This is a genomic window from Hymenobacter sp. R533113 (assembly GCF_056835965.1).
In genome coordinates, this window is record NZ_JAKWBD010000001.1 from 1095761 (window position 1) to 1207463 (window position 111703).

A 111703-nucleotide genomic window follows, 5' to 3' on the forward strand; every position below is an offset into this window, starting at 1 on the left:
GCATGGCCAGCTCATCGTGGCGCAGGAAGGTGCGGGCGGCCCGTTGGGCGTGGTAGGCACGCACGCCCAGCAGACGCAGCGCATCTACGCCCAGGCGCAGGGAGCTGTCCACCGTTTCGCGGTACACGTCGGTCAGGCCGGCTTCAATGAATTCGTAGGCGTCGGGGCGGTCGTGGGCCCGCACCAGAATGCGCAGGTGGGGAAAGTGGCGCCGCACCAGCTCTACCAGCTCCAGCGCCCGCTCCGACGAATCGAGGGCAATGATGATGACTTTGGCTTGGCCCGCGCCGGCCGCGTGCAGCAGATCATAGCGCGACGCGTCGCCATAGTACACGCGCAAACCCAGCTGACGCAGCGTCTCTACGCGGTCAGCGTCAAAATCCAGCACGGTGGTGCCGATGTCGTTGGCGCGCAGAAAACGCCCCACAATGTTGCCGTAGCGCCCGAATCCCGCAATGATGACGGGGTTTTTCTCCTCAATTGTATCCGCCTCCCGCTCCGGCGCCGCCGCTGGCCCCAGGCGAGGCTGAATCACTCGTTCGTTTAGTAAAAACACCACCGGCGTAAGCGCCATGCTAATAGCCACCACGGCCGTGGCAATGCTGGTAATGCGCTGATTCAGAATACCATTCTGGGTGCTGAAGGACAGCAGGACGAAAGCAAACTCCCCAATCTGGCTCAGCCCCAGCGCCAGGGTCACGTTCTGGGCCCGGTTGCCGGTGAAGCGTTGGCCCAGGACCAACAGCACAGCTGTCTTCACCAGCATAACGGCCACCACCGCCCCCGCTACTAGCAACGGGTTCTCCCGAATCAGCCCGAAGTCAATAGCCGCCCCCACCGACATGAAAAACAAGCCCAGCAACAGGCCTTTGAACGGGTCGATGTCGCTCTCAATCTCGTGCTTGTACTCGCTGGTCGCCAGCACCACGCCCGCCACAAAGGCCCCCAGCGCCGGGCTCAGGCCCACCAGCTCCATCAGCAAAGCCACGCCACCCACCAGCAGCAACGCCGTGGCAATAAATACTTCGCGCAAGCCGCTACGCGCCACCAAGCGGAATATGGGCCGCATGCCGTACTTGCCCAGCACCACTACGGCAGCTACTGCCGCCACCAAAGCCAGGGCGCGCAGCCAGCCCGGTGCCGAGGCCAACAAATTATGATCGGCGGCAGCTGCCTCGCCGGCCGCGGCGGGCTGCATTGCCAGCAGGGGCAAAATGGCCAGAATCGGGATGACGGCAATATCCTGAAACAGCAGCACGGAGAAGGTACCTTGCCCGGCCGGTGTGCCCAGCTGATTTTGCTCTTTATAAGTCTGCAACACAATGGCCGTCGACGACATAGCCAGAATAAGGCCCAGCGCCAGCGCCGGTTTCCACCCGATGCCCGCCACCATAGCCAGCCCCGCCAGCGCCAGCGACGTTGCCACCACTTGTAGGCCACCGAGGCCGAGAATAGGCGTGCGGAGCTTCCACAGCAAAGCCGGCTCCAGCTCCAGGCCCACCAGAAACAGCATAATTACGACGCCGAACTCCGCGAAGTGCATCACGTCCTGGCCCTCGGCCCCGACCAGCCCCAGCACAGCTGGTCCAATGACCATTCCGGCCAGCAAATACCCCAGCACCGAGCCCAAACCAAAGCGTTTGGCCAGCGGCACAAACAGCACTGCGGCCGCCAGATACACCAACGCTTGCAGCAAAACAGACTGACTCATACAGCAATGATTTAGTTGGCCAGATCGGTAAGAAATGGAGCCTGTAAGCTGGCGTATTCAGTGGCCTGGCCCGTGGCGAGCAACGTAAGCAAATCGCGGTACTGTATGGCCGCGGCATCAATCTCCGCATCCGTAATGCGCAGGGAGCCATGCACCACGAAGGGCGGCAGGTACTGCATCTTGCAGAGCCGGGCCGTCTGCTCGAAGGGCACCAACAACTGCTGAATTGTATAGCGGTTGGAGCCCGTTTCCTGGTAGGCTTCCTGCCGGCCGCCGGTGGTAATGGCGTTCAGCATGTGCTTGCCAGCCAAAGCGTTGCCGGTGCGTCCGTAGGCCCAACCGTGTTCCAGCACCAGGTCTTCCCACTGCTTAATCATAGCCGGCGAGCTGTACCAGTAAAACGGATGGTGCAACACGACAACCTCGTGGGCCAACAGCAGCTCCTGCTCCCGCTGTACATCAATGTCGAAGTCGGGGTACTGCTCGTACAAATCGTTTACCGTCACAAAGTCCAGCGACTCCACCGCCGCAATCAGCCGCCGGTTCACCCTCGATTTCTCCAGGGCCGGATGCGCAAACTGAATCAGGATACGAGCCATAAGAGGAAGACTATGTTAATCAACGTGCCAAAGCAAGTTAAGCGATTCACAGCAGGAGGACATAATAGCTGTGGAAGCTTGGAAGCCGCTGTGACTTATAATCTATAATGGTTCCTTGATTCATGTACCATGTAGAGACGCGACACTTCGCGTCTCGTCGTTGAACGACTAAAGTCTACCTGTTTTAATAAGCAACGTCAGCAACGAGAAGACGCAAATTGTTGCGTCTCTACAGCACACGTACACGGTTCGGCAAACTGCTCTACAGAGGTATAATCGAAATAAGTGGAACTGCATTACATAAAAGCCCCCCAGACACGGCGTTTGGGGGGCTTTTATGCTGATTATCTAACGATTACAGATCGTTTATGCTATAATAGCGTCGCATGCAGGTCAACCAAATATCAGCACTAGCCGTCCGTATAGTATTGCCGGGCTGGGGAGGATGAGGAAAGTGGCTCTTTACTGTATCTAGACAAAACTCAACAACTTTTCTCCCCTTCGTTATTTCTAATTCTTCATCTACACTTGGCAAACCAAACTATAAAGCGAAAATAGCGGCCCAAAGATTTACGTAATACTGGTGCTCCATTAGATTACTCAAGAAAGTCTGAAGGCCTTCTTGCTGCATGAATCTTTGAGCCAAAGTCTGATGCTGCCGGTAAGCTAGTGAGTCATATTGAGCGACGCTAAATGGATAGATGCCTGATTTATATAAATCTCGACAGCTTCCTAGAAAATTGTCACCTATTTGCTTATCAAGCATATGGTAGTGTGCTGAAAGTGTCCTTAGATGCCATTCTATTGTCCCTTCAGTTTTCGTAGCTCCTCCCGCGTCGCGGGTTTCAGACTGATAGCTGTGCCGCCGCCGGGGGCCATTTGTAGAGGCAGTTGCGTGCGGCTATCCACTAGCACCTGCCGGATTTGGTAAGCCATAGGGTTCTTTTCCCAGTCTGCATCCTTGGCGTCGGCGTAGATGGTGGCGGTGTAGCGGGCCTTGGGGGGCAAAAAGTCGAGCTTCACGGTCTGACGGCGGGCCTGCTCGTCGGTGATGGCGCCCAGGTACCACTCGTCTTTGCCTTTCGCTTTGCGGGTCGTGATGATGTAGTCGCCGGGCTCGGCGGCCAGAATGCGGGTGTCGTCCCAATCCACGGGCACGTCTTTGATGAACTGGAAAGCGTCGAGGTGTTGCTCGTAGGCTTCCGGCAGGTCGGCGGCCATTTGCACGGGGCTATACATCGTCACGTACAGGGCCAACTGCTTGGCTAACGTCGTGTGTACCTGGCGGCCTTTGTTGGCGGTGGGGTTCCAGGGTTCCAGCTTGATCTGGAAAATGCCCGGCGTGTAGTCCATGGGGCCGCCCATGAGGCGGGTGAAGGGCAGAATGGTTTCGTGCTCGGGCGGGTTGCCGGTGCTCCAGGCGTTGAACTCGTTGCCGCGAGCGGCTTCCGAGGCTAACCAATTAGGGTAGGTGCGGTGCAGGCCCGTCGGCCGCACCGACTCGTGCATATCCACCATAATCTGCTGCTGGGCCATGTTGGCGGCCGTGCGGTTGTAGTGGTTTACCATCCACTGCCCGTCGTGGTGCTCGCCGCGCGGAATGATGCGGCCCACGTAGCCGGTTTTCACCGCGTCGTAGCCGTGTTCTTTCATGAAGCGAAATGCGGTTTCCTGCCGACGCTCGTAGTTGGTCACGGAGCTGGAGGTCTCGTGATGCATCATCACCTTCACGCCTTTGCTGGCGGCGTAGCGCTGCAGTTCCTGCACGTCGAAGTCGGGGTAGGGCGTCACGAAGTCGAACACTTCCTCTTTCCAGTTATTGGCCCAGTCTTCCCAACCTACATTCCAGCCTTCTACCAGCACGCTTTGCAGACCGTGCTTGGCCGCAAAGTCGATGTAGCGCTTCACGTTGGCCGTGTTGGCGCCGTGGCGGCCGTTGGGTTTCAGTGTGTTCCAGTTGGTGGTAGCCAGCTTGATGTTGCTGGTGTCGGCGTAATTCCAGCTGGCTTTGTTGACGTGCATTTCCCACCACACGCCCACAAACTTCTGGGGCTTAATCCAGCCCGTATCAGTGATTTTGCTCGGCTCGTTCAGGTTCAGAATCAGCTTGGAAGCCAGCACCTCGGGCGCTTTGTCGCTGACCACAATAGTGCGCCAGGGTGTGTGCTCGGGCGCCTGCAAATGCGCTTTGGCCCCCGTCGCATCGGGCACGAGCTGGCTGGTGAGGCCGAACGTTTTGGTGTCCACGTCCAGCATCATGGCCGGATAATTCACCAGTGCGGCCTCATGAATATTTACGTACAGCCCGTCCTGCGTCTTCAGCATCAGCGGCGTCTGCACCCGCTGGGGGGCAGATTTTAGCTGGATGGGTTCAATAGGTGTGGTGTTTACCTCGCTCAGGCGGGTGGTGCTGTAGCTGTACTCGTTGGAGTCATAGTCGCCCGGAATCCAGAAGGTTTTGTGGTCGCCGGTGAGGTTAAACTCGGTTTTCTCCTCCTGTACGGTGAAGTAGGTGAAGCCTGCTTGAGCCGGAAACTCGTAGCGGAAGCCCAGCCCATCATCGTACAAACGGAAGCGCACCACCAGCCGCCGGTTCTGCACGGCGGCTTGCTGCAACGTCACGGCCAACTCCTTGTAGCGGTTACGAATCTGCTTCACCTCGCCCCACACCGGCGCCCACGTTTCGTCCGTCGCCGACGAGTCAATTTTGGCGATGGTGAAGCCTTTGTCGAAGCCGGGCTGGTTTTGAAGCAGGACGGCTAAGCGACTAGGCTTTATAACGGGCTTCGCCCCGAACCAGAGCTGGTATGTTGGCTCGCCAGCGGGGCTTAGTTGGAAGTTTAGGGTAAGCTTGTTGGTAGGGGAGTGGAGGTTTTGAGCCAGAGCCGGGACGCTCAGCAACACAAGAGCGAAAATACATTTAGGAAACTTCACGGTAGGCTATTATGTAAGACTAATGACGTTTTCAGGTTGCTTTCCTGAGAATGTGGTTTTGGTTGTCAACTTCCTTCCTTCTTCATCATTGTATTCTATTTCGAGCACAACATTTTCAAGGGCCATAGGATATGGATTATCTGCTATGTCACCGTGCATACGCTCATTGCCAGTCATTACATGTAGTTGTTCTAAAGTACATTCTAAATGCATTTCTGCTAAAGGCTGGAGATTATTAATTGGAGCTATTCGTGTATTAATATTTAACTTATTTTCACCCGATTGTCTTATGTTTATATTAAACGCTGGTACTGATGAATTATTTATCAAAAGTAATTTGTATTCCCATTTTGCGCGAAAAACAAATTTTATTGTGCCTGGAAGCATAGGCTCGCTTGATGGTTTTTCGTAGTATCCTTCATTAGTAGACCATGTATTGTTCCAGAGTAGAACACCTTCAATTTTTGGCCTTTTTATTATGGCGTGATTGATTGTTTGGGTGCTACCAGAGAGAATATTCTGGCGCACATCATCTTCAGCCATCACTTTCCACGCCTTTAAAAGTGAAACAGAATATACACTGGCATCCTTGTCAATAAGGATTGAACAATTACTACAAAGCCATATCCCATTATCTATGTCTGATCTTTGAGAAGGTGAGAGAAGTAGATTATATCGCGGACCACCAGCGGCAGTTATGTGTGCAGCAATTCCTATAGAAGTTGATTTATCCTTCTTGGCATTTGGACCAATAGTGATTTTTCTGCATTTAGGATTAGAACAGAGATAGGCTACTCTTTCAGCCAATACTTTGCGAATAGGTTTTAAAAAATTATCTCTAGCCATGCCTTTTATTATTGATTTTTTTTGTAATCGGTTAATGAAAATCTAAACAGTAATGTTCTGAAAAAATTAAAGAAAAAATATAATACTAGTAAACTGTTAATAGTATGCCTAAAGCTAACTTCTTACCGCACTCTGAAATAATATTAGGGTTAGTTCTGTAAAATCAAATACTGATACGGCTGCAAGGTAAGCTGCGTATTCAGCGCCAGTGGCTGCTGGTTTAAGGCGTTTAGCCAAGCTGAGTTGACGAAAGCAGTGGGCACCTAGTAGCTGGTAGTACGAGCAGCATAGACCAAAACAGAAAGGCTACCTTCCGCAGGCGTTTTTGAGTATGCATGATTATGGGTTGGTAAGAAAAGCGCAGTTCAGGTACAAAAGCTTGCTAACAGGTCCAGGATTCTAAGGTGTAAGGTTATTCTGACAGGCGTTATACTGTTGCACAAGGTGGAGCAAGTTCGACTCGCTGAACTTACCCGTAATACCAGGGGCGGCGGAACAGTCGCTAAAAAGACTGCGCAAGTCGTTTCTGAATGTTGTGGCTTGCAATAGGTAAGGAGCGCGTGTACGGTCAGCTGACCGTTCGATATAATAGTAAATGAGCGTAGACTGGTTGGCGTACACCTCGTCTGGATTGTTGCCAAACAGATTATAGGTACTGCGGTAGAGGTTAGCGCGCCCACCGGCTAAGCGTTCGAGCAGCAAGCATAAGGTGTCACGATTTGCCACTGGCAGCATCTTGCGCATTATATAGCTCCTGCCGTCCGTCAGATGAAGGCTGCGCAGTTGCTTAATCGGATAAAACTGCCTGTTTGACGAAGCTAAATCTTTCCGAAACATCACACCACGGGCCACTGTGCTACGGGTTGGAACCTCCAACTCGCCCCGCAGCGTATCACCATGCGCAAATACGATGTAGCCAGGTTGCATTCGCTTTTGGGCATGTGCTATCGGAGACTGAATAAGAGTGATTGTGAGTGTCAGGAATAGTATGAAAATTCTCATGAAATAAATTAGCCCAGCAGATTAGGCTGGTTAATAGTTAAAGGTTGATAGTTAAAAATCAAATGTCTCGCAGTGAGTGACGTTGGACTCAAAGTCCAGCAGGTAGCGTGCATCGTCGGGGTAATAGCGCGCCTTTTCGTAGTCGTCGCCGGCAAATTGTTTGATGCTCTCGTAGCTGTCCCAACGGGTTACGGTCCAGAAATGACAGACTTCGCCTTCCAGGCTGCGCAGCACTTGCACGCCTAAGTTGCCGGGCGTTTTCTGGTAGTCGGCAATGCCGGAAGCTTCCAGAAACTGCAGATACTCATCGGCGTGATGAGCGTGGGTAACGCCGTGCCAAATTCTGGTAATTATCATGTGGGTTTTAGAGCGGATTTGGATTAAGTTTGGACCTGGAACGCGGTAGAGACGCAATATTTTGCGTCTTGTCGTTGCACAATCTGCTGGAACAAAGCCCAGACGGCGCAGACGACGAGACGCAAAATATTGCGTCTCTACCGCGTTCCTGTTACCTTAAACAGTTTATTAGAGCGTATTTGTGTTATTAATAGTCAGGCTATGGTTAGCAGTTACGTTCTCCTGTAGAGACGCGATACTTCGCGTCTTCTTAATTACATGATTTTGTTTAGGAGGCGCAAACGCAAAGACGCGAAGTATCGCGTCTCTACAAGCATTGATGGCTCGTGAAGCTGGTTACTACACTAAAACTGCAGCAACTTTCCCTGCTCCGGAAAGATGAGTTTCAGCTGCAACGAATTCGCTTCGGTGAGCTGCTTTTTGATGGCAGCTTCATTGCCGGCCGTGGGTTTCATGTGGGTAATAACGACCGGTAGACCGCGTAGCGCAGCCGCGCCGGTTAGCTGACTCAGCGTGGTCATTTCCTGCATGAGCAAAGCCGGAGTAAGATGTCCGAACAACTGCGCTGGGGGCTGGGCATTAGCGTAGGAAGTTTCGATGAAAATGGCCTTCAGCTGGCCGGCTTTTACCAGTGGCTGAATGGCTTGCCATAAGTTGCGCAGTTGGGGGGCTTTTTCGATGGCATCGGCGCCGGTGTCGCCGAGGTAGAGCAGGTAATTGTTCTGGCTGCGAATCAGGAAAGCCGCGCTTTGATGTGGTTTGCCGTGGCTCAATACAAACGTCTGAACGCTTAGGGCCGTGTTTTCGAGGGCCGTTTCCTGGCCAGGGGTTAGGGGCCGAAGCTGGTATTTGCCCAGGGCGGGTGGGTTGCCGCTATTGCCGAAGTTGGGCCAGGTGCGCCAGTTGAAATAATCGTTTTGAATGGTTTGAAGACAATTGCTCAGGCCGTAGATGCTTTTGGGCGAGTCGTCGGTGGCATTCAGGAGCAGGCCCGCTACGTGGTCGAGGTGGGCGTGGGAGATGAGGTAAGCCTTGATATTGTTGCGGATCACCTCGCCTGCTGGCCCCGTAAATACCTTACGCGCTACGGCCTTTTCCATGCCGCTATACACGCTGCCCGCATCCAGACACACGTAGGAAGTGGAGCCCGCCGGCGCAACCAGATAGGCGGAAAGGTTGCCCTCATCCAGCCCGCCTTTTACGCCCAGCGGCACGACGCTAAAGGCGGGAGAAGATGTATGCTGCGCGAGGACACTATGCCCCATCAGGAGCAGCAAATGCAGCAAGCACCGTTGGAATAAACGCGTCGTCTCCATGCCCACAAGGTAGCCATAGATTCAGCTTATCAGGCGGCCACAACTACGTCTATACTTGCTTGAATCACCTTGCCCACTCTTCCATCGTCAACTCAAACCGAACTTCCCCGGAGACAGTCCGCCCGACTTCGCGCCAGCCCAATTGTCGGTAAAAAACTTCGGCCCGCGTTCCCGGACTCGTACTGAGCCAAACGGGATGCTGGGTGTGGCTGAAATACCAGCGCAGCATCAGCGTCTGTAGCTGCCGCCCGATGCCCTGCCCCTCGTAATCGGGGTGCACAAAGAGCGCCCAGATGCTATGGTCTTGCAGGTCGGCAATGGCGAACCCCACAATCTGGCCGTCTGCTTCGCACACCCAGCCTCTACCCCGCCAAGTGAGGTAATCGATGTTGTCTTGTTCCGTTACCCGATCAGGGTTGGAAAGCTGGTTTTCCCTGACCGCCATGCGCACGGCCATGTACTGCGGAATATCAGCAACTTGGGCTTCGCGGTAGCGCATGGCTGTAAGATATATTTAGCAACTCATTTAGTACTGATAGTACTGAGTTTGACACATTCCCGATGAGATGCTTTTAATACTATCTCGCTCTACGTATACTTTTCGAGAGGTTGAAGATCGTATCAGTTTATAAAAAGCCCCCAGAAAACTCTGGGGGGCTTTTTGACTGCGCCTTATGGTATCTTAACTAATTAACAGGTTATTCAAAACGCACGATTGTGGTGTCGTTGTAGAACACCTTGCGCGTGTGCTTTTGGTACGTGTAATCCCGAAACTCATAATTAAAGCCAATAAGCCGAACCCGATTACAGGTTACTTTAGTAAAAGTGTACTCCCGGTTTGGCAATACCTTAATAGCGCGAGTAAAATTGACGTTTTGATTAGATCGCACTGTATCATGGAAGATGGCTCCCCCGAACCAGTCTTGCTGGTCCGTGCTTACAAAAGAAAAGGAAATATCAGACTTGCCGCTTTTACCTGACACAGCATTTATTGTAACTGTTTTGTAAGGTGTCACCTCAAAGTTTATCTCATTTCTAGTGCTTAGTCAGGGGGATTGGTTAACAAAACAAGCGGGTTAGCGTTGGGAATCTATGGCCCGTCCAATCACTCCCTTTCCCCTGCCGGCTGCTGACCAAGCCGCCCTCGAAAATTTTACGCGCACTGGTCGCCGGTCGGTACGGGCGGTGCGTCGCGCCCAGGCCCTGCTGGCGCTGGCCACCGGTATCGGCCAGCAGGCCGCCGGCCAAGCCGTGGGCTTAAGCCGACAGGCGGTGAGTCAGCTCCGCCGCCGCTACGAAGAAGGCGGCTGGCAAGCCGCCCTCAGTGAAGCGCCACGGAGCGGCGGCCCGCGGCGTTTCGACGGGGCAGACCGGGCCGCTATCACGGCCCTGGCCTGCACCCAGGCCCCGGTGGGGCACAGCCGCTGGACCCTGCGTTTGCTGGCCGACAAAGCCGTGGAACTGGCCCTGGTGGAAACCATTTCCCACGAAACAGTGGCGCAGGTGCTCAAAAACGAATTGCAGCCTCACCGCCAGCAGCACTGGTGCCTGGGGGCGGTGAATGCGGCCTTTGTGGCGCGGATGGAAGACGTGCTGGCCGTCTACGAGCGGGCCCACGATCCACGCTTTCCCGTTGTCTGCTTCGATGAGCGGCCCTGCGTGTTGCACGGCCAGCCCGTCGAGCCGCTGCCGCCTGTGCCGGCCCAACCCGCCCACGACGGCCAGCGCGCCAAAGCCGGCCGGCCCCGGCGCGAAAGCAGCACCTATGTACGCCAGGGCACGGCCTGTTTGCTGGCCGCTTTTGAACCAGCAACCGGCCAGCGCCTGGTCGAGGTTTCCGCCCGCCGGACCGGGGCGGACTACTGCCGTTTTATGCAGCGCCTGGCGGCGGCCTACCCGCAGGCGGAGAAAATCGTGTTAGTGCAGGATAATCTCAACACCCACACCGATGCCGTCTTTTACCAGCACCTGCCCGCCGCGCAGGCCCGCGCCCTGGCCGCGCGCTTCGAGCTCCATTACACGCCCAAAAATGCCTCCTGGCTCAACATGGTCGAACTTGAACTCTCGGCCATTGCCCGCCAGTGTCTCCACCAGCGCATCCCCACCCAGGACGAGCTCACCGCCCACGTGGCCGCTTGTGTAGCCGAGCGAAATGAGCGCCGGGCCACGGTCAACTGGCAGTTTTCCCTCGAAAAAGCCCGCACCAAACTCGGCCGACATTACCAGAAAATTAGGGTGCCTAATTCCCCTGACTAAGCACTAGTTCCCAGCTTGGCTTCTGTACCATCACTGCCAGAGGGATTAGACAAGTCATAAAACTCCTGACTTTCCTGCAACTTCACCGCGTAGTTGCCCTTGCGGGAAGCACTAAATGAGAGACTATATTGGCCATCTATATCCGTATAGGCCGTGGTCACAGAATCATAAGTAGGAGTACCAAACAAGCGGTAGGTAATTCGACTTACGGCAACGGGTGCCGTAGCCACTGGCTGACCAGTATACTTGTCTATTACGCTGCCCGCTACTACAGTAAACGCATCTTCTTTATCAGAGTCACAGCCCGTCGCAGCCAGACCTACGATAATAACTAATAGGCAAGCTAAAAGGCGGTTTATCATTTGAGATGAAGTATTTACGAGTAGATTCTCGGCAAATATGATGCTAAGCTCAACCGTTTGCTACCGCACTACTTTCGGCGTTACGGGCAGGCCACACATTTTGCGGATTCGAAATTTTGATAAAAACCTTCGGCCCGCGAGCCTAAGTCGTTACCCGGCTAAACAAAGTGCTTGGTCTGGCCAAAATATGTACGCAACATCAGCGCCTGTAGCTGCCAACCGATACTTTCTAATAAACTGATGTTACGCGGCATATTAGTCGATTGCTTGGAAAGGATGTTTCCTGAAGCAGCAATAGCTTCTTTCTGAGGCAGAGGTGCAGTTGCCGCGTAACATCAGTAATTAAAATGTCGATGTCACGCGACTAGATGTTTTATCGCGCCACCCGTCTGCCCAAGGCGTAGCCAAATTTTATATCCAGCCCCAGAGTTGGTTCCCATTGATAATCCACAGGTTTGCGAGCTCCCAAACCAATAGCCGTTTCAAAGAAAAACCGCTGCCCCAACGCCCGGCGCAATCCCCACTTTGGAATAACGCTGAACGCCGGCTGAACGCGCACCCGGTCGCCGATGGTAGTCCCGAATACGTAATCGACACTGAGCGCCAGATAATTGGCTGAATTGTTCGCGGTATTTTTGCCTTTGCTGCTTCGCTTCTGAAAGTTATAATAATAGCGCGGCTCCACGACGACGACAGGGGCCAGGGCGAAGAAGAAGGAGGTTGAACGACCAGTTCCCCCACTCGCTGCCAGAGAACCCGCCAGCATAAACTCAGCCGTAAGAGTAGTGCGCGGACTCAACGCCCGTTCGTACGCATATGATAAGCCCAAAACGGTGAGTCTGGCGCTGTGAATGGTTTCTACACCTGTGCCGGGAAGTGGCGCAACTTCCTGGGCAGCTGCCCAATGTGAAATGCATAATAAGGCAACAAGGAGTTTAATTTTATTCACGCTGGTATAGTTTGTTGAGTTTAATAATTGATAAAAAAAGGCCCCCCGACGTGGTGCCGGGGGGCTTTTTAGCTGTCGCTGCAAGATAGAGACTCAACTTGATACTACTGTATTTTATCCACTGATTTACCGCACCACTTTCGGCGTTACGGGCAGGCTTTCGTGGCCCTCGGCATCCACGGCGGCCACGGCGAAAATGAAGTTGTCCTTGCTGTGGGGCAGGTCGGCGGTGGTGGCGGTCACGAAGAATTTCTGCTGCCACACGGGGCTGCTGGTTTCGCGCATGAGCACGTAGTAGCCGGCTGGTTTTTCGCCGGCGGCGGGCGCTTCCCACTTCAGCTCCGTGCGGTTGGTAAGGTTGGCAGTCAGCACGCCCACGTTCTGGGGCGCGGCGGGCGCCCAGGCCAGACTAGCCATCGTGGCCAGGTTTACACCGGTGTTTTTGCGCAGGTAGTCGTAGTCCACAAACTCTGGCTTGTCGCCGTATTCGATGCCGTTTTCGGTGCGCAGATCCTGGTGCTGGTGGTTGAAGTTCTCGTTTACTTCCGTGAAGCGCACGGCCGTGAAGCCCTGCTGATTGAAGGGAGTGTGGTCGCCGCCGCGCAGGAAGCGGTCGGGGCGGTACTCGATAAGCACGCCGAAGTCATTCACGTACTGCTCACAAGTGGTTTTGATGTAGCGGGCCAGCTGGCGGCTGGGTGAGTCGTTTTCGCTGCTGAGCTGGCGACGCACTTTGGCCTCGTCGGCGGTTTCGGTGGCGGGCACGCCCTCGCTGAAGATGCGTACGTGCTTGGCGTCTTTAATCTCGGGGTCGAAGCCGGTGGAGTTGCCCACGATATCGTTGTTGAGCATCCCGACGATATTCCAACCTTCAGCTTTGGCGCGCTTGGCCATGTGCGTCGAGCCATATAAGCCTTGCTCTTCGCCCTGAACGGCCACGAAAATGAGGGTGCAGGGAAACTGCTTGGAAGCCATTACGCGGGCCATTTCCATTACCAGCGCCACACCGGAAGCGTCGTCGTTGGCGCCAGGCGCGTCGGCGGTGGCGTTCATCACGTCGGTTACGCGCGAGTCAAGGTGGCCGCTGACGATGATAATACGCTTGTCGTTCGGGTCGGTGCCTGGGAGGGTCGCCATTACGTTGGCCATCACCACGGGCTTATCGATGCGCCGGCCGTCGGGCTTTACGGTGAACGTGTCCTGCTCCACTTTCATGCGGCCGCCGCTGGCTTTGGCGTACTTCTTAAACTCTGATTCCACCCAATTGCGCGCCGCCCCAATGCCGCGCTTTTTGCTCTTGGTGTCGCTCAGCGTGTGGCGGGTGCCGAAGGACACCATCTTGCGGATATCTTCCTCCAGGGTTTTAGCCGAAATGGCTTCCACCATTTGCTTAATGGCTGGGTTAGGGGTAGACGGGGGGGCATTTTGGGCGCGCAGGGTGGTGAAGCTGGCAACCGCAGCGAGCAGGAGCATAGAGCGAAGGAAGGTCTTGGGGGGCATTTTGGAATGATTAGAAAATGGAAGAGCAGGGTGTTTATACGATTACAACCAATGACCTATGCGGGGCAGCCGGGTGGTTTGGGTGACGTAAAATACGTGCTAAGAAGAAATAAATGGGTAAGTAGACAGAAGTGGTTGTAGTAAAGCGGTTCTCTACTAGCTATTCACGGACCTCGGCCCGACACAACTACGGGCTAGCCGGCACGTTGTACAGCCTAACCCTGCTCGCCTATGCCGTTTGCTTCCCGTTTGCTTGCCGCGCTTCGTCGGCACTGGTCCCATTACCTGGCTGAAGCCGCGGGAATAGCCTTTTTCGTGGGCAGCGCCGGGTTGCTGACGATGCTGCTGGAGCACCCAGCCTCGCCGGCGCACCAGGCCCTGCCCGATAGTGAGCTGCTTCGGCGGGCGCTGCTGGGAGTTGGCCTGGGCCTGGTGCTGGTCATCATTGTGTATAACCCCTGGGGCAAGCAGTCGGGAGCCCATATTAACCCGGCCGTGACCCTGGGCTTCTGGCAACTGGGCAAAATCCGGCTGACCGATGCCATCTGGTACGTGGTGGCCCAACTATTTGGCGCCATTGGGGCGGCACTGCTGCTCAAGCTGTTACTGGGTGAGCTGTACGCCCATCCCGCCGTGGAATACACCGTGACCAAGCCATTCTCCCCAACCCTGGCTGGCCAACTGGTAGCCTTCGCGGCCGAGTTCGTTATTTCCTTTTTTCTGATGCTGCTGGCGCTGGTGGCCCTGCATTCCGCCCGCCTCAAAGAGTGGACCGGCTGGCTGCTGGGCGCCCTGTTGGCTGTGTACGTGGTGGTGGAAACGCCGCTATCCGGCATGAGCCTCAACCCGGCCCGCACCCTAGGCACGGCCGTGGCGGCGGGTAGCTACGAAGGGTTATGGCTGTATTGGGTGGCGCCCTGCCTGGCTACGTGGCTGGCTACGGTAGCCTTTCTGCGGTTCCACCACGGCCAGGAGCTGAACTGCGCTATCCTGGCAGGTTGTAGTCCGGGTCCGGCCTCACCCCACGCCGGGAACGAAGAGCCGCCCCAGTATCCGGATGAGTGATTCTTATGTAGAATGCACCGTCGTGCAGTGTCGATAACTAATTGAAATTGATGTAGATAGTGCTATGCTGCTGCCTCATGTCAACGATACGATTGCACTGGCTGCGTTGCCACCAAAACCCGCTGCGTTCACCAGTACACGCCGAATTGGGCGGGTAGGGGCGGCAGACAGGTAGGTAGCAAATGGCGGCGTGGGCCAGGTTTGATAAATGAGAATTTGCAAGGCAAACTCCAGGCTAAGCGCGGCCGATGCGCCGAGCGTGTGACCTGCCAGCCATTTGTTGGAAACGAGCTGGGGGGTATTTTCTGTCCCAAAAACGGCTGCTACAGCCCGGCGTTCCGCTGCGTCGCCGGCTGGCGTACCGGGGCTGTGCAGCACCAGCACATCTACGGCTTCGGGGGGGCAATTTGCCTGTCGCAGCGCTTGGCGCATGGCGGTTTGGAAGTGCTGGCCATCGGGTGAAAGGCCGGTTTTGCTGGGAATGGCCTCAAAGCCGAAGCCTACGCTTTCGAGCTGAAAAAAGGCGCTGAAGCACTAGCTGCTTTTTCCTTCAGAAGGGTCTGCCGGCTGATTTTTTCCAAGGCAAACACCGCCGCGCCCTCGCCCAGCACAAAGGTGGAAGGCGCCCCGGCGCCGGGGCGGCAAGGCCAGTACTGGGGGGTAAAAGTGGAGTAAATACCCAGGGCGTGCATTTGCGCCAGCGTAAAATCGGTGAGCGGAGCCTCGGCGCCACCAGCCAAAAACCGGTCGGCGAGGCCGGCCCGGAGCCAGGCTACCGCGTTGCCTAGTGCCTGGAAGGCGCTGCTGCAGGTGCTGGAGTGGCTGAGCGCTGCGGCGCTGTGAGTGCCCGCGTCGTAAGCTACCCAACTGGCAATGTTGCCTAGCGTGGTAAGTGGCGAAGCTGCCGCCGCTACTGTTCCATCGGCTAGAAAATCGGCGTGAAACTGCTCCAAACGACCCGTAGCACCCCGCGAAGAGCCGATGCTTACCCCCAAGCTAGCATCCTGAGCTGCCGCCCAGCCTGCCTGCGCCGTGGCCTGGCGGGCGGCGAGCAAGGCCAGCAGCACCGTGCGGTCGAGCTGGCGGTACGGGGCGTGCGCGTGGCGTAAGGCCACGGCTGCTTCCTCCGCGTCGGCAGGCACGCTGGCAACGGACAACGTGCGGGTTCCGGTTTGGCGGCTGGCGAAGGCCGAAAGAGGTGAGGAAGACACGAAATTGCCCTCTAGCCCCAGCGCGGATACGCTGCCCCGGCCCCGAATCAGAATCAGGTTGTCGTCGGACATTTGCTGTAGAGGCGCGTCGCACGCGCCCGCTATTGTTTGGTTGTTTGGTTGAACCACTGCCCTTGCAGATTCCAGTCGTTAACAATTGCAGCTGTTTAGGTAGTTTAAAAAAGCCCCCCAGAGCGTCCTGCTCCATCTGGCGTCCGGCCACGAGGCACCTTCACTGCTTTGTTGAGACTACAAACCAGAGGGATACTTCGACTCTACTTTGTCTCTGCTTTATGCGCAGAATGCTCAGCAGGACCAAAAGGACTTCCTAAACAGCTTCAGCTTCATTAAGCAACGGCGCGGCGCGCGCCACTACCAGCTCCCGCATGGCGCGCACGGCGTCGTAAAGCAGCGCCAGCTCCGCATCTGTGGTGCAGTAAGGAGGCATTAGGTAAATAATGTTGCCCAGCGGCCGCAGAATCACACGGCGCTGCAAAGCCAGCTGATACAGCTCGTCGCGCAGGGTGCTGAAGTAAGACGTGCTGGCTTGCTCCTCAAACTCTACGGCCAGCACGGTGCCCAGCAACCGCACATCACGGATACCTTTTTGACCCGCTATTTCTTGGTAAAAAACCTGATGGGCTGCTGCAATGCGCACTAAATCCGCAGTGCAAGCCGGCTCGCGCAACAGCTCCAGACTAGCCAGCCCCGCCGCGCACGCCACCGGATTGGCGGTATAAGAGTGGCCGTGAAAAAAGGTCTTCATCTTGTCATCACTCAAAAATGCTTCGTACACCGGCCCCGCGCAGCTCGTGACGCCTAGTGCCATGGTGCCCCCGGTGAGGCCCTTAGATAAGCAAACCATGTCGGGTCTTTCCGTCAGATAATCGCAGGCAAATAGCCGGCCGGTGCGCCCGAAGCCGGTCATTACCTCATCAGCAATGGCCAGAATGCCATGCTGATGGCAGCAGTGAATTAGCTGGTCAAGCACCTCGGGCGTATACGTAATCATGCCGGCCGTGCCCAGTAGCAGCGGCTCAAAAATGAACGCCGCCACGTCGCCCTGAGCCGCTACCGCTTCTAACTGAGCGAGGGATTCCGCCTCACGGCCGGGCACCGGCACGTCAATAAAAGCCACATCGAAGAGTAGGGGCGCAAAGGGCGCCGTAAATGCCCCCCGGCTGCTCACGGCCATGGCCCCGAAGGTGTCGCCGTGGTAGCTGTCGCGGAAGGCCACGATGGTACGGCGCGGCTGGGCGCGGTTGTGGTGATATTGGAGGGCCATTTTCAGGGCTACTTCCACGGCCGTCGAGCCATTGTCGGAGTAGAAGATGCGGCGCTGATTGGGGGGCAAAATCTCCAATAACCCTTCGGCCAGCTCCACGGCGGGCGGGTGGGTGAAGCCAGCAAACAGGACATGCTCCAGGGTCTGGAGCTGCTGGGCTACCCGCGCTGCAATGCGCGGGTGGGCGTGGCCGTGCAGGTTCACCCACCAGGAGGAAATGCCGTCGAGGTAAGCGGTACCGTCTTCGGTGTACAGCCAGGCGCCCTCCCCCGCACAATGGGAATGGGCAGGGGCGCGGTTTGCATTTGAGTGTAGGGGTGCCAGAGTACGGCGTGGTCGCGGGCAGCTAAGGTTGACATGGGGCAAAGGTAAGGGGTGAGGCCGTTCAACGAGTGGCCTCACCCTCGGCCCCTCTCCAAGGGGAGAGGGGAGCCTGACGCTTGGCCTACGCCGCATCCTCAGCTCCCGCCTCCGCTACGGCTACCGCGGTAGCTAAACAGTTTCAGTTAATGAAAAAAGCTAGTAACACGTAACTGGCTTTTGACTTTCTAAACACACTATCTGGTAGCGGTTGCGGAGGCGGGAGCCGACGTAGCCGCTTAGAACTAATCGTCAGGCTCCCCTCTCCCCTTGGAGAGGGGGCCGGGGGTGAGGCCCTCCTAAGGCCTCGTTGAACAGCTACTTCCTCTCAAAAAACGCCCGAAACTCCGCCGCGTAGCGGCTTACCATGGCCGCATCTATCACCGGCTCCGGGCGCAGCGGCGGCAGCACCGGAACGCCGGAATGCTGAAGAATAAACTCCTCTGTAGCCGGAGTATATTCTCCATTGAAAACCAACCCACGAATAGGCAACCCACGCGTTTGCAGTGCTTCCAGCGTGAGCAGGGTATGATTGATGCTGCCCAAATAATTGCGGGATACAACTACCGTTGGCAGCCGCAGCTGGGCCAGCAGATCGACCAGCAGAAAGCCCGGTGCCAACGGCACAAAAAGCCCCCCAGCGCCTTCTACAACGAGGTTATTCGCAGTGTCGGGCAACGTAAAACGCTCAGGCTGAATGCGGATGTCTTCGGCGGCGGCGGCGGCATGGGGCGAGGCTGGAAGCTGAAGGCTATAAGCTTCGGCATGAAACCGGGAAACCGGGTTAGAAACCAACTGGCGCACCGTAGCCGTGTCGGTGGTGGGGGTGGGGGTGAGGCCGGCCTGCACGGGCTTCCAGTAGTCGGCTTGCAGGGCTTCGGTGAGGATGGCGGCAACCAGGGTTTTGCCTACGTCGGTGCCAATGCCAGTGACGAAAAGTTGTTCCAAAAAAGCGGTTTGTTAGAAAGGCGCGGTGCGATTAAAATCTCCTGTAACAGGTGGTGCCAAAATGCTTAAGCTTCGGCGGGATTAGCTGCTAATTTACGTTTCAGCGATGTGCCGGTTTTTGCACTAAGGTTTATACAAATCGAGTCAATCGTCATATTGACAAGCCAATGTTATATTTTTACTCAATCATTTCAAAAGAATTAATAATAACTTTATTTCCGCCGTTTATTCTTGTTTCTCTAAGCAATTCAAGTAATGCGCCTATCGGTGCTGTTCCTAAGTCTATTGAAAATATAAGTGCATTATCTTGATGATCAGGAATTGTTACGCTATGAATGGCGCTGCTTAACCCATCAGATGTACTTTCAAAAGTATCTTCTTCATCAATCCATTTCTTTGTCCATCTTTCCAAAAATGAAGTATCAGTAAGTATCGGGAAAATTTTTATCTCACATCCGTGCCAGTAGAATGGATTTAATTCAACTTCTAAATTATCTACTAAAAACTCAATAGGGTGATGGTTGGTAAATGTGTTCGGGCTTAATTCTTCAATTTCCCACTTATCATTAATGTTTACCATGTAGTCCATTCTCGTTAAGTTTAAAACCATAATTTGTTTGTCTTCTGGATATCCTAATAAAAGCTCTTTAATTCCCTCCGTTCTTTCACTATAAAAATCAAGTAACTGTTTTATATAGACTTCCCTGTGTTTATAGATTATTTCTTCAAATGTCATGTTGTATTTACAATATAGTGTTTGTCTTGTCTGTGCTTTTAAAATAGCACACAACGTTAGTATTGCCGCAACTAATTGAATGCGAGAATTGCAGCAATCTTTGTTTGTAGCTCCTCAATCTCCGCCTCCGTATTATAGCTGTGCACAATCAGCCGCAGGCGCTCGGTGCCGACGGGCACGGTGGGGGGAAAAATGGCGCGCACATCAAAGCCCTGCGCTTGGGCGGCCTGGGCTACTGCTTTCACGTGCGCCGGTCCCGCGTGTTCTGGAAAAAAACGGGATGAATAACGTGGCTGGCCTCCGGCACATGCAGGCCAGGCACTGCGTTTAGCCTTGTTTTCAGCAACTCAGAAAGGGCAAAAAGCTGCTGCCGCTCCTGCTGCATAGTAGGCAACACCTGATACGCAGCGGCCAAAGTAGCTATAGCCAGCGGGGGCAGCGCGGTAGTATAAATAAATGGCCGACTGAAATTCAGCAGATACTCGCGCAGCACCTGGGAGCCGGCAATACTGGCCCCCTGGCTGCCCAGCGCTTTGCCAAACGTGAGAATGCGGGCAAACACCTGCTCCTCCAGCCCCAGTTCCACCACCAAACCTTCGCCCCGCGGCCCATAAATACCATTGGTGTGCGCCTCATCCACCACCAGATACAAGCCGCGCTGCTGGCAAAATGCCGCCAGCTCCCGTAGCGGCGCCTGGTCGCCATCCATGGAGTACAGGGCCTCCACAGCCACAAAAACGGCCCCCGTCGCCCGACTCAGCCGCCGCTCCAGGTCCGACAGATCATTGTGGCGGAAGCTGTAGGCCGTGGCAAAGCTGCCCCGGATGCCGTCCTTCACGGAGGCGTGGCTGGCTTCGTCGTAGAAGATAGTATCGCCGCGCCGGGGCACGGCGGCGAAAAAGCCTAGGTTGGCGGCGTAGCCGGAATTGAAAAGTAGCGCCGCTTCCGCGCGGTGGAAAGCTGCTAGCTGCGCTTCCAGAGTTTCGGCCGCCGCTGAGTTGCCTGTGAGCAGGCGGGAGCCGGTGCTGCCAGCGGCTGGGGGGCTTTTTCGGTTAGAGCCTGCTGCAAAGCACCGCTACGAGCCAGACCGAGATAATCGTTGGAGCTAAAGTCTACCCGACCTGACTCCATCACTGTCAGGTGACGGCGGGTGCCTTCTGCTTCGCGCTTGGCCAGCTGCTGAGTTAGGCGGTGGAGGAGGGGAGATGGAGACATAGCTAAGGTACAACGACTAACCTCAACCCCTAGCCCCTTCTCCTCGGGGAGAAGGGGAACTAGCTGTTAGTTTTTTAGCAGACTAGCTTATTCTAGCAGGCTAATGATTAGAACTAGTCCCTCCTCTCCCCTAGGAGAAGGGGCTAGGGGGTGAGGCCCCGTCAGAACAGGCTAGCTTAAAGTCTATAACGCCGAGGCTTTTGCCAACACCGTAGCACCCTGCGGCATGTCCTTGAATGACTTGCGCGGCTTCAGGCCCAGCGTCGCGAACATCTGCTTATCAGCGTCAATATCCGGGTTAGGCGTGGTCAATAGCTTCTCGCCGGAGAAGATGGAGTTAGCGCCTGCCAAAAAGCACAAGGCCTGCTCGCTTACTGGCATTTCCTGCCGACCAGCTGAGAGGCGCACCATGGTACGCGGCATCAGAATACGAGCCGTGGCAATCATGCGCAGCATCTCCCACACACTCACGCGGGGTTGCTCGGCAAGAGGCGTGCCTGCCACGGGCACCAGCGCATTCACCGGCACCGACTCGGGGTGGGCGGGCAGGGTGGCCAGGGTGTGCAGCATGGCAATGCGGTCTTCGTCGGTTTCGCCGAGGCCGATAATGCCCCCCGAGCACACCGAGATACCGGCTTGGCGCACGTTTTCGAGCGTGTTCAGGCGGTCGTCGTAGGTGCGGGTGGTGATGATTTCGGAGTAGTGCTCGGCGCTGGTGTCGAGGTTGTGATTGTAGGCGTAGAGGCCGGCTTGCTTGAGGCGCTCGGCCTGATATTCGTTGATCATGCCCAGGGTGCAGCACACTTCCAGCCCCATGTCGTTTACCTGCGTCACCATGCCCAGCACACGGTCGAAGTCGCGGTTGTCGCGCACCTCGCGCCAAGCGGCGCCCATGCAGAAGCGGGTGCTGCCCGAGTCTTTGGCGCGGCGGGCGGCATCCAGCACTACTTCATCTTTCAGCAAGGCGTGCACTTCCACACCAGTGTGGTAGCGGGCGGCCTGGGGGCAGTAGGAGCAGTCTTCGGGGCAACCGCCGGTTTTTACCGATAGCAGGGTGCACACCTGGACTTCGCCAGTGGCCTGGTGGGCCTGATGTACGGCGGCGGCCTGGGTCACGAGTTCCAGCACAGGCTGGTGGTACAGGGCTTTTACTTCGTCGAGGGTCCAGTCGGTGCGGAGCATCAAAAAGGGTGGGTTGAGGGTTGCGGAAAGCAGAAAAGCGGTTTGGTAGGGCCACAAAGGCACCTGGGCGCACCGCAAGATAAGGAGGAAAGTGAGTTGGGGTAATGTAAAGGCCGCGAAATAACCTCAGCCCAAGGCGCCAGCAGTACAGTTAGGCTCTAAGCTGAATGCAGATTAGGTCCCCGATGCAAGAAAACGTATCGATCAAGCCAGCGTATACAGCACTAGAAGCGGGTAGGTACTCTTTCTGCTGTGGGCACCCTCACTACCACGGTACCCGCTATAAAATCATGAATGGCCCTGCGCTTGGGGTTTGCGAGCATCGTGATAATGTCGGCGAGTGGCCATAATAGAAATGTGAAAGAAAGAAATACGGCTAGGCTTATCGGCAGACTATCACCTATACCTGATAGGCTAAAAGCTGCAAACCCGATCCAAATACTATCCCTTAAAATAGCCTGTCGCAGCGTTAGGGTATCTGTTTCATCTACAGTAGATACTCTGATACCCGCGACCATTTTGCCGAGCGTTTGCCCGTATTTGTAATTCATAAGAACAGAATACAGAATCGGCACTACAACTCGGGCATTACTAAAGCTTGAAGAGGTTTCCTCATTGATTCCCGTATTGGCAGATATGAATAGAAAGGGCGCGGCAAGCACAATTGCGTCAAATAGGAGTGCCACCATTCTTCGGAATCCTGTCCGTTGGTTATCAATGAGTAGTTCCACTGTATGTCGTTGGTAGAGCGAGAGCTAAAGGTTAATTCTCAAAGAGCCGACCCCTTTGATAGCTTAACCCTCTGCAAAAAGCCCCCCAATTTCTTTGAGTGGTTGCTATAACCCATCAAGACATAATCGCCCGAATCACGCGGCACGGATTGCCCACGGCCACCGAATTAGGCGCAATATCCCGCGTCACTACGCTGCCGGCCCCGATGGTGGTGCCCGCCCCGATAGTCACGCCGGGCAGCACGATGACGCCCGCGCCTAGCCACACATTATCGCCAATGGTGATAGGGTGGGCAAATTCCCAACCAGCCACACGCGGACCTACTTCCACTGGATGACCGGCCGTGCTGAGTACCACATTGGGCGCCACAAACACATTGTCGCCGATGGTTACTGGTGCGCAGTCGAGGATGGTGAGGTTGTAGTTAGCGTAGAAATTTCGGCCCAGCTGAATGTTGACGCCGTAGTCGCAGCGCAGCGGGGCTTCGATGTAGGCATCCGTTTCATAGCCCAATAGCTCGGCCAGCACGGCGCGGTCCAGCTCTAGTGGCTGTTGATTGTAGCGGTGACATAGGGTCTTCGCGCGCTGGCGGGCGACTACCAGTTCCGGGTCGTTGGCCTGGTACAACTAGCCAGCCAGCATGTGCTCAAGTGCAGAGGGCATAGATTATAGTATCGAGAAGCTATAAAAAGCCTATATGTAGAGACGCAATATTTTGCGTCTCATCGTTGCTGTCGTTGAACGACCATAACTGTATAGGATTTGGTCATAACAACCTCAGCAACGACGAGACGCAAAATATTGCGTCTCTACAACTCTACCTTGACTTGAAATTCGCTACCGGCTGCTGCCCCGGCGGCCGGCGTTGCCTTTGGGCGCCCGATTCAACGTCTTGGCGGCGGGCTTGCGCTTGGAGCCAGGTCCGGTGGGGCGGGCTGACTTTCTGGGGGGCTTTTCGGCGCCAAAAGCTGCGGACGAGGCTGCTGGCTTTGGCTTACCCGTGACGGTTTTGCGCGCTGGCTTGGCGCTGCCTGGGGCCGTGCGAGCTTCCGACTTGCCAGCAGTACCAGCGGGTTTGCGGTTGGGCTTTTCCTCGCCCTCGTCGGTGAAGCGGGCGGAGCGGCTACTCCACGCAGTAGTGGGCGGTCCTACGCGGCGCTTGGGTAGCGAGGCTTCCTTGGTGCCAGAGGAGCTTTCGGTCATCTTCATGATGCCTTCCAGCTCCTTCTCTGTTAGCTCGCGCCAGTCGCCTACCCCTATGCCTTTGAGCGTGATATTCATTACCCGAATACGCTCCAGCTGCACCACTTCGTAGCCGAAATGTTCGCACATCTTCCTGATCTGGCGGTTCATGCCCTGGATGAGGGTGATGCGGAAGATGTAGTTGGTTTCCTTCTGCACCTCGCATTTCTGGGTCATGATGCCCATGATGGGCACGCCGCCGCGCATGCCCTCAATGAAGCTGTCATGGATGGGCTTATCCACCATCACGATGTACTCCTTCTCGTGCTTGTTGCCGGCCCGCAGAATCTTGTTGACGATGTCGCCGTTGCTGGTTAGCAGGATCAAACCCTGCGAATCCTTATCGAGGCGGCCGATGGGGAAAATCCGCTCACTGTGCTTGATGTAGCGGATGATGTTGTCCTTGACGCTGGTTTCGGTGGTGCTAGTGATGCCGGGGGGCTTATTGAAGGCAATGTAAATCGCGTCTTCGGGGGCACGGGGCTCAATGTGGCTGCCATTCACCACCACGCGGTCTTTATCGGTTACCTGGTCGCCGACGCTGGCGCGCTTGCCGTTCACCAGCACGTTGCCCTGCTCAATGAATTTGTCGGCTTCGCGCCGGGAGCAGACGCCGCTTTCACTGATGTATTTGTTGAGGCGGGTAGTCATGGGGGGCAAATTTGAAGGCGGGAAAAGCAAGCGGCCCGCCGGAGCTGCCAGCGGGCCGCAAAGATACGGGGAAGTAGTCCGCCCTAAGTCAGAGTTAGAAAAATACAAGACATTTAAGAGGTGGTTATTATATATAATTAATATTTTTGCGAATTATGTTTAGGTTGATGATATAATACATATGTTCCAAAAAGCATTGCTACACAACTTGCTAGCCAGAGCCAATAACCTAATCCGTAGTGAGTTATTTTAGAATAATGTCCAGCTTCATTAGTTATGATTTTGTCAAAAAAAGAAAAGTTAGCGCTAAAAAGAAACCTAATGCACTTGTAAAAAAAGCTGATTTATTATTGTTAAATAATAGTATCCATGATATATACAGTATAGGATTAGAGCCTGTTAAAATTTACGAATGAGGTGCCGAATACTGGACAAATACAAGGTGGCTTCGGCGCTGCTGGTCTCGCATTCGTAGTCTCGGCTTAAGCGTCGGTCCCAGTGCAGCCACCTGATGGAGCGCTCGACGACCCAGCGAACGGGCGCAGGCCTGAAGCCGCCGTGGCCACAGAGTCCGGGAGCCGTAGCCAGTCGCCAGCCGCAGGCTTGCTGCACCCATTGGCTCAGTGCCTGGCTGGCATAGCCGGCATCCGTGAGGATGAGACAAAGCCGGTTGTAGCCCAGTAAAGCTAGTTTTTGCAACGCCTGCTGGCCGCCGATCCGGTCATTTTCCTGCGCCGGACCCACGTGTACAGCCAGCAGCCGCCCGCCCGTATCGACGACGAGTTGCCGCTTGCGACCTTGTCCCTTTTTGTAGCCATCGAAGCCTTTATCCGGCACACCTCGTTCGCTGGATTTGATGGATTGCGCGTCCACAATGGCCACGCTCGGGCTGGCCTGGCGCGAAGGGGCAGACTGCTTCCGCTCTTGCTCGACTAGCATTTTATTCAGTCTTGCCCACTGCCCCGTCTTCTGCCAGCGCCGGAAGTAGTAAAAGCAGATCGGGTAGGGCGGAAAGTCATTCGGTAACAGCCGCCATTGGCATCCACTCTTGGTCAGGTAGAGCAAGGCATTGACAATGAGTCGGATTGGATACTTGCGACGACGTTTGACGGGCAACATTTCTGCCATAACTTGCCATTGGAAATCAGTCAGGTCCGTTTCGTACATCTTTGGTCGGATGAGGAAAAGGGAATAACCTGGCTGGTTTCTTTTTGTCTCTCAGCTACTTACATTCTTTAACAGGCTCTTAGCAAGCCATGATATAGCTGCGCCTGCCCCGAATAGGACACCTGCCCACCCAAATAAAATGAGGATTAATGGTGATGACCAAGCATCATAATCACTTCTGTCTATATAAAAAGCATCCTGTGTTAAACAGAGAAAATAAAGTATTATACTAGCTGTTAGTGTGTAGTTCTTTAACTTTATCATCTTATTTTTTAAAGTAAATCAAAAATCAATTTAGTTTACCTAAAATATAAAGATAATATATTTTAGGTAAGTCTGCTAATGGTAGGCGAATAGGTTTAATTTCACAATGCCACCTTTTTCTCCCCCTTATCCACGCCCTTCATAAACCTGATTAGTCCCGTCATATACGTCTGCTGGTCGTCATAAAAGCTCATGTGGCTGCCCTTGGGGCAAATAAGAGCGGTGCCGTTCTGCACCTGCGCAGCAATGCGGCGCATATGCTCGGGATCCATCGTATCATATTTGCCCCCTATGGAAAGAACCGGCACCGAGAGCTTGGGCAAATCGGGCACTCGGTTCCAGTTCACTAGCTTGCCGGAGACACCAAACTCACTGGGCCCCTGCATGGTCACGTATAGCGACTGATTCATCTTCGCGAAAGAGCGGTTTACCGGCTCTGGCCACTGGTCCAGTGGCAGGCGCAAGATGTGTTCGGTGTAAAAGTTCGGCATCAGCAGCTCCATGTAGCGCGGGTTCTGGAAGTCTTTGCGGGCTTCAATCTGCCGAATTTCTTTCAGCACTTCGGGCTTCATCTGCTTGGCCAGCACGTTGTCGGCGTATTTGCCGTATTCAGGTATGCTCATCATCATGTTGGAAATGATGAGGCCTTTCAGGTTGTCCTGGTATTTGAGGGCATATTCGGCGGCCAAAATGCCCCCCCAGGAGTGGCCCAATAGGTAGAAATTGTCTTTGGTCAGATTCAGCGCCTGCCGCACCTGCTCCACTTCCTCCACGTAGCGCGGCAGGCTCCACATGGCGGTATCCTTGGGGTTGTCGGAGTTGCCGCAGCCGAGCTGGTCGTAGTAGATAAACTCGATGCCTTCCTTGGGCAGGAAGCTTTCCATGCACTCAAAATACTCGTGGGTAGCGCCTGGGCCACCATTGAGCAGCAGCACCTTCATCCTGGGGTTATTACCAACGCGCTTCGTCCAGACGTTGAACTTGCCCTTGGGCGTGGTAATCGGAATCATCTTTACGCCGCCGTCCTGCACGCCCGTTTCCTGGCTTTGGAAGTAGCTGGTAGCTGCTGTTGAAGCTGTTTCGTTTTCCTTTTCCTTAACCGGCGTGGAGCAGGCTGCGCTGAGGAGGCCGGTGAAAAGCAGACAGGCGCTGGTTATTCTCTTCAGTGGTAGCATGGAATGGCGTTGGTTGGAAAGGTGAATTGCATGGTGACGCTTCAGTTACTGAAAAGCTAGTCTCCGATATGGCTAAACCTAGTGATAATTCGGACCCTTCCCAAAACACAACGAGCCGCTCCGGTCTGGAGCGGCCCATATTCATGCATGTGTATGTGGCTGGCTTAAAACTATAGGGATTGAATCAGCTTTTAGCGCGGTGGTAGAACATTAATGCTAATGCGAACTACTTCGGGAGATTCGTACGTGCGTGCGCAAGATAAGCCCGGTGCGGACTGAGGACGCGCAGGTTGTGTAGGCCACAGGCTACGACCATGACCGTGTCGCGCACCCATGCGCCGCGCAGCCGCAGTGGGTCGCGGACCATGCGCAGGCGCTTAATACCGCTGTGGGCGTGCTCGATGACGACGCGCAACGAACTGAGCAGCTGGTTATAGCGCTTTTGCGAAAACGTCAACTCCTGCTTCGGGGGCTTCTTGTGGGGCATCTCCACCACGACCCCGGCCGGGGCATGGCCCAGCAGGCCCAGATCCTGGCGCACCACGCTGCCGGCCGGCAACTGCAACGGGTACTCGTCGGCCATTTTCTTGTCATGCACCCGTCCGCCTTCCGTGGCCGAGAGGAAATACACGTACTGCGTGGCATCGCACAAGGTCATGTTTTTCAGGCGATGCGCTTTTTTAGCACTGTATTCTTCCGCCTGCCCCTCACCGTCGGCGTTGCGCGGGATGCCGCGCTCGACGCCATCGTAGGCAAAGACCTTGTCCGGGTGCTGAGCCAGCCGCTGCACCAGTTGCGCCCCGTCGCGCACGGGCAGCAGGTGGCGGGCGGCCAGTACCTGGTTGAGCACGGCCAGCAACACGGCCGCCAGGCGGCTGACGCGGGTCTGGGAGACGCCGAAGCTGGCGGCCTGGTGTTGCTGCAAAGCATTGCTTTTGAGGTAGGTGAGCAGAAAAAAGAGCTTGGTGTCGGTACCCGGCAGCGTGGCGTTGGCCCGCTCCTGGTGAGCGGGAAACCCGCGCCGCTTCCCCTCCAGGGTATGGTAGCGGTGGTAGCGCTCCCAAGCGGGCGCAAAGTCGAGCAGTAAGTCGTCAAATTCAGCGGGCAGTAGGCTAGTCAGCGCCAGAAACTGCGTCGGACGCTCCCGTAGGGCCAAATAATTCATGCCCAAATGTACAGCCCCGACTCGCGGGTTATGATAGAAAGACTTTCCGCATCAGCACTATTAAAGTAGGCCGGCTATCAAGTGAAACTGCTAGTCTTGATGGATCTGATAACGAAATCATAACCATGTTCGGTACAGTAAACCGGAAGAAGCGCCCAAGGAAGTTTTTTCTCTTTGGCCAATTTGTGGGCCGCGTGAACCAGTTGCATATACTTCGCTATTATAATTTGCTCACACCAATCTTGAGCGTCTTGTTCATCGTCTGAATTGGCATCATTTTCTTCGAATGCCTCTTGCAAGCTTTCGCAATCCGCTAAGATAAAAGCGCTTTGGCTTACGGCTAGTTCATCGAAACTTGCTAGCCATTCTAGGTCTTCCAACCCGCCATCCTCAGGATAAGCAAATCCATCAATACCCCATCCGTCAGTATTAATATCAAATTCAGTCATCTCAAAATAAAGCGCCTTTATCAAAAACGCTTTGGCGTTAGCCTCATAGAAAGCATCAATCCATAAACAGAGATTTGGCGCTTGAGCGAGGAATGATTTGCCGATAATCGCATGGAATGGAGTAGCAGGTATTGCAGCAAGTTTACTTTCAGCAAATTGAATAGCCTGATCAAATTCTGCCTTCTCCAAATAAGGATTGATTACTTCACCAAATTCAAAATTCATTTCAAAACAGTTTACAGGGTAAAAATGCCAGACAGTCGTTAAGTAAGACAAAACGCGGGTCGCTCTAACCAGAGCGACCCGCGTTTCTAAAGCAGCCTAAGCGGCAGGTGAAGCTTACCCCAGCGTGTGATACACGGCCTGCACGTCGTCATCCTCCTCAAACTTCTCAATCAGGTTCATTACCTCTTCCAACTCGTCGCCTTCCAGCGTGACGGTGGTGTTGGGAATGCGCTGGAGTTGGGCGCCAACCACGTTGAGGTGGCGTTCTTCCAGGGCTTTTTGCATCTGGCCAAAGTCGGTGAAGGCGGTTTCCACTACGATGAGCTCCTTCACGTTGCCATGCTCGTCTTCCTCCTGATCTTCGTAAATGTCGTCGGCGCCGAAGTCGATCAGCTCCAGCTCCAGCTCGTCGCGGTCGAGGCCTTCGGCGGCTAGCTTGAACACGCCTTTGCGGGTGAAGGTGAAGTCGGAGGAGCCGGCGGTGCCGAGGGCGCCGTTGCCGCGGTTGAAGTACATACGTACGTTGGCCACGGTACGCACAGGGTTGTCGGTGGCGGTTTCTACCACAATGGCCACGCCGTGGGGCGCGTAGCCTTCATATACAACCTCCTGATAATCTTTTTCCTCTTTGCTGTGCGCACGCTTGATGGCGGCTTCCACGCGGTCTTTGGGCATGTTCACGCCTTTCGCGTTCTGCATGGCCGCGCGCAGGCGGGAGTTGGTATCGGGGTTGGGGCCGCTTTCCTTCACGGCCATCACGATTTCGCGGCCGATGCGGGTGAAATCTTTGGACATGCGGTCCCAGCGCTTCATTTTGCGGCCTTTGCGAAATTCAAATGCTCTTCCCATCTATGGTGAACTTGTGAAATGGTGAATTTGTGAGTCAGGCGTATGCGGCGCGAGTGGGTGGGGCGCCGAACGGGTTGCAAGTTAGCGCAAAGCCCGTCGGGGGGCAAATTACGGACGTAGCGCGGGCGGAAGTCCGCATTACGCTCATCGCCGCTCGCCGCCACTCGTCCGCTGTTGCGGCCAGTAGTCGAAAGCCGCTGGCAAGCGGGTTGGAATCGGGCTAGGTTTGACTTCTACCTAACTGCTTTCCCATGCGAATCCTACTGCGCGATGCCAGGGCGTTATTTCTGAGAAAAATGCCCCCCAGGCCTACCATTTCCCGCCGACCGGCCCTGCTGCTCATCACGTGCCTGCTGAGCCTGACGAGCCGAGCCCAGCGCCCGGCCCCGCCGCTGCCTCGCCCCCGCGCCTACGTCCGAACGAATACCGCCAGCCCCACCTGGGAGCTGCGCAACGGGAAGTGGTTCGACGGTCAGGGGTTTCGGGCGCGGGTTTTTTATATAAAAGACGGCCTGCTCCAGCGCCACCGCCCGGCCCGCGTGGATACGGTGGTAGACCTGCGCGGGCAGTGGGTGGTGCCGCCCTTCGCCGAGGCCCACAACCACATGCTCGACGGCACCCGCGGGCTGCCAGCCATGATTGAGAAATACCTGTGCGAGGGCGTTTATTACGTGCAGGTGCTCACCGACTCGCGGCGCGGGGCAGAGGCGGCCCGGCCTTTTCTCAACCAGCCCCGCAGCGTGGACGCGGTGTATGCCAACGGCGGCCTGACCAGCACCTTAGGCCATCCGTTTATGGCTTATGAGCCACGGGCAATGGGTTTTCATGACTATACCCAATGGAAAATCAAGCAAGACACCATCGCGAAAAGCCGGTTGAAGGAAAACGACGCCTACTGGTTTCTGGACAGCCTACCCGACCTCAACGCCAAATGGCTGCGCATTCTGGCCGGCCGGCCCGATTTGCTCAAAATCTATCTGCTGGACGCCAAAAATTACGAGCGCACCCGGCGCAGCGGCCAGCTCGGCGACAAAGGCCTGCGGCCCGACGTGGCGGCCGAAATCGTGCGGCGGGCGCACGCGGCGGGCCTGCGCGTGTTTGCCCACGTCGAGACGGCCGACGATTTTCGGCTGGGTGTGCGCCTCGGCGTTGATGGCTTTGCCCATGCGCCCAACTACGGCGGCCGCGACTGCCCCGACCCCGCCGACTGCTACCTGACCGTGGCTGATTTGCGGGCCGCCGGCCGGCGCGGCATCATGATGACGCCCACCGTCTGGATTGGTTACGACTTCACGCCCGCCGATTCCAGCCGCCTGCGTCGGCATCAAACGGCCCAGCGCGAGCTGCTGCGCAACATGGTGCGCTATAAAGTCGCGCCACTGGTAGGGGCCGACTGGTGGGGCGAGACGCCGGTAGGGGAGGCCCTGGCCTGGGAAAAGCTCGGTGCCTTCGACCACGCCACCCTGCTGCGCCTCTGGACCGAAACCACGGCGCGGGCCATTTTTCCCGGCCGCCGCATCGGGCGGCTGGCTCCGGGCTACGAAGCGTCCCTGCTGGTACTGGGCCAGAATCCGCTGCTCGACTTTCCGGCCGCCGTGCGCGATATTCGTTTGCGCGTGAAGCAGGGGGAGCGGCTGCCAGCGCCGCCGACCGGCGGGGCCACGCCGGCGGGCGACACTGGCAAGGTGGGGTCGCCGTGAAAGCCATTCGGGCACAAGTTTCAGACTGAAAAATCGTAAGTTAAAGTCCTTACTTTCTCCCCTCAGCTATGACTAATTTGCCCCCCGCGCCCTTGCTGCCGGCCCGCTTCACCCGGCGGGGCGTGCTGGCGATGCTGGTTTTGTACGTAGCCTTTGGCGTGCTCTACGCGGCTACTATTGCCTACGCATCCCAGGATTTCGGTCCGGCGGGCACCTTCCTTGGCTACCTGCGGCGCGTGCTGCTGATTGATTATCCCCTGAAAGCCCTCTGGACCCTGCCCGTATGGTGGCTGTTTTTTCGCACCGCGCTCGATAAGGCTAGTTGGACCATAAAGCTACTGGCGCACTTAGTATTGGGGCCGCTGTGGGTAGCGAGTTGGTTTGTTAGCTATTACCAGATGCTAACCTGGCTGGGGATGGGCGGTATAAGTGGCAGCGGAAAGGCGTGGGATGTGTACATTCCGGCCTTGTTTTACTGCGTGCAATTTGGGGTGCTGCATGTGTTGCGCTTCACCCAGCAACTACGCCAGCAAAGCCAGCGCGAGCAGCAGTTGCAGGCCCAGGCGCACCAAAGCGAGATGTCGGCCCTGAAAGCCCAGATCAATCCGCACTTTCTGTTTAATACCCTCAACTCCATCAGCGCTTCCGTGCCGCCCGAGCTGGAAGCCACCCGCGAGCTGATTGCTCGTCTGGCTCACACGTTTCGCTTTGCCCTGGAAGCCTCGCGGCAGGAGCAGCTGCCGCTGGGCGACGAAATTAGCTTTTTGCGGGCCTATCTGGAGCTGGAGCAGGCGCGGTTTGGGGCGCGGCTACATGTGGAGTTTCAAATAGAAGAAGCGCTGCACACGCAGCTGCTGCCGCCCATGCTCATTCAGCCGTTGGTAGAAAATGCCGTGCGCCACGGCCTGAGTCCTAGCGTGGCGGGCGGTACGGTACTGGTGCAGGTGAGCCGGATAAGGGAGGGCCTGCGCGTGGTGGTGGCCGATACGGGCGTAGGAGCACAGGCAACCTCCACCCTGCTGCATACTGCCGGAGTCGGTCTGCGCAACACCCACGCCCGCTTGCTGGCCCTGGGCTCAGAAGGCCTGAAAATCAGTAAAAATGCCCCCCAGGGCTTGCACGTTAGCTTTGAGCTGCCGCTACCGACGCTGCCATTATCGCCCTTTGCTACAGGCGCGCCGCTACGGCCAGCAACGCCGGCGGCCGCAGAAATTACCACTCCGGGCACGCTTCCGGGGGCGTTGCAGAGCATCTGGTAAAACCATTACTTGTAAGCTAGTGGTACGCGAATCAAGTAGCAAAACTACGCTGGTTCTTCAACTAATACATTCTAAACCAACATAGTCACACCTCTTTTCTATCCCCGCCTGATGATGAACGTTAGCAAAATGGAAGACCGGGCCGTTGCAGCGCCTAAACTGCACGTAGGATGGCCCTCGGTACTGTTGTTTTTGGGCATTGCCATTCTGCTCTCCGCCCTTTGGGTGCAGCAGGCCCGGACGATGGGCCTGCTCCGGCAGGAGGCAACGACTGGCATCGCGGCGGCATTGTCACAACTCAGCGTGCTGCTAGCCGCCTTGCTGGTTATGGGCTGGCGAGTGCGTCCCGCCTTTAAGCTCGTTGGTTGGCGCGTCGGACCAGTCTCGGCCTACTTGGTGGTGCTGGGCGCTACGCTTGCTCTCGTTGCCGCAGCCAACAGCATTTCGCTGCAAATGGGGTGGATGCACTGGTTGGCGGAGGTAAAGCCAACTCAAGTGGTTTTCTCTTTGCTGTTCGTGTTTTTGTTTTGCTGCGTATGCGCGTTTGCAGAAGAATTTGGCTGGCGGGGGTTTCTGCTGCCCGCCTTGCTGCCCCTGGGCACCCGGCGGGCGCTGCTGCTCTCGGGAGTTCTGTGGTTTATGTGGGAGGCTCCGCTGATTATAGGAGGAGTATTGTACCCCAAAATGAGTGCTGCCAGCCTGGCCGGAGCCCTGATTCTGCACTTCTTCCAGGTATGCAGTGTCGCAATTCTGTATGGCTATCTGCGCCTTCGCTTCACGAGTGTCTGGCTGCCAGCCTTTGCCCATGCCGTGCTTAATACGCTAGGAGCTGCTTCTATTATGCTGCTCTCAACGGTCAACCCCGTATGGGCTGGTTTTGGTGGCCCCCTCGGCGTCGCGCTCGTGGTGCTGCTGGCTGGTTGGATATTCTGGCGCTTGCCTTCTCTCCATACAACGGAACCTCGCACTGAGCCGCCTCTCGAGACTTCGACTACCCTAACCTATACGGGTTAGATGCGCAACGTGACTTGATAGCTGGGCAAGGAGTCCAAGCACCGCAGCGATACGCGAGCTGCCAAATGCCAATGCTTGGCTTTGCCGTCCTTCGGTTCGCGCTACCTTCAACGATTACCCATGCCGGAGCTTATGACCACTCTTCTCATCGACGACGAAGCCCCGGCCCGCACCATTATCCGCCAGTACCTCACCGATTTTCCTCAGATCAGCATTGTGGGGGAGTGCGCCGATGGGCTGAGCGCCGTGGAAGCGATTCGCCTCCACCAGCCCGATCTGCTGTTTCTGGATATTCAAATGCCGGGCCTCACAGGCTTCGAGGTGCTGGCCCAGCTAGAGCGAATTCCGCGCGTTATTTTCTCTACTGCCTACGATCAATATGCGCTCAGTGCCTTCGAGGCCGGAGCTGTGGATTATCTGCTGAAGCCCTACGACCGCGCCCGGTTTCGGCAGGCGGTAGAGCGGGTCCTCGCTCAGGCCTCCGCGCCCGATGCTGCGCTGGAGCGTTTGCTACAGCGCCTGGAAGAAACCAAAATGCCCCCCAGCGCTGCGGTACCGCCTACGTACCCGGCCCGGCTGTTTGTCCCGCAGGGTGCGCGCCTGGTGGCCGTGCCCGTGCAGGACATTCGGTGGGTAGAGGCGGCCGGCGACTACGCCACGCTCCATACCCGAACCGGCCAGCAACTCCTGAGCAACCTGGGCATCAGCCAGTTGGCGCAGCGCCTTGATCCGGAGAAGTTTGTGCGTATTCATCGCTCGGTGCTGGTGGCTTTGGATGCGGTGCGCGAGCTGGAGCGCGACGGCTCGGGGGGCTTTTATGCGACGCTGGAAGGCGGGCGCACGGTGCGCGTCAGTCGGGGCCACGCCGACGTGTTGCGCCCCTTGCTCGGGTAGAAGTAGGAATTGCTTCATCTGGAGATGCAGCCTTTGGGGTAGCAGCCGGTCAATGGCAAAACTTCCCGACTATACTTCTGCATTTCGCCATGAAAAACCTGCTCACCGCTCTCATCTTCAGCGCCTCTGCCCTATCCGCTGCTGCCCAAACTGCACCTTCTTTTACTTCCTCCTGCGACCGGGAAAATCGCAACAACTCCAGCAACGATCGTACGCAGCGCGCCTGCGAAAGCCGTGACCTGACGTTAGCCGCGCTGGGGGGCAAAACGCTTACCATTGATGCAAGTCAGAATGGGGGCATTTCGGTGCGTGGCTGGAATGGCACCGATGTGCGCGTGCGGGCCATGGTACAGACTTGGGGCGGCAATGCTCAACAGCGACTCTCTGCTGTCCAGATCAAAACCGATAACAACATGTTGCGCGCTGAAGCCTCCGGCAACGACAACTGGTCTGTGAGCTACGAGGTGTTTGTGCCCCAGCAAACCAGTCTGGCGCTCAACACCAACAATGGCGGTATCAGCTTGCAGGACGTAAGCGGTGCCATCACCTTCAAAACAACGAATGGGGGCGTGTCGCTGACCGGCTTGGGTGGCGACGTGAAAGGCCGTACTACGAATGGGGGCCTTAGCATTAGCCTCGCCGGTGACAAATGGGACGGCACGGGTCTCGACGTAGCTACTACCAACGGTGGTATCACTTGGTTGGTACCCCAAAACTACTCGGCTCAGCTCATGACCAGCACCTCGTCAGGGGGCGTGAATGCGGATTTGCCTATTACTAAGAATGGCACTCGGGGCCGCGAAATAGCCGCTACTTTGGGTAAGGGCGGCGCGCCCGTGAAGGCTGTTACCACCAACGGCGGAATAAGCGTGCGGCAGAAATAAGCGTACTACTAGTAAACAGAAAAAGGCGGGGCTTAGCGGCCCCGCCTTTTTCTGTTTACTAGTAGTATTTCTCTTTGTACGGATAATCAGGAAAAGGCCGCTCGTGGGCTACCGCAGGCGCTGGTCTGTAGCCTTTCAGGGCGTGCTTGCGCTTTTTGCCTTTCTTTTTATCACGCTTACTCAACAGTACTGCGGCTAGCGCGGCAAGGGCTAATCCGCCCCCCAGCATGGCCGCGCGGGCTGGTAGCGTATCGGGTAGGGCAGGGGGAATAAACTCTACGCCATTTTCATCGGTGCGGGCCGGACTTTCGATGTATCGACCTTTGGGCGGCACGGGGAAGTGCAGCGCCAACTGCCGCAGTTCTTCCGCCAAGTGGGGCCCCTGTAATGCCGGACCGTGGCCGCAGCCGATGGCCTGGGGCTCCAGGTTGGACAGCTTCACGACCGAAGCATGCGCCGCTTCCCAGTCAAACGTGAACGGCGTGCCGGCCCGGCTGATTTTGGGCACCCCCAGCAGCACCGACAGAACAGAGTCGTGTTTGGTAGTGGCGAAGGCATCGGCCCCAAGCAAGGTCTTGTCCTCCGCACGGAAAAAGCCACCTGGCCGGGCGCATGGCCGGGTACGTGCAGGCATTGCCAGCCAGTCATATAAGGCACTTCCTCGCCTTCGGGCAAGGCCTGCACGCCGGTAAGGTTAAAGGTTTGGGGTGGGAAAAAGCGGCTGGCAAATGCCAATGAGCCACCCCCGGCTACCGTTGGGTCGGCGGGCGGATACACGGCTTTGCCGGTCAGAAAAGGCATCTCCTGCCGATGCGCCAGAATCGGGACGTGCCAGTGGTCGGCAAGCTCCTGGGCCGAGCCGGCGTGGTCCATGTGGCCGTGGGTAAGGAGTATGGCTTCCGGATGGGTGCCGGGATAAAATAGCTTATCGGCCGCCGCAATGATGGTTTTGGCCGAGCCAGGCAGGCCCGTATCTACCAGTACCCACTGGCCGGGGGCACCGACCTCCACAAAATATACATTGACAAAGCGCTGAATGAGAAGCTGGTTGACGCCAGCAGCTACCTGTTTCATCGGATCCGGGTTTAGTGAAATAACTGTCCTGAGGCGTACGCAGATACGAGCCGCATGGTCAACGGTGGGGGGCATTTTGTGCCAATGCCCGCCTTATTTTCCTGGCTGTCAATAACCTTCAGGGATACGTATCGGTATTAATCCTGGCCTGTTGAGTTTGAGCCTGTCAGACGCGTATCCACGTCTGATAGACCGCTACAGGTTTCCCTTACCCAGTTTATCCTCCTCATTTTGGCCGAATCAACAACCGAGAATACAAACAAAACTGGCGCTCAGAAGGCAACTGTAGTGCTTGCCGGCGCCACCGGCGACCTTGGGGGGCGAATTGTGAAGCACCTGCTGAAGCGGGGGGCAAATGTGCGGGCGCTGGTCCGCGCTGGCAGCGCGGCACCCGCTGTTGCTGCCTTACGCGAGCGGGGGGCAATTATTACGGAAGTAGATTTCAACAGCGTAGCGGAGCTAACGAAAGCCTGCGCCGGCGCAACCTGCGTGGTATCGGCTTTGTCGGGACTGCGGGAGGTAATCGTGGAGATGCAGACGCGCCTGCTGGAAGCGGCGGTGGCTGCGGGCGTTCCCCACTTCATTCCCTCCGATTATTGTATTGACTACACCAAGCTTGCCGTCGGCTCCAACCGCAACCTCGACCTGCGCCGGGAGTTTGCCGAGTGGCTCGATAAAGCACCTATTCGGGCCACTTCCATCCTCAATGGCATGTTCACCGATCTGCTAGCCGGCCAGGCCCCGGTTATCTTGTTTAAGTTTAAGCGGGTCGTGTACTGAGGCAACGCGGACCAGGAGCTAGACTTTACGACCACCGAGGATACCGCTGCCTTCACAGCCGCCGCCGCCCTCGACGCTACCACGCCCCGGTTTTTGCGCGTGGCCGGCGAAGTAGCTACTATTCGCGGCTTGCAAGCGGTGGCCAGTGCCGTCACGGACGAGCAGTTTAGCTTATTCCGGGTTGGTAGCTTGGGAGCTTTCGGAACCGTAATTAAGGTGACCAAGGCACTTATGCCCACCAATGACGACGTATTTCCGCCCTGGCAAGGCATGCAATACATGCCTAACATGTTCAGCGGGCTACCCAAGCTGAAGCCCCTGGATAACGCCCGCTACCCCGATATCCGCTGGACTCCGGTGCGAGAAGTGCTTGCGAGCCGGGAGTCTTCTACCGATTAAGGAGTAACTCTTGGGCAGCCAACCATCAAAAGGTCTCCCTGAACTTTGAAAACTACGTAAACATTACGGACTAGGTACAGTAGCCTTTACCCATCCGTAGCATGAGCAACCAAGCGCAATCAAGACGTTTATATCCAAGCCAGGGTGCCATAGCCCGACAACCCCGGAAAGGGTTGATTTACTTGCTATTGGCCGCAGTATTCATACTCGTTGCGGGTACGGCCTATTGGCTGTCGAAGAAAAACAGCGCCGAGCAAAGACGTGAGGCCCCATTGACTAGTACCAATCTGCCGGTTTCGGCTACCTCTGCTATGGAGGCGTCAAGCGATACTTCTCCAATCCTGGAAGAGAGTGAAAATTCGACACCGTTACTGCAAGGCAGCACTAGTACGAAACAAGCTACGGCAGCCTACAGCGTTCTGCCCGCCAGAGCCTATTTTCATTCCGAACCCAACGAAAAGGGCTCCACAGGCAAGTATGTGTTGCGGGGTGATATTGTGTATGCGGAAGGGGAGAGCGGAAATTTTATCAAAACCCGTTATTTTAATTCCGATGGTAACCCTGTTGTGGGCTGGCTGAAAAAAACGGAGGTGCAGGCCCGAAAATCGGGTGTACAGTCCACGCCTCCCCGCGCCACGGCAACCAGTCCGCGTCGGGTGGCAGAACAACCGGCAGCCCCACCTATCCCAACCAAAAAGCCCGTAGTGGCCACATCCGAACCAGAAGAAACAACTGTTGCTGTAAGTCGGCCGCCAGCCACCACCGGCACCGTGCGGGTAGATACCACCTATTTCTACGACTCGCCCGACCTGACTCAGCGCCGCCGCGCCTTCTGCATCCGCGGCGACAAGATGACCCTGACTGACTCCTCCGAACAAGCGGTATTTGTCACGTTTGTGAACTGGGAAAAGGTGAAAACAACGGGTTGGATTCGGAAGGAAGATTTGACTATGCGGTAAGAAGCTTTTGGGTGAACAGTGCCATTTATAAAGCTGGCCATTTCTAACGCGGCTTTGTTATAAGAGTGGCTGTACCAGAAGGAGGTCGTACTACAGCACGTCATGCTTGATCTAGCGTCCGCTAGATCAAGCATGACGTGCTGTAGTACGAGCTATTAGGACTGTCTAGTGGAGTAGCTAGCTATTCCGTTAAGCTTTTAATAACACTTGCCTTTATGGCCTCAGATCCCCCTTTCTCTGCCGACGCCTTCCGCCGTTCTGATGAAACCCCGGACGCGCAATTTTATCAGCAGCCCCGCTTTGTGACCCACATTGACGAGGGCGCAATTGCGGCCGTCACGCAGCTCTACCGCGAGTATCTTTCCGCCAATAGCAGCCTGCTGGATTTGATGAGCAGCTGGGTGAGCCATTTGCCCCCCGAGGTGCCGTATCAGCGCGTGGTGGGCCTGGGGATGAATGAGCAGGAGCTGCGCGCTAATCCTCGGCTGGCGAGCTACGTGGTGCAGGATCTGAACCAGGAACCGAAGCTTCCCTTTGACGAGAATGAGTTTGATGGCGCGGCCATCTGCGTATCCGTGGACTACCTGACGCGGCCCGTGGAAGTGCTGCGCGACCTGGCCCGCGTGCTCCGGTCGGAAGCTCCCGTGGTTATTACCTTTTCCAACCGCTGCTTCCCGACCAAAGCCATAGCCGCCTGGCACGCCCTCGACGACCGGGGTCATCTGGCCCTGGTGAAACAGTACCTGCTGGCCGCCGGCAACTGGCAGCACATTGAGCTACTCGACCGTAGCCCGCAGCCCCGGCGCAGCGACCCGCTGTACGCCGTGATAGGAAAGGTGAAATAGTAAGTGGTGATTTAGTGAAATGGTGAGTTTGATGCTCTCAAGGCGCATATTGCGTTAATGGTGCAATTAGAACATCAAACTCACCATGTCACCACTCACTATTTCACATGCCGTCTGCTTCTACCGTTTTTCTCGTGCGGCCCGTCCGGTTTGCCTTTAACACCGAAACGGCGGCGTCTAATCACTTCCAGCAGCCCATAGCCGGGCTGGAGCAGGCAGCTATTCAGGAAAAAGTATTTGCTGAGTTCGATGCGGCCGTGGCTACGCTGCGGGCGCACGGCGTGCACGTGCTGGTGTTCGACGATACGCCCGCGCCACCCAAGCCCGACGCCGTGTTTCCCAACAACTGGCTCACCCTGCACCCTGACGGCCGCGTTGTGCTGTACCCGATGCACGCGCCCAACCGCCGCCCCGAGCGGCGGCCCGATATTCTGGAAGCGCTGGGCAGGCAGTTCAGCATTCGAGAGGTAATCGACTTATCCCACTACGAGCGGGAGAGCCGGTTTCTGGAGGGCACGGGCAGCCTTATTTTCGACCACCAACACCGCGTAGCGTACGCTGGCCTTTCGCCCCGCACCGATGCGGATTTGTTTCGTGAAGTGACCAGCCTTTTGGGCTACCGCCCGGTAGCTTTCCACGCCACCGACGCGCAGGGCCATGCCATCTACCACACCAACGTAATGCTATGCGTGGGGGGCAAATTTGCAGTCATCTGTCTGGAAAGCATAACCGACCCGGCCGAGCAAGCAGCGGTAACGGATTCGCTGGCTTCGACGGGACACGAAATCGAGACTATTTCGCTGGCGCAGGTAGCCCATTTTGCCGGCAACATGCTCACGCTGCAACCTGCCGTTGGCGGGCAGGAACTGCTCGTCATGTCGCAAAGCGCCCACGATGCGTTGACCGCCGACCAGCGCCAAACGCTCAGCCGCTACTGTACGCTGGTTCCGCTGCCTATTCTTACCATCGAAACCATTGGTGGAGGTAGCGCCCGCTGTATGTTGGCAGAAGTGTTTCTGCCCGGCATATAAAGGACTTTTTACGCTGCCTCCAGACCGAAATGCAGGCAGGAAGCCAGTAAATAAACTTTCAGCGTCTGATCAAGTATTATATGACCATAAGGATAGCCGTAGTTTTGAGTATTGCGCTGCTGGTAAATAGCTGCGCCGATAGCAGCCAGAAAGTAGGGCACCCAGCTCCTGTACCCCAGCGCATAACCGAGACACCAAAAGGGGAAGTAAAAAGCTACCAGCTGGCCCTATTCGACGAGGCCCGCAACCGGCCGGTTCCAGTGGTAGTGTATAGGCCAGGTTCGGGCACGAAGCTGAGCCCTGCGAAGCGGCCGAAGCTCAAACTGGCCATCCTCAATCATGGCTACGGCGGCACCAATACGGGCTACACTTTTATCGCCTACAATCTGGTGGCACAAGGCTACTTTGTGGCCAGTATTCAGCATGAGCTGCCCAAAGAAGCGCCCATGCCTACCACGGGCAATCCTCAGCAAGTACGACGGCCTTTTTGGGAGCGGGGCACGCAAAACATGCTATTTGTGCTGCAATCGCTCAAAAAGACGAACCCGGAGCTGGACTTCAGGAATCTGCTGCTGGTGGGTCATTCCAACGGGGGCGACATGGCTATGCTGTTTGCTCACAAGTACCCGAAATTGGCGCGAAAAATCATTTCGCTGGATAACCGTCGGATGCCGCTGCCCCGCACCCGGCGTCCGCACATTTTAACCATCCGCTCCAGCGACCAGGTAGCCGACGATGGCGTGCTGCCGACGCCTGCCGAACAGAAAAAATTTGCTATTCAAATCGTCAGAATGGACAATATGACCCATAATGATATCTGGGATGGGGCCACCGAAGAAAAAAAGCAGGAGATAAATCAGACGATTAATACCTTCCTGAAAACGAAGTAGTCGGCTTTCCTAACGCGCCCTCTATATGCAACAGGTCGCTATAGTGTGGCCCCCTGCCTGCCAACCCAGCTTGTTGCGAGCGTATGTGGTGTGGGCAATAGTGGTGGTGCTATTGTAACTGCCATGCCGGTGGTACAGGAATTTTAAACAGCAATATTCGTACTGGTGGCTGTCGTACGTGTAGGGGCTGACAACTCGGAGGTAGCATTGGCCAGCCGCCACTCGTCTTCCAGCACGGCCATTTCTACCAATGACCAGTAGGCGTCCTTGTAGCGCACCACGTCGCGCATAACGCCTTCAACCTTGAGGCCGGCTTTCTGGTAGCAGCCAATGGCGGCTTCGTTGAAATCGTACACGCCCAGGCTGATACGGTGCAGGCCCAGTTCCTCAAAACCTGCCCGCAGTACGGCTTTAATCATGCCCTGGCAGTAGCCGCGGCCACGGGCGGCAGTATTGCCAATCAGAACTCGCGTAATGCGGGCGGCTTTATTTGTTTCGCTGAAGCTGCCCAGGGAAATATGACCCACCGTTTCGCCGGTTTCGGTGTCAATGGCTTTGTAGATAAACGCATCGGGGTCAGTCAGGTCGTTCGCGCCTTCGATGTACCAGGTGAGGCTCGCCTCCGTGAGGGGAAACGAAAACAACGAGCCACTCCATTCTTTTAGAAGCTGCTCATTATCAATCCACTGAATAAGCTGTTTGAAATCGGCAGGGGTAAAATATTCAAGTTTGATCATGAAGAAAACTCCGAGTAGTATACAAGCACAGATGTGCTTCGGAACTCAGCCAACTGCTAAATGCGGCAAGAGCACACAAAAAAGAAAAGCAATTTACGGTTCTGCTTGCTTAGCTTCCTAACCAAAACAAAATAGGGCTGACAACCGCGTACACGGCATCACTTACGCTAAGCTGTAAGAGATACCAAAACCCGCACATATTCGTTCGGGCTGCCACAAAAAAAGCCCCCCAACCACGGTTGGGGGGCTTTTTTGGGCCAATTGTCCTATTGACTTCCCAGGGGCGCATCTACGCTCAGCTCCAGCACGGTGCTGGTATGGGCACGGGTTTGCTCCACCAGCTCCGGGTTGTCGGCCAACGACTGCCCGAACGTGGGAATCATCTCCCGGAACCGCGCCTGCCACTCCGGGGAGGCAGCCTGCTGGGGAAAGCACTTCTGAATCAGGCTGATCATAATGCCGACGGCCGTAGAAGCGCCGGGCGAAGCGCCCAGCAACGCTGCAATAGAGCCGTCGGCGGCGCTTACCATCTCGGTGCCGAACTCCAGCACGCCGCCCTGCTTTTCGTCTTTCTTAATAACCTGCACGCGCTGGCCAGCTATTTCCAACTTCCAGTCTTCGGCGTGGGCGGTAGGTAAGTACTCGCGCAGCGCGGATATCCGGTCCTGGGGCGACTGCCGCACCTGGTTGATCAAGTAGCGGGTGAGGGGCAGGTTTTTGGCCCCCGCGATGAGCATGGGCTTCAGGTTGGTGGCCTTAATGGAGCCGGGCAAATCGAGGAAAGAGCCAAACTTCAGAAACTTGGTGCTGAAGCCCGCATACGGGCCGAACAGCAGCTCGCGCTGCCCGTTTATCACGCGGGTATCCAGGTGCGGCACCGACATAGGCGGCGAGCCGACGCTAGCCTTGCCGTACACTTTGGCTTGATGCTGCTCAATCACGGCCGGGTTCACGCACTTCAGCCACTGCCCGCTCACGGGGAAGCCGCCAAAGCCTTTGCTTTCCGGAATACCCGAGGCCAGCAGCAGCGGCAAGGAGCCGCCGCCCGCCCCGATAAACACAAACTTGGCGCGCAGCTTACGCTTTTCGTCGGTAGCGCGGTTTTCGGCCCGTACGCGCCAGGTGCCGTCGTCTTTGCGGCGTATCTTATCTACCTCGTGGCCAAAGTGGAAGTTGACGCCCGGCTTTTCCTGCAAGAGGGTAAACATACCGCGGGTGAGGGAGCCAAAGTTTACGTCGGTGCCCAGGTCCATGCGGGTAGCCGCGACTTTGGTGGCCGGGTCGCGGCCTTCCATCACCAGAGGCATCCACTCGCGGAGCTGCTCAGGATCTTCGGAATACTCCATGCCCTGAAATAGCGGCGACTGCACCAGCGCCGCGTGGCGCTTACGCAGAAAATCCACGTTCTCATTGCCCCACACAAAGCTCATGTGCGGAATATGGTTGATGAAGCGCTGGATGCCTTCAACGTGGTATTGCTCGGCCAAAAAGGCCCAAAACTGCTTTGAGACCTCAAATGACTCCGCAATACCGATGGCCTTGCTGATGTCCACGGAGCCATCGGGGCGCTGGGGCGTATAGTTTAGCTCGCAAAAGGCCGAGTGACCAGTGCCAGCATTGTTCCAGGCATCGGAGCTTTCGGCGGCGGCCACATCGAGGCGCTCAATTACGGTTATCGTTAGGTTGGGGTCCAGCTCCTTGAGCATAATGCCCAGAGTAGCACTCATAATGCCGGCCCCGATCAGCACGACGTCAGTGGTGAGGTCGGAGGAAGTGGTTTCTGTATTCATCGGGATAAATTGATAGTCCTCACAGCGTACGGGTATAAGGAAGAAAAGTAGCCGCGTGTCTACTAACAGACTCTATTAAGAGCAATTCCCGCAGGCTATTATGTTTAAATTAAGTGCAAACAGGCGGTCATGCAGAGCACAGCGAAGCATCTCGCGTGCTGTCCGTCTGATTACTAATCTAATGGCGCGAGCGAGATGCTTCGCTTCGCTCTGCATGACCGCCTTTTAGGTAGGAGTTAGAATTTATAAAACGCTTTTTGAGCCTGTAGGGGCTTGTTTTAAGCGTTTTCGCCCGAAATACCAGCGGCCGCGGACAGCGTCCGTTCCTCGGTTTCTACTACGGAGCGGGTTTTGGGCAACGAGTCAGGATAATTCTGCTGAATAAAGGCGACCATTTTCTCTCGCACGTCGCAGCGCAGCTCGAAGGCCCGACTTGCGTCGCCGGCGCTGACTAGAATGCGTAGCTCCAGGGTACGTTCCTTGGAGTCAGTTACTTGAAGTACGCACACGCGCTTGTCCCAAAGCGGATGCGGCTCGACCACACGCTTTAGCTCAGCGCGCAACGCATCAACGGGAATCGTGTAATCGGTAAATAGAAAAACGGTGCCCGTAATCTGAGAGGTAGTGCGGGTCCAGTTCTGGAAGGGCTTCTCAATGAAATAGTTCAGCGGGAGCACCAACCGACGCTCATCCCAGATGCGCATTACTACATACGTAAAGGTTATTTCTTCCACCTTGCCCCATTCGCCTTCCACCACCAGCACGTCGTCTAGACGAATAGGCTGGGTGAAAGCTAACTGAAAGCCAGCCAGCAGGTTGCTGATGGAGCGCTGGGCAGCAAAGCCTACAATAACGCTGGCAATACCTGCCGACGTTAGCAGGCCCGTCCCGATTTTGCGCACCGTGGCAAAGCTCATCAGCACCAGCGCCACTGCCACAAATACGATCAGCGACACAACTAGTTTACGCACAAATTGTAGCTGGGTGAACAGCTTGCGCACCCGAAAATTATTTTCCTCATCAATGTGATAGTGTTGAAGCACCAGGTCCTCAATCACATTCACCGTCCTAACCAGACCCCAGGCGAAGGAGATAATCAGCCCGGTTTCTACCACTCGGCGCAGCACCTCAAAGGGGCGGGCCGTAAGCGGCACCAGGGGCAGCATAAACGAGAGCACCAGCACCGGAAAAAAGAAGGCGCTTGGACGGCTTAAATGCTTGACAATGGATTGAACAAGCAGCGGAGAATCGGGCCGCTTAGCATACCTGCGCAGGACACCAAACAGCAGGTATTTTAAGAGCAGCCCGCCCAAGAGGCCACCCACCAGAATACCCACCGTAGAGAGCAGCTCGCGCCACTGAAAGGATAATTCCCAGGACATGTCTTTCATAGTCAGGAGAGTAACGCCAGGCGTTGGCTTGGTGAAGCAATTGCATGTAGCGCGAACCGAAGGACGGCGGAGCCAAGCTTCCGCTTCGCGCTACATGCTTACGACCTCCCAAGCGGGAGATTGGAGTTACATGATAAAGTCAAAGGTTTGAATAGCTTCCCACGGCCCGCCCCGGTAGGCCCATAGCTGCAATCCGGTGCCAGTAGCTTCAAAGGGCACAAAATCAGCCTTGAGCTGCTCAAAAAGGCTGCGGGCCGGCGCCGGGTCCACTTTGTTTTGCACCGTCACGTGGGGCCGCAGCTTCTGCTGGTCCTGGGGCGTGAGGGCGGGCTGCCACTGCGCTTGCAGCTCCCGGTGCAGGGCTTGCAAGGCTTCGTTTTCGAGCGCATACGCTACGCCACGACCCAGAAACCGCAATCCCGTAACCTGCAGCGTGAGTGGAGCTTGCTCCTGACAGCGGGCCGCTAGCTGCGGTACTAAGTCGGGGCGCCGGGCGCCGGGCAGGTGGTGGAAAAGCGTGACGTGGGCTGCTAAAAAATTACGCTCAGGCGGAAAATGCTGTTGGCGCAGCCCATTGAAAAAAGCAAACGACCCAGCATCAAGGGCAAGAGTCAGAATAAGAGGAGCGTCGGCGTCGGTCATGCGGGGAGTGGCTGGGGGGCTTTTTCGGGTGATAACAGCGCGGCGCTACTGATAATTTTGCCCCCCAGCGCTTGCAGGTCGGCCTTGGCCCGCTCAAAGCCTTGCGGGTTTATGGGGCGGGTGGCATCTGCAATCAAAAAGGTGGCAAAGCTCTCAGCTAAAGCGTCTTTAGCCGTAAAATACACGCAGTAATCGGCCGCCAAACCAGCTACATATATGTCCGTAACGCCCCGCCCGCGCAGGTAGTCGGCGAGGCCAGTGGCTTTGCGGTGACCGTTGTCATAAAAACCGCTGTAGCTGTCGATTTCCGGGTCGGTGCCTTTGCGGAAAATAGCTTCAATCCGGTTCGCGTTCAGCTCCGAGTGCAGCTCGGCGCCCGGTGTGCTCTGCACGCAGTGCGCGGGCCACAGCACCTGGGGCAAGCCGTGCAGCTCGGTTTCTTCAAACGGCTGACGGCCTGCGTGGTTGCTGGCGAAGCTTTTATGAATAGCTGGGTGCCAGTCCTGCGTGGCCACTACCAGATCGAAGTGGGGCTGGAGTTGGTTGAGCAAGGGAATTATCTGGTCGCCTTCGGGCACGGCCAGCGCGCCGCCAGGCACGAAATCATTCTGAATATCAATGAGCAATAAGGCTTTCATGCAATAACTTAGACCTTAGAAGAGAGAGGTAGGCGCTTGATCAAATCAGAACGTCATGCTGAGGAATCGAAGCATCTCGCCCGCCTCGTCTGCGTCCTCCAACAAAGCGGTGGAGATGCTTCGACTCCTCAGCATGACCGTCTTTATAAATTCAATTAATCACACGAGATGCTTCGCGCTGCGGACGCCAGATCAAGCATGACGTTGTGATTCTTACCACTACGATAAAATTGACCAAACAACAGTAAAATCATGGAGACGCCCCCAAACTATACCGAGCTGAACCGTCAGCTTTGGAACGCCAAAACTGATTATCATGTCCAGTCCAGGTTTTATGACGTGGAGGGGTTTCTGGGGGGCAAATCGTCGCTGAATGACGTGGAGCTGGGCTTACTGGGTGAGGTAGCGGGCAAATCGGTGCTGCATCTACAGTGCCATTTCGGGCAGGATTCGCTGTCGCTGAGCCGCTTGGGGGCTCAGGTAACCGGCGTCGATCTGGCCGACCAAGCCATTGCGAAAGCGCGTGAGCTAACGACGCAGCTAGGCCTTGCTGCCGAGTTTGTGTGCAGCGACGTGTACGAGCTGCCCCACCACCTGCATCAGCAGTTTGATATCGTGTTTACCACGTACGGCGTGCTGGGCTGGTTGCCGGATTTGGAGCGCTGGGCCGGTGTAGTAAGTCATTTTCTGAAGCCGGGGGGCAAATTGGTGCTGGTTGAGTTTCACCCGGTACTCTGGATGTTCGACGACGATTTTACCCGCGTGCAATACTCCTATTTCAACAAAGAAACCATTACCGAAGTCGAGACGGGCACCTACGCCGACCGCGATGCGCCGCTGGCGCAAACGTCCGTATCGTGGAATCATGACCTGGGCGAAGTGCTGGGTAGTTTATTGCACAATGGACTCGACATAAGGCACTTTGCTGAATACAACTACTCGCCGTACGAATGCTTCAGCCACATGGAGCAGGTGGCGGAGCACCAATATCGTATTCAGCACTTAGGCGATAAAGTGCCGATGATGTACTCTGTGGTAGCTACGAAAAGCTAAGGTGAGTTTGCTGGTAAGAGCTTCATACAGAAACAGAGCGGAAAGGCCGTTGCTATACAAAAGGCGGTTATGCTGACGAGAGGAAGCATGACGCTCTTGCTGATTGCGAAATAAAATTTTAAGTAATTGATTATCAGGCGGAAGCGATGCTGGATTTGTCCTCTTTATTTCAACTCTGAAGGACCTAAAACTGTCTGCGAAACGTTAATCAGAAGCAAGCCAAAACCAGCTTCTGATGCTCGAAAACGCCCCCCAGCTTACCTTATTCGATTCATTACCTGTTCTTACCGAAACCCCAGCTCCGCAGCCCGCGTTGCTGACGCGCCCGGCGCGGGTGTGGCTGCCGAAGCGGGTGTTGTTTACCCCCGATGCGCTCGAGGAGGAGTTTGGCCAGCAGATGTATGAGCGCATCAGCGCCGCCGGTCTGCCCATCGAAGTGCTGAAAAGTAACCGCCTCACCGGCCTGCGCGGCGCCGACGAGCGCGAAACCTACCGCAACGCCAAGAACACGTTGGCCGTGGTAAAAGCCCCCCCGAGTGCTTTCCGCCTCCAGCCCATTCCACCTTCCGCCGATTGGCAGATGAATCTGGCTGAAGGTTGCCCGGCCCATTGCCAGTACTGCTACCTGGCGGGCAGCCTGCAAGGTCCGCCGGTGGTGCGGGCCTACGCCAACCTGCCTCAAATGCTGCAAAACACCGCGCAGTATGAGCAAACCGGCAAGCTGACGACCTTCGAGGTGAGCTGCTACACCGATGTGCTCGGCATTGAGCACCTCACGGGCAGCCTGGCCGAGTGCATCCGCTATTTCGGTACCCGCGAGGGCGCCCAGCTGCGGTTCGTGACCAAGTATGACCAGGTCGAATCCTTGCTTGAGTTGCCTCACAACGGGCAGGTACGCGCCCGCCTCAGCCTGAATGCGGAGCCCGTAACGCGTCGCCTGGAAGGAGGCACTGCTCCGTTGGAGGCACGCCTGCGGGCTATGCGCCAGCTGGCGTTGCCGCGCGAGCAGGGTGGGGGTGGCTACCGCGTGGGGGCCGTAGTAGCGCCCATTATGCCCATTCCCGACTGGCGCGACCATTACCGCCACCTCCTCGACCGCCTGGCCGCGACCCTCGATTTCGAGTGCGATCTGACGGCCGAGTTTATCAGCCATCGCTTCACGCCGGGCTCCAAGGATGTGCTCCAACAGTGGTATCCGAATATGTCCCTGGATCTGGACGAGAGCACGCGCGCCCAGAAGCGCAATAAGTTTGGAGGCGTGAAGTACGTGTACCAGCCCGAGGACATGCGCATGCTCAAGCAGTTCTTCTACGAAGAATGGCAGCAGCGCTTCCCACAGGCCCCCGTGCTTTACTGGACCTAGCTCTAACAAAAAAGCCCCCCAGACATTCTGGGGGGCTTTTTTGTTAGAGCTAAACTAAGGCTGAATAACCAGCTTCTGCGTTTCCGTTCGGCCGTTGGTTGAGAATTTTACGTGGTAGATGCCCGCTGCCCAGGTCTGCGTGTTTACGCGCACGGTGCGCTGCCCTTCCAGGCGTTGCGTCCAGATTTGCTGACCCAAGCTGTTATGTACTTGCAGCGTGCTGCCGGGCGCGGCCAATTGCGGCAGCTCTAGGGCAAACTGGTTCTGGGCAGGGTTTGGATAAACGCTGATAGCTTGCTGCGCTGGCTGAAAATCGACTGACCTGATGGGCGAAAAGGCTATGCTGCCGTCGAAGTCCAGAATGGCCAGACGGTAGTAGTTCAGGGCCGTTTGCGGCGCTTCATCCACGAAGGAGTAGGCGCGGCCCTGGGGGGCATTGGCCGCTTTTACGGAGCCGATAGCGGCCCAGGACTGGCCGTTGTCGGTGCTGCGCTCCACCCGGAAATTATCGGTGCCGATTTCGGTGGCCGTGGCCCAGCGCAACGCTATGCTGGCTCGCTCAGGGCGGGCCTCGAAGCTGGTGAGCGTTACAGGTAGCGGTCGGTTGGGAAGTATAGTAGTAGCGTCGCCGCGAAAGAGGCCTACGCCAGAGTTCAGCGTTATACCTAGGTAATTGCCCGTGGCGGCGTCAATTTGGTATATCTGGCCGGCGTTTGGGCCACCATCCGTGTTGACAGCATAAAGCACGTTGTTGACGCCCCCAAACATGGCGCCCAGCTCGGCTTGAACCGGCAACTGCACAGCGGGCGTAATGACGGTTGCCACAGGGGTACTACTAATATCACGGACGGTGAGAAGTTGTCCTTGTTGTCCTTGCCCGCTCAAATAGCTTTTAAGAACTGGCCCACCGTTTTCTCTGGTAAATACCCAGTCGCGGGGCCCACCAGTTACGTTTGGGTTATTGGGATTTTGGTTGATAGCATTTACATACCCATTGATTATAGCGGCGGTTGCGGGGTCGCTAGTATCAACCAAGCGCCATTGTGGCTCAGTGAGATCATCAGAGTTAAAATTTATCTCGCCTACGTACAAACGCGGATTGCTTACCGAAACAAGCGAAAACGATATGAAACTCACTCGAATATCTAATACTAAGCCGGCTACGAAGTAATTAGAATTGTCACCCCCTGTACCAATAAAGTTAAGTGTCAAGCCTACTCTTCCCGATGCAATAAAACGATCAAATGGATTAGGCAAACCAATAAAGAATGAAGCGGGTGGTTCGATCTCTCCAAGATTTGTGGTACGGCCACTTTCCAAGTCGATGCGGTATAAGTTGGGGCTCGGAATAGGGTCAAAGACTGTCGGACGCGCTAGAATAGTGTTCATAGCGTACACACTGCCAGGGTCAGCAGAATTGTAGCCGAGTGCGTCAAACAGGTTCGTGCCATCGGGGGCTGCTATGAGCCTTCCCGCCCCAAATGTTCCGTCGGAGGAAATAGGACGAAGTTCCGAAGGGTTGGGCTGGGCAGCCGGGCCAGTGGAGACAATAGCAAAGCTGCCAGTGGGTATCTGAGCTAGCATTTGTGGCGCAAGCGTCACCAAAACCAGCGTAAGTAGAATATTTTTCATAGCTGAAAGGCTTACGGTATAGAATCAGTGTCAGGAAAGTGCCGGGCTATGGCTTAGCGTTACGTCATTAGCTAAAAAGTGATGTTTGCATTTAGCTGAAACAAAGCGTTGAGCGAGACAGGCTTACGTTGAATTTACGAGATTTTTTCTGTCATGGTCATCCCTTCCTTTTACTTTTGATTCGCTGGCGAGTACCTAAGCTTAGCCTGATTTGCCCCCCACAATCCTCTATGCTCCTGCCTCTTTACCAAATAGACGCTTTCACTGACCGCATCTTCGCCGGTAATCCGGCCGCAGTCTGCCCACTTACGGAGTGGCTGCCCACCGATACCATGCAGGCCATCGCGGCCGAAAACAACCTCGCCGAAACCGCTTTTTTTGCCCCCCAGGCCGGTGCGGAAGGTCATTTTGAAATCCGCTGGTTTACGCCCGCCGTGGAAGTAGAGCTGTGCGGGCACGCCACGCTGGCCTCGGCGCACGTGCTGTTGCGCCACCTGAATTTTAAGGGCACAGAAATTACCTTCCACTCCAAAAGTGGTCCGTTGCACGTCAGTCTTCAGGATAACGGCCGCCTCACGCTGGATTTTCCCAGTCGTCCGCCCCAGCCGCTGGCCACCGCGCCCGATGGCCTGATTGATGGCCTCGGCGCTACGCCCTTAAAGCTACTGGCCGGGCCCGATCTGGTGGCTTTGTTTAACTCCGAAGCCGAAATACGGGCCATCCATCCCCATCAGCAGCATTTGGCGGAGGTGCCGTACCGGGCCGTTATCGTCACGGCGCCCGGCAGCGGCGACATCGACTTTGTGTCGCGCTTTTTTGGTCCCCGCGTGGGCGTTCCCGAAGATCCGGTAACGGGCTCGGCGCATACCACGCTCATCCCGTACTGGGCCGAAAAGCTAGGCAAAACGGAGCTGCGCGCCCGGCAGGTGTCGCCCCGCGGCGGCGACTTGTGGTGCGAGCTGCGAGGCGACCGGGTGCTCATCAGCGGCTATGCCGTGACGTATCTGAAAGGTGAGATTGAATTGTAACGCGAAGCGGTGCTTCGCTCGTTGCCCGACTAACGCTGGTGGCTTTTCCAGCACTTGTTCCGCTAAACAACGAGCGAAGCGCCGCTTCACGTTACTTGACCTGCTCGCGGGTGTAGCCGCTTTTCTCTATTACTTGCTCCACAAACAGCGCCTTGCCCGGCACCGTCAACAAGGCCTGGTACACCGCCGCGCTGGCGCCCGTGTAGCGCACCACCCGGCCATTGCGATACTCAATTTCCAATGCAAGCATGGCTGGGTCGTAGCCGACGGCTTTGAGGGAGGTGGAGCGAACGGGCTGGCGCTTCATGTGGTAGCTGGTTGGGTTACTTGGTTTTGGCTGCCGCCTTCTTACGAGCCACTGGCGTGGCTAGCTTATCGGGGTTGTCAGCCAGAAACTTACCCCAGCTTTTGCCCCCGCTTTCAGATTATTGCCTTTCTGATAATGATGGCAAAGCGCCACGGCCAGCGCATCGGTGGCGTCCAGAAACTTGGAAGCTTCCGCAATGGGCGGCAGCGTGAGGGTTTGGCGCAGCATGTGAGCCACTTGCTCCTTCGTAGAGGTGCCCGAGCCCGTTACCGACTGCTTTACTTTGGTAGGAGCGTACTCCACGTACGGAATCTGGCGGGAGAGGCAGGCGGCAATAGCCATGCCCTGCGCCCGGCCCAGCTTGAGCATGCTCTGCACGTTTACGCCGTAGAAAGGGGCTTCGATGGCCAGCTCATCGGGCAAAAACTCATCAATCAGCTCCAGCATCCGCTCGAATATTTTCTTCAGCTTCAGCGCATGATTCGAGCCCATTTTCTGCATGTCAATCACGTCGTAGCGCAGCACTTTCACTCGCTGGCCCTGCACCTCAATCAGAGCGTAGCCCATGATAGTGGTGCCGGGGTCGACGCCCATGATAATTTTGGGCATCAGATCGGTGGGAGTGACGGGCAGAATCATTGGGTAGCTGAAGGTCGGCGGTAGCGGGGCGCAAGCCTGTCCTTGGTTTTCCATCGGTAACTTGCCGCCTTCAACTGAATGCGTGCTACCCGCTTTGCCCCACCACCTTCTACAAAACTACGCCCAAAAGCTGGAACGCGCCACCCGCCGTCGGGTGCTGGTGGTGCTGGGCAAGCTGCTGATCACGGCCCTGACCCTGGGCCTGCTGTATCATTCCGTGTTCACCACCCCGGATACGGCCGCGGCCTGGCGCGGGCTGCTGACGTCGGCCCTTACCGGCGCGGGGCGCGGGCCGGTGCTGCTGGCCCTGGCGTTGGTGCCCGTCAATTGGGGCTTGGAGGCCTGGAAATGGTGGCGTCTGGCGCGGCATCTGGAGCCGGTTTCGTTTCGGCGCAGCTTCCGGGCGGTGCTGGTGGGCCTTACCTTGGGCTTCGTGACGCCCAATCGGGTGGGCGACTATGCCGGTCGTATTATGGAACTGAAAAGTCGGCGGCTGGATGCGCTGGGGGCCGTTTTTCTGGGACGCTACTGCCAGCTGGTCATCACGATACTGGCCGGCACGCTGGGGCTGCTGTACTTTCTACTGACGTTTTATGTAGCTGACTATCCGGCTACTGGCTTGGGCTTAGTGGTTGCTGCATTAATACTTAACGCTGCCTTGCTTCTGCCCCTTTACCGCTCGCGGCTGCTGCTGACGGCTTTGGGGCTGGTGCGGCCTCTGCGGCGGTTGCAGCCGTTTTTGGCCGTGATGCCCACCTATCCGGCGCGGGCGCTGCACGCGGTATTGGCCATATCGGGGCTGCGCTACGCGGTTTTCTGTCTGCAATTCGGTTTGCTGCTGGTGGCCTACGGTGCCCGGCCAAGCGCTGGACCGGCGCTGGCTGCCATCAGCAGTACTTTCTTGCTAAAGTCGCTGGTGCCTTCGCTCAATGCCCTGGCCGATGTAGGCGTGCGGGAGCTGTCGGCTACGCACTTATTCGGTTTGCTGGGGCAGGCGGCTTTGCCGGTGCTGAGCGCGAGCCTCAGCCTGTGGGTGCTCAATATTGCCCTGCCCAGCGCCGCCGGGTTATTGTTTGTGTTGCGGCTGAAAGTATTTCGCAAGAAAAAAGCCCCCCAGCAGTCAATCCGCACAACATGAACTGGTGGGGGGCTTTTTTGCTGCTTTTGCCGGCCTTGTATGCGGCCCTCATGGTGCGGTTGCGGCGAAGCTGGCAGCAAGTGCCACTGTCTCAAAGCCAGGCAACGCCGCAAAACCAGGCAGGAGAAGGTCTGTTCTTTTCCGTTTTGATTGCCGCTCGCAACGAAGGCCCGACGCTGCCCCTGCTGCTACACGACTTAACCCAACAAACCCTGCCTGCTGCCCGGTTCGAGGTCATTATAGTAGATGATGACTCAGCCGATAATACGGCCGCCGTCGTGCAGGCCGCGGCTCAACGCAGCTCGTCTGCGCTTCGTCTTATAAAGCTGCAAGACCGGCCCGGCGCACCTACCGGCAAAAAAGCCGCCCTGCAAGCTGCCCTGAACGTCGCCCGTGCCCCGTGGATAGTCTGCACCGATGCCGACTGCCGCGTGGGTTCCGACTGGCTAAGTAGCTATGCTGCTCTGATTCAAGATGATGCAGCGGTAAAGTTCGTCAGTGGGCCGGTGCTGCTTACGGGGGGCAATTCACTGCTTGGCGGTTTGATGGGGCTTGAGTTTGCGGGTCTTATTGGGGTAGGGGTGGCTACCATCGGGCAGGGCCAGCCTACTATGTGCAACGGGGCTAACCTGGCTTACCGGCGCGACGCCTTCGCCGCTGTGCAGGGCTTTGCCGGTAACGAGCACGTAGCCAGCGGCGACGACGAGTTTCTGCTGCATAAGCTGCACGCCGCTTTTCCCGGTAGCATCCGATTTTTGAAAACCCCACGCGCTATCGTGCGGACCGCCGGACCGCCCACGCTCCGCGCCCTGCTGGCGCAGCGGGTACGATGGGCTAGCAAGTGGCGCCACTACCAGCAAAAAGCCCCCAGCGCTTGGCGTTGCTGGTTTTGGGGGCCAATATGAGCTTGTTCCTCGGTTTGTTGTTGCTTTTTGGGTTTCCCCAAGTATGGCCCTGGACCTTAGCTGCCTGGGTAGTAAAGCTCGGCGCCGATGCGTGGTTCCTGACTCCTGTACTCAGCTTTTTTGGCCGACGGCGGTGGCTGAGCTACATTGGGCTGCTCCAAGTTGCTTACGCGCCGTATGCTTTGTTGACGGGCTTGCTGGGCTTGCGCGGCGAGTATGTTTGGAAGGGGAGAAGGACGAAATAAAGTGAGATGTAAGGCTTTAATAAAATAAAGCGAATTCTGCTTTTATTAGATGAATTTTACCAAAATATCAAATGACCGCTAACCAATTTGAAGCGTTTTGGCTTTCTGTCTATCCTCTCTCGGTTCCAATTTCACATTTTCTTCGAGTTGCTTATCCGGACCGATGGTTTAGGATTCATAGTTTGCCAAAGTCAGAAAGATATCCTGCAACTAAAGCAGAATGGGATATACTGCTCTATCGTCAAAATACGATTATATTGGATTTGATGAATGAGGGGTTTGGCTTTCTACTGGTAACTGGCCAATATGAGTTTGGCTCAGAAAAGCACAGTAGACAGCAGTTATCATTCGATTACTCACTCAGTGAATTTGACTTTACGGAAATAAAATCTGTTGAATTATGCAAATTGGAATCTCACCCGCAAGCCCCTGATGCATATAAAGCTGGAGACATTTACAGGCCTGTATTCGCAAAAATAGAATGGCAGTCTTGTCCTTTTAATAATATACTGGAGGATATTGCGAATGATAACATAAGAGCGTTTTTTATTTCGGTGGGTAACGAATGCATAATTGCTCCATATGATGGAGGTATGGATATTATTTTAAAAGATAAGCACACCCGTGATAGATATAAAATAAAATATAAGCATTGGCTGTCTGGTAGGGAAGATGGTTTATGATTTGAAATTTATGTAGATAATTTCTCCTTGTATGAGTAATTAAGTGTCGATTTCTGCCTATTGATTTAGAATGATAAGCTTAATTACCCCACTCGAATCCCGCCCGCTAACAGTACCTTTGCTTTCCATTCTTCCGCCCCCTTGCCCGCTGCCGTGACCGACCCTGAATTCGACATCCTCGACGAGCTGTACTTCGTCACTTCCTTCCGCGACTTGCTGCAAAAAACTGGTTTGCCAGCCCCAACTCTGGAAAAAGGGCTGCGCAATTTGCTAGAGCAGGAGTACGTCAAATCGTTTTACCCCGACCCGGACACCGAGCAAGCCTACGAAACCACTTCTTTCGGCGCCATCTGCCGCGACAGCTACTATTTGGCAACCAAAGCCGGTTTGTTGGCTCACAATACCCGCTGATGGTGAAGGCTGCTCCGGTTTTGGCGCCCATAGTGCCCAGTGTGCCGCCCGCCCGCCCGCCCGGCTACTACGTGCGCCAACGGCTGTGGCGCAATGGGCCAGCTATGTGTGGGCTGGGCTTCATCCTGATCTGTACCCTGATAGCTTTGGCCGGCTACTGGGTGCTGCCCGATAACTCGCCTAATGCCAACAACGGCTTGGTGCAGCTGCAGAAGGAGCCACCCGGTTTTTCAGCCACCGTTTTGCGCCGTCTATTGCCCGAGGCAGCTCAGAGCACCGATTCGGATAATATCTTTCGGACCTGGCTCCGGGGCCGCGCGCCGCGCTTCCAGGAAGTGCCTATTGGCGGCTACCGAGTGGTCGGCAATTCGGTCCTGATTCAGCCTTACCGCAATCACTCGGCTCTCGCTGATTTGCCCACACGCTACTCTCTGGCTGAGCTGGGGGGCAAAAATGCCCCCCAGGCCGAGCTAAAAAATGTGGTGGAAAACGAACGCATCATCAGCCGCACGTACTGGCTGGGCACCGACAAATCGGGGCGCGACATGCTAAGCCGCTTGCTGCTGGGTACGCGCATTTCCTTGGGTATCGGGTTGGTAGCCGTGCTGATTTCGCTCACGTTGGGCATGCTCATCGGGGCGGTGGCGGGTTATGTGGGCGGCTGGGTCGATAGCGTGCTGATGGGCCTGATGACGGTGGTATGGAGCATTCCGGGTATCATGCTGGTTATTGCCATTTCGCTGGCGCTGGATAGCAAAGGCGTCTGGACTTCCTTCGTGGCCGTGGGCCTTACGATGTGGGTGGATGTGGCCCGCGTGGTCAGGGGGCAAATGTTGAGCTTGCGCGAGAAAACCTTCGTGGAAGCCGGCCGCGTGCTGGGTTTGCCCCAAAGCCGCCTGATCGCCCGTCACCTGTTGCCCAACATGACGGGGCCGCTTATTGTAATTGCAACGAGTAACTTTGCAGCGGCTATCCTACTAGAGGCGGGCCTGAGCTTTTTAGGGCTTGGCGTGCAGCCGCCGGCTCCTTCCTGGGGCTTGATGGTGAATGAAGGGTTCCAGCTTTTGGGCACCCAAGCCGGCTTATGGCTCACGCTGCTGCCAGGCCTGGCCATTAGTTTATTGGTTCTGAGCTTCAACCTGTTAGGCAACGGCCTGCGCGACGCTTACGACCCCAAAACACCGTTGAGCTAGCGCTTAGCTGCGGCGAAATGTCTAGTATCAGTTGGTATTTTGAAGTACTTTCAACGCAAGTGCACGTAGGCATAATGCATCATTACACTTCGGGCTATTGCCTTTAGACTACGTGCACTCCACAATACACTACTTAATTCCATGCCTACTCTGCAGGCCATGTCGCCGGAAAAAAAGCTCTTCTTACGGGAGCGGGAACTGAATGCACTGCTGGAGATTACCCAGGCAATCAATCACGACCCCACGGAAGACGCGCTCTATAAAATCTTCCAGTTTACCCTACTCGGACAGCTCAATATTCGTCGGCTGGTACTGTATGTGAAGGAGGAAGGGGAGTGGGCCTGCATGGTATCGTTTGGGTCCGATCTATCGGATTTTCGGCGCATTCCACTGCCGGAGGCCATTAGTAATAATTGCACCAATACTTCTTGCCCGGTGCCTGCCCTAAAGCTAGGTGCGGAATGGCAAAACCTGGAAACCGTAATTCCGGTCGTGAACAACGGCGAGGTGCTCGCTTATGTGCTCATCGGCAACGTGCATGCCGACTACGTCAGCGAAGAGGCCACCAAGTTTCTGGAAACCCTCAGCAACATTCTGGTGGGCGCTATTCAGAACCGCCGCCTGGCCAAGCAGCGTATCGAGTCGGCGGCCATGCGTAAGGAAATCGAGATTGCCCAGGAAGTGCAGACCATGCTCTTCCCGCGTCAGCTTCCCAACGACGCCGGCGTGGCCGTGTGCGCCAGCTATGTGCCCCACACGGCCATAGGGGGCGATTATTATGATGTGGTGAACATTGATGCGAACCGGTTTCTGTTCTGCGTCGCTGACGTATCGGGTAAGGGAGTACCGGCCTCTTTGCTTATGTCGAACTTCCAGGCGGGGCTGCGTACGCTGCTGCGCCAGCAGGCCGACCTCGCCACGGTAGTATCGGAGCTGAATAATCTGATTTATCGCAATGCCGTGTCGGAGAAGTTTATCACGGCTTTCTTCGGCATTTATAATCGTGCTACCCGCGAGCTGCAATACGTGAGTGCCGGCCACAACGCTGCTATTCTGCTGCCCGATTCAGGCCCCCACCAGCTATTATCGGAAGGCACGACCATGCTGGGTATTTTCGAGGAGCTGCCTTTTCTGCACGTGCAGTCGCTCACGGTGCCGCCCCGCTCTCTGCTGCTTACCTACACCGATGGCCTGACGGAAGTATTTAATGCCGCCGGTGAGGAATATGGCGAGGAAGGGGTAATTGAGTTCCTACGACATGCCCGCTACCTGCCGCTGAAGGTATTGCATCAGGAAGTTCTCAGAGAAATCGAAGCTTTCAATGAAAACGGTAACTCCTTCGCCGACGACGTCACTATTCTGAGTTGCCGGTTTAAGTAAGCCAATACTCCATAAAAAAGCCCCCAGCATACTCACTGGGGGGCTTTTTTATGGAGTGTCTTATTGCTCAAGTGCTACATTCTCGTCTTTGATCCAGCCTTCCGCCCGCATTAGCAGGGCAAGGGCGATGTAAAAGAAGGAGCCAACTTTGTCGACTTCCACCAGCTCATTGAGCAGCAAATGAGTGATGATAATAAAGAGCGATAAGCCGGCGGCTAGCACCACACGCCTATGCTCGGCCGATTGACTGCGGTGGTAGAGGCGCTCCACCATAATTAAGGCCGTAGCTACCAGAATAGCGAAAAGCAGGAACCCTGGAATACCCTGCTCGGCCAGCATGAGCAGGAAATAGTTGTGGGTGGTAGACTGCTCGGGGTTGCGGCTTACGTAGGTTCGAAAGCTGGTGACCGTGTATTTCTTGTATTCGGGGTAAAAGTGTTGGGGCCGCTGCCCGTAATGGGACGGTCGCTGATCATGCGGGCTGCCGCTACCCAGCGGTACACCCGCTCCATGCCCGACATATCTTCCAGGTTATAAGTGGCTTGCATATGCTTGCCGAAGTCGTCGCCGTAGAATACGGTCTTCTCGTAGTCGGGCGCATAGAGCATGTAGTTATTCTGACTTACAAAATAGAAGGCGCCCGCCGCTGCGGCCAGAGCTGCGCCGGCAAGCGCCAACCGCGTCAGCCGCCAGCGAATGACAAAGTAGAAGCCGACCGCCAACGGCAGCGCCGCCATCGACGCGCGGGTGTAAGACAGCACTACTCCCAGCAATAGCATGCCAAACGCTGCCCGCCACAGCCAGCGCCACAGCGGGCCCAAATTGGGCTGCCGGGCGGCGTATAGCGCATACGGAATCAGCATGGACAGTGTAGCCGCGTAGGCAACGTGGTTTTTATAAAAGGGGAGAAGCGCGGGGTTTATTCCATCGAAGGAAAAGCCATATCCGGCGTGCCGCGCAAAGGCGTAAAGAAATGTAATGCACGCCCCGGCAACGTGGCACGCCGCTACTCGCCACACGTCAGCGGGCCGGCGCACGACGGCCAGCGTCACGAACACGAACGGCACGATATACCAGGTCTTGGCCAGCAAGTACTTGATAGACTTAGTGGTATCGACCGAGAACAGGGTGACGACCGCGGCCCAAAGCAGGGCCTGCCCCATGATAATTACCAGCGGATGCACCCAAAACCGACTCTCTACCGTGCTACGGCCCAGGAGCATATTTACTCCAAAGCAGGCCAGCAGCACCAGCATCAGCGGCTCGGTGGGCACGTCCATGCTCAGGCCGCCGGGCAGCGGAATCTCCATAGAAAAAGCCAGCGTGAACAAGAGCACATAGTACACCCAGCGCCAATCGACCACCAGAACCGCAAGACCCAGGGCGGCCAGCGGCAAGGCCAGCCATAGCGGCGTATCAGAAACCAGTGCGCATACTCCGGCGACCAGAATGACTGTTACAAACGCCAGAAATATCCGGCGGTCGGCTTTAGAAATAGCCGAGTCGGAAGTAGAATAAGAAGGTTTGCCCTCCATAACTTAGCTTGAAACGAAAAGCATAGTTCGTTTACTGCTTTACCGGTCCACCCAAATTCAAATTGCCCCGATAAAGCTCCAAAAGGGTGATAAAAATCACGGACAGCACGAAGGTGATAAGCACCGAGGAGATGACGATAAGGGAGCGCACCGGCTTGGCTTTGCGGATAGCAGGGTAGGCCTTCTGAACGACATAAATAGACGAGATCTTGCCGCTAATAGCCAAACGAGCATCTTCGTAAGTAGCCCGCGCTGTGATAAGCCGTCTCTGTACATCTTCGAAACGAGCGTAAAGCGTGGTGACAAGATCCGCGCCTGCCAGGTAGCTCTCCAAATTGATAACATTGCCCCCCGCCGTTTCGGTGAGGCCGCGGACGGCCCGCCGCAGACCGGCTACCCGCGCGGCCGAACCGCCCCCGGCCGCTAATTCGCCCTCGGCACGGCGTAGCTCAGTCTCGGTTTCGGCAAGCTCCTTGGCCAGGTAGCGCGATTCATAGCCCGTTTCGTTTTGCGAACCCAGGCTGCCGAAGATGCCATAGCGCCGGCGGGCCTGTTGCAGACTATCGCGCACTTGCGCGTATTGCGTTTCCAAAAACTGAGTTTGGTTTTGGTAAAGGTCGATGATGCTGCCCCGGTTTTCCAGCGTCAGGCGCTGATTGATGGAGTCGATAACCTGAACCAACGCATTCGCGATGTTTGCGGCCTGTATCTTGTCTTCGTCCTGAAATGTGAGCTCAATTGCGTCGCGGTCGTTGTGAACAATCGTCAGGTTGTTATTATACTCGTCGAGCACAGCTTGATCGGCCTTTTCGGTACCGGGCTGCCCCACGCCGTAGCGCTCGTACAGGTCGAAGCGCTTGACAATCAAAGCCGCTACCGGCTGCGACTGGCCGATGGTGATGATGCGGTCCAGGTCTTCGGCCCGGCCCCCCAACTGCAGCCGGCCGCCTTCTTTTACAATGCGGTCGGGGTCGGTGGTTTCAGGATTGGTCGGATAAAAAACCGCGGTGGAGCGGTAGATGTTGGGCAGCAGCCAGGCTACTGCGGCACTTACTACCAGCGCCAGAAGAACGGCTGTCAGAACCAGATTGCGCCATCGATGTATAACGGGCCACAAACCCAAAAGCGAATAAGAACGGGATGACATAAAGTAAGTTGGAAGGCAAATTAACCCCAGAACGACTTGCTACAGGGGCCAAAACGGGGCAAAGCTACTCGAATTGCCTCAGAGTTAGTCCGTCCCTAATCACAATTGCGGCCTAAACCGATCTGCTTTCTGATTTATTGCTTAATGGGCCAGGGCCATAGACGGACCTTGGAGTGCGCAGCTACCTTTGTGTAGTTTTGTTCCTCACTCAGCCTTATCTGCATCAAACGGTTTCTCGGAAACATCAGCTTTGCCGTATTGCTCAACCTCCTGGTAAAGCCGGGATGGGTATTCGTTGAAAACCTGGTGCAGAACCAGCTCGGGCACGTAGCGTTTGGCACCTTCACGGCCTTGTCGTCGCTCACCATTATCGTGGCCACCTTCTCCGATGTGGGCCTGACGCACTACACGGTGAAGCGAGTAGCAGCTGCACCGGCCTATCTGGCCACCTATTTTCCTACTATTCTGCCCCTGCGCGCCGCCCTTAACTTTCTGGCGTTGGGCGCTTTGCTGGTGTTGGGCTGGGTGGTGGGCTACCAGGGCGGGCAGCTTACGTTGCTGGCAATTATCGGGGCGGCCTTGCTGCTCACGCAGTACGGGCAGTTTCTGCGGGGGACATTGCAGGCCCACCAGCACTTTAATACCGACGCGGTGTTATCGGTGCTGGAAAAAGTGTTGCTGCTGGGCTTGGTGCTGGCGTTGTTGCCCAGCGGCCTATCCCTTTCGGGCTACGTGTGGATGCGGTTTGCTGCTGCTGCCTTTGCCGCAGTTTTGCTGTATGGGCTCATGGTGCGCCTGTTCGGGCGGGTGCGCTACCGCTGGCACTGGGGCCACGCGCGCATGGTGCTCCGCGAAACCTTGCCCTTTGCCCTGATTACGCTGCTCTACGGGGCCAACGAGCGGGTAGATATGGTGATGCTGGAACGACTGGCCTCGCCGGCCGAGGCCAGCTACTACGCCGGTGCCTACCGCTGGGTCGATGCCGTGATGATGTACGTCTGGACCATTATGCCCTTATTTTTTGCGCGCTTTGCGGCCGTTTTGCACAGCCGGTCGGAGCAGCGCGAGCTACTCTGGTTTGGACAGCGCATTGTTACGCTGCCGTTGCTGCTGGCCTGTGCCTTCGTTTTGTTTCGGGGCGAAGTGCTATTTTGGCAGTTTACCCACAGCACCCCCGCCGAGCTGGCCCGCATGACTCTGTGCCTCAAGATATTATTCCTGAATGTGCTCGTGCATGGGTTCTTTGCCATCTACAGCTCTCTGCTCAACAGTACGCACTACGTGAAAACGGTAAGTTGGCTGGTTGCCCTGAGCCTGGCCCTCAATGTAGGCCTGAACCTGGTGCTGCTGCCCCGCTTCGGAGCCGTAGCCGCGGCCCTGAATACGCTCGGTTGCGCCGTGCTGGTGTCGGGCGGCTACGTGTGGCTGGTGCAGTACCGGGCGGGCGTGGCCGTGCCGTGGCGGCTGCTGGGGAAGCTGCTGGGGGGCTTTTTGCTGCTGTGCGCGGGTTGGTACGGTTTGCAGCAAACGCTGGCGCTGCATTGGCTGCCGGAAAGCCTGGTGGCAACCCTGGGCTTTGGGGTGCTCAGCGTGGCGCTGGGCCTGGTGCCCCTGGCCGAGCTAAAGTCGTTTCTGCGGCCCGGAGGCGGCGCAAAATTGCCCCCCAACGCTCCGTGAAGTCACTGCTACCTCCCGGCTATTTGTTCTATTGTATTTGATTTGTTTCTATGAATACCGATTTGCTGCACCAGCTAGCGCGCGTAGAGCAGTTGGCTACGGCCTCCAAGCTGCGGCGACTGCTCCGGGCGCCGGGCCGCTATTTGTACGCGGTTGGCTTTCGGCTATTGCGCTACCGCGCCACCAAAAAGGGCGTGATGAAGCAAGCCGACACTTTCTTTGGCACCCCCATGATGGTGGTGTTGCCCGCCGGCACCGACATCTACCTCACTGGCGGTAAGTCTCACGACTCGGAAATTCGCTTAGCTCGCTTCCTGATTCAGCGCCTTCAGCCCGGCGACGTATTCGCTGACGTGGGCGCGCACTTTGGGTATTTCTCGCTGCTGGCAGCTCGGTTGGTTGGCCCAAATGGGCAGGTGGTTTCCTTCGAGGCCTCAGCCACGACTCACGCCGTGCTGGCCCAAAACGTGGCTGCTTCCGCCGTAGTGCAAGCCAACCACTGCGCCGTTTCTGACCAGCAGGAAAGCATTTCCTTCTACGAGTTTCCCATTCTGTACAACGAGTTCAACTCGCTGGATGTAACTCAGTTTGAAGGGGAGCAGTGGTTCAAAGAGTTTAAGCCAACCAAAATCACCGTACCAGCCGTCACGTTTGATGCGTTTTTTGCTCGTTCCGGCCAGGTGCCTGCCATACTGAAAATAGATGTGGAAGGAGCAGAGCTAAAGGTAATTAGAGGCGCCGTAAAGCTGCTGGAGCGCGCCGCGCCGGCCGTGGTGCTGGAGTATCTGGAGCCCAAGCGACATAATACCGGGCACCAGCAAGCGGCGGCCTTGCTTCGCGAGCTAGGCTACCAGTCGCACCGCATCAGTGCGGATGGGCAGCTTATCGTCTGCGCTGACCTCGACGCCTATCTGCAAGCGGAGCAGATTGACTCCGATAATTTTGTGTTCGTGAAGTAACGCACGTTCAGGTGTAGAGACGCGTATTCGCGTCTAATCGTTGAACAATAGATACTGCACCGTTCGAGTAGTTCACCTAACCAACGACTGCGACGATTGAGACACGAATACGCGTCCCTACACTGTTCGGGCGGTTTTCGAATTAGGGTGCGCTAAATTTTGTATTCCCTTGCTTATTTCCCAAAAATGCCCCCCAGTTCCCTGCACATAGCCATAAATACCCGCTTTCTGTTGCCGGGCGACGCGCTGGAGGGCATCGGGCGCTTTACCTTCGAGACGCTGAGTCGGCTGGTGCGGCGGCATCCGGAGCACACGTTCCATTTCCTGTTCGACCGGCCCTACGACGCGCGCTATGTGTTTGCCGCCAATGTAGTGCCGCACGTATTGTCGCCGCCGGCCCGCCATCCGCTGCTTTTTGTGGCTTGGTTTGAAGGGGCCGTGGCCGCGTGGCTCCGTCGCCACCAGCCGGCCGTATTTCTGAGCACCGATGGCTTTACCACGCTTGCTACCTCTGTGCCCCGCGTAACCGTAGTGCACGATCTGGCCTTCGAGCATTTCCCGCAGGATGTCGGCTGGCTGGTGCGCCGCTATTACCACTTTTTTATGCCCCGCTTCGTGTGCGCCTCGGCGCGGGTAGTAGCCGTGTCGGAGGCAACCAAGCAGGATTTGATGCAAACCTACGGCCTCGCCCCCGACCGCATCAGGGTGATTTATAATGCGCCGGGGGACAATTTTGCCCCCCAGGCTCCTGCCGAGCAGGTTGTTACCCGGGCCAGGTTCAGCCAAAGTCAGCCCTATATTCTGTTTGTCGGGGCCTTGCAGCCGCGCAAAAACCTGGTCAATCTGCTGCGCGCTTTCGATGCCTTCAAAACCCGGACGGGCTCCGCTACACGGCTGCTCATTGTGGGGCGGCAAGCCTGGAAATCGGGCCCCATCTTCGAGGTGTACCAGCAGATGCGCCACCGCGAGGCCATCCGGCTCACCGGGCGCGTCAGCGACGCGGAACTAGTGCAGCTGTATGCCGCCGCCCGCGGCTGTGCTTATGTGCCTTACTTTGAGGGCTTTGGAATTCCCATCGTCGAGGCGCAGGCCAGCGGCTGCCCCGTTATTACATCGAACGTTAGCTCCATGCCTGAAGTAGCCGGCCCCGAAAGCGCGCTGCTGGTCAATCCTTTCGATGTGGCTGACATCTGCGAAGCCCTAGAACAGCTCGACACGAACCCTGAGCTGCGGCAGCGCCTGGTAGCGCGTGGCCTGGAAAACGTGCAGCGTTTTTCCTGGGAGCGCAGCGCCGAGCAGTTGTGGACTTGTTTAGAGGAGGTAGCGAAGCGGTGAATGGGTCTTTGCTTATTCGTATCGTTCAACTGGGGCCTCACCCCCGGCCCCCTCTCCTAAAAAGAGGGGGAGACTGACGATTCGTTCTGCCGCCCGCCTTAGGGCGGACTCTCCGCTACAAAGAAAGCGGTAGAAGTCTCAGCCTAAGCTGGGGCTTCGTAGGTTGAGCACTTGGCTCCCCCTCTTTTGGGAGAGGGGGCCGGGGGGTGAGGCCCCGCCACAACAACTAAAACGCTATGCTCACTCGCCCGCCCGCCCTTCTACACTCGTTATTTCCCGGTTGCGAATGGCAGCATCCGACGGCGGAGCGCATCTTGTACCTTACTTTCGACGACGGCCCCATTCCCGAAGAAACGCCTTGGGTTCTCGACCAACTTGCTGAATACCAAGCCAGCGCTACCTTTTTCTGCGTGGGCGACAATGTTCAACGCTACTCTAGCATCGCCCAGCGCGCTGTAGCTGAAGGCCACCGCCTCGCCAACCACACCCACCACCATCTGAGCGCCTGGGCTCACTCCCGCGCCACCTTTCTGCAGGACGTAGCCCAGTGCCAGGAAGTGCTGACGAAGCTACGCTTGCTGCCAGCTGAAAAGCAGCCCCTGTTGCGCCCGCCCTACGGTCGGCTTACCTGGCCGCTGCTGCGCCACCTGCGCCCCCAGTACCGCCTGATTATGTGGTCGGTGCTAACCCAGGACTACAACCGAAACCTGCCGGCTGAGCGTTGCCTGCGTCAATCTATTGCCGCCACGCGCCCCGGTGATATTATCGTGTTTCACGACAGCCAAAAGGCCAGCCGCAACTTGCGCTATGTGCTGCCGCGCTACCTGGCGCATTTTGCGGAGCAGGGCTTTACCTTCGCCTCTTTTTAAATGGTGAAATGGTGAGTGGTGAAATGGTGAGTTTGATTGACGTTCTCAAGGCGCATACAGTGTTACTAGTGCAGCTAGAACGTCAAACTCACCACCTCACTACTCACCACCTCACTACTCACCACCTCACTACTCACCACCTCACTACTCACCACCTCACTACTCACCATTTCACCACTTCACCACTTCACCACTTCACCACTTCATGCTGGCGCTGCTGACAGGGTATTTTGCGACTTGGTTTGGGGTAATGCTGGTTTCTACCCTGCTGTTCGCGCGGCGGCGCGGCGTCGTGCCTGCACCCTTAGCGGAGCCCCGGCCGCGAGTCAGCATCCTGATTGCCGCCCGCAATGAGGAAGCCGCTATTGGGCGCTGCCTGAGCGCTATTCGGGCGCTGGATTATCCCACTGAATTGGTGGAAGTGTTGCTTGGCGATGATGGCTCCACTGACCGCACGCGTGCCCAGGCGCAAGAGGTGATGCAGGGCTATGGGGGGCATTTTCAATGTATTTCCATTACCGATACCTTGGGGTCGGCGCGCGGCAAGGCTAATGTGCTGGCCCACCTTACCCGCGCCGCTACCACCGACTTTTTCTTCATCACCGACGCCGATATTGCCGTGCCCCGCACCTGGCTGCAGGGGCTGCTGGCGTATGTTCGGCCGGGTATCGGCACGGTTACGGGCCTCACCATTGTGCGCGGCCCCCGGCTTTTCGACCGGCTTCAGGGCCTGGATTGGCTGCTGTCGCTGAGTCTGGTGCAGGTAGTAACCGACTTGGGAAAGCCTGTGACGGCCATGGGCAACAACATGCTGGTCACCCGCGAAGCCTACGAAGCCACTGGCGGCTACGAAGCGCTGCCTTTTTCAGTAACCGAGGATTTTGAGCTGTTCAAGGCCATCGTGAAGCGCGGCTTCGGCTTCGGCAATGTATTTCGCCCCGAAGTTCTGGCCCTTTCCCTGCCTATCGCCACACCCTTGGGCTTGCTCCACCAGCGCCGTCGTTGGATGCGCGGCGTGGAGGCCTTGCCCTGGGGTCTGAAGATGGGCTTGCTCATCTACGGCAACTTTTACCTGGGCGTGCTTGCCTTGGCGTGGGTAGCCGGACCCGGCCCGGCGCTGGCTGTGCTGGGGGGCAAAATGCTGGCCCAGGGGTTATTAGCTGCCATTATCTTCCGGCGTGTTGGGCTGCGCGCGCCTGTAGAGCTGCTGCCGGCTTTCGAGCTTTATACCGTTTGGCTCACGGTGAGTCTGATCGGGTTTCGGTTGCTGGGCCGGCGCTTCGACTGGAAAGGGCGTACCTATTCGTAGGGGCGCCTTGCAGTCGCCCGTCGTTGAACGATGCCACTCGTAATTGCCTCCATCCAAGCACCCAAACAACCGGGGGTCAGCGTTTAGCTAACGACGGGCGCCTGCAAGGTGCCCCTACGCCCTACCTTTGCTTTCTTTACCACCCGCATTCCACCCCATGCACCTGACCGATTCGCACGCGCATATTTATTCCGAGCAATTCAAAGGCGACCGTGACGCCACCCTGCACCGCGCCTTCAAGGCCGGCGTCACCACCATCGTTATGCCCAACATCGACCATACCAGCGTCGATGCAATGCTCGAAACCGAGGCCCGCTTCCCGCGCCAGTGCTTCGCCATGATGGGTTTGCACCCATGCTCGGTGGGCAAGCATTTCGAGAAGGAGCTATACCAGGTGGAGGATTGGCTGGGCAAGCGTCCGTTTGCGGCGGTAGGGGAGTGCGGCCTTGATTTGCACTGGGACAAAACCTTCTTTGCCCAGCAGCAGGAAGCGTTGCGCGTCCAGATTGGGCTAGCCAAAAAGTTTAAGCTGCCCCTCGTGCTACATACCCGCGAGGCTTTCACCGAAACCGCCGACCTCATCGAGGAAGCGCAGGATGGTAGTCTGGGGGGCGTTTTTCACTGCTTTTCGGGCACGAAGGAAGAGGCGGAGCGCGCTATCAAGCTGGGCTTTAAGCTGGGAATCGGCGGCGTGGCAACATTTAAAAATGGCGGCTCCGACAAGGTCCTGCCCAATATGGCGTTAGAGCATCTGTTGCTGGAAACCGACTGCCCCTACCTGGCGCCGGTGCCTCACCGCGGTAAGCGCAACGAGCCCGGCTATCTGCCCCTGATAGCCCGGCGCGTAGCCGAGTTGCTGCACAAAGACGTGGAAGAAGTGGCCGCCGCTACCACGCGCAACGCGCAGGCCCTGTTCAACTTATAGTCCCTTCCGCTTTGTTTCCGATCGTTGATATTCAAACCGCCGCGCACGATGGCCAGGTTAGCGCTTCCATCTTGGTGCTGTACACGGGCGGCACGGTGGGCATGGCCTACAATAAGCGTGGCGAGCTGGCTCCCATGCGTTTCCGCCAGGTCAGCAAGCTGATGCCCGAGCTGCGCCACCTGCGTATGCGCGTGTCGGTGCTGAGCCTGCCGCACCCCATCGACTCGTCCAACGTGACCGTGGCCGACTGGGCGCTCATGGCTACCATCATCCGCGACCAATATGATCAATACGACGGCTTCGTGGTGCTGCACGGCACCGATACCATGGCCTACTCGGCCTCCGCGCTGAGCTATTTGCTTGAAAATCTGGCCAAGCCCGTAGTTTTTACTGGCGCGCAGGTGCCCGTAGGCCGCATCCGCACTGATGCGCGCCGCAACTTCATCACGGCCCTCGACATTGCCGCCGCCCGCCACCCCGATGGCTCGGCCCGCGTGCCCGAAGTCAGTCTGTTCTTCAACACCTTACTGTTGCGCGGCACCCGAGCCAAAAAGGTGGAAAGCCAGCATTTTGCCGCCTTCAAAAGCGAAAATTTGCCCCCCTGGTAAAGGCCGGTATCAAGCTCGACTTCAACGATGCTATTATTCGCCCCCTGCCCACAACGCCTCTGCACGTGCACACCCACCTCGACGAAAGCGTAGCCATTCTGAAGCTTTTCCCCGGCATCACCGAAAAAGTGGTGGGCGCTATTCTGGGCGTAGAAGGCCTGCGCGGCTGTATTCTCGAAACCTACGGCTCGGGCAATGCGCCCACTCAGCCTTGGTTTCTGCGCTGCATCGAAACCGCCCATGCCCGCGGTATCCATGTCCTGAACGTCAGCCAGTGCGAAGAAGGCCGGGTGGAGCAGGGCCGCTACGAAACCAGCGCTTCCCTGCTGGCCCGCGGCGTGCTCAGCGGCGACGACATCACCACTGAGGCCGCCATCACCAAGCTCATGTTTGTGCTTGGCCAGAAAAAAAGCCCCCCAGAAACCATCCGACTGCTTACCAGCAACCTGCGCGGCGAAATCACGCCAGTGTAACTTCCCCCAAGAATGGCGTCGCCCAAAGCCTAAGCTTAGCTGCGCTGTCCTTCGGTTGAAGTTACATTAGGCGCTTGGCTTGCGTTTGCGGAAAAAGGGGCGTTACTTTGCCACCGCTTTCCCATTCAGAGAGGTGTCCGAGTGGTCGAAGGAGCACGCCTGGAAAGTGTGTATGGCTCAAAAGGTCATCGTGGGTTCGAATCCCATCCTCTCTGCTAAAAACCCTGTTTACGGTTTGTAGACAGGGTTTTATTTTTCATAGATAGTTCTTGGGACAGAGTTTTTAATCCCATTGATCGTAGGATAAAATCAGCTGTAGCTTCATCGTAGCTACTTATTTTTGTTTTACCCGTTGGGCAAGTAGTTGCCAGCTCTACCTAAATAATAAAAACCCCGCATCCTCTAAGGAATGTGGGGTTTTGTGTGACTAAGGAGAGAGGAGGCTTTGTTGACAGCAGAATAAGCCTTTACGGGCTCGGAGGCTGGCTTATGCTACTGTGGGGTTACTACCGACCGATAAGGCGGCCTGTCGTAACAGTGAACCCAGCGCTGCGCAGATGATAATAGTGCGTAAAATAGTAATGCCGCTGGTAGTAGTTATCTAAATCGTTCGTGTAGCGGATGTTGAGCAGATATAGTGCCTCGCGATGATGCCATGCCAATTCTGCGCCAACTACTGTGGCCAAAAGCACATGGGGGCTACTAAATGCATTGGCGGTATTCAGTTTGGATGCCTCAAGGCACGGGGCCTTTGCAACTATGTTTAGCGCCATCCCGCCTTCTATGTGCATAGTAAGAGGACCTACCCGAAAGGCCTGTAAGTTCAGCAGTGCAGGAATCTGTATATAGTCAATCGTGTAATCCGTATCGTTGAGCACGAACCCAGGGATAGGGGTGGCCGTGAAATTGCCGCCTTGGCGTACATAGTTCAGTTCCGTCTGAAAAGATAGGGGCTTCATTAGGCGCTGGCGATATACGAGTCCGGTGGTAAACCAGTGAACGGGCAGCTTTGCATCATGCACCATGACCACGCCAGCCGAGTGCTGGTAGGTAAAGGGTGTCGTCCGCGTTTCAGCCTCACTGCCCCACATCTGATAGTAACTGTAGCCAACCCTGAATCCAATGTAGCTCGTGACATCATCCGGGACAGTTGAATAGACAGCAGTTGTGCCCCTGCTAATGAGCAGCAGCACCGTGCCGATAATCAGGTAGGGCACCTGCACGGCCGTCACGTCGATGCGGGCGGCGCTGGTGGCGTCCACCGTTTTGGGCAGCTGGCTCAGGATAAGCGCGCTGCCCAGCAGCGGGGCCAGGTAGGTGCCCAAGGAATTGAAGGCCTGCGTGAGCGTGAGGCGGGCCGAGGCCGACTTGGCCGGGCCGAGAATGGCCACGTAGGGATTGGCCGCCACCTGCAGCACCGTAATGCCCGAACGGGATGAGATGTGGACGTTTGTGGGCCCGTCGAAAGCGCAAAGTCTGGCGCTGGCTGGCCGCGGCGCGGGCCTCGCGGCGCATCGTGGCCTGGGTGCTGGGCTGCCGGGGGGCGAAACCCGCGCAGGCGTTGTGGCTTGCCTTGCCCGCTGCCTATCGGCAGCACGCAACTTACTACACTGATGAATGGGAGGCCTACGCCACGATGTTGTCCGAAGCCACGCACCACCCCAGCGTCAAAGGTAGCGGGCACACCAGCATCGTGGAGGCCATCAACTGCTCCTTGCGCCAGCGCTGCGGGGTATTGGTGCGCAAATCCTGTTCCTTCAGCAAGTGCCTGACCATGCATCAGCGGCGCATCCAGTGCTGCATTGACGCGCATAATCGCCGATTCACCACAACTTAGACCACCGCCAAGGTCCGATAAGGCCACGTGGCTGTTGCAGAATGCTTACTGGTGCTTTGGGCACCGCCTAAGCCCACCATACCTGATCTGGAAGGCTCCTTGACTCCGCTTTTTGGTTGTTCTAGGCTTACGTTGCCAGTGAATGGGCAAGCTACTGTACGGACTGCAACAGCTACGCCTGTTCACTAAGTGTTACGGCGCACTGTCACCTATTTCAATCGTTGGTGGCTGTTGCAGAACTCTCCCAACGGCTAAGAAATAGCGTAGCCTAACTACTAAACCCGTGTAACCGGCCCGTTTAGTGGCCATTTTCGTATTGCTTTGGCTCGCGGATACCTCATGGGGAGTTGTCGCACCGAGTTCTGCAACAGCCTCAAGATTGTTCCCAACAGCAAAAGGGATACCTACGCCGTGCTCATGCTTCACTTGTAGTTACCATCCGACGAATCCACCGCCAAATAAAGGCTACTGAGCAGTAGCCTATTGAGAAGCGCCAGCAACCCATGACAAAGAAACCTTCGGGAAGTGCAGCTAGCGGTGGGGGCAGTCATGAACAGCGAAATACGGGTAAGAAGGAAGAGTAGGCTAATTGGAAGCGGGACGATAAGCGACCAGTGGTTTTGGCGTTGCTGCCGCTATCGGATGCAACGGTTGTCGTTGGGCGGGCGTCAGCCGACGGGTGAACCAGTAATCTAGTGCTTAGTCAGGGGAATTAGGCACCCTAATTTTCTGGTAATGTCGGCCGAGTTTGGTGCGGGCTTTTTCGAGGGAAAACTGCCAGTTGACCGTGGCCCGGCGCTCATTTCGCTCGGCTACACAAGCGGCCACGTGGGCGGTGAGCTCGTCCTGGGTGGGGATGCGCTGGTGGAGACACTGGCGGGCAATGGCCGAGAGTTCAAGTTCGACCATGTTGAGCCAGGAGGCATTTTTGGGCGTGTAATGGAGCTCGAAGCGCGCGGCCAGGGCGCGGGCCTGCGCGGCGGGCAGGTGCTGGTAAAAGACGGCATCGGTGTGGGTGTTGAGATTATCCTGCACTAACACGATTTTCTCCGCCTGCGGGTAGGCCGCCGCCAGGCGCTGCATAAAACGGCAGTAGTCCGCCCCGGTCCGGCGGGCGGAAACCTCGACCAGGCGCTGGCCGGTTGCTGGTTCAAAAGCGGCCAGCAAACAGGCCGTGCCCTGGCGTACATAGGTGCTGCTTTCGCGCCGGGGCCGGCCGGCTTTGGCGCGCTGGCCGTCGTGGGCGGGTTGGGCCGGCACAGGCGGCAGCGGCTCGACGGGCTGGCCGTGCAACACGCAGGGCCGCTCATCGAAGCAGACAACGGGAAAGCGTGGATCGTGGGCCCGCTCGTAGACGGCCAGCACGTCTTCCATCCGCGCCACAAAGGCCGCATTCACCGCCCCCAGGCACCAGTGCTGCTGGCGGTGAGGCTGCAATTCGTTTTTGAGCACCTGCGCCACTGTTTCGTGGGAAATGGTTTCCACCAGGGCCAGTTCCACGGCTTTGTCGGCCAGCAAACGCAGGGTCCAGCGGCTGTGCCCCACCGGGGCCTGGGTGCAGGCCAGGGCCGTGATAGCGGCCCGGTCTGCCCCGTCGAAACGCCGCGGGCCGCCGCTCCGTGGCGCTTCACTGAGGGCGGCTTGCCAGCCGCCTTCTTCGTAGCGGCGGCGGAGCTGACTCACCGCCTGTCGGCTTAAGCCCACGGCTTGGCCGGCGGCCTGCTGGCCGATACCGGTGGCCAGCGCCAGCAGGGCCTGGGCGCGACGCACCGCCCGTACCGACCGGCGACCAGTGCGCGTAAAATTTTCGAGGGCGGCTTGGTCAGCAGCCGGCAGGGGAAAGGGAGTGATTGGACGGGCCATAGATTCCCAACGCTAACCCGCTTGTTTTGTTAACCAATCCCCCTGACTAAGCACTAGCCCAGCGTGGCCGTGAGCCACCGAAACAACCCCTGGTACACCCGCCCCCGTACGGGTTGGCGCGATAGCATCAGGTCGTGCATCCCGCCCGCAACGGCGTAGACCGTGACGCGTGGCCCAGCCGGGGGGCCAGAGTGCGGATGTCGCGCACGTTCAGCACCCCGTCGGCGCGGAAGTATTCCTCGCTCCAGCCAGGGGCCTGCACCGTCTGGTCGGCGTGCAGCACTAGCACGGGCAGCGCGAGGGCGAGGCCGCGCCGGATGCGCCGGTGGCCAGCGTGAATGGCGCGCAGCCACCCGGTGGTGATGGGAAACACCACCACGGGCTTCCAGGGCAGATGGTAATCCCACTCGCCCCGGTGCTGCTGGTGCAGGCTGGCGCCGTAGTGGGTGGGCAGGGTACCGGGAATTTTCAGGTTGGGCGCGAACCGGCCCACGGTGGCGGCCAGCGGAATGCCCAGATGCTTGCTCACCCAGTCTTGGTGCATGGCTAGAAAGGGGCTGTTGAGAAACAGCGCCGATATAGCCGACCGGTTTTGCCCTTCCTGCGCGTAGAGGGCCGCCACGAGGCCGCCGGTGGAGTGGCCGCTGAGCAGAACAGTGGTGTGGCCTTCGGCCCGCAGCACGGCCAGCGCCGCGTCCAGGTCAGCGTAGTATTCGCGCAGGTCACGCACGTTGTTGGGCCGCTGGTGGGGGAGCCAGGAGCGACCGTATTTGCGCAGGTCGAGGGCGTAAAAACCGTAGCCGTGCTGCTGGTAGCGCAGGGCCATTTCCCGCTGAAAAAAGTAATCGTTGAAGCCGTGCACGTACAGCACCGCCTTGGTAGCGGGGCCCGTGGGCCGGAGCCGGACGAGCGTGCTCTGCACCGCACCTTCGTAGTCGGCCGGCTGCGGCAACACGCGCTGCTCGAAGTCGGGGCCCAGGATATCGGGTTGATAGGAAGAGGAAACAGCCATAAACATTGCAAACTAATTCGGCACCGTTAGGCGGCGACAGCGCACCTTCGCGGAGAATTATGGTATAAATCTATGCGTTAAAAAGCCCCCCGGCCCAAACCTACCGGCGTCGGCACCACTAGGCTGCGCGGGACCTTGCGAGGGATTCCTTTTGGAAGCGGCTGGAAATTGTATAACTCCTAAGCTGAATTCTGTAGAACTCTCCATTGGCAGTCTCCGTAATTTTGTAGGCACCTTAGGGAAAGTCCCTTTTAACTCCGCGTGAAACGCTTCGCTAGCCTGTTTCTGCTCTTTAGCTACCTGCTGTCCAGCCCTGGGCTGGTGTACAGCATGCACTTCTGTGGGCAGGCCCTGACGGCGGTGACCGTGGCGGACGATGCCGACAAGCACTGCTGCTGCCAGGACACGGGCACGCCCGACTGCGGCTGCTGCCACGACCAGAAGGTAGTCAGTGCGACCAAAGACCTCCAGCTCACGGCTACGCACTTTCTGCTGCAGGCGCCCGACGTGGCCCCGGCGCCCGCCGTGGTACAACTCGTGTGGCAGCTTAGCCAGCTCGCCTACCCGGCTGATGAGCCCGCCAGCTGTCTGCTGGCCCACGCGGCCCCGCCGCCCGAGTGCCCCGCCTACGTGCGCGGGCACGCCTTTCTGATTTAGCTCTGGGATGATGCTCGTCTCCCCCGGCCAGTCGGCCGGGGGGCTTTGGTGCGTGCTGCTGCTTCCAGCGGCGCGCACCTGCGACAAGCCAACCGGGCCGCCGATGTCCCCGCTCGGGGTTTCCGGCGCCCGGACGCTTTCCAACTTCTTGCTGCTAATCAGCTATGATTGAGCGACTCATTTCCCTTTCCCTGCGGAACCGCTACCTCGTGCTGCTGCTGGCCGCCGGGTTGTTTGCCTGGGGCGCCTTCTCGGTGCGCGAGAGCAAAATCGACGCCATCCCCGACCTGTCCGAAAACCAGGTTATCGTCTTCACCGAGTGGATGGGCCGGAGCCCCCAAATCATGGAAGACCAGGTCACCTATCCGCTGGTGACCAACATGCAGGGCCTGCCCAAGGTGAAGTCCGTGCGCGGCACGTCCATGTTCGGCATGAGCTTCGTGTTCCTGATTTTCGAGGACGACGCCGACATCTACTGGGCCCGCGAGCGGGTGCTGGAGCGTCTTAATTACGCCCAGCGCCTGCTGCCCACCGGCGTCACGCCTACCCTGGGCCCCGACGGTACGGGCGTGGGCCACGTGCTCTGGTACACGCTTAAGGCCCCCGGCCTGGATTTGGGCGAGCAGCGGGCCCTGCAGGACTGGTACGTGAAGTTCGGCCTGCAAAACGTGCCGGGCGTGAGCGAGGTGGCCAGCTTCGGCGGCTTCCAGAAGCAGTACCAGGTGACGGTGGACCCCACCAAGATGACCTACTACGGCATCACGCTGCCGCAGGTGCTGGCCGCCGTGCGCAGCAACAACAACGAGGCCGGCGGGCGCAAGTTCGAGCAGTCGGGCGTGGGCTACATCATCAAAACGACGGGCTACATCCAGGACATAGCCACGCTCGAAAACGTGCCGGTCATCACCCAGGGCACCACGCCGGTGCGCATCAAGGATGTGGCCACGGTGCAGATGACGGGCGAAAGCCGCCTCGGCATCATGGACCTCAACGGCGAGGGCGAGGCCGTGGGCGGCATCGTGGTGATGCGCTACGGTGAAAACGCCGACGCCATGATAACCCGGGTGAAGGCCAAGATGGAGCAAATCCGCGCCGGGCTGCCGCCGGGCGTCTCGTTTCAGCTGGTGTACGACCGCAGCGGGCTGATTCAGGATTCAGTGGATTCCATCAAGCACACGCTCATTGAGGAAATGGTGGTGGTGTCGCTGGTCGTGCTGCTGTTCCTCTTTCACTGGCGCAGCGCGCTGAGCATCCTGATTCAGATTCCCATTACCATCGCCACGAGCTTCATCCTGCTCAACGCCTTTGATATCTCTTCCAACATTATGTCGCTCACCGGCATTGCCCTGGCCATCGGCGTCATCGTTGACAACGGCATCGTGATGACCGAAAACGCCTACCGCAACCTGGCCGAGTACCAGGCCGGGGAGAATGCGGACGGCCCGCCGAACGCCGGCCCCTCGCCGCCTAGCGCCCTGCCCACCGCATCCGCGCCTGCTCCTTCCACCTCAACCCCCGTTTCCCATGGATAACCAAAAGCGGCTCGACATCATCGAGTCCTCCAGCAAGCAGGTGTCGCGGGGAATCTTCTTCTCGACCATCATCATCGTGACTTCCTTTTTACCGGTGTTTCTGCTCACCGGGCAGGAGGGCAAGCTCTTCCACCCGCTGGCCTGGACCAAGAGCTTTATTCTGATTATAGACGCCATTCTGGCCGTGACGCTGGCCCCGGTGCTGATTTCCTTTTTTAAAGGGCAAGTTTAAAACCGAGGACCAGAACCCGCTCAACCGCTTCCTGGAGCGCGTGTACTCCCCCATGCTGCACTGGGTGATGCGCTGGCGCAAAACCACCATTGCCATCAACGTGCTGGCTTTGCTCGTCAGCATTCCGCTGGTGCTGAGCCTGGGCACCGAGTTCATGCCGCCGCTCAACGAGGGCTCCATCCTGTTCATGCCCATGGCCCAGCCCGACGTATCGAACACGGAGATGAAGCGCATCCTGCAGGTGCAGGACAAGATTATCAAGCAGGTGCCGGAGGTGCTGAGCGTGCTCGGCAAGGCCGGCCGGGCCAGCTCGGCCACCGACAACTCGCCCATCAACATGATTGAAACCATCATTCTGCTCAAGCCCCGCGAGCAGTGGCGCGCGGGCATGACCAAGGCCAGGCTGATTGAGGAGATGAATGGCAAACTCCAGATTCCGGGCGTGGTGAATGGCTGGACCCAGCCCATCATCAACCGCATCAACATGCTGAGCACCGGCATCCGCACCGACGTGGGCGTGAAGGTGTACGGCCAGAACCTGAACACCATCAACGACGTGGCCAACCAGGTGAACGCCGCCCTCAAGGGCGTGCCTGGCGTGGAAGACCTGTACGTGGAGCCCGTGACGGGCGGCAAGTACCTGGAAATCGACATGAATCGCCCCGAGCTGGCCCGCTACGGCCTCACCGTGGATCAGGTGAATGAGGTGGTGGAGTCGGCCATCGGCGGGGCCCCCATCGCCAGCACCGTGGAGGGCCGGCGGCGCTTTGCCATCAACGTGCGCCTGGCCCAGGACTACCGCAACAGCTTGGCCGATATCAAGCGCATTCCCATCCAGACGGCCAACTACGGGCCGGTGCCGCTGTCGGCCGTGACCACCATCCGCTACGCCGAAGGCCCGCCCATGATAAGCTCGGAAAACGCCCAGTTGCGCGGCGCGGTGCTCTTCAACGTGCGGGGCCGCGACCTGGGCAGCACCGTGGACGCCGCCATGCAAAAGCTGCAAAGCGTGGAAAGCAAGCTGCCCCAGGGCTACTATCTGGAGTGGAGCGGGCAGTACGAAAACCTGATTAGCTCGCAACGCACGCTCAAGCTGATTCTGCCGCTGGTGCTGGTGGTGATTTTCGGCGCGCTGTACTTCGCGTTTCACTCCGTGCGCGAGGCGTTTATGAGCCTCATCACCATTCCCTTCGCCCTGATTGGCGGGGCCTACATGGTGTATTTCTACGGCGTGAACCTGTCGGTGGCGGTGGCCGTGGGCTTCATTGCCCTGTTCGGGCTGGCCGTGGAAACGGGCGTCATCATGGTCATTTATTTGAATGACGCCATGCAGAAGCTGGTGGCGCTGAAGGGCAACTCTCGGGAAACCATCACGAAGGAAGACCTGCAGGAAGCCGTGTTTCACGGCGCGGCCAAGCGCCTGCGGCCCAAGCTGATGACCGTTTCGGTGTCGTTGTTCGGCCTGGTGCCGGTGCTCTGGGCCACCGGCACGGGCTCCGACGTGATGCTGCCCATCGTGCTGCCCATGATAGGCGGGGTGTTCACCTCGGCCACCCATATTTTGCTCGTCACGCCGCTCATCTTCCTGTACACTAAGGAATATGAGCTGCGCAAATTCGGAAAAATAGATGTCCTTGAAGTCTCCCACTAATCCCCGGACGGGGCCTTGGCTCCCTCCCTTTTGCTTCATGAAAAACTGGCTTAGTATCTCCCTCTCCTCCCTGCTTTTGCTCGTTGCCGGCGGGCCGACCGCCCACGGCCAGACGATGAGCAAGGAAATGCACATGGCGCCCCCCGACGGCCCCGTGCTGCCGCTCGATTCGGTCCTGCAAATTATAGAGCGCCGCAACCCGGCCGTGCAGCGGTACACCTACCAGGCGCGGGCCAAGGAAGCGGCGGTGGCCGGCTACAACAGCTGGGAAGCGCCCAAAGTCAGCGCCGGGTACTGGATGACGCCCTACAACCAGCGGCCCATCAAGGAGCTGAACAACGGGCAGGGCGAAGGCATGCAGATGGTGTCCGTGGAGCAGATGCTGCCCAACCCGGCCAAGCAGCGTGCCCGCCGGGAGTACCTCAGCAGCCAGGCGGCCGTGGTGCAGGCTGACCAGCAAAACACCGTGGTGCAGCTGCGGGCGCAAGCCAAAACCCTGTATGTGGAGCAGGCCGTGCTCACCAAAAAGCTGGCCGTGCTGGACGAGAACGAGGAACTGCTGCGCTTCCTCATCAAGCTGGCCGAGGCGCGCTACCCCTACAACCTGGCCACGCTGCCCAACATCTACGACGCTAAGGCCCGGCTGGAAATGCACCTCAACGACCACCGGCAGGCCGCGGCCCGCGCCACGCAAAACCTGATTGCGCTCAACACGCTCATGAACCGGCCGCGCAGCGCAGCCTTTGCCGTGGACACCGCCGTGCTCACTTCCCCACCCCCGCCCTGGCGCCGTTGGATACGGCCGCACTGGCCGGCCGGCGCAGCGACATCCGCAGCCTGGACCGGGCCCTGACCACCGTGCGCCTGAGCCAGAACCTGGAAGCGAGCCGCCGCCGGCCCGACTTCGGGGTTCGCTACGACCACATGCGCGGGCTGGGCCGGACCCCCAACCAGTTTACCGTGATGGGCATGGTTTCCATTCCGCTGGCCCCGTGGGCCGCCCGCGAATACAAGGCCAACACGGCGGCGTTGGGCTTCGAGGCCCAGGCCCTGCGCAAGCAGCGCGAGGACGTGCTCAACGAAGCCAGCGGCCGGCTGGCGGGCTTGCAAACCGACCTGACGCTTCGGCGCGAGCAGACCCGGGCCTTCGAGCGCCAAATACTGCCGGCCCTGCGCCGCAGCTACCAAGCCACCATGCTGGCCTATGAGCAGAACACCGGGCAGCTCTTCCAGGTGCTCGAAGCCTGGACCACCCTCAAGCGGACCCGGCTGGAATACCTGGACAACCTCCAACAGCAACTCACTCAGCAAATAGCGTATGAAAAAGAGCTGGAACAATAGCCCGCTGCGGGCCCGGCTCGTGCTGGCTGCTTTGCCGCTGGCCATGCTGCTGGGCGCCTGCGGAGCGGACAAAAAGCCGGCAGACGCCACCGGCAAGATGGAGGCCCCGGCCGCCGACGCGCACAACCACGAAACGGCTGGCGACCTCTACACCTGCCCCATGCACCCGCAAATCATCCGGGACCAGGCCGGTGACTGCCCCATCTGCGGCATGAACCTCGTGAAAAAGCTCAAGGCGGGCGGCACCCAGGCCCCGGCCAGCGCCAGCCTGCAGAACCTGCTCCGCTCCCCCGACGCCACGGTGGTCTCCACCCAGGCCACCGTGTACCCCACCACCGGCGCGCCCAACCTCACGCTGACGCTGACCGGCCGGGTGGAATACGACACGCGCCGCGCCGAGGTCATTGCCGCCCGCTTCGGGGGCCGCATCGAAAAGCTGCTCCTCCGCTACAACTACCAGCCCGTAACCAAGGGCCAGAAGCTGCTGGAGCTCTACAGCCCCGAGCTGGTGACGGCCCAGCAGGAGCTGATTTTCATTCTCACCCACGACGCCGAAAACCAAACCTTGCTGCGGGGTGCGCGCCAGAAGCTGCGCCTGCTAGGCCTGACCGACGCGCAAATCAACCGCACCATCGCCACCCGCAAACCCGAGTATAAGGTGGCCATTTATAGCCCCTACACCGGCTACGTGGTCGAGCAGCCCGCCCAGCCCGGTGCGGCCCTGCCGCCGCCACCCGCCCCGGCTGGGGGCAGCATGGGCAGCAGCGGCGACGCTATGGGCGGCGGCGCTCCCGCGGCGAGTAGTATGCCAGCCGCCACTTCGACCATGCCAGTCGAAGCCGGGCTCACCCTGACCGAAGGCGCTTACGTCACGGCCGGCCAGACCCTGTTTCGGGTGGTGAACACCAAGCAGGTGTGGGGCGTGTTCGAGCCCCGGCCCGACGAGCTGGCCGCCCTGCAGGTGGGCCAAACCATCCGGTTGCTGCCCGAAAATAACCCGGCCCGCGCCCGAACCGCCCGCATCGACCTAATAGAGCCCTTCTTCCGCGAAGGCGCCCGCACCGGGGCCGTGCGGGTGCACTTAAGCAATGCCAATGGCCAGCTGCGCAGCGGCGCTCTGCTCACCGGCACCGTGAACCTGCCGGCCGCGGGCGGGCTGTGGCTGCCCCGGGCCGCGGTGGTGGACTTGGGCAACCGCGAGGTGGCCTTCGTGCGCCGCAACGACGCCTTCCAGGCCGTGCCGGTACAAACCGGCCGGCGCAGCGCCGACCGGGTACAAATCCTGCAAGGGCTGAGCGAGCAGGACGCCGTGGCCACCAACGCCCAATTTCTGGTCGACAGTGAAGGATTTGTGCAAACCGCTCGAACGACGACGCCCACCCAGCCCCAAACATCGAACCCCTCCAAGACCGATTACCGTGATGAATAAGCCTCATAACCTGCTCACCCGCTGGACCCGAGCCCCCCTGCTGGCCTTGGCCCTGCTGGTAGGCCTGCTCGCCTTCGGGGTCGGCGCGTGCCAGAAAGCCCCGCCCGAGGAAGCTCACGCCCACGACGGCGCCAGCACTTACTACACCTGCCCCATGCACCCGCAAATTGTGCGTGACGAGCCGGGCAAATGTCCTATCTGCACTATGGATTTGGTGAAAGCCACCAAGCAAGCGGCTCCTGCTAAATCCGCGGCGGCCACAGCCACCACGTCGGCGGCGCTTACGCATTACACCTGCCCCATGCACCCCCAAATCAGCCGCGAAGAGGCCGGCAAATGTCCGATTTGCAGCATGGACCTGGTGAAAGCGACCAAAGCCGCGCCCCCGGCAGCAACTCCGGCCGGGGAAGCCGCTGCCGCCCCGGAAGTGATGCTGAGCGAGCAGCAGCGGCAACTGGCCAACATTCGGGTGGCCGCCCTCGGCGCCGTCAGTAGCGGCGCTGGCAGCAGCACCGTGCTCACGGGCACCATCACCACCAACGCCAACCAGACCCGCACGGTCAGCAGCCGGGTGGCTGGGCGCGTGGAGCGACTGTTTGTGCGCCAGACGGGCGAGTCCATCCGCGCGGGAGCCCCACTGGTATCCATTTACAGCGAACAGTTGCAGGCCTTGCAGCACGAATACCTGCTCAGCCTGGCCCAGCTACGGGCCGTGGGTACGAGCGTGAACCAGTACGGACGCCTAGTGGCCAGCGCCCGCCAGAAGCTGCGCCTGCTCGGCATGACGGACGGGCAGCTCCGCACCCTAGCCGCCACGGGCCGCCCCACTTCCTCGCTGACCTTTTACAGCCCGCAAGCAGGGCTGGTGCAGGCCGTGGGCGTGACGGAAGGCCAGTACGTAGGCGAGGGCGCGCTGCTTGTGTCGCTCACCAACCTTTCCTCGGTGTGGGTGGAAGCCCAGCTTTACCCCGGGGAAGTGGCCGGCATCCAGCTGGGCCAGTCGGTGCAGGTGCAGGTCGCCGGCCTCCCCGATACCTACCCTGGCAAGGTGGTCTTTCTCAGCCCCGAGTTGCAAGCCAACAGCAAGGTAACGCTGCTGCGCGTGCAGCTGGCCAATCCCGGCGGGCGCCTACAGCCCGGCATGCAGGCCAACGTGCGCCTGGCTGCTAGCCGGGGTACGACGCCCCAAACGCTGACCCTGCCCCAAAACGCGTTGCTGCGCGACAGCCGCGGCAGCTACGTCTGGCAGCAGGTGGATGCCGCCGGTCGCTTCCGTCGCCTCAAAGTCACCACGGGCGCCGAAACCGACGAAACCGTGGCCATCACCGGAGGCGTGGCCGCGGGGGCGCAGGTGGTGGTCAGCGGGGCTTACCTGCTGGAAAGCGAATACGCTCTCTACCAAGGCACCGTCCCCATGGCTGGCATGGAACCCAACATGCCGGGCATGGACATGCAGAAAAAGCCAACCCCGCCCCCCGGCGCCGGCCATGGATCCCAACATGAAGATGTAGTCAACGGGCTGCTCGCACTTATTAAGTATTACCATCACCCTGCCCCCCATGACCCATGCCCAAGTACAATCCATCAAAGTAATCCAACCGCTGGCAACCTTTGCTTTGGTGAAACGGTACAAGCCGTGTCCTGTGCTGTATTTGGCTAGCTTCGCCGCACCATGCGCCTGATGTTCCTGTTTTTCGCCTTTTACTTCGCCTGCCTGTCGACCATGACGTGTACGGACGATGTAGCGGTGTGCCAGGACCAGATGCAAACCACAGTGGTCGCCAGCTCGCACAGCGACTGCGGCAGCGACGTGCTAGGCGATTGGTGCTCGCCGCTGTGCCACTGCTGTGGCGGGGTCGTCATCTCGCTGGTCCACCCGGGGCCGACGGAGTACCCCCGCTTGGTTGAGTGGGCCAATGCGGCAAGGCACGGCCGGTTGATTGTGGCCGCTCCCACGCGGGTAGCCGGAGCCGTATGGCAGCCGCCGCAGGCCTAACCCTTCCCTCTTTTTCCTGCTGACCACCCTCACTGGGTCGCTCGCCACCTCATGTGCTGGGCCTTTTGGCGCACGTCGCTGAATCGGTCTAGGTCCCCGCCGTTCCCGCTCCCGCAGCCGGAACCGCCGGGCTGCTGACCCTGGCTCTAGTGGCCTGGGGCAGCTACTCGCTGAAGCATTTACCCATTGACGCGGTGCCCGATATCACCACCAACCAGGTGGTGGTGTATACCGTGGCGCCCTCGCTGGCCGCCAGCGACATCGAGCGCCTCGTCTCGTTTCCGGTGGAGCAGAGCGTGGCCACCATCCCCGACCTTGAGGAAGTGCGCTCTTTTTCTCGCTTCGGCCTGTCGGTGATCACCATCGTCTTCAAGGACCACGTGGACATCTACTGGGGCCGCCAGCAGATTACCGAGCGCCTGCAGGAGGCACAGAACCAGATTCCCGCGGGAGTCGGGAGTCGGGCGGCCCACGCTGGTCCCGGTGAGCACCGGCCTGGGCGAGATTTATCAGTACGTGCTGCGCCCCGCGCCCGGCTACGAGAAGCAACACGACGCCCGCGAGCTGCGCACCATGCAGGACTGGATAGTGCGCCGGCAACTGCTGGGCATGCCCGGCGTGGCCGACGTCAGCTCTTTCGGCGGCCTGCTTAAGCAGTATGAAGTGGCCCTCGACCCTTCCCGGCTGCGCTCCCTGGGCGTGAGTGTGGACGAGGTGTACCAGGCCGTGTCGCGCAACAACCAGAACACGGGCGGAGCCTATCTGGACGTCAACCCCCAATCCTACTTTATCCGCACCGAAGGCCTGGCCGCCACGGCCGCCGCCCTGCGCACCCTCGACGGCGGCTTTGTGGAACTGGCTGGCAGTTGGGATACGCGGGAAAAGGAACGCGCTCTGACTCTTAACAGTGGCCCCATCTGGCGCGTGAGCGACAACCTGCAACTGGACTTCGGCCTCAACTACCCCCTGACGGCCGACACCGAAACCACGTATTTTTTCGGCCTTAGCTTTCGGCGCTGATAGCACCGCTACCGAACGCTGGCCCGCCGCCCGCCGTTTACTCTCCTCCCTAAGCGAACATTCCTATCTTTGCCCCGATGAAACGCCTTTTGCTTTTATTCCTGAGCCTGCACCTGTTGGCCGTAAGCTGCCTGCCGGGCGGCAACGTGCAGGAGCTGTCGGAAGCTTCGGCGCTGTGGCAGCACCACGACCAGGACCACGCGGCCAGCGGCTTGGCGAACTTCTTCTACGACCATTTCCTGGCCGACAACCACGCCCACGATGGGGACAATGGGGCCAATGAGCACCAGTCGCTGCCCTTTCACCACGTTCACGATTACGCGGCCCCGGCCGTGTACCTGCCGCCGGTAGCCGCGCGGTGGGCGCTGTCGGTTCCGGGATGGTCCGCGCTCAGCGCTAGCCGTCCGTTGCCCGCCGTGCTGGCCACCCATCCGGGCATGGCCCGTGCCTGCTGGCAGCCTCCCCAGGCCTGAATCAACCCCCGCTTTTCTGGGTAACGCCTCCCCCTGGTCCTTCTGCTGCGGGGAAGCTGGCCGGGGCGCGGGCGCATTGTTGATTCAGCCAAACTTTTCATGCTTGATTCCATCATTCGCTTCTCTATCGGCCACAAGCTGCTGATAGGGCTGCTGACCCTGGCCCTCGCGGTCTGGGGCGGCTACTCGGTGGCGCACCTGCCCATCGATGTCGTGCCCGACATTACCAACAACCAAGTGCAGGTCATCTCCAAACCCCCTCGCTGGGGGCACCTGGGCCTGCAGTACCGCCTTGTGCTTAGCTTGTTTAGAGGTAGAGCTACTTAATTTCTTAGGCGTTAGCTCTCAGATGAGAGCTAACGCCGCACCCGCCGACCAGTTTTAGGCTGTTTTCGCGAACATAGCCCAAAAACAGTTTTCCGGCCAGCTACGAAGCCGAAGGGTTCCGGAAAAACAGCCTCTCATTCTTCAACTAAACGTCAACTGTTTTTAACCCGCGTTTCCAAAATGGAAGCCAGATTTTCTTACACCCTTTTTTTACAAAACCATCATGAAAAAATTACTCATCCTCACAACCTTCGCTTTCGGGGTACTTTCAGGCTGTTCATCTGATGCTAACAAAGAGGCCGCTACATCAGAGGCCGCTACATCCCCCGAAATGAACACAACAGCGCCGATGGTGCAAGAAGAAATCAGTGCTGACAGTATCGTGACCCCTGCCGATACCACGATGACTGCCGAAGAGGCTGCTCATGGCCACAAGCACTAATTCAGGGAATTGAACAGAAAGCCTCTGTGATTTGGGTATAGCTTGTCAAAGGGCTATACCCAAACCGCAGAAGTGCTTATCGCTCTTAAAACTAATCAGTCATGAATAGTAAAAAGGTACTGTTAACTAGTTCCCTGTTGCTACTATCCGCTATTGGCAGCGCTGTTTTTGCCCATGGGGTTGACGAAGACACGAAAGCTTTTCTGGTAGGAAATAATGGAGTAGCTTTTGTTCCATTCCTATACATCGGGGCCAAACACATGCTCACTGGCTACGACCACTTATTGTTTTTAGTCGGGGTCATATTCTTCCTATACCGTCCTAAAGAAGTATTGCTCTACGTCAGTTTTTTACTGTAGGCCACAGCCTAACACTACTGCTTGGGGTTTTGGGTGATATTCATATCAATGCATTTCTTATAGATGCCATAATAGCTCTATCAATCGTCTACAAGGGTTTTGATAATCTGGGTGGGTTTAAACGAATCTTCGGGTTCCAGCCCAGCACCAAAGCGGCCGTTCTGATTTTCGGGCTGTTCCACGGATTCGGGCTTGCCAGTAAGTTACAGGACTTTAATTTTGGAAGAGAGGGCCTTTTTACAAATTTAATCGGCTTTAACATAGGCGTAGAGATAGGGCAGTTTATTGCGTTGGCTTTCGTGCTTATACTCATCAGCTTGTGGCGAAGACATACCAGCTTTATTCGCTTTTCATCCCTCACCAACATGTTGCTTATGGCAGCGGGTTTTGTTTTGTTAGGATACCAACTAACCGGCTACTTTACATCTTAAAAACAGTGAATCATGACAGAGCTTAATCATCCTGTACTAGAAACGAAAAAAATCATCAAAGCTGTAGTAGCCGCTTTATTACTAGGAATAATCATTCTGGTAACGGCCGTGCTCCCCGCTGAATATGGCTTAGACCCTACAGGCGCAGGAAAAATACTGGGCTTTAGCCAATTGTACCAACCTGCGGCAACCGCAAGTGAGGAAACGATGGTGGGAAATGTGGCCCAGGAATCACATCCGCTCCTGAAACTGGAAAAAGCCGGCTCAGGCCCTGACGTAAAAAGACCCATCGAAGCCGACAACCCTGCTCCTGAAAAGCAACTGGCAGTAAGAGAAGATACCGTTCAGGTAGTTGTGCCGGCAGGGAAAGGAATCGAGTATAAAGTAGAAATGCTGAAGCACGGAACATTGAAGTATGAATGGGCCACGGAAAAAGGCACCGCTTACTTTGATTTTCATGGCGAGGTAAAAGAGGCCAAACCGACAAAAGCAGTTTACTTCGAGAGCTATACTATCGCTTACTCCAATAACATGGTCGGTACTTTTCTGGCACCTTTCGAAGGTAGGCACGGCTGGTTCTTCCGGAACAGCGGACCTACGGACATGGTCATAAACCTGAGGTTAATGGGCGAATATGAGCTTTTAAAGTAGGTTTGCTTAGTGCAGTTCTGTAAGTACAGGATTTTCCTTTTCTATACGTAGTCTGGCTTAAATAAATCTCTGTTCTCTTTCCTCCGTATCTTTGCTCCCAATGAGGAACCTCGTCGCCGTTTTGCTTAGCCTGAATCTGTTCCTGGTGGGTCTCCTGCCCGGAGCCGACGCGCACGGGCTGGTGGACGCGGCCACGCTCTGGGAGCACCACGACGCGGACCACGCGGCCACCGGCTTCTGGGACTTCTACCTCGACCATTACGTGGGCGACCACCACAACAGCCCCGAGCACCAGTCCCTGCCCCTGCCCGGACACCACGCGCACGCGGCCACGGCCGTCTGTTTCTTCCCAGCCCCCTTGTGGAGCAGCCCCCGGTAGCGCTGCGGCTGCCGGAAGCGTTGCGGCATCTGCCGGCCCCGCTGCCCGCCCGCCAGGGCGTGTCCGAACCCTGTTGGCAGCCGCCGCGGGCCTAACCACTTCCTCCTTTCCGGTTTTTCACGAAGCTGCCCGGCCCTGCGCCCGGGTAATTCGTGGGCTTGGGTGTCGTTCTGACACCCGTGTCTCGCCCATTTGGGGTGGCCGGAAAGCCCTGTCTTGTGGTTAGGCTTTTCCCTTCGTGGCTTCATGTTAGATTCCATTATTCGCTTCTCTATCGGCCATAAGCTGCTGATAGGGCTGCTGACCCTGGCCCTCGTGGCCTGGGGCGGCTACTCGGTGCTGCACCTGCCCATCGATGCCGTGCCCGACATTACCAACAACCAGGTGCAGGTCATCACCCAAACCCCCTCGCTGGGCGCGCCCGACGTGGAGCGGCTCGTGACCTTCCCCATCGAGCAGGCTATTGCCACCATCCCCGACGTGCAGGAGGTACGCTCCTTTTCGCGCTTCGGCCTCTCGGTGGTCACCATCGTGTTTCCCGACGAAACGGACGTGTACTGGGCCCGCAACCAGGTCACCGAGCGCCTGAAAGACGCCGAGCGGCAGATTCCGCCCGGCACCGGCACGCCTGAGCTGGCCCCGGTCACGACGGGTCTGGGCGAGATTTACCAGTATGTGTTGCACCCCAAGAAGGGCTACGAAAAGAAATTTTCGCCCACCGAGCTGCGCACCCTGCAGGACTGGCTGGTGCGCCGGCAGCTGCTGGGCACGCCCGGCGTGGCCGATGTAAGCTCCTTCGGGGGCAACATCAAGCAGTACGAAGTGGCCGTGGACCCCGAGCGCCTGCGCTCCTACGGCGTCACCATCGGAGAGCTGTTCACGGCCCTGGAACAGAACAACCAGAACACGGGCGGGGCCTACATCGACAAGAACCCGGCGGCCTACTTCATCCGCACCGAAGGCCTGGTCGGCTCGCTGGAAGACGTGGGCCGCATCGTCGTCAAGGCCCCGACGGCGGCGGGCAGCGTACCCGTGCTGGTGCGCGACGTGGCCGAGGTGCGCTTTGGCCACGCCGTGCGCTACGGCATGATGACCCGCAACCAAGAAGGCGAAGTGGTGGGCGCGCTGGTGCTGATGCTCAAGGGGGCCAACTCCTCGGAGGTCATCAAGGCGGTGAAGCAGCGCATGGCCGTTATCCAGAAAACGCTGCCCGAAGGATTGGTGATTGAGCCCTTCCTGGACCGCACCAAGCTCGTGGACCAGGCCATCGGCACCGTCACCAAAAACCTGGCGGAAGGCGCGCTGATTGTCATTTTCGTGTTGGTGCTGTTTCTGGGCAACTGGCGCGCCGGGCTGGTGGTGGCCTCGGTCATTCCCCTGTCCATGCTCTTCGCCATCAGTCTGATGCGGGTGTTCAACGTGTCGGGCAACCTGCTCAGCCTCGGGGCCATTGACTTCGGGCTGATTGTGGACGGGGCCGTGATTATCGTCGAAGCCATCGTGCACCGCCTGGCTTTCCTTAAGCGTCCCGCCGGCTCGGCCAACCTAACGCGCCCCGAGATGGACGACGAAGTGTACCACGCGTCGAGCAAGATTCGCTCGTCGGCCGCATTCGGCGAAATCATCATCCTGATTGTATACCTGCCGCTGCTGGCGCTGGGCGGCATCGAAGGGAAGATGTTCCGGCCGATGGCCCAGACCGTGGCCTTCGCCATTCTGGGGGCCTTTATCTTGAGTTTGACCTACGTGCCGATGATGTCGGCCCTGGCCCTGAGCCGGAATACCGAACACAAGCCTAATATTTCCGACCGGGTACTTGGGGCCCTGGCCCTGCGCTACCAGCAGGTGGTGGCCTGGGCGCTGGGGGCCAAAACCCTGATTCTGGGCGCCGCGCTGGCCCTTTTCGTCGGCGCGGTGTTGTTGTTCCGCACACTGGGCGGCGAGTTTATCCCGACCCTGGAAGAAGGTGACTTCGCCGTCGAGACCCGGGTGCTGCCCGGCTCGTCCATCACCTACACCGCCGAAAAAGCCCAGCAGGCGGCCGGGCTGCTGCTCAAGCACTTCCCGGAAGTCAAGGAAGTGGTGGCCAAGGTGGGCTCGTCGGCCATTCCCACCGACCCCATGCCGGTGGAGGCCTGCGACCTGATTATCGTGCTCAAGGACCGAAAAGAGTGGACTTCGGCCGACAGCCGCGAGGGATTGGTGGAGAAGATGTCGGCCAAGCTCAGCAGCATTCCCGGCGTCACGTTCGGCTTCCAGCAGCCCATTCAGATGCGCTTCAACGAGCTGATTTCGGGGGCCAAGCAGGACGTGGTGATTAAGATTTTCGGGGAGGACCTGCAGCAGCTCGACGACTACGCCGGGCGGGTGGGCGAGCTGGTAAAGGGCTTGTCCGGCGCAACGGACCTGTACGTGGAGCGCGCCACCGGCCAAAGCCAGATTGTGGCGCAGGTGGACCGCGACCGGCTGGCCCAGTACGGGCTGTCGGTGGACGACGTGAACCGCACGGTGCAGGCCGCTTTCGCCGGCCAGGTGGCGGGCCAGGTGTTTGAAAAAGAGCGCCGCTTTGATTTGGTGGTGCGCCTGAAAGAAGACGCCCGCCAGGACATCAGCAACCTGCGCCAGCTCTTCATTGCCGCCCCCGACGGCCGGCAGGTGCCGCTGGAGCAGGTGGCGAAAGTATCGTTGATTTCCGGGCCCAGCCAGATTCAGCGCGACGACGCCAAACGGCGCATCATCGTGGGCTTCAACGTGCGGGGACGCGACGTGGAAAGCCTGGTGCAGCAGGTGCAGCAACGTATTGAGAAGCGACTGAAGTTCGCGCCCGGCTACTACGTGACCTACGGCGGGCAGTTTGAGAACCTGCAGTCGGCCCGCGACCGACTCCTGATTGCCGTGCCGGTGGCGCTGCTGCTCATCTTTCTGCTGCTCTACGCCACGTTCAATTCCATCGCGCAAACGGTGATGATTTTCACCGCCATTCCCTTGTCGGCCATTGGCGGGGTGTTGGCGCTGTGGCTGCGCGGCATGCCGTTCAGCATCTCGGCGGGCGTAGGCTTCATTGCCCTGTTCGGCGTGGCGGTGCTCAACGGCATCGTGCTCATCGGCTATTTCAACCAGCTCAAGGAGGAAGGGATGACCGACCTGCGGGCCCGGATTCTGGAAGGCACCCACGTGCGCCTGCGCCCCGTGCTGATGACGGCCACCGTGGCTTCGTTGGGCTTTCTGCCGATGGCCCTGTCCGGCTCGGCCGGGGGCGAGGTGCAGAAGCCGCTGGCCACCGTCGTGATTGGCGGGCTGTTGACGGCCACGCTGCTCACCCTGCTGGTGCTGCCGGTGCTCTACTACCTGGAAGAAACCTGGACGGCCCGCCGCGCCGCGAAAAAGCAGAATCGAGTAGCCCCCGGTGAAGCTCGGAGTGGCCAGCATCGTCCTGTTGGCCGTGGGCATGTCGCTGCTACCCGACCGGGTGATGGCCCAAAAGCCTGCCGGGCCCGATAGTGGGGCGCTCAACGCCACGCAGGCGGTGGAGGCCGCCCTGACGCAAAGCGGCACGGTGCTCGGCGCCCAACAGCAGCTAGCCGCGCAGCAGGCTGCGGTGCGGGCCGCCCGCGACTTCGGCCGCACCACCATTCAGGGCAACTACGGGCAGTACAATTCCCGGCAGCAGGATAACCTGTTCACGATAACGCAGCCACTGGCCTGGCCGGGCTACTACCGCACGCTCACGGCCCTGGCCCAAGCGCAGGTGGCGACCAAGCAGCAGCAGCTGGACCTGGTCCGGGCCGACGTGCGCCGGCAGGTGCGCCTGCAATACGAGGCCGCCGTATACGCCCGCCACCGCCTGCGCACCCTGCGCGCTCAGGACAGTCTCTACACCGAGTTTGTGCGGGCCACCCAGCTGCGCTTCCGCACCGGCGAAACGGCCCGGCTCGAAGTAGCCACGGCCCTGGTGCAGCAGGGCGAAACCCGCACCCGCCTGGCCCTGGCCCGCACCGAATACGCGGTGGCCGTTCGCCAACTCCAGGCGCTGCTGCAACGCACCGCGGCCGTGAGAGTCGCCGACAGCACCTTAGCGCCCCTCGTGCCCCAGGTTACCGTGATGGTCGGCGATACCACGCTCTTTGCCCGTAGCTTGCTGGCCCAGGTGCTGCGCCAGCAGGTGGCCGTAGCGCAGGCCGAAACCCGCGTCACGCAGGCCCAGGGCAAGCCGGGGCTGAGCGTGGGCTATTTCAATCAGTCGATTAAGGGCGTCCAGTTAGTCGATGGCGGCACGCGAACCTACACCGGCAGCGACCGGTTTCAGGGCGTGCAGGCCACCGTGGCCGTGCCCCTGATTCAGGGCCCGCAAAAAGCCCGCGTGCAGGCTGCTCGCCTGCAGGAAAAGGTCGCCCAAACGGGCTACTCCCGCTTCCAGGCCGAGCTGGCTGGCCGGGTTGAGGAGTTGCTGCTCCAGCACGCCGAGCAGCAGCAGCGCCTGCAATTCTACGAGCAGACCGGCCTGCCGCAGGCCGCCGTCATCACCCGCGTGGCTACCAAAGCCTTTAAGGCGGGCGAGAACGGCTACACCGAGTACCTGCTCAACCTGGACCGCGCCCTGCGCCTGCGCACCGATTACCTCGACGCGCTGCTGCAACACAACCAGACCGTCATCGAACTGGACTATTTGCTAAGCACCGGCCAGTAAGCCCGGCTCTTTTTCTCCTCTGTCTGAACGTACCCTTCATGAAAACCACGTTTTATAAGCTCGCCGTGCTGGCTCTGTTGCTAAACGCCGGCTGTGGCAGCAAAACCGAACCCGCCGACCCGGCGGATGCTCCGGCCACGGCCGCCGAAGCCGACAGCACGGCCGCGCCCACCGACCTGATTTCGCTCACGGGCGATGAGCAGCGGCTGGCCAACATCCAGACCACGACCCTGGCACAGCGCGTACTGGGTGCCGGCCTCAAAGTCAACGGCGTGCTCGACGTACCGCCCGACAAGCTTATGTCCATCAGCGCGCCGCTGGGGGGCATTGTGGAGCGCACCTCCCTGCTTCAGGGCATGTTCGTGCGCAAGGGCCAGGTGCTGGCCGTCATCCGCAACCCTGAGTTTATCCAGCTTCAGCAGGATTACCTGGAAACGCAAAGCCAGCTCCGCTACGCCAAAACCGACCTAGACCGCCAGCGCGAGCTGGTACGCGAGGAGGTAGCTCCCGCCAAGAACGAGCAGCAGGCCCAGGCCCGTTACAGTGCCCTGGCGGCGCAGGCGGCCGGCCAGGTGGCCCGGCTGCGACTGGCGGGCCTGCCCGTGGGCACCCGGCCCTTCGTCACCACGGCCGCCCTGCGCGCTCCCAGAGCGGCTTTCGTGAAGGCGGTCAATGTCGCCGTAGGCCAGAGCGTCACGCCCACGGATGCCCTGTTTGAGCTGGTGGACCCCGACCACCTGCACGTGGAGTTGACGGTGTTTGAAAAGGACGCCGGGCAATTGAAGCAAGGTCAGCGCATCCGCTTTACTGTTCCCAACGACAGCAGCATTGAGCGCGGGGCCACGGTGTACCTCATCGGGCGCACCGTGGATGAGGCCCAGCGTACCGTGCGCGTGCACGGCCACCTCGACCGCGAAAACGACCCGGCCCTGCGGCCGGGCATGTTCGTGCGGGCCGTTATTGAAACCACCTCCCGCCGCGTGCCCGCCTTGCCTAACCAAGCCGTGGTAGACTATGAGGGCAAGCAGTACGTGTTCCGGCAGCAGGCTGCCGCCGCCGGTAAGCAGGCCTATCGCATGATAGAAGTACGGCGCGGCGAAACAGCCGATGGCTACAGCGAAGTCTTCATTCCAGGTACGGCCGCCGCTGACACGGCCGCTCGCTACGCCACCGAGGGTGCCTATTCGCTGCTGAGCAAGCTCAAGAACCCCAGCGAAGAATAACCGTCTGGCCGATGAGCCCGCCCCCTTTTTCCACTTCGTTCTCCCTAACCGCTGTATGACTTCCCTACGCATTTCCATGGTGCTGGCCGCATTGCTGGCCGGCCTCTCACTCCCCACGCGGGCCCAGGTGTATACCCCCGAGGCCGACGAGCACCCGCACCCGCACCCCGCGCCCTTGCGGGGGCCCGAGTCGGCGGCCACAGCCGCCGCCCACCTGCCGCTGGCCACGGTTTCGCACACCCTGTACACCCCAAAATCGGAGCTGTATGCGGAGTCTAAGCCGCTGATAGCGGGCCGCCCGACGCGCTTTACGGCCCATCTGACCACGTTGGGCACCTCGTTTCGCCCCTACACGGCCGGGCAGGTGACGGTGCGCCTGCAAGTGGGCGGCCAGACCGTCACGGCCACGGCCGCCAAACCCGAAGCGCCCGGCATTTTCCGGTTTCAGCTGCCACCAACGCCAGCCGGTACCGGCAAGCTCATAATCGACATTGTTACCCCGAAATTCACCGACCAGTTCACGATTCCGGGCGTGGTCGTGTACGCCGACGAGGCGGCGGCCCGCCAGCAGCCCCGCAACGAGCAAGCCGGCGACATCCCCTACCTCAAAGAGCAGTCCTGGCTGCTGCCCAACTTTGCCACCCAGCCGCTGGGCCGGGGCAGCATTGGCGGCAAAACGCCGGCGCAGAACGTGCTGGTGCTGCCCCTCACGGCCTTCGTGAGCATCGACGGGTTTCCGCACGTGTACGTGCAGCGCACGGACCCGGCCAGCCCCTACCGCCAATTTACCTGGAACCCGGCCGCGGGCACCCTCGACCCGGCTGCCCTGCCCTGGGCCGGGGCCGTGGTAAACCTGGCCGGCTCACGCATCACCGCCGGCCGCTGGACCGCTGCCCGCAAGCAGGACATCCTGGGCAGCCGCCTCGACGCCACCACCTTGCTGGTGCGGGAGCTAAGTAAGCCCGGCCACGGCGTCCAAACACTCCTTTCGGCCTCGGCCTACGGCTACTACGGCGACACTGGTACCCGCCCCACCGAAGAAAATGCCCCACCCGGCCCCACGACGGACTTTCTGGCGCAACTGTGTCAGCAATGGGAAGCAGCCGCGGCCCCGGCCGCGAATGCCGGCGTGCGGCTGGTGGTGCTGCGCCTGGGGCTGGGCGGCGGGTTTGGGTCGGGGCGGCAATATGTCTCGTGGGTACATGTAGACGACGTGGCCCGGCTGGTGAGCCAGGCCCTGCGCGAGCCGGCCTGGGTCGGTGCGTACAACGTCACCGCCCCGGCGCCGGTCCCGAACCGCGAGTTGCTGGCGGCCGGCGGCCCAGGAGTTGGGTCGCCGGCCGGGCCTGCGGGTGCCAGCCGCGCTGCTGCGCCTGCTCCGGGGCGAGATGAGTGGCCTGCTACTAGGCAGCTACCGGGTGGTGCCCACGCGGGCCCTGGCGCAGGGCTTCCCTTTCACTACCCCGACGTGGCCGCCGCGCTGCGGGTCTTTGCTCACGTTCGGCTTCATCTGTCAGTTTTAAGCCCACCGGGGTATTATTTATGGAGACTTCCTCTTTATCGAATTGCGCCAGGTGGGCAAGCAGTACGAGGGCGCGGGCAACCTGCTGCCCGCCCTGCACGACGTGTCGCTGGCCATTGCGGCGGGCGAGTTCGTGACCATCGTGGGCAAGTCGGGCAGTGGCAAATCGACCCTGCTCAACCTGCTGGCGGGTCTGGACCGGCCCACGGCCGGGCAGGTGCGGGTAGGCGGGGTGGCCGTGCAGGCGCTGAGCGAAAACGCGCTGGCCACTTGGCGCGGCCGAAACGTGGGCGTGGTGTTCCAGTTCTTCCAGCTGCTGCCCACGCTCACCGTGGCCGAAAACGTGATGCTGCCGATGGACTTTTGCAGCACCTACCCCCGCGCCGAGCGGCGGCCCCGCGCCCTGGCGCTGCTGGCGCAGGTGGGCATTGCCGACCAGGCCGACAAGCTGCCGGCGGCCCTCTCGGGCGGGCAGCAGCAGCGCGCCGCCGTGGCCCGCGCCTTGGCCAACGACCCGCCCCTGCTAGTGGCCGACGAGCCCACCGGCAACCTCGACACCCGCACCGCCGACCAAGTGCTGGGCTTGTTCGAGGCGCTGGTGGCCGAGGGCAAAACGCTGGTCATGGTGACCCACGAGCGGGACCTGACCCGCTACCGCACCCGCGCCATCGAGCTGGCCGACGGGCAGTTGGTAGCAACTTCCACCCTGCAATCTGCGGCCCGATGAGCACCCGCTGGCAAAAACTCCGGCGCGACGCCCGCCAGTACCGGGGCCGGCTGGCCATAATGGTGCTGGCCATTGCCGTGAGCGTGTTCGGCGTAACGACGGTGCTCACCGCGTTCAGCATCCTGCGGCGCGAACTGCAAAGCAACTACCGGGGCACCCGGCCCGCCTCGGCCACGGTGCGGGTCCACCGGCTGCCCTCGGCGCTGCTGGCCCAAATCCGGCAACGGCCCGACGTGCGGGCCGCCGAAGTGCGCCAGACGGTGGAAGTGCGCGCCCGCACGGCCGGTGGCGGTTGGGCCGGGATGCTGCTGTTCGTGGTGCCCGACTTCGCCCACGCGCAAGTCAGCACCGTGCAGCACCTGACGGGCAGTCAAACGCCCGCGCCGGGCACGGTGCTACTGGAGCGCACGGCCGTTGCGTTTCTGGGGGCGGGGGCGGGCGGACCGGTGCAGCTCAAGCTGCCCGACGGCCGGCAGGTGGCACTGGCGGTGAGCGGCACGGTCCACGACCGGTCGCTGCCGCCGGCCCCGATGGAAAAAACAGGCTACGGCTTCATCACGCCCGCCACCCTGGCTAGCCTGAACCTGCCGCCGGCCGACGACGAACTACGTCTGCTCGTGGCACCCGACCCTTATGACGCGGCCCGCATTACGGCCGTGGCCCAAGCCGTGGCCGGCACCCTGGTCCGCGCCGGCGTGGCCGTGGACGAGGTGCAGATTCCGCCCCCCGGCACCCACTCGCACCAACCCATCATGCAGGGCATTATGACCTTGCTGCTCGTCTTCAGCCTGCTGGCCATGCTGCTGAGCGGGGTGCTGGTGGCCACGCTGCTGGGTGGGCTGCTGGCCGGCCAGACCCGCCAGATGGGGGTGATGAAAACCCTGGGAGCTACCGCGGGCCAGCTCGCCCGGCTCTACCTCACGCTGGTGGCCGCGCTGAGCACCCTGGCGCTGCTGCTGGGCGCGGGACCGGGCTGGTGGCTGGGCCGCGTGATGGCCGACCGCCTCGCCACCCTGCTCAACTTCACCATCGCCAGCTACGGCGTGTCGGCCGTGGTGCCGCTCACGGTGGCGGCCGTGGGCCTGCTGGTGCCGCTGGCCCTGGCCTGGCCGGTACGGCGGGCCACCCGGCTGAGCGTGCGCGCCGCGCTAGCCGATTTCGGCGTGGCTGCCGATGCCGGCCGGCGCGGGAGCCTTGACCGGCTGCTGGGCCGCCTGCCGGGGGTGGGCCGGCCGCTGCTGGTGTCGCTGCAAAACGCGTTGCGCCAGCGCCGCCGGCTGGTCCTGACCCTGGGCCTGCTTTCGGTGGGCGGGGCTATGTTCCTGACCGCGCTGACCCTGCTCAACTCCTGGACCCGCACCATCGACGACTCGTTTGCCCGCCGCCGCTACGACCAGGAAGTGTGGCTCACGCGCCCCGCCGCCATCGACTCGCTGCTGCGGGTGGCGCGGGCGCTGCTGGGCGTGGCCGTGGCTGAAGCCTGGAACCTGCGGCCCGTGGCCTTCGGGCAGCCCGGCCAGCGGTTCGTGCAAACCAGCACCTACGCCGACCAGCGCCACGGCAGCCTGTACGTGGTGGTGCCGCCGGCCGACTCGCGCCTGCTCGACGTGGCTCCGGCCGAGGGCCGCTGGCTGACGCCCGCCGACACCGCCGCTGTAGTGCTGAACCCGGCCGCGCTGGCGCAGGCCCCCGGCGTCCGGGTGGGTGGTCGGGTGTGGCTCTCGGCCGACGGCGGGCCACTGCGGGCCTGCCGGGTGGTGGGCCTAGTGCGCGAGGTGGCTACGCCGGCCAGCGTGTACACCACGGCTGCCGGCCTGCGCCGCCTGGGCTTGACTCCCGACCGGGCCAACGTGCTGCGCCTCGGGGCGGGGGCGGCCCGGCCCGAAGCCCTGGAAACGGCCTTGAACCGCGCCGGCTACGGCATCGAGCGGCGCTGGACTACGGCCGACTTCCGCGCCGCCGTCTCCGACCACATCTACATTTTCGTGGGCGCCCTGCTGTTCATGGCCGCGCTGATGGCCGTGGTCGGGCTGCTGGGCTTGTCGGCCACCATGAGCACGAGCGTGGTGGAGCGCACCCGCGAGTTTGGGGTAATGCGCACGCTGGGCGGGACGCCCCGCACGCTGCGCTGGCTGGTCGTGACGGAGGGAGTGCTGATTGGGGCCGGCAGCGGCGTCGTGGCCCTGGGCCTGGCCGTTCCGCTGGCCGCCTTCCTCTGCCAAATGATTGGTACGATGGCTTTCCGCACCCCGCTCACCCTCACGCTCAGCGCCGGCCCCTGGCTGCTGTGGCTGGCGCTGGTGGTAGGCTTTGCGGTGCTGGCCACACTGGCCCCGGCGCGCCAGGCCACGCGGCGCACGGTGCGGGCCGCGCTGGCCTATGAGTAGCGGTTAGTGGCCGTTGGCTTATCTCTTTAACCCTTTTCAGTTCCTTCAACCACTTCTCTCATGAACATTCTGCACCTCGACACCAGCGCCCGCCACGAGCAATCCGTCTCGCGCCGACTTTCCACCCACTTCGTCGCGGGCCTGACCCAGCGCCACCCCGACGCGGCCGTCACCTACCTCGACCTGGCCCGCGATACGCCGGCCTACCCGGACGAGATGTTCAGCGTGGCCATGTACACGCTGCCCGCCGACCGCACCCCGGCATGGGCGCCAAGCTGGCCGAATCGGACCAGCTTATCGACCAGCTGCTGGCTGCCGATCTCATCGTCATGGGCCTGCCGATGTACAACTTCACGGTGCCGGCGGTCTTCAAAACCTACATCGACAACATCGTGCGCATCGGCCGCACCTTCGCCTCAGCCAACGGGACCTACCAGGGCCTGCTGGGCGGCAAAACGGTGGTCATCATCACCTCCCGCGGCGGCGACCACACGGCGGCCAGCCCAATGGCCGGCATGGACGTGCTCACGCCCTACCTGAAGGTAGTATTCGGCTTTATCGGCATTGATTCGCCCATTCACGTGGATGCGCAGCCCACGCAGTTTGCCGGGCTCGATGCGCGGGGGTCGTCCATCAAGCAGGCCACGGCAGAGCTGGATGCGCTGGTTGGCAAGTTGGCAAGTTGGCAAGCAAGACATTGCAACCCTCTACGCCGCTCAGATGGTGAGCCTGCCCGACCTCGCGGCCATCGATGCCGCTTTGGGCAAGAAGGGCATTTATAACGAAGCCCAAGCCACGCACGTGGTGGCCTTGCCCCGCAATGATTTAAAAATCAGCATCGAAGGCGGGCCGATGTCCATTGCCTTCGACTAAATGCCTGCTTCGGGGGCCCTAACCGGTGCCAGCTTATTGCTGCGCCGCCCGCTCCCGTTTCAGCCGGGCCAGCATCTGCTGCATCAGCTTGATTTCGCGCTCCTGCGCCTCAATAATCTCATCAGCCAGCTGGCGCACCTCGGGGTCCTTGATGTCGGCGCGCTTGCTGACCATGATGGCGATGGAATGGTGCGGAATCATGGCCTTCATCCACAGCGTATCACCCACAAAGGTCTGGGAGCGCACCATAATGGTGACGACCACGAACAGCACCAGGCTGCTGCCCATAATCAGGGCGTTCCGGCGTTTGTCGGGGTACATGCTCCACATAAAGCCCATCATAATCAGCGTCATGGGCACCAGCATCAGCAGGGCCATGTACAGGCGGGTCAGGCTGAAGTACACGTGGTCCCACTCGTAGACGTTCAGGTACATGACCATATACATGGCTACCAGGGAAACGGCCAGCATCAGAAAGAAGCGGGAGTAGGGTTTTTTGTGTTCCATAAGAGCAAGAAAAGTAAGTTGGCAAACGTATTGATTTGAAAGCAAAAGGCTTGTTAAAATAGAGGGCAAGGGTCCCGCAGCCTAAAAGATTCAGGCGGTTGGCCCTTCGCAGGTTGTTACAAGAAGCGTGAACTGCTTATTGGTCGGGTCAATCAGGGAGAGGTGCTTTGTACGCTTTCCGCCCTTTGCTGGATACTGCGCCGTACGGCCGGAGTTATCCGAGCGCTGCCGAAAAGTGCTTGTCCCATAAGAATTGACGAATTGTAGCATCGAAAAATTACCCTCGCACCCTGGGGCTACACATCCAGCAGATGTTAGCTATTCATAGGCAATAGGCCCTTACGTAGGGCCCTTCCAGCCAACTACATCCGATGTCCGGGCATCACCATACCGGGCATGCCCATCATTGGCTGGCCGGGCCGCATGGACAGGTCGCCGTAGCGCGCCGCCAACCAGTAGCCCACGGCCAGCATTGCTAAAGTGAGCAGGGTCACGAGGGCTTTTCGCAAGCCGGACGCAGGGGCACCACCCTCCCTATCCGTTGGCATAGCAGCCATGTTGTGCCCGGCGTGCGCGGCGGTGCTAACTTCTTGCTGCGGGGCCCCGCCTTTGCCCAGAGCTCGTTCGGTGCCCATGCCGTGCTTGAGCCGGTTTTTCACCAGCCAGTAGTTGACCGGGTACGAAACGGCCACCCCGACCAGCGTGGCCGCCGACATGGCCGCCCAGAACCAGGGCGAAGTGGCTTCCATGGCCCGCATGTCACGGCTCATCAGAATGACCATGGTGGGCAGCATGCCGGCCATCATGGCGTTCATCGATATCCACTCCGGCAGAAAGGAGCTGCGCAGGGCTTCACTGTAGCTCATTTTCATCATGTCCTTCATAAACAGCGCCTGGAAGATGAACAGGCCGAAGGCAAAGCCGGCCGCGTACTCAATCCAGATGTCTACGCCCATGCGCAGGCTGAAAAAGCCGGTGATAACTGCCGCCACGATGATGCCCGTCGCGTCGCCGGCCGCGCAGTGGATGGTGGAACCCACCGCCTGCTTCCACAGCGGGGCGATAAATTGCTCGTGGGTACCCGGCGAGGGCTCCCGGCAGGAGAACCAGTAAATTAGCCCCCCCACGGGCCCGGTGTACAGCATGACGAGCACCCAGCCCCACTTCATCACCTTCATCTCCGGGGTGCGGGTAAACAGGTCCCAGGCCACGTACGCCGCAGAGAGGGCCATCAGGGCAAACCAAATCCACAACAGGTACTCGGGAAACAGCGGCGCGGACATCGAATGCGTCATGGGGCAGGGGAGGAGGTGCAGCAGAATGGAGTGAAAGGCGCAAGCGAAAAAGCCGGGGCCTTACTGGGGCGGCAGGTGTAGTTGCGCCTCCATGGTGGCCGTCAGGGGGTCGGTATACACGCCGTACGCATTCACGAGCACGCCCCGTGGGTTAGGGCCGGTGGCACTGATGGCGTAGCGAATCGATTGGTCTGCGGGGTCGGAGGGCCCCTCAAATCGAAAGCAAAAAGAGCGGCCCCAGGGGAGCCGCTCTTGTAATCGTAAACTCAATAGCCTAAAATTTCTTGTTTCTCAGCAGCCACTCTTGCAGCATCTTGATTTCCATTCTCTGGTCTGCGATGATTTGTTCGGCCAGCGTCCGGGTGGCATTCTCCCGTCCGTATTTGAGCAGAGCGTTGGAGTTCCCGATGGCACTCTGGTGGTGGTCGATCATAAGCTGGGCAAAATCATAATCCGGGTTGCCGGTCAGCGGGCGCAGATCCACGGCCTGCATCATTTGCGTCATGTTCATCATCTGGAGCATGTTGAACTCCGGTACCGCTGGCGCGTGGGCCGGATGCGCGGCTAAAAATGCCTGGAATTGTTGTATTTCGGCCTGTTGCTTGTCGATGATGCTTTGGGCCATGGCCCTCATCTCGCTGTCTTTGCCGCTTTTCAACTCCTCCTGGCTGTTTTTTATCGCCGTCTGATGGTGGATAATCATCATGGAAGAGTAGTCGTTGTCCGGGTCCTGGGTTTTGGGCATGGCTTCCATCATCGCCATTGACTCGTGCATATTACGCATGTACACGCTCGCGTCGTGGGGAGTGGTAAGCACCAAGCCGCCGTCGTCTTTGCTACAGCTGGTAAACGAAAGGGCAGCACCCACAAGGCTCAGGGCGAGTAGGGGGAGGCGGAAAAGTTTTTTCATAGCAAGTAGTTGTTAGGGAAACGTATCTACTCACCAAAACGGCCAAACAGCGGAGGAGATTTGCGGCAATTCAATTTAGCCTTGCATAATTTCAAGCACCGCGCTCACCCTAAGTGCATTGTTCGGCCCGAAACTAAAACAGCTTACGGCTTGTATGAGCGCACACCGGGTTATCCTACGGATGATCTCTGTTCACCCTAATGCTACTGCTATGACTGTGTTTACACTTGCTTGGCTTGCGGTCACCGCGCTGTTTCCCGTTGCTACGCCGACTTCCCCCGCGGCCGAGACGGCGGTAAGCGTGGTTGTTACCAACCTCCCCTCCAGCAAGGCTACGCTGAAATTATACTTCTACAACGTGAAGGCTAACTTCCTGGTCCGCAACCACTATACCCTGCTTAAGTACGTCAAGCCGGCTGGCCGCACCAGGGTCGTGTATCCCATCCAGCTACAACCCGGCGAGTGGGCTATTGCGCTGACTCAGGATTTAAATGAAATAGGACTTACGCACTTAGTAGTAACTTGAGAAAAAGCCTGGCTTTATGGTGACGCAAGCGACTTACATCGAGTACCTGCTTAGTACGCCCCGCAATTATACGTGTACGCACTTGGCCGAGCACCTGTCGCAGGTGAGCCACGATCAAGTGAACCGATTTCTGCGCCGCAGCTCGTTTTCGCCCACGCAGTTGCGCGAGTTGGTCTTGCCCTTGCTCCACGACTCGCCGGAGGCCTTTTTGCTGGTCGATGATAGCGTGCAGGACAAGCGCTACAGTCGCTTCATTGAAGTAGCCAAACGCCAGTATTCGGGCAACGAACATGGCCTGGTCACCGGCATCTGCCTGGTTAACCTGGTCCACAGCAGCGGACAGGCCGGGGATTTTCTGCCCCTGGACTACCGCGTCTATGCCCCGGAGCTGGATGGCCTGACCAAAAACGAGCATTTCCAGGCCATGTTCGCCCACGTCGTGGCGGAAAATAAAATTCAGGCCCGCACGCTCCTGTTCGATGCCTGGTACAGCGGCAGCGACAACCTGAAGCTGATTCAGCGGGCCGGTTGGACGTTTTTCACGACCCTGAAAAGCAACCGGTTAGTGAGTGCCAGCAAAGAGGGGGGCTACCAGTCCCTGGCCGACGTAGCCCCGCCGCCGGGTGGGTGGAGCACCGGCTTGGAAGTACGCTTGCAGAAGGTGCCGTTTGCGGTGCGCTTGTTCCGGCTGGTCGCCCCAAACGGCGACATTGAATGGGTCGTGACCAACAACTTCGCCTTTACGCTTACCCAACCGCTGGTCGAGGCCACCACCCGCACCCGCTGGCAGGTGGAAGAGTTTCACCGCAGCTTCAAGCAGCTGACCGGGGCCGAGAAATGCCAGTGCCGCCGTGCCCAGGCCCAGCGCAACCATCTGGCCTGCTGCTACCTGGCGTGGGTGTCCCTGCGCGAGTTTGCCCGATCAACGGCCCAAACGATTTATCAGGCCCACCAGCACCAATGGGCTCCCTACTTGAGCCAGCTGCTCGCCAAGCCCCTCATTCCTGCCCTGCTCCCCGCAAGTGCGTAAGTCCTATGAAAACGATCTGGTGGACCGCAACCTGGTAGGTATTCCCACCGAACCGTTTGCCTTGTCCAATAACGTAAAGCCCCGCTTCCGAATCCCTACCTTCGACGACTGCAAGTTCACCGTCCGTGGCTTAACCACTACGGTGACCATTTCAATGAAATAAGGACTACGGCTGACGATTCCCTGCTGTCATTTCTCCTTCCCGCCTGTGGGCTGACGATATGCTGGGGCCTTACGTCAACGCATCCAGGCTGCGCCGGGCTGCGCTGGCCGGCCCCAGCCGCTGAAATTCGGTCGGCGTAAGGCCGGTCACCTGCCGAAACTGCCGCGACAGATGGGCCGGGCTGCTGTAGCCCAGCTGCTGCGCTACTTCCGCGATGCTTAACTCGCCGTAGCTAATCAATTCCTTGGCCCGCTCCACCTTCTGGCGAATGATAAATTTCTCAATCGTAAGGCCTTCGGAGGCCGAAAACAGGTGGGACAGGTAATGGTAGTCACGCTCCAGGTGCTCGACCAGATAGGCGGAGTAGTTGAGCAGGCGTAGGCCGGGCGGCGGGTAATGAATCAGCGTGACCAGCAGGGTTTTGATGCGCTCCACCAGCTGGCCCCGTGGGTCTTCGAGCAAGGAGAACCCGGTTGCCGCCAGGCTGGCCCGAATAGCCCCCCAGTCGGGCTCGGCTCCGTTCGGTACCGAAACATCCGCCTCCCCCAGCACCACGCGGTGCACGCGCAGGCCCAGGGCCCTGAGGTCCTCGCCCACCACCCGAATGCACTGCGGGCAGACCATATTTTTAATCAGCAGCCGGTGACTGCCGGGTGGGGGCAAGGTGTGCGGCGCGCTAAACTCATTGTTCATAAGAACTGGGGGGCTTATTTTACCACCAGACTGCCGCGCAGCATTCCCATGCCGCAGGTAAACTCGAAGCGGCCGGCCTGCTCGGGCAATAGCTCGACCAGCGTAGTCTTGAAGGCCGGCAGATCGCGCCGAATGCTGAAGTCCGGGAACAAAATCTCTTCGGAGCAGCTGTTTTCCTCGTCGCGGTAAAAGCTCAGCTGCACGGGCTTGCCGCGCTCCACTTCTATCACGTCGGGCGAGTAGCCGCCCTTGACGGTGATATCCACTTCCTGTACGCCGCTGGAGGAGGAAACGGCACTGGCCGTCTGGCGCGCCGAGAAGAAAAAATACCAAATGACGAAGGCGGCCAGAGCCAGGCCCACGACGGTTACGATGATTTCGGCAGTATCCATAAGGATTGGTTTAATTGATAAGTGAAGGTGCCATAGAGGGCTTGGTAGAACACTGCGCTCCTCTGCGACACTCTACGGGAAATGACGCCTGGCCGTATGTCAGGTTCAAGCTTCCGCTCGCTTAGTTTTTAACGGGCGAAAACCCCCGCAGGCGCAGCGAGTTGGTGAGCACCGATACGGAACTGAGCGCCATAGCCCCGGCGGCCAGCATGGGCGAGAGCAGGATGCCAAAGAAAGGGTAGAGCAACCCGGCCGCGATGGGAATGCCCAGCGTATTATAGATAAAAGCAAAAAACAGATTCTGCTTAATGGTCCGAATCGTCTGGCGCGACAGTTCAATGGCCGTCACTACCCCCTGTAGGTCGGAGCGCATGAGGGTGATGCCGGCCGCTTCCATGGCCACGTCGGTGCCGCCGCCCATAGCCAGGCCGATGTCGGCCTGGGCCAGGGCGGGCGCGTCATTGATGCCGTCGCCCACCATGGCCACGGTACGGCCCTCGGCTTGCAGCTCCTTCACCTTGCCAGCCTTGCCGCTGGGCAGCACCTCGGCAAAGTAGCGCGTGATGCCCATCTGGCCGGCTACCTGCGCGGCCGTCTGGGGGTTGTCGCCGGTCATCATGACCACTTCCAGGCCCAGGGCCTGTAACTGCTTGATAGCCGCCGCCGACGTTTCGCGGACGGTATCGGCTACGCCGATAAGGCCCACGGCCTGACCCGCCACGGCCACGTAAAGCACCGTTTTGGCCTGATTCAGCAGCTGCTCGGCCTGCGCCGTCAGCTCAGCCGACAGGCCCACGCCTTCCTCGGTCAGGAGGCGGCGGTTGCCGATAAGCACCGCCTGGCCCGCCACGGTGGCAGCGGCGCCTTTACCCTCCACGGCCCGGAAGCCGGTGGCGGGGAGCTGGGGGCATTTTGAGCATCGGCGTAGCGCACCACGGCCTCCGCCAACGGGTGCTCCGACTGCCGCTCCACCGACGCTATAATTGGCAACAGTTGACCGGCGTCCTGCCCCGCAGCGGGGACAAAATCGGTTACGGCGGGCTCCCCGCGGGTGATGGTGCCGGTTTTGTCGAGCAGGATGGTATTGACCTTGTACGCTTTTTCCAGCGCTTCGGCGTTGCGAATCAATACGCCGTGCTCCGCGCCCTTGCCGGTGCTGACCATGATGGCCGTGGGCGTGGCCAGGCCCAGGGCACAGGGGCAGGCAATAATGAGTACCGCCACAAAATTCACCAGCGCCAACGGCAAGCGCGCCTCCACCGGGGCCAGGTCAAACCACAGCACGAAGGTGAGGATGGCGATGACCACCACCGTGGGCACGAAGATGGCACTGACCTTATCGGCCAGGCGCTGGATGGGCGCGCGGCTGCCTTGCGCGTCTTCCACCAGCTTCACAATCTGGGAAAGCATGGTGTCGGCCCCTACTTTGGTTACGCGGAAGCGGAAGGAGCCGGTTTTATTGAGCGTGGCCCCAAACACCGGGTCACCCTCTTTTTTCTCCACCGGCAAGCTTTCGCCCGTGAGCATGGCCTCGTCCACGGCCGAGTGGCCTGTTTCAATAAGGCCGTCGGTCGCTACTTTCTCGCCGGGGCGCACCACGATGAGGTCATTCAGCTGCACCTGCTCAATGGGCACATCAATTTCCTGACCGTCGAGGCGCACTACGCGGGCGGTCTTGGCCTGCAAACCCATCAGAGCCTTCATGGCCGCCGAGGTCTGGGTTTTGGCCCGCAGCTCCAGCACCTTACCCAGCAGAATCAGGGCAATGATGGTGGCCGTGGTATCATAGTACACCTCCGGCATCAGGCCCCGGCGCATAAACCAGCCCGGCACCAGCGTAGCGGCGAGGCTGTAGAGAAACGCCGCGCCGGTACCCACGGCAATGAGCGTATCCATGTTGGCGGCGCGGTGCTTGAAGCCGTTCCAGGCGGAGGTGTAGAATTCGCGCCCACTATACAACAGCACGGGCAGCGTCAGCCCCAGCAGCACATAGTTAAGCACGGGCATGGATACGCGCTGCATCAGGGCCGGCCAGAGCATAAGCATACTCAGGGGCATGATGACGATAGCCAACCCGGCCGCCACCCAAAACCGAAGCTTGAGCTTCTGGTAGGCCAGGGCCTTTTGCCGATCAATTTCCGCGTTGCGCTCGGCCGCGCTGGTGCCCGGCGCGCGCTGCGCTACGCCGTAGCCCGCGCTGACCACGGCTGCTGTCAACGTAGTCGGGTTGGCCTGGGTGGGCAGGTAATCGACGGTGGCTTTCTCGGTGGCAAAGTTGACTACGGCCCGCTGCACGCCGGGCGTACGGCTCAGCGACTTTTCCACGAAGGCCGCGCACGAGGCGCAGGTCATGCCTTCAATGTCGAGGGTTTCAGTTTTAGTGGCTGGTTCCATATAAGTAGGGATTGCGTGAGCGTAAGGGAGGGTTCAACCCTCTTAGCCTTCCTGAAAAGACCCAGAAAAGCTTTCTACAAAGTAACGGCTACCAAGAGCCGGAGTTGGTACGCAATCCTTCCTTAAACTTGCATAATTTGAACCATAGAGCCTGATGATAGGCTTAAAGGCTGTTTGAAATACGCTTTTCAGATGGTTGGATGCGGTAAAGGCGCAAGCGTTGGGGTCTCCTCGCTGAATGACGCTCGAGTGGCGCGGACAACGACAAGACCCCAACGCTTGCGTGTCGTCGTCCGCCATTACGTTTCAGCTAACTCAAACCGCTTCTTATAAAATCCTGTTCTACAGGTGCATAATTCTGGGGCAGGCAAGAGAACCACTCCCTGATTAATTTTATTCAAATGGCTGAACGGACGCCGTTAAGCTACTTTATGGTTTTCAGCCGGAGGGAGCACTTTCAGCTGGAAACTTTTTAGCCAAAAATATAGTAGAGTAGCAGTATTTCCCTTTCAAAGGAGAATTCTACTTTTGCAGCCGCTTAGTGCCTGTCCGTCATGTTCCGTAGCCTGTTTCCTTTCCAACGCTTGCTGGCGACGACCTTTCTGGTTGTCTTCGTCAACGTGTTCGTGGGACAGTGCTGGTGCGCGACAATCAGGCCGGTGGCTATAGATTCTGCATTGGCGGCCCCAGTTGCTACGCCTTTTAAGCCCACGCATCCGGGCTGCGCTGGCCACGGCAAGACCACAGCAAAGCAGGCCCCAGGTAAAGCCACACACGCTCACCAGTCAAGTAAGCCAATAGGCAAGCACGACTGCTGCCGCGACAAGTCCGCGTCGGTGCTCGCCTCCCTGACGGCTCCGGTTCACAAGCACCTGCTCGCGCCCGCCCCGGCGCTGTTGCCCGTGGCATTCGACTACCACTTCCGGTCGATGGCCGGCCAGTGGGACCGTACGGGCGCGGTCGTACTGGTTCCCCGGCAGCACCTGCCGCCCAAGATTCCTGATATCCGCATTTACCTTCAGTCGCTGACTGTCTGATTTTTTCTGACGCGCCAAGGCTCGCGCCGGCATAGCTATGCTATGTCCGGCGGGGGCCTTTTCGTTTGCGCGTCCGCCCGGCTCCACCGCGCCACCCTCCCTCTCTTCCTGGCTCTTTTGCCCGACCAAGCTAAGCTATCGGGACAAGCTGATGCACCCGCCTCGCCGCCGACTTCGGGTCGTGCCGGCCACTGCCCGAGCCGCAGCGGCGCTCTTCACCCGCCTACCGGGGCCTTGATTTTCAACACCAAATTTCCTTCTTATGTATCGCTTTTCTGTTTCTCTGCTGGCGCTAACCAGCTTATTTGCCATGGCTAACTGCTCGTCCGATTCGGCTTCGAGCAGTGCCACCGATACCGTAACCACGCCCACGGCAGGACCTGCTGCGGGTACCGACGAGCACGCTGGCGGCCACATCTATTCCTGCCCCATGCACCCGGAAGTAACCAGCACCAAAGCGGGCGATAAATGCCCGAAGTGCGGCATGAACCTGGAGCACACCGATCTGCCCGCCAGCAACGGCAAGGCGTACCAGATGAAATTTGCCCCCCAGCCCATGCAGCTTACTGCCGGGCAGCCGGCCAAGCTGACATTTGCCCCCCAAGAAACCGGCAACGAGGCCGCGCCCGTGCCGCTTGCCGTGGTGCACGAGAAGAAGATTCACCTGATCATCGTTAGCAAGGATCTCTCGCAATTCTACCACGAGCACCCCGAGTACACGCCCCAGGGCGACTATCAGGTGGATTACACCTTCCCCAAGGGCGGTGAGTTCGTGCTGTTTCAGGACTACACGCCCGCTGGGGCTGGCCATCAGCTCGGTCGTCAGCCCGTCACGGTGCAGGGGCCCAAATACACGCCCGTCAAGTTCAGCAACGACGACATGAGCTGGGAGCAGGACGGCTACTCGGCTACGCTGGCCTTCGATAAGCCGCTGCGAACCGGCCAGCTGCTGGGCATGAAAATCACCATCAGCAAAAACGGCCAGCCGGTAACCGACCTCGACAATTACCTGGGCGCGCTGGGCCACGTGGTGGTTATCAGCGAGGATACGGAACGCTACCTGCACGTACACCCCAACGACCAGGCCGACAAAGGCCCTGCCATCGGCTTCAATACCAACTTCGAGGCTCCCGGTCTGTATCGGGTTTTCCTCCAGTTCAATCACGCCGGTACGATTCATACCGGCGACTTTACCATCAATGTAAAAGGCCCGGCCGCTAGCTAGGCTGCCCTTTTTACCGCGTTTCACTTTTTCATTTTCCTCCAATCCTAATCCCTCAAACCCATGAAAACCCAGGCCTTTCTTTTCGCCGCGCTTTGCTCCGGCACCCTGTTGCTGAGCAGCTGCGACACCAAAACCACTACGGAAACTACCGCCACCACCGAAACCGGCGCGGCTGGCGACATGGCCACGATGGACCACTCCACGATGGGCAGCGACGCCGCTACGGCCGGCGACTCGCCCCTGAAGGCCTCAATGGATGAGATGATGGGCAAGATGGACGCCATGAAAATGAAGGGCAACACCGACCACGACTTTGCCCACATGATGCTGGAGCACCACAAGGGCGCAGTCGTGATGGCCGACATCCAGCTGCGCGACGGCAAGGATGCCACCATGCGCCAGATGGCCGAGAAAATCAAGGCCGAGCAGCAGCAGGAAATCGGGGAGCTGGAAGCTGTGGCCACCCGCCTCGACAATGCCCCGACCAACTACAAGCCCCAGGACCCGAACGACCCGTTCACGGCCCAGATGAAGACGTCGATGACGACCATGATGACGGATATGCCCAAAACGGTGGCCAACCCGGACATGAACTTCAATATGATGATGACCGTGCATCACCAGAGCGCCATGGACATGGCCAAAGCCGAAGTGGCCCACGGCAAAGACACCAAGCTCAAGGCAATGGCCCAGAAGATGATTGATACCCAGCAGAAGGAAATAGACGCCTTCAAGACCTGGCACGCCCAGAACGCCGACAAAATGTAGCCTTCCGCGCTTCCTGCTTTTTTCTCTCAACCCACTTTCCATTATCCCATGAAGATTTCCCAAATCCTGCTCGCCGCCGCCCTCGTGGCCACTGTTTCTTTCTCGGCCCAGGCCCAGCACAGCCACAAGCCCGCCGCGGCCCCGCACGGCCATAAGGCGGCCGGCGAAACGCACGCTCATAAATCGCCGCACGGCGGCGTTGTGCGCACGGCCGGTACCCTCCACATCGAGCTGGTGCAGCACCCCACTGAGCTGCACGTGTACCTGCTCGACGCTAACGAAGCGACCGTCACCGCGACCCGCGCCACTGGCTCGGTGATGCTGCTGACCACGGCCAACAAGAGCAGTACCGTAGCGCTCACCCCGACCGGCGACCACCTCGTGGCCAAACTGCCCGCCGATGCTTCCCTGCGCACGGCCATCGTCAACCTGAAAGCCGGCGGCAAGTCGCTGTCCGCGCGCTTCGAGAAGCTGGACGCGGCGAAATCAGCACCCGCCAAATCCGTAGGGGCCGCCTATATGTGCCCCATGCAGTGCGAAGGCAGCGCCAGCGACAAGCCCGGCAGCTGCCCTAAGTGCGGCATGGCCCTGGTCAAAAAGCCCTAGTCGGAGCTACTCGTTTTTTCGGCGGGCCGCGCCCGCACTTCTTCTGTGTAAAGTCGTTCGCCGCGCAACGGCGGACGGCCCTATAGAGGCCATTACCCTGACTACGTAATTAACATGAAGTACCCTAGAAATAGAGGAATACCCGGTTGGCTGCTGGTGCTGGTGCTACTGGCGGGCTTGGAGCCGGCCAGGGCCCAAACCACCGCTATCAGCCTCGACAGCGCCGAAGCGCAGACGTTGCGCCGCCACCCGCGGCTGCGGCAGTCGGCCCAGGAGCTGGAGGAGCAGCGGGCTCTGAAGCGGGGCAGCTTCGCGCCCGCCAACCCGGATTTTCTGTTTTCGGCCCCCACTGGCGAAATGTGGGCGCCCGGCGTGGTGCAAACCATTGACTTTCCGACGGTTTACCGGCGGCAGGCCAATGTGGCGCGGGCGGGCGTCACCCTGGCCGAGCGCAACCAGGATGTGAGTCGCGCCACCGTCCGCCGCGATGCCCGTTTGGCCTACCTGAACCTGCAATACGCGGAAGCCCAGGTGCGGCAGCTTGTGTATCAGGATAGTCTTTATCAAACCCTGCGGCAGGCCACGGAGCGGCTGTTCGCGGCCGGGGAAATAACCTCGCTCCAACGCATCAGCACCGCGGCCGAAGCTCAATTGGTAGCCGTCGAGTTGGCGCAGGCCACGGTGGAGCAGCGGGCGGCCCAGCGCCGGCTGGGTTTGCTGCTGGGCCGTCCGGCCCTTGAATTCACGACCAGCACCGACCTGCGCGAAACCGGCCCGGCGCTGGCGCTGTCGGGCGCGGCGCTGCTGCGCGGGCTGCCCGTAGAAGACAGCACCGCCCTGTTGCGCAGCCCCACGCTGGCCTACGCCGCCCAGAACGTGGCGCTCAGCCAGTCCGGCATCAGTCTGGTGCGGGCGCGCCGCACCCCGGCCCTGACGGTGGGCTACCAGAATCAGGCGTTCGAGAATTCGGCCACCCGCTACCGCTTTCAATTCGGCGTGTCGGTGCCGATCTGGTTCTGGACCTACCGCTCGCAATTACAGGCGGCCACAGCCCGGGCCAGCGCGGCCAGCTACCAGCTGGAAACGCAGCGCCTGGAGCTGGGCACCCAGTACCAGCAGGCCCTGGCCGATACGCGCAAGTTTGCCACCACGCTCACTTACTACGAGCAAACTGGCATTCCTCAGTCGCGGGCCATCATCAGCCAGTCGCAACGCCTGTTCCAGTCGGGCGAAATCAGCTACCTGTTCCTGATTCAGAGTCTGGATCAGGCGTTTACCATTCAGAATACTTACCTGACGACCATTCGTGACTACAGTCAGGCTGTTATTGAACTTAACTACCTGCGGGGCGAATAAGGAACATGATGTAGCGCGAAGCTTCCGCTTCGCGCATCGTTGAACAATTACTTAGGGGGCATTTTTAACATCGTTGTTCAACCAAACAACGACACGCGAAGCAGAAGCTTCGCGCTACATCCTGACTACTACATAGTATGAAACACCTACTGATTGTACTACTGAGCCTGCTGCTGACCAGCACGGCCCACGCCCATGGGGGCGAAGACCACGGGGAAGGCGGCGCGGCGGCGGCACCCGCCGGGGCCACTTCCTT

The 111703-nt window shown here is 58.7% G+C and carries 112 protein-coding genes, 1 tRNA gene and 8 pseudogenes (2 of these 121 cut by a window edge); 68 read left to right on the forward strand and 53 right to left on the reverse strand.

Translation table 11 applies throughout. The annotated features are described in order from the left end of the window. The 8 genes from MKZ35_RS05085 to MKZ35_RS05120 form a co-directional block, all read right to left on the reverse strand. A protein-coding gene (locus MKZ35_RS05085) for a monovalent cation:proton antiporter-2 (CPA2) family protein (RefSeq protein WP_482512113.1) crosses the window boundary here: on the reverse strand, positions 1-1711 show its 5' portion. It extends 206 nt beyond the left edge of the window; 1711 of the gene's 1917 nt are visible here — the first part of the coding sequence; it begins with the start codon at positions 1709-1711; its stop codon lies beyond the left edge, outside the window. An 11-nt stretch (positions 1712-1722) separates the two neighbouring features. After that, positions 1723-2310 carry a glutathione-regulated potassium-efflux system oxidoreductase KefF gene (kefF, locus tag MKZ35_RS05090; protein ID WP_482512114.1) on the reverse strand — a complete coding sequence of 196 codons (588 nt, stop codon included), beginning with the start codon at positions 2308-2310 and terminating at the stop codon, positions 1723-1725. Positions 2311-3111: 801 nt separating this feature from the next. Continuing rightward, entirely contained in the window at positions 3112-5244 is a 2133-nt protein-coding gene (locus tag MKZ35_RS05095) for a glycoside hydrolase family 97 protein (RefSeq protein WP_482512115.1), read from the reverse strand. 9 nt (positions 5245-5253) lie between these two features. Continuing rightward, positions 5254-6090, reverse strand: a complete 837-nt coding sequence (locus MKZ35_RS05100; protein WP_482512116.1) for a hypothetical protein — start codon at positions 6088-6090, stop codon at positions 5254-5256. Positions 6091-6489: 399 nt separating this feature from the next. Then, the gene (locus tag MKZ35_RS05105) at positions 6490-7017 is read right to left on the reverse strand and encodes a hypothetical protein (protein WP_482512117.1); all 528 of its coding nucleotides are present in this window, start codon (positions 7015-7017) and stop codon (positions 6490-6492) included. Positions 7018-7143: 126 nt separating this feature from the next. Continuing rightward, complete coding sequence (locus MKZ35_RS05110) at positions 7144-7449, reverse strand: antibiotic biosynthesis monooxygenase family protein (RefSeq protein ID WP_482512118.1); 306 nt, start codon at positions 7447-7449, stop codon at positions 7144-7146. 344 nt (positions 7450-7793) lie between these two features. After that, complete coding sequence (locus MKZ35_RS05115; protein ID WP_482512119.1) at positions 7794-8765, reverse strand: MBL fold metallo-hydrolase; 972 nt, start codon at positions 8763-8765, stop codon at positions 7794-7796. A gap of 64 nt (positions 8766-8829) precedes the next feature. Next, positions 8830-9264, reverse strand: coding sequence for a GNAT family N-acetyltransferase (locus MKZ35_RS05120; protein WP_482512120.1), 435 nt, complete (start codon positions 9262-9264; stop codon positions 8830-8832). A 593-nt stretch (positions 9265-9857) separates the two neighbouring features. On the opposite strand from MKZ35_RS05120, the gene MKZ35_RS05125 reads away from it, so the two are divergent. Next, complete coding sequence (locus MKZ35_RS05125) at positions 9858-11021, forward strand: IS630 family transposase (RefSeq protein WP_482511613.1); 1164 nt, start codon at positions 9858-9860, stop codon at positions 11019-11021. Here MKZ35_RS05125 and MKZ35_RS05130 read toward each other — a convergent pair. From MKZ35_RS05130 to MKZ35_RS05140, 3 genes are all read right to left on the reverse strand, one after another. Next, positions 11018-11383 carry a hypothetical protein gene (locus tag MKZ35_RS05130; protein ID WP_482512121.1) on the reverse strand — a complete coding sequence of 122 codons (366 nt, stop codon included), beginning with the start codon at positions 11381-11383 and terminating at the stop codon, positions 11018-11020. The genes MKZ35_RS05125 and MKZ35_RS05130 overlap by 4 nt on opposite strands. Positions 11384-11756: 373 nt before the next feature. Next, entirely contained in the window at positions 11757-12332 is a 576-nt protein-coding gene (locus MKZ35_RS05135) for a hypothetical protein (RefSeq protein WP_482512122.1), read from the reverse strand. Positions 12333-12458: 126 nt separating this feature from the next. Beyond that, positions 12459-13805: a M20/M25/M40 family metallo-hydrolase gene (locus MKZ35_RS05140; RefSeq protein WP_482512123.1), complete on the reverse strand. Its 1347-nt coding sequence runs from the start codon at positions 13803-13805 to the stop codon at positions 12459-12461. Positions 13806-14063: 258 nt separating this feature from the next. Here MKZ35_RS05140 and MKZ35_RS05145 point away from each other — a divergent pair, with 258 nt between their 5' ends. Further along, positions 14064-14897 carry an MIP/aquaporin family protein gene (locus MKZ35_RS05145; RefSeq protein WP_482512124.1) on the forward strand — a complete coding sequence of 278 codons (834 nt, stop codon included), beginning with the start codon at positions 14064-14066 and terminating at the stop codon, positions 14895-14897. 75 nt (positions 14898-14972) lie between these two features. Here the strand turns inward: MKZ35_RS05145 and MKZ35_RS05150 are convergent, their stop codons facing one another. The 17 genes from MKZ35_RS05150 to MKZ35_RS05230 form a co-directional block, all read right to left on the reverse strand. Continuing rightward, complete coding sequence (locus MKZ35_RS05150) at positions 14973-15329, reverse strand: hypothetical protein (RefSeq protein ID WP_482512125.1); 357 nt, start codon at positions 15327-15329, stop codon at positions 14973-14975. Between the two features lie 68 nt (positions 15330-15397). After that, the gene (locus MKZ35_RS05155; protein WP_482512126.1) at positions 15398-16180 is read right to left on the reverse strand and encodes a beta-ketoacyl synthase N-terminal-like domain-containing protein; all 783 of its coding nucleotides are present in this window, start codon (positions 16178-16180) and stop codon (positions 15398-15400) included. Positions 16181-16436: 256 nt separating this feature from the next. Beyond that, positions 16437-17759 (reverse strand): adenosylmethionine--8-amino-7-oxononanoate transaminase, encoded by a 1323-nt coding sequence (gene bioA / locus MKZ35_RS05160; RefSeq protein WP_482512127.1) that lies wholly within the window; start codon positions 17757-17759, stop codon positions 16437-16439. 312 nt (positions 17760-18071) lie between these two features. Beyond that, a complete protein-coding gene (gene bioD, locus MKZ35_RS05165; RefSeq protein ID WP_482512128.1) occupies positions 18072-18701 on the reverse strand; it encodes a dethiobiotin synthase in 630 nt (209 codons plus the stop codon). 178 nt (positions 18702-18879) lie between these two features. Then, the gene (locus MKZ35_RS05170) at positions 18880-19437 is read right to left on the reverse strand and encodes a hypothetical protein (protein WP_482512129.1); all 558 of its coding nucleotides are present in this window, start codon (positions 19435-19437) and stop codon (positions 18880-18882) included. Between the two features lie 71 nt (positions 19438-19508). Further along, positions 19509-19682 carry a hypothetical protein gene (locus tag MKZ35_RS05175; protein ID WP_482512130.1) on the reverse strand — a complete coding sequence of 58 codons (174 nt, stop codon included), beginning with the start codon at positions 19680-19682 and terminating at the stop codon, positions 19509-19511. Continuing rightward, positions 19679-20449, reverse strand: a complete 771-nt coding sequence (locus tag MKZ35_RS05180) for an aminotransferase class I/II-fold pyridoxal phosphate-dependent enzyme (RefSeq protein ID WP_482512273.1) — start codon at positions 20447-20449, stop codon at positions 19679-19681. The genes MKZ35_RS05175 and MKZ35_RS05180 overlap by 4 nt, the downstream gene beginning before the upstream one ends. Continuing rightward, a complete protein-coding gene (locus MKZ35_RS05185) occupies positions 20401-20652 on the reverse strand; it encodes a hypothetical protein (protein ID WP_482512131.1) in 252 nt (83 codons plus the stop codon). The genes MKZ35_RS05180 and MKZ35_RS05185 overlap by 49 nt, the downstream gene beginning before the upstream one ends. Before the next feature lie 183 nt (positions 20653-20835). Beyond that, positions 20836-21834: a biotin synthase BioB gene (gene bioB / locus MKZ35_RS05190; protein ID WP_482512274.1), complete on the reverse strand. Its 999-nt coding sequence runs from the start codon at positions 21832-21834 to the stop codon at positions 20836-20838. 224 nt (positions 21835-22058) lie between these two features. Then, a complete protein-coding gene (locus tag MKZ35_RS05195; protein WP_482512132.1) occupies positions 22059-22565 on the reverse strand; it encodes an RDD family protein in 507 nt (168 codons plus the stop codon). A 115-nt stretch (positions 22566-22680) separates the two neighbouring features. After that, positions 22681-23193: a sugar O-acetyltransferase gene (locus MKZ35_RS05200; RefSeq protein WP_482512133.1), complete on the reverse strand. Its 513-nt coding sequence runs from the start codon at positions 23191-23193 to the stop codon at positions 22681-22683. 210 nt (positions 23194-23403) lie between these two features. After that, positions 23404-24459 (reverse strand): 23S rRNA pseudouridine(2604) synthase RluF, encoded by a 1056-nt coding sequence (gene rluF, locus MKZ35_RS05205; protein ID WP_482512134.1) that lies wholly within the window; start codon positions 24457-24459, stop codon positions 23404-23406. 399 nt (positions 24460-24858) lie between these two features. Next, positions 24859-25626, reverse strand: a complete 768-nt coding sequence (locus tag MKZ35_RS05210) for an IS5 family transposase (RefSeq protein ID WP_482512135.1) — start codon at positions 25624-25626, stop codon at positions 24859-24861. Between the two features lie 365 nt (positions 25627-25991). Continuing rightward, positions 25992-27065: a proline iminopeptidase-family hydrolase gene (locus MKZ35_RS05215; protein WP_482512136.1), complete on the reverse strand. Its 1074-nt coding sequence runs from the start codon at positions 27063-27065 to the stop codon at positions 25992-25994. A 226-nt stretch (positions 27066-27291) separates the two neighbouring features. Further along, positions 27292-28230, reverse strand: a complete 939-nt coding sequence (locus tag MKZ35_RS05220; RefSeq protein WP_482511484.1) for a transposase family protein — start codon at positions 28228-28230, stop codon at positions 27292-27294. A 77-nt stretch (positions 28231-28307) separates the two neighbouring features. Beyond that, positions 28308-28904 carry a hypothetical protein gene (locus MKZ35_RS05225; protein WP_482512137.1) on the reverse strand — a complete coding sequence of 199 codons (597 nt, stop codon included), beginning with the start codon at positions 28902-28904 and terminating at the stop codon, positions 28308-28310. 114 nt (positions 28905-29018) lie between these two features. After that, entirely contained in the window at positions 29019-29753 is a 735-nt protein-coding gene (locus tag MKZ35_RS05230) for a YebC/PmpR family DNA-binding transcriptional regulator (RefSeq protein WP_482512138.1), read from the reverse strand. 251 nt (positions 29754-30004) lie between these two features. On the opposite strand from MKZ35_RS05230, the gene MKZ35_RS05235 reads away from it, so the two are divergent. The 5 genes from MKZ35_RS05235 (at position 30005) to MKZ35_RS05255 (ending at position 35504) form a co-directional block, all read left to right on the forward strand. Next, positions 30005-31453 carry an amidohydrolase family protein gene (locus MKZ35_RS05235; protein WP_482512139.1) on the forward strand — a complete coding sequence of 483 codons (1449 nt, stop codon included), beginning with the start codon at positions 30005-30007 and terminating at the stop codon, positions 31451-31453. 68 nt (positions 31454-31521) lie between these two features. Then, positions 31522-32712, forward strand: coding sequence for a sensor histidine kinase (locus MKZ35_RS05240; RefSeq protein ID WP_482512140.1), 1191 nt, complete (start codon positions 31522-31524; stop codon positions 32710-32712). Between the two features lie 111 nt (positions 32713-32823). Further along, on the forward strand, positions 32824-33726 hold the full coding sequence (locus MKZ35_RS05245) for a CPBP family intramembrane glutamic endopeptidase (protein WP_482512141.1): 903 nt from the start codon (positions 32824-32826) through the stop codon (positions 33724-33726). Positions 33727-33858: 132 nt separating this feature from the next. Then, positions 33859-34620, forward strand: a complete 762-nt coding sequence (locus MKZ35_RS05250) for a LytR/AlgR family response regulator transcription factor (RefSeq protein WP_482512142.1) — start codon at positions 33859-33861, stop codon at positions 34618-34620. A gap of 89 nt (positions 34621-34709) precedes the next feature. Then, complete coding sequence (locus MKZ35_RS05255; RefSeq protein ID WP_482512143.1) at positions 34710-35504, forward strand: DUF4097 family beta strand repeat-containing protein; 795 nt, start codon at positions 34710-34712, stop codon at positions 35502-35504. A gap of 58 nt (positions 35505-35562) precedes the next feature. Here MKZ35_RS05255 and MKZ35_RS05260 read toward each other — a convergent pair whose 3' ends face one another. Continuing rightward, positions 35563-35946, reverse strand: coding sequence for a hypothetical protein (locus tag MKZ35_RS05260; protein ID WP_482512144.1), 384 nt, complete (start codon positions 35944-35946; stop codon positions 35563-35565). Then, the gene (locus tag MKZ35_RS05265) at positions 35943-36578 is read right to left on the reverse strand and encodes an MBL fold metallo-hydrolase (protein ID WP_482512145.1); all 636 of its coding nucleotides are present in this window, start codon (positions 36576-36578) and stop codon (positions 35943-35945) included. Before MKZ35_RS05265 ends, MKZ35_RS05260 begins: the two co-directional genes overlap by 4 nt. 231 nt (positions 36579-36809) lie before the next feature. Here MKZ35_RS05265 and MKZ35_RS05270 point away from each other — a divergent pair, with 231 nt between their 5' ends. The 6 genes from MKZ35_RS05270 to MKZ35_RS05295 all read left to right on the forward strand — a co-directional run bounded on the left by MKZ35_RS05270 (position 36810) and on the right by MKZ35_RS05295 (position 41482). Continuing rightward, complete coding sequence (locus MKZ35_RS05270; RefSeq protein ID WP_482512146.1) at positions 36810-37358, forward strand: NmrA family NAD(P)-binding protein; 549 nt, start codon at positions 36810-36812, stop codon at positions 37356-37358. Positions 37359-37451: 93 nt separating this feature from the next. Beyond that, positions 37452-37757 (forward strand): hypothetical protein, encoded by a 306-nt coding sequence (locus MKZ35_RS05275; RefSeq protein ID WP_482512147.1) that lies wholly within the window; start codon positions 37452-37454, stop codon positions 37755-37757. Positions 37758-37945: 188 nt separating this feature from the next. Beyond that, a complete protein-coding gene (locus tag MKZ35_RS05280; RefSeq protein WP_482512148.1) occupies positions 37946-38716 on the forward strand; it encodes a hypothetical protein in 771 nt (256 codons plus the stop codon). A gap of 215 nt (positions 38717-38931) precedes the next feature. Next, positions 38932-39561, forward strand: a complete 630-nt coding sequence (locus MKZ35_RS05285; protein WP_482512149.1) for a methyltransferase domain-containing protein — start codon at positions 38932-38934, stop codon at positions 39559-39561. 107 nt (positions 39562-39668) lie between these two features. Continuing rightward, positions 39669-40592, forward strand: a complete 924-nt coding sequence (gene ctlX / locus MKZ35_RS05290; protein ID WP_482512150.1) for a citrulline utilization hydrolase CtlX — start codon at positions 39669-39671, stop codon at positions 40590-40592. Between the two features lie 104 nt (positions 40593-40696). Beyond that, on the forward strand, positions 40697-41482 hold the full coding sequence (locus tag MKZ35_RS05295) for an alpha/beta hydrolase (protein ID WP_482512151.1): 786 nt from the start codon (positions 40697-40699) through the stop codon (positions 41480-41482). Positions 41483-41625: 143 nt separating this feature from the next. Here MKZ35_RS05295 and MKZ35_RS05300 read toward each other — a convergent pair whose 3' ends face one another. The 5 genes from MKZ35_RS05300 to pncA form a co-directional block, all read right to left on the reverse strand. Continuing rightward, a complete protein-coding gene (locus MKZ35_RS05300) occupies positions 41626-42219 on the reverse strand; it encodes a GNAT family N-acetyltransferase (RefSeq protein WP_482512152.1) in 594 nt (197 codons plus the stop codon). Between the two features lie 266 nt (positions 42220-42485). Next, complete coding sequence (locus MKZ35_RS05305; protein ID WP_482512153.1) at positions 42486-44009, reverse strand: malate:quinone oxidoreductase; 1524 nt, start codon at positions 44007-44009, stop codon at positions 42486-42488. 278 nt (positions 44010-44287) lie between these two features. Beyond that, positions 44288-45400, reverse strand: coding sequence for a mechanosensitive ion channel family protein (locus tag MKZ35_RS05310; RefSeq protein ID WP_482512155.1), 1113 nt, complete (start codon positions 45398-45400; stop codon positions 44288-44290). A 126-nt stretch (positions 45401-45526) separates the two neighbouring features. After that, on the reverse strand, positions 45527-46042 hold the full coding sequence (locus tag MKZ35_RS05315; protein WP_482512157.1) for a 2'-5' RNA ligase family protein: 516 nt from the start codon (positions 46040-46042) through the stop codon (positions 45527-45529). Then, entirely contained in the window at positions 46039-46680 is a 642-nt protein-coding gene (gene pncA, locus MKZ35_RS05320; RefSeq protein WP_482512158.1) for a bifunctional nicotinamidase/pyrazinamidase, read from the reverse strand. Before pncA ends, MKZ35_RS05315 begins: the two co-directional genes overlap by 4 nt. Positions 46681-46932: 252 nt before the next feature. Here pncA and MKZ35_RS05325 point away from each other — a divergent pair, with 252 nt between their 5' ends. Both MKZ35_RS05325 and MKZ35_RS05330 read left to right on the forward strand, forming a co-directional pair. Next, positions 46933-47733, forward strand: coding sequence for a class I SAM-dependent methyltransferase (locus tag MKZ35_RS05325; RefSeq protein WP_482512159.1), 801 nt, complete (start codon positions 46933-46935; stop codon positions 47731-47733). Positions 47734-47968: 235 nt separating this feature from the next. Continuing rightward, positions 47969-49096, forward strand: a complete 1128-nt coding sequence (locus MKZ35_RS05330) for a spore photoproduct lyase family protein (RefSeq protein ID WP_482512160.1) — start codon at positions 47969-47971, stop codon at positions 49094-49096. Positions 49097-49150: 54 nt separating this feature from the next. On the opposite strand, the gene MKZ35_RS05335 is transcribed toward MKZ35_RS05330, so the two are convergent. After that, a complete protein-coding gene (locus tag MKZ35_RS05335) occupies positions 49151-49921 on the reverse strand; it encodes a T9SS type A sorting domain-containing protein (protein ID WP_482512161.1) in 771 nt (256 codons plus the stop codon). A gap of 1037 nt (positions 49922-50958) precedes the next feature. On the opposite strand from MKZ35_RS05335, the gene MKZ35_RS05340 reads away from it, so the two are divergent. Continuing rightward, a complete protein-coding gene (locus MKZ35_RS05340) occupies positions 50959-51756 on the forward strand; it encodes a PhzF family phenazine biosynthesis protein (protein ID WP_482512162.1) in 798 nt (265 codons plus the stop codon). Between the two features lie 91 nt (positions 51757-51847). On the opposite strand, the gene MKZ35_RS05345 is transcribed toward MKZ35_RS05340, so the two are convergent. After that, a complete protein-coding gene (locus MKZ35_RS05345; RefSeq protein WP_482512163.1) occupies positions 51848-52063 on the reverse strand; it encodes a KTSC domain-containing protein in 216 nt (71 codons plus the stop codon). A gap of 16 nt (positions 52064-52079) precedes the next feature. Next, positions 52080-52630: pseudogene (gene ruvC, locus MKZ35_RS05350) on the reverse strand (crossover junction endodeoxyribonuclease RuvC). A 166-nt stretch (positions 52631-52796) separates the two neighbouring features. Between ruvC and MKZ35_RS05355 the strand changes: the two are divergent. From MKZ35_RS05355 to MKZ35_RS05385, 7 genes are all read left to right on the forward strand, one after another. Beyond that, the gene (locus tag MKZ35_RS05355; RefSeq protein ID WP_482512164.1) at positions 52797-53840 is read left to right on the forward strand and encodes a lysylphosphatidylglycerol synthase transmembrane domain-containing protein; all 1044 of its coding nucleotides are present in this window, start codon (positions 52797-52799) and stop codon (positions 53838-53840) included. After that, the gene (locus MKZ35_RS05360) at positions 53837-54745 is read left to right on the forward strand and encodes a glycosyltransferase (protein WP_482512165.1); all 909 of its coding nucleotides are present in this window, start codon (positions 53837-53839) and stop codon (positions 54743-54745) included. The genes MKZ35_RS05355 and MKZ35_RS05360 overlap by 4 nt, the downstream gene beginning before the upstream one ends. After that, the gene (locus MKZ35_RS05365) at positions 54742-54990 is read left to right on the forward strand and encodes a hypothetical protein (protein ID WP_482512166.1); all 249 of its coding nucleotides are present in this window, start codon (positions 54742-54744) and stop codon (positions 54988-54990) included. Before MKZ35_RS05360 ends, MKZ35_RS05365 begins: the two co-directional genes overlap by 4 nt. Before the next feature lie 71 nt (positions 54991-55061). Beyond that, a complete protein-coding gene (locus tag MKZ35_RS05370; protein WP_482512167.1) occupies positions 55062-55673 on the forward strand; it encodes a DUF3885 domain-containing protein in 612 nt (203 codons plus the stop codon). Positions 55674-55826: 153 nt separating this feature from the next. Next, on the forward strand, positions 55827-56084 hold the full coding sequence (locus MKZ35_RS05375) for a hypothetical protein (protein WP_482512168.1): 258 nt from the start codon (positions 55827-55829) through the stop codon (positions 56082-56084). Next, positions 56084-57277, forward strand: a complete 1194-nt coding sequence (locus MKZ35_RS05380; protein WP_482512169.1) for an ABC transporter permease — start codon at positions 56084-56086, stop codon at positions 57275-57277. The genes MKZ35_RS05375 and MKZ35_RS05380 overlap by 1 nt, the downstream gene beginning before the upstream one ends. Before the next feature lie 141 nt (positions 57278-57418). Next, positions 57419-58657, forward strand: coding sequence for a PP2C family protein-serine/threonine phosphatase (locus MKZ35_RS05385; protein ID WP_482512170.1), 1239 nt, complete (start codon positions 57419-57421; stop codon positions 58655-58657). Between the two features lie 60 nt (positions 58658-58717). Here MKZ35_RS05385 and MKZ35_RS05390 read toward each other — a convergent pair whose 3' ends face one another. The 3 genes from MKZ35_RS05390 to MKZ35_RS05400 are packed head-to-tail and all read right to left on the reverse strand — an operon-like array spanning position 58718 to position 61339. Continuing rightward, complete coding sequence (locus MKZ35_RS05390; protein WP_482512171.1) at positions 58718-58996, reverse strand: hypothetical protein; 279 nt, start codon at positions 58994-58996, stop codon at positions 58718-58720. 44 nt (positions 58997-59040) lie between these two features. Continuing rightward, positions 59041-60192, reverse strand: a complete 1152-nt coding sequence (locus MKZ35_RS05395) for an O-antigen ligase family protein (protein WP_482512172.1) — start codon at positions 60190-60192, stop codon at positions 59041-59043. Between the two features lie 31 nt (positions 60193-60223). Next, positions 60224-61339: a GumC domain-containing protein gene (locus MKZ35_RS05400; RefSeq protein WP_482512173.1), complete on the reverse strand. Its 1116-nt coding sequence runs from the start codon at positions 61337-61339 to the stop codon at positions 60224-60226. 258 nt (positions 61340-61597) lie between these two features. Here MKZ35_RS05400 and MKZ35_RS05405 point away from each other — a divergent pair, with 258 nt between their 5' ends. The 10 genes from MKZ35_RS05405 to MKZ35_RS05450 all read left to right on the forward strand — a co-directional run bounded on the left by MKZ35_RS05405 (position 61598) and on the right by MKZ35_RS05450 (position 69709). Continuing rightward, entirely contained in the window at positions 61598-63016 is a 1419-nt protein-coding gene (locus MKZ35_RS05405; protein ID WP_482512174.1) for an oligosaccharide flippase family protein, read from the forward strand. 50 nt (positions 63017-63066) lie between these two features. Next, a complete protein-coding gene (locus MKZ35_RS05410) occupies positions 63067-63975 on the forward strand; it encodes an FkbM family methyltransferase (RefSeq protein WP_482512175.1) in 909 nt (302 codons plus the stop codon). A gap of 186 nt (positions 63976-64161) precedes the next feature. Next, entirely contained in the window at positions 64162-65310 is a 1149-nt protein-coding gene (locus MKZ35_RS05415) for a glycosyltransferase family 4 protein (RefSeq protein ID WP_482512176.1), read from the forward strand. A 236-nt stretch (positions 65311-65546) separates the two neighbouring features. Further along, the gene (locus MKZ35_RS05420; protein WP_482512177.1) at positions 65547-66179 is read left to right on the forward strand and encodes a polysaccharide deacetylase family protein; all 633 of its coding nucleotides are present in this window, start codon (positions 65547-65549) and stop codon (positions 66177-66179) included. A gap of 68 nt (positions 66180-66247) precedes the next feature. Then, positions 66248-66400: a hypothetical protein gene (locus tag MKZ35_RS05425; protein ID WP_482512178.1), complete on the forward strand. Its 153-nt coding sequence runs from the start codon at positions 66248-66250 to the stop codon at positions 66398-66400. Further along, positions 66385-67488 (forward strand): glycosyltransferase, encoded by a 1104-nt coding sequence (locus MKZ35_RS05430; RefSeq protein WP_482512179.1) that lies wholly within the window; start codon positions 66385-66387, stop codon positions 67486-67488. The genes MKZ35_RS05425 and MKZ35_RS05430 overlap by 16 nt, the downstream gene beginning before the upstream one ends. Positions 67489-67645: 157 nt before the next feature. Then, positions 67646-68413 carry a TatD family hydrolase gene (locus MKZ35_RS05435; protein WP_482512275.1) on the forward strand — a complete coding sequence of 256 codons (768 nt, stop codon included), beginning with the start codon at positions 67646-67648 and terminating at the stop codon, positions 68411-68413. 11 nt (positions 68414-68424) lie between these two features. After that, positions 68425-69021, forward strand: a complete 597-nt coding sequence (locus MKZ35_RS05440; protein WP_482512180.1) for an asparaginase domain-containing protein — start codon at positions 68425-68427, stop codon at positions 69019-69021. Positions 69022-69086: 65 nt separating this feature from the next. After that, a complete protein-coding gene (locus MKZ35_RS05445) occupies positions 69087-69494 on the forward strand; it encodes a hypothetical protein (protein ID WP_482512182.1) in 408 nt (135 codons plus the stop codon). Between the two features lie 127 nt (positions 69495-69621). Continuing rightward, positions 69622-69709, forward strand: a tRNA-Ser gene (locus MKZ35_RS05450). Positions 69710-70000: 291 nt separating this feature from the next. Here the strand turns inward: MKZ35_RS05450 and MKZ35_RS05455 are convergent. Beyond that, entirely contained in the window at positions 70001-70903 is a 903-nt protein-coding gene (locus MKZ35_RS05455; protein WP_482512184.1) for an outer membrane beta-barrel protein, read from the reverse strand. Between the two features lie 41 nt (positions 70904-70944). On the opposite strand from MKZ35_RS05455, the gene MKZ35_RS05460 reads away from it, so the two are divergent. Next, positions 70945-71331 carry an IS1 family transposase gene (locus MKZ35_RS05460; protein ID WP_482512185.1) on the forward strand — a complete coding sequence of 129 codons (387 nt, stop codon included), beginning with the start codon at positions 70945-70947 and terminating at the stop codon, positions 71329-71331. Between the two features lie 699 nt (positions 71332-72030). On the opposite strand, the gene MKZ35_RS05465 is transcribed toward MKZ35_RS05460, so the two are convergent. Continuing rightward, complete coding sequence (locus tag MKZ35_RS05465; protein WP_482511613.1) at positions 72031-73194, reverse strand: IS630 family transposase; 1164 nt, start codon at positions 73192-73194, stop codon at positions 72031-72033. A 127-nt stretch (positions 73195-73321) separates the two neighbouring features. Next, a complete protein-coding gene (locus MKZ35_RS05470; RefSeq protein ID WP_482512186.1) occupies positions 73322-74206 on the reverse strand; it encodes an alpha/beta hydrolase in 885 nt (294 codons plus the stop codon). 261 nt (positions 74207-74467) lie between these two features. On the opposite strand from MKZ35_RS05470, the gene MKZ35_RS05475 reads away from it, so the two are divergent. From MKZ35_RS05475 to MKZ35_RS05560, 18 genes and pseudogenes are all read left to right on the forward strand, one after another. Then, entirely contained in the window at positions 74468-74863 is a 396-nt protein-coding gene (locus MKZ35_RS05475; RefSeq protein ID WP_482512187.1) for an HYC_CC_PP family protein, read from the forward strand. Between the two features lie 7 nt (positions 74864-74870). After that, positions 74871-75035 (forward strand): hypothetical protein, encoded by a 165-nt coding sequence (locus MKZ35_RS05480; RefSeq protein WP_482512188.1) that lies wholly within the window; start codon positions 74871-74873, stop codon positions 75033-75035. Then, a complete protein-coding gene (locus MKZ35_RS05485) occupies positions 75028-76395 on the forward strand; it encodes an efflux RND transporter permease subunit (RefSeq protein WP_482512189.1) in 1368 nt (455 codons plus the stop codon). Before MKZ35_RS05480 ends, MKZ35_RS05485 begins: the two co-directional genes overlap by 8 nt. Beyond that, positions 76388-78278, forward strand: a pseudogene (locus MKZ35_RS05490) (efflux RND transporter permease subunit). Before MKZ35_RS05485 ends, MKZ35_RS05490 begins: the two are co-directional and overlap by 8 nt. Before the next feature lie 37 nt (positions 78279-78315). After that, positions 78316-79131 (forward strand): TolC family protein, encoded by an 816-nt coding sequence (locus tag MKZ35_RS05495; protein ID WP_482512190.1) that lies wholly within the window; start codon positions 78316-78318, stop codon positions 79129-79131. Continuing rightward, the gene (locus MKZ35_RS05500) at positions 79071-79619 is read left to right on the forward strand and encodes a TolC family protein (RefSeq protein ID WP_482512191.1); all 549 of its coding nucleotides are present in this window, start codon (positions 79071-79073) and stop codon (positions 79617-79619) included. Before MKZ35_RS05495 ends, MKZ35_RS05500 begins: the two co-directional genes overlap by 61 nt. Beyond that, positions 79597-81048 (forward strand): heavy metal-binding domain-containing protein, encoded by a 1452-nt coding sequence (locus MKZ35_RS05505; RefSeq protein ID WP_482512193.1) that lies wholly within the window; start codon positions 79597-79599, stop codon positions 81046-81048. Before MKZ35_RS05500 ends, MKZ35_RS05505 begins: the two co-directional genes overlap by 23 nt. Beyond that, positions 81041-82708, forward strand: a complete 1668-nt coding sequence (locus MKZ35_RS05510; protein WP_482512194.1) for an efflux RND transporter periplasmic adaptor subunit — start codon at positions 81041-81043, stop codon at positions 82706-82708. The genes MKZ35_RS05505 and MKZ35_RS05510 overlap by 8 nt, the downstream gene beginning before the upstream one ends. A 63-nt stretch (positions 82709-82771) precedes the next feature. Next, on the forward strand, positions 82772-83044 hold the full coding sequence (locus MKZ35_RS05515) for a hypothetical protein (RefSeq protein ID WP_482512195.1): 273 nt from the start codon (positions 82772-82774) through the stop codon (positions 83042-83044). 131 nt (positions 83045-83175) lie between these two features. Continuing rightward, positions 83176-83866: pseudogene (locus MKZ35_RS05520) on the forward strand (efflux RND transporter permease subunit); the annotation flags it as partial. Between the two features lie 275 nt (positions 83867-84141). Continuing rightward, a complete protein-coding gene (locus MKZ35_RS05525; RefSeq protein WP_482512196.1) occupies positions 84142-84537 on the forward strand; it encodes a hypothetical protein in 396 nt (131 codons plus the stop codon). A gap of 99 nt (positions 84538-84636) precedes the next feature. Then, positions 84637-84798 (forward strand): annotated as a pseudogene (locus tag MKZ35_RS05530) (efflux RND transporter permease subunit); the annotation flags it as partial. 289 nt (positions 84799-85087) lie between these two features. Then, positions 85088-85306 (forward strand): hypothetical protein, encoded by a 219-nt coding sequence (locus MKZ35_RS05535; RefSeq protein ID WP_482512197.1) that lies wholly within the window; start codon positions 85088-85090, stop codon positions 85304-85306. A 260-nt stretch (positions 85307-85566) separates the two neighbouring features. Then, positions 85567-86096 (forward strand): annotated as a pseudogene (locus MKZ35_RS05540) (HupE/UreJ family protein). Positions 86097-86108: 12 nt separating this feature from the next. Continuing rightward, on the forward strand, positions 86109-86747 hold the full coding sequence (locus MKZ35_RS05545; RefSeq protein WP_482512199.1) for a hypothetical protein: 639 nt from the start codon (positions 86109-86111) through the stop codon (positions 86745-86747). Positions 86748-86847: 100 nt separating this feature from the next. Next, positions 86848-87126 carry a hypothetical protein gene (locus tag MKZ35_RS05550; RefSeq protein ID WP_482512200.1) on the forward strand — a complete coding sequence of 93 codons (279 nt, stop codon included), beginning with the start codon at positions 86848-86850 and terminating at the stop codon, positions 87124-87126. Positions 87127-87372: 246 nt separating this feature from the next. After that, positions 87373-91813 (forward strand): annotated as a pseudogene (locus tag MKZ35_RS05555) (CusA/CzcA family heavy metal efflux RND transporter). A gap of 38 nt (positions 91814-91851) precedes the next feature. Then, the gene (locus tag MKZ35_RS05560; RefSeq protein WP_482512201.1) at positions 91852-93036 is read left to right on the forward strand and encodes an efflux RND transporter periplasmic adaptor subunit; all 1185 of its coding nucleotides are present in this window, start codon (positions 91852-91854) and stop codon (positions 93034-93036) included. 106 nt (positions 93037-93142) lie between these two features. On the opposite strand, the gene MKZ35_RS05565 is transcribed toward MKZ35_RS05560, so the two are convergent. Next, positions 93143-93778: a hypothetical protein gene (locus MKZ35_RS05565; RefSeq protein WP_482512282.1), complete on the reverse strand. Its 636-nt coding sequence runs from the start codon at positions 93776-93778 to the stop codon at positions 93143-93145. A gap of 102 nt (positions 93779-93880) precedes the next feature. On the opposite strand from MKZ35_RS05565, the pseudogene MKZ35_RS05570 reads away from it, so the two are divergent. The 7 genes and pseudogenes from MKZ35_RS05570 to MKZ35_RS05600 all read left to right on the forward strand — a co-directional run. Beyond that, positions 93881-94129 (forward strand): annotated as a pseudogene (locus MKZ35_RS05570) (TIGR01777 family oxidoreductase); the annotation flags it as partial. Positions 94130-94295: 166 nt separating this feature from the next. Beyond that, a complete protein-coding gene (locus MKZ35_RS05575) occupies positions 94296-94559 on the forward strand; it encodes a DUF1731 domain-containing protein (RefSeq protein ID WP_482512276.1) in 264 nt (87 codons plus the stop codon). Positions 94560-94610: 51 nt separating this feature from the next. Further along, positions 94611-95285 carry an ABC transporter ATP-binding protein gene (locus MKZ35_RS05580; protein WP_482512277.1) on the forward strand — a complete coding sequence of 225 codons (675 nt, stop codon included), beginning with the start codon at positions 94611-94613 and terminating at the stop codon, positions 95283-95285. Continuing rightward, the gene (locus MKZ35_RS05585; protein ID WP_482512278.1) at positions 95282-97672 is read left to right on the forward strand and encodes an ABC transporter permease; all 2391 of its coding nucleotides are present in this window, start codon (positions 95282-95284) and stop codon (positions 97670-97672) included. The genes MKZ35_RS05580 and MKZ35_RS05585 overlap by 4 nt, the downstream gene beginning before the upstream one ends. 60 nt (positions 97673-97732) lie before the next feature. Next, positions 97733-97885, forward strand: a pseudogene (locus tag MKZ35_RS05590) (NAD(P)H-dependent oxidoreductase); the annotation flags it as partial. A 50-nt stretch (positions 97886-97935) separates the two neighbouring features. After that, a complete protein-coding gene (locus MKZ35_RS05595; RefSeq protein ID WP_482512202.1) occupies positions 97936-98454 on the forward strand; it encodes an FMN-dependent NADH-azoreductase in 519 nt (172 codons plus the stop codon). Continuing rightward, positions 98393-98545: a hypothetical protein gene (locus MKZ35_RS05600; RefSeq protein ID WP_482512203.1), complete on the forward strand. Its 153-nt coding sequence runs from the start codon at positions 98393-98395 to the stop codon at positions 98543-98545. Before MKZ35_RS05595 ends, MKZ35_RS05600 begins: the two co-directional genes overlap by 62 nt. Before the next feature lie 33 nt (positions 98546-98578). On the opposite strand, the gene MKZ35_RS05605 is transcribed toward MKZ35_RS05600, so the two are convergent. The 4 genes from MKZ35_RS05605 to MKZ35_RS05620 form a co-directional block, all read right to left on the reverse strand. Further along, positions 98579-99052 carry a DUF305 domain-containing protein gene (locus tag MKZ35_RS05605; protein ID WP_482512204.1) on the reverse strand — a complete coding sequence of 158 codons (474 nt, stop codon included), beginning with the start codon at positions 99050-99052 and terminating at the stop codon, positions 98579-98581. A 362-nt stretch (positions 99053-99414) separates the two neighbouring features. Beyond that, on the reverse strand, positions 99415-100347 hold the full coding sequence (locus MKZ35_RS05610) for a DUF4396 domain-containing protein (RefSeq protein WP_482512205.1): 933 nt from the start codon (positions 100345-100347) through the stop codon (positions 99415-99417). A 60-nt stretch (positions 100348-100407) separates the two neighbouring features. Then, entirely contained in the window at positions 100408-100617 is a 210-nt protein-coding gene (locus tag MKZ35_RS05615) for a hypothetical protein (RefSeq protein WP_482512206.1), read from the reverse strand. 4 nt (positions 100618-100621) lie between these two features. Further along, positions 100622-101257 (reverse strand): DUF305 domain-containing protein, encoded by a 636-nt coding sequence (locus tag MKZ35_RS05620; RefSeq protein WP_482512207.1) that lies wholly within the window; start codon positions 101255-101257, stop codon positions 100622-100624. 217 nt (positions 101258-101474) lie between these two features. On the opposite strand from MKZ35_RS05620, the gene MKZ35_RS05625 reads away from it, so the two are divergent. The 3 genes from MKZ35_RS05625 to MKZ35_RS05635 are packed head-to-tail and all read left to right on the forward strand — an operon-like array spanning position 101475 to position 102976. Continuing rightward, positions 101475-101783: a DUF2141 domain-containing protein gene (locus MKZ35_RS05625; protein WP_482512208.1), complete on the forward strand. Its 309-nt coding sequence runs from the start codon at positions 101475-101477 to the stop codon at positions 101781-101783. A gap of 16 nt (positions 101784-101799) precedes the next feature. After that, positions 101800-102813 (forward strand): IS701 family transposase, encoded by a 1014-nt coding sequence (locus MKZ35_RS05630; RefSeq protein WP_482511450.1) that lies wholly within the window; start codon positions 101800-101802, stop codon positions 102811-102813. After that, on the forward strand, positions 102806-102976 hold the full coding sequence (locus MKZ35_RS05635; protein ID WP_482512209.1) for a DUF2141 domain-containing protein: 171 nt from the start codon (positions 102806-102808) through the stop codon (positions 102974-102976). Before MKZ35_RS05630 ends, MKZ35_RS05635 begins: the two co-directional genes overlap by 8 nt. A 69-nt stretch (positions 102977-103045) precedes the next feature. Here the strand turns inward: MKZ35_RS05635 and MKZ35_RS05640 are convergent, their stop codons facing one another. From MKZ35_RS05640 to MKZ35_RS05655, 4 genes are all read right to left on the reverse strand, one after another. Then, positions 103046-103669, reverse strand: coding sequence for a helix-turn-helix domain-containing protein (locus MKZ35_RS05640; RefSeq protein ID WP_482512210.1), 624 nt, complete (start codon positions 103667-103669; stop codon positions 103046-103048). Between the two features lie 14 nt (positions 103670-103683). After that, positions 103684-104061 carry a cupredoxin domain-containing protein gene (locus tag MKZ35_RS05645; protein ID WP_482512211.1) on the reverse strand — a complete coding sequence of 126 codons (378 nt, stop codon included), beginning with the start codon at positions 104059-104061 and terminating at the stop codon, positions 103684-103686. A gap of 121 nt (positions 104062-104182) precedes the next feature. Further along, a complete protein-coding gene (locus MKZ35_RS05650) occupies positions 104183-104938 on the reverse strand; it encodes an HAD-IC family P-type ATPase (protein WP_482512212.1) in 756 nt (251 codons plus the stop codon). Then, positions 104869-106455 (reverse strand): heavy metal translocating P-type ATPase, encoded by a 1587-nt coding sequence (locus tag MKZ35_RS05655; RefSeq protein WP_482512213.1) that lies wholly within the window; start codon positions 106453-106455, stop codon positions 104869-104871. Before MKZ35_RS05655 ends, MKZ35_RS05650 begins: the two co-directional genes overlap by 70 nt. Before the next feature lie 554 nt (positions 106456-107009). Between MKZ35_RS05655 and MKZ35_RS05660 the strand changes: the two genes are divergently transcribed. The 6 genes from MKZ35_RS05660 to MKZ35_RS05685 all read left to right on the forward strand — a co-directional run. Beyond that, a complete protein-coding gene (locus MKZ35_RS05660) occupies positions 107010-107492 on the forward strand; it encodes a hypothetical protein (RefSeq protein WP_482512214.1) in 483 nt (160 codons plus the stop codon). A 262-nt stretch (positions 107493-107754) separates the two neighbouring features. Then, on the forward strand, positions 107755-108717 hold the full coding sequence (locus MKZ35_RS05665; protein WP_482512215.1) for a heavy metal-binding domain-containing protein: 963 nt from the start codon (positions 107755-107757) through the stop codon (positions 108715-108717). Between the two features lie 60 nt (positions 108718-108777). Next, on the forward strand, positions 108778-109485 hold the full coding sequence (locus tag MKZ35_RS05670) for a DUF305 domain-containing protein (protein WP_482512216.1): 708 nt from the start codon (positions 108778-108780) through the stop codon (positions 109483-109485). Positions 109486-109533: 48 nt separating this feature from the next. Continuing rightward, complete coding sequence (locus MKZ35_RS05675; RefSeq protein ID WP_482512217.1) at positions 109534-110091, forward strand: heavy metal-binding domain-containing protein; 558 nt, start codon at positions 109534-109536, stop codon at positions 110089-110091. Positions 110092-110205: 114 nt separating this feature from the next. Continuing rightward, on the forward strand, positions 110206-111447 hold the full coding sequence (locus MKZ35_RS05680; RefSeq protein WP_482512218.1) for a TolC family protein: 1242 nt from the start codon (positions 110206-110208) through the stop codon (positions 111445-111447). Between the two features lie 137 nt (positions 111448-111584). Beyond that, positions 111585-111703 carry the 5' end (the start) of a hypothetical protein gene (locus MKZ35_RS05685; protein WP_482512219.1) on the forward strand. 505 nt of this gene lie beyond the right edge of the window, so only the first 119 of its 624 coding nucleotides appear in the window; the start codon lies at positions 111585-111587; its stop codon lies off the right edge, out of view.

What these genes read in the sequence shown, in the direction of transcription:
- kefF (WP_482512114.1), bottom strand. Translation starts at nt 2,310, where the DNA reads ATGGCTCGTATCCTGATTCAGTTTGCGCATCCGGCCCTGGAGAAATCG.
- MKZ35_RS05100 (WP_482512116.1), bottom strand. Translation starts at nt 6,090, where the DNA reads ATGGCTAGAGATAATTTTTTAAAACCTATTCGCAAAGTATTGGCTGAA.
- MKZ35_RS05105 (WP_482512117.1), bottom strand. Translation starts at nt 7,017, where the DNA reads ATGCAACCTGGCTACATCGTATTTGCGCATGGTGATACGCTGCGGGGC.
- MKZ35_RS05110 (WP_482512118.1), bottom strand. Translation starts at nt 7,449, where the DNA reads ATGATAATTACCAGAATTTGGCACGGCGTTACCCACGCTCATCACGCC.
- MKZ35_RS05115 (WP_482512119.1), bottom strand. Translation starts at nt 8,765, where the DNA reads ATGGAGACGACGCGTTTATTCCAACGGTGCTTGCTGCATTTGCTGCTC.
- MKZ35_RS05120 (WP_482512120.1), bottom strand. Translation starts at nt 9,264, where the DNA reads ATGCGCTACCGCGAAGCCCAAGTTGCTGATATTCCGCAGTACATGGCC.
- MKZ35_RS05125 (WP_482511613.1), top strand. Translation starts at nt 9,858, where the DNA reads ATGGCCCGTCCAATCACTCCCTTTCCCCTGCCGGCTGCTGACCAAGCC.
- MKZ35_RS05130 (WP_482512121.1), bottom strand. Translation starts at nt 11,383, where the DNA reads ATGATAAACCGCCTTTTAGCTTGCCTATTAGTTATTATCGTAGGTCTG.
- MKZ35_RS05140 (WP_482512123.1), bottom strand. Translation starts at nt 13,805, where the DNA reads ATGCTCCTGCTCGCTGCGGTTGCCAGCTTCACCACCCTGCGCGCCCAA.
- MKZ35_RS05145 (WP_482512124.1), top strand. Translation starts at nt 14,064, where the DNA reads ATGCCGTTTGCTTCCCGTTTGCTTGCCGCGCTTCGTCGGCACTGGTCC.
- MKZ35_RS05150 (WP_482512125.1), bottom strand. Translation starts at nt 15,329, where the DNA reads ATGCGCCAAGCGCTGCGACAGGCAAATTGCCCCCCCGAAGCCGTAGAT.
- MKZ35_RS05155 (WP_482512126.1), bottom strand. Translation starts at nt 16,180, where the DNA reads ATGTCCGACGACAACCTGATTCTGATTCGGGGCCGGGGCAGCGTATCC.
- MKZ35_RS05170 (WP_482512129.1), bottom strand. Translation starts at nt 19,437, where the DNA reads ATGACATTTGAAGAAATAATCTATAAACACAGGGAAGTCTATATAAAA.
- MKZ35_RS05185 (WP_482512131.1), bottom strand. Translation starts at nt 20,652, where the DNA reads ATGTCTCCATCTCCCCTCCTCCACCGCCTAACTCAGCAGCTGGCCAAG.
- bioB (WP_482512274.1), bottom strand. Translation starts at nt 21,834, where the DNA reads ATGCTCCGCACCGACTGGACCCTCGACGAAGTAAAAGCCCTGTACCAC.
- rluF (WP_482512134.1), bottom strand. Translation starts at nt 24,459, where the DNA reads ATGACTACCCGCCTCAACAAATACATCAGTGAAAGCGGCGTCTGCTCC.
- MKZ35_RS05210 (WP_482512135.1), bottom strand. Translation starts at nt 25,626, where the DNA reads ATGTACGAAACGGACCTGACTGATTTCCAATGGCAAGTTATGGCAGAA.
- MKZ35_RS05215 (WP_482512136.1), bottom strand. Translation starts at nt 27,065, where the DNA reads ATGCTACCACTGAAGAGAATAACCAGCGCCTGTCTGCTTTTCACCGGC.
- MKZ35_RS05220 (WP_482511484.1), bottom strand. Translation starts at nt 28,230, where the DNA reads ATGAATTATTTGGCCCTACGGGAGCGTCCGACGCAGTTTCTGGCGCTG.
- MKZ35_RS05225 (WP_482512137.1), bottom strand. Translation starts at nt 28,904, where the DNA reads ATGAATTTTGAATTTGGTGAAGTAATCAATCCTTATTTGGAGAAGGCA.
- MKZ35_RS05230 (WP_482512138.1), bottom strand. Translation starts at nt 29,753, where the DNA reads ATGGGAAGAGCATTTGAATTTCGCAAAGGCCGCAAAATGAAGCGCTGG.
- MKZ35_RS05235 (WP_482512139.1), top strand. Translation starts at nt 30,005, where the DNA reads ATGCGAATCCTACTGCGCGATGCCAGGGCGTTATTTCTGAGAAAAATG.
- MKZ35_RS05240 (WP_482512140.1), top strand. Translation starts at nt 31,522, where the DNA reads ATGACTAATTTGCCCCCCGCGCCCTTGCTGCCGGCCCGCTTCACCCGG.
- MKZ35_RS05245 (WP_482512141.1), top strand. Translation starts at nt 32,824, where the DNA reads ATGATGAACGTTAGCAAAATGGAAGACCGGGCCGTTGCAGCGCCTAAA.
- MKZ35_RS05250 (WP_482512142.1), top strand. Translation starts at nt 33,859, where the DNA reads ATGACCACTCTTCTCATCGACGACGAAGCCCCGGCCCGCACCATTATC.
- MKZ35_RS05255 (WP_482512143.1), top strand. Translation starts at nt 34,710, where the DNA reads ATGAAAAACCTGCTCACCGCTCTCATCTTCAGCGCCTCTGCCCTATCC.
- MKZ35_RS05265 (WP_482512145.1), bottom strand. Translation starts at nt 36,578, where the DNA reads ATGAAACAGGTAGCTGCTGGCGTCAACCAGCTTCTCATTCAGCGCTTT.
- MKZ35_RS05285 (WP_482512149.1), top strand. Translation starts at nt 38,932, where the DNA reads ATGGCCTCAGATCCCCCTTTCTCTGCCGACGCCTTCCGCCGTTCTGAT.
- ctlX (WP_482512150.1), top strand. Translation starts at nt 39,669, where the DNA reads ATGCCGTCTGCTTCTACCGTTTTTCTCGTGCGGCCCGTCCGGTTTGCC.
- MKZ35_RS05300 (WP_482512152.1), bottom strand. Translation starts at nt 42,219, where the DNA reads ATGATCAAACTTGAATATTTTACCCCTGCCGATTTCAAACAGCTTATT.
- MKZ35_RS05305 (WP_482512153.1), bottom strand. Translation starts at nt 44,009, where the DNA reads ATGAATACAGAAACCACTTCCTCCGACCTCACCACTGACGTCGTGCTG.
- MKZ35_RS05310 (WP_482512155.1), bottom strand. Translation starts at nt 45,400, where the DNA reads ATGAAAGACATGTCCTGGGAATTATCCTTTCAGTGGCGCGAGCTGCTC.
- MKZ35_RS05315 (WP_482512157.1), bottom strand. Translation starts at nt 46,042, where the DNA reads ATGACCGACGCCGACGCTCCTCTTATTCTGACTCTTGCCCTTGATGCT.
- pncA (WP_482512158.1), bottom strand. Translation starts at nt 46,680, where the DNA reads ATGAAAGCCTTATTGCTCATTGATATTCAGAATGATTTCGTGCCTGGC.
- MKZ35_RS05325 (WP_482512159.1), top strand. Translation starts at nt 46,933, where the DNA reads ATGGAGACGCCCCCAAACTATACCGAGCTGAACCGTCAGCTTTGGAAC.
- MKZ35_RS05330 (WP_482512160.1), top strand. Translation starts at nt 47,969, where the DNA reads ATGCTCGAAAACGCCCCCCAGCTTACCTTATTCGATTCATTACCTGTT.
- MKZ35_RS05340 (WP_482512162.1), top strand. Translation starts at nt 50,959, where the DNA reads ATGCTCCTGCCTCTTTACCAAATAGACGCTTTCACTGACCGCATCTTC.
- MKZ35_RS05345 (WP_482512163.1), bottom strand. Translation starts at nt 52,063, where the DNA reads ATGAAGCGCCAGCCCGTTCGCTCCACCTCCCTCAAAGCCGTCGGCTAC.
- MKZ35_RS05360 (WP_482512165.1), top strand. Translation starts at nt 53,837, where the DNA reads ATGAACTGGTGGGGGGCTTTTTTGCTGCTTTTGCCGGCCTTGTATGCG.
- MKZ35_RS05365 (WP_482512166.1), top strand. Translation starts at nt 54,742, where the DNA reads ATGAGCTTGTTCCTCGGTTTGTTGTTGCTTTTTGGGTTTCCCCAAGTA.
- MKZ35_RS05370 (WP_482512167.1), top strand. Translation starts at nt 55,062, where the DNA reads ATGACCGCTAACCAATTTGAAGCGTTTTGGCTTTCTGTCTATCCTCTC.
- MKZ35_RS05380 (WP_482512169.1), top strand. Translation starts at nt 56,084, where the DNA reads ATGGTGAAGGCTGCTCCGGTTTTGGCGCCCATAGTGCCCAGTGTGCCG.
- MKZ35_RS05385 (WP_482512170.1), top strand. Translation starts at nt 57,419, where the DNA reads ATGCCTACTCTGCAGGCCATGTCGCCGGAAAAAAAGCTCTTCTTACGG.
- MKZ35_RS05390 (WP_482512171.1), bottom strand. Translation starts at nt 58,996, where the DNA reads ATGCTGGCCGAGCAGGGTATTCCAGGGTTCCTGCTTTTCGCTATTCTG.
- MKZ35_RS05395 (WP_482512172.1), bottom strand. Translation starts at nt 60,192, where the DNA reads ATGGAGGGCAAACCTTCTTATTCTACTTCCGACTCGGCTATTTCTAAA.
- MKZ35_RS05400 (WP_482512173.1), bottom strand. Translation starts at nt 61,339, where the DNA reads ATGTCATCCCGTTCTTATTCGCTTTTGGGTTTGTGGCCCGTTATACAT.
- MKZ35_RS05410 (WP_482512175.1), top strand. Translation starts at nt 63,067, where the DNA reads ATGAATACCGATTTGCTGCACCAGCTAGCGCGCGTAGAGCAGTTGGCT.
- MKZ35_RS05415 (WP_482512176.1), top strand. Translation starts at nt 64,162, where the DNA reads ATGCCCCCCAGTTCCCTGCACATAGCCATAAATACCCGCTTTCTGTTG.
- MKZ35_RS05420 (WP_482512177.1), top strand. Translation starts at nt 65,547, where the DNA reads ATGCTCACTCGCCCGCCCGCCCTTCTACACTCGTTATTTCCCGGTTGC.
- MKZ35_RS05430 (WP_482512179.1), top strand. Translation starts at nt 66,385, where the DNA reads ATGCTGGCGCTGCTGACAGGGTATTTTGCGACTTGGTTTGGGGTAATG.
- MKZ35_RS05435 (WP_482512275.1), top strand. Translation starts at nt 67,646, where the DNA reads ATGCACCTGACCGATTCGCACGCGCATATTTATTCCGAGCAATTCAAA.
- MKZ35_RS05465 (WP_482511613.1), bottom strand. Translation starts at nt 73,194, where the DNA reads ATGGCCCGTCCAATCACTCCCTTTCCCCTGCCGGCTGCTGACCAAGCC.
- MKZ35_RS05470 (WP_482512186.1), bottom strand. Translation starts at nt 74,206, where the DNA reads ATGGCTGTTTCCTCTTCCTATCAACCCGATATCCTGGGCCCCGACTTC.
- MKZ35_RS05480 (WP_482512188.1), top strand. Translation starts at nt 74,871, where the DNA reads ATGATGCTCGTCTCCCCCGGCCAGTCGGCCGGGGGGCTTTGGTGCGTG.
- MKZ35_RS05485 (WP_482512189.1), top strand. Translation starts at nt 75,028, where the DNA reads ATGATTGAGCGACTCATTTCCCTTTCCCTGCGGAACCGCTACCTCGTG.
- MKZ35_RS05495 (WP_482512190.1), top strand. Translation starts at nt 78,316, where the DNA reads ATGAAAAACTGGCTTAGTATCTCCCTCTCCTCCCTGCTTTTGCTCGTT.
- MKZ35_RS05505 (WP_482512193.1), top strand. Translation starts at nt 79,597, where the DNA reads ATGAAAAAGAGCTGGAACAATAGCCCGCTGCGGGCCCGGCTCGTGCTG.
- MKZ35_RS05510 (WP_482512194.1), top strand. Translation starts at nt 81,041, where the DNA reads ATGAATAAGCCTCATAACCTGCTCACCCGCTGGACCCGAGCCCCCCTG.
- MKZ35_RS05515 (WP_482512195.1), top strand. Translation starts at nt 82,772, where the DNA reads ATGACGTGTACGGACGATGTAGCGGTGTGCCAGGACCAGATGCAAACC.
- MKZ35_RS05525 (WP_482512196.1), top strand. Translation starts at nt 84,142, where the DNA reads ATGAAACGCCTTTTGCTTTTATTCCTGAGCCTGCACCTGTTGGCCGTA.
- MKZ35_RS05535 (WP_482512197.1), top strand. Translation starts at nt 85,088, where the DNA reads ATGAAAAAATTACTCATCCTCACAACCTTCGCTTTCGGGGTACTTTCA.
- MKZ35_RS05545 (WP_482512199.1), top strand. Translation starts at nt 86,109, where the DNA reads ATGACAGAGCTTAATCATCCTGTACTAGAAACGAAAAAAATCATCAAA.
- MKZ35_RS05550 (WP_482512200.1), top strand. Translation starts at nt 86,848, where the DNA reads ATGAGGAACCTCGTCGCCGTTTTGCTTAGCCTGAATCTGTTCCTGGTG.
- MKZ35_RS05560 (WP_482512201.1), top strand. Translation starts at nt 91,852, where the DNA reads ATGAAAACCACGTTTTATAAGCTCGCCGTGCTGGCTCTGTTGCTAAAC.
- MKZ35_RS05585 (WP_482512278.1), top strand. Translation starts at nt 95,282, where the DNA reads ATGAGCACCCGCTGGCAAAAACTCCGGCGCGACGCCCGCCAGTACCGG.
- MKZ35_RS05595 (WP_482512202.1), top strand. Translation starts at nt 97,936, where the DNA reads ATGGGCGCCAAGCTGGCCGAATCGGACCAGCTTATCGACCAGCTGCTG.
- MKZ35_RS05600 (WP_482512203.1), top strand. Translation starts at nt 98,393, where the DNA reads ATGGTGAGCCTGCCCGACCTCGCGGCCATCGATGCCGCTTTGGGCAAG.
- MKZ35_RS05605 (WP_482512204.1), bottom strand. Translation starts at nt 99,052, where the DNA reads ATGGAACACAAAAAACCCTACTCCCGCTTCTTTCTGATGCTGGCCGTT.
- MKZ35_RS05610 (WP_482512205.1), bottom strand. Translation starts at nt 100,347, where the DNA reads ATGACGCATTCGATGTCCGCGCCGCTGTTTCCCGAGTACCTGTTGTGG.
- MKZ35_RS05620 (WP_482512207.1), bottom strand. Translation starts at nt 101,257, where the DNA reads ATGAAAAAACTTTTCCGCCTCCCCCTACTCGCCCTGAGCCTTGTGGGT.
- MKZ35_RS05630 (WP_482511450.1), top strand. Translation starts at nt 101,800, where the DNA reads ATGGTGACGCAAGCGACTTACATCGAGTACCTGCTTAGTACGCCCCGC.
- MKZ35_RS05640 (WP_482512210.1), bottom strand. Translation starts at nt 103,669, where the DNA reads ATGAACAATGAGTTTAGCGCGCCGCACACCTTGCCCCCACCCGGCAGT.
- MKZ35_RS05645 (WP_482512211.1), bottom strand. Translation starts at nt 104,061, where the DNA reads ATGGATACTGCCGAAATCATCGTAACCGTCGTGGGCCTGGCTCTGGCC.
- MKZ35_RS05655 (WP_482512213.1), bottom strand. Translation starts at nt 106,455, where the DNA reads ATGGAACCAGCCACTAAAACTGAAACCCTCGACATTGAAGGCATGACC.
- MKZ35_RS05660 (WP_482512214.1), top strand. Translation starts at nt 107,010, where the DNA reads ATGTTCCGTAGCCTGTTTCCTTTCCAACGCTTGCTGGCGACGACCTTT.
- MKZ35_RS05665 (WP_482512215.1), top strand. Translation starts at nt 107,755, where the DNA reads ATGTATCGCTTTTCTGTTTCTCTGCTGGCGCTAACCAGCTTATTTGCC.
- MKZ35_RS05670 (WP_482512216.1), top strand. Translation starts at nt 108,778, where the DNA reads ATGAAAACCCAGGCCTTTCTTTTCGCCGCGCTTTGCTCCGGCACCCTG.
- MKZ35_RS05675 (WP_482512217.1), top strand. Translation starts at nt 109,534, where the DNA reads ATGAAGATTTCCCAAATCCTGCTCGCCGCCGCCCTCGTGGCCACTGTT.
- MKZ35_RS05680 (WP_482512218.1), top strand. Translation starts at nt 110,206, where the DNA reads ATGAAGTACCCTAGAAATAGAGGAATACCCGGTTGGCTGCTGGTGCTG.